This window comes from Mucilaginibacter hurinus (assembly GCF_003324525.1).
Lineage (GTDB): Bacteria > Bacteroidota > Bacteroidia > Sphingobacteriales > Sphingobacteriaceae > Mucilaginibacter > Mucilaginibacter hurinus.
In genome coordinates, this window is the sequence record NZ_QGDC01000003.1 from 288357 (window position 1) to 403699 (window position 115343).

The window sequence follows — 115343 nt, forward strand, 5'->3', positions numbered from 1 at the left end:
TACTTCAGCGCCTAAAGCCAACGCTGTGCGCGCGGCATATTCGCCAACAGTGCCGGCACCTAAAATAACTATCTCGGTAGGAGGCACGCCGGTTATACCGCCGAGCATCAAACCTTTCCCGTCAAACACATTACTTAAATATTCGGCCGCTATTAATATCGATGTTGCACCTACAATCTCACTCATAGCCCTTACTACCGTAAGCGAGCCGCCCTCGTCAAGCAGGTGCTCAAAACACAGTGCGGTTATTTTTTTAGCAAGCAGCGCCTGAAGATTCTCGGCCTTCATGGTGGCTATCTGTAAAGTAGATATCAGCAATTGGCCAGGCTTCATCATCTCAATCTCGGCCAAAGTAGGTGGCGCAATTTTGATGATGATATCAGCTTCATAAACTGATTTGGTATCGTAAACAATACGTCCGCCCTGTTCGCTATAATCCTTATCTAAAAAATTAGCAGCCTTCCCGGCATTGCTTTCCAGCATCACCTCATGGCCGTTGTTAACTAGCAATGCTACTGACAGAGGAGTAAGCGGTATGCGGTTTTCCTGGAAGGAAATTTCTTTTGGAATGCCAATGTAGAGTTTGTTCTTTTTCGTCTTTACTTCCAGCATTGATTCCTGGGTTTGCATCATGGCCTGTTTGGCCACGTCAGAAAACCCGCTGTATTTCCCTGAACTCATGGTATCTGTCAATTTCTGTGTGTTGAAGATAAGAAAAAAACTGTTTATGTAATTCTAAATATTCTCAACGTTTATTTCTCTTGTGCTGTTGCTCAACACCTTTACATTAACCCGGGTATAGTGTTCAGGCAAAAGGTCCGGAATCTTTTCCGGCCATTCAATAAAACAGTAACTGCCCGAGTAAAAGTAATCTTCGTAGCCCATATCCAAAGCTTCCGATTGTTGCTTTAATCTGTAAAAATCAAAATGATATATCCGGTCAACTTTGCCTGCATACTCATTAACGATGGCAAAGGTTGGGCTGGTAACCGCTTCTGCAACGCCCAATGCTGCGCATAATTCCTTTATCAGCGTAGTTTTACCGGCACCCATATCGCCGTAAAACAGGAATATCTTATTGTTGCCGGCATGTAATAAAAGTTGCGCAGCTATTGCACCAAGTTGATTTGTAGAAGTTACGGTTAAAAGCACTGTAGTTTATTGTTAATTATTATCACCGCATTTTTTTGAAGCATGAAGCACTTTTAACGTTATAAAAGACATTAAGAGACTGCTTCGCTCCTCGCAAGTGACATTAATAATAACTGCAAATTTAATTACTTAGGCCCATAAGTTACTATGGGAATGATCATTTCCTCAAGCGATATACCACCATGCTGGAAAGTCTCGTTATAGAAATTCACAAAATGATTATAGTTGTTAGGGTAAACAAAGTAGCTATCGTTTTTCGCAAATACAAAGCTTGAACTTACATGTAACTTTGGCAGCATTGCATCATGCGGGTTGCGTATATGAAATACTTCTTTTGCATTGAAATTTAAATTACGGCCTTGTTTGTACCGCAGGTTTGTATTGGTATTGCGGTCGCCGATAATTTTGCTGGGATTTTTTACCTTGATAGTGCCATGGTCGGTAGTAATTATTACCCGCACCTGTTTTGACGCCAGGAACTTTAACAGATCAAACAATGGCGAGTGCTCAAACCATGATAAGGTTAACGACCGATATGCGGCGTCGTCGCTGGCCAATTCACGAATCATTTGCATATCTGTACGCGCGTGCGACAGCATATCAACAAAATTGTATACAACCACGTTAAGCTCGTTATTCATCAGGTTGTTCACTGATTCATTTAACGCGCGACCTTCATCAATATTTAGTATTTTATGGTATGAATGTTTGCACTCTTTACGCAGGTTGCGTTTTATATTATCGCCTAAAAAATAATCTTCAAACAGGTTTTTACCACCTTCATCCTCATCATTTTGCCACTTATCACCGTACCGTTTTTCCATATCCAGCGGCATCAGGCCCGAAAAAATTGAGTTACGCGCGTATTGGGTAGCGGTTGGTAAAATACTGAAATAGGTATCCTCTTCCTCAAGCCTGAAGTACTCAGATATAATAGGATTTATTATCTTAAACTGATCGTACCGTAAATTGTCTATCAGGATAAAAAATACCGGTTTACCGTCGCCGCCTAGTTTAGGAAATACCTTTTTCTTAAACAGGTCGGGCGATATTACCGGTGCGCTGTCGGGATTTTTTATCCAGTCGAGGTAGTTTTTTTCAATAAACTTACAAAACTGGGTATTTGCTTCCGCTTTCTGCATGGTAAGTATCTCATGCATGCCTGCATCTTCAAGACGTTCAAGCTCAAGCTCCCAGTAAATAAGTTTTTTGTAAACATCTACCCATTCCTGGTAAGTCAGGTTATCGTTTAAGGTCATACCAAGCGTTCTAAAGTCCTGCTGGTACGCCATAGTGGTTTTTTCAGTTACCAGGCGCTTGTTTTCGGTAAGTTTTTTTATCGTAAGCAATATCTGCTTTGGATGCACAGGCTTTATCAGGTAATCGTCAATCTTTGACCCTATGGCATCTTCCATCAGGTACTCTTCTTCGCTTTTTGTTATCAAAACGATAGGCACATCGCTATTAAGGTTCTTTATTTGCGACAGGGTTTCTAAACCGGTAAGGCCAGGCATGTTCTCGTCTAAAAATACTAGGTCAAAATAGCTTTTTTTAAATTCTTCAATCGCATCATTGCCGCTGGTTACAGTGGTTACCTTATAACCCTTTTCATTTAAAAAAAGCACGTGTGGTTTTAAAAGGTCAATTTCGTCATCGGCCCATAATATTGTAGTATCCTGCATAATCCTTGTAAGTATCTGTGGGTTATAACTACAAAGCAACAGTTTTGTTGTCGATATTTAAGCGGCAATCAAAAAAAATAGCAATTATAAGGTGCTTTAATTAAGCATATTTAACACATTTGCACAGTTTTACTATTATATTGAATAATAAAAAAATTATAAACGACCCTGTTTACGGCTTTATCAGCATACCTGACGGGCTGGTATTCAGCCTTATTGAACACCCTTATTTTCAGCGTTTAAGGCATATTAAACAGTTGGGATTGACGCACATGGTTTACCCTGGTTCACTTCATACCCGCTTTCATCATGCTATTGGCGCCATGTACCTGATGGATATGGCTATCGAAACCCTGCGCAATAAAGGGCACTTAATAAGCACTGAAGAAGAGGAAGCCGTTATCATTGCTATCCTGCTGCACGATATAGGGCACGGGCCATTTTCCCACGCGTTAGAACACACCATAGTTTCAGGCATCAGCCACGAAGATATTTCGGCTTTGCTGATGACCAGGCTCAATGAGCACTTCCACGGCAGGTTAACCATGGCCATAGATATATTTAACGGCACCTACTCGCGCAGGTTTCTGCATCAGCTGGTATCCGGACAATTGGATATGGACAGGCTTGACTACCTGAACCGTGACAGCTTTTTTACGGGCGTTACCGAAGGGCTGGTTGGCTCAGACCGGATTATAAAAATGCTGAATCTGCAGGGCGATGAAATTGTAGTGGAAGAAAAAGGCATTTATTCGGTAGAGAAATTTTTGATTGCACGCAGGCTTATGTACTGGCAGGTTTATTTACATAAAACCGTAATAGCAGCCGAGCAGGTGCTGGCTAAAATATTGGTGCGCGCGCGTGAGCTAGCCTTAAACGGAAAAAAGCTTTTTTGCACGCCGGCCTTATGCCATTTTTTATATCGCACCATAAGCCGCGAAGATTTTATTCATGATGGCATTCACCTGGAAACTTTCGCACAACTGGACGATACGGATATTATGTCGGCAGTGAAGGTATGGATGGACTGTGATGATGTAGTGCTGGCAACTCTTTGCAGTAACCTGGTATACCGCAGGCTATTTCATGTTGATATAACCAATACGGCACCGGATAAGGAGGTAGTGAATGTGCTGTTGGATAAAGCAGCGGCGCATTACAACATAACCCGGACCGAAGCGGCATATTTTGTATTTACTGATACCATTTTAAATAATGCCTATCGTGCAGATGATACCAACATTCGTATATTGATGAAGGACAATAGAAGTATTGATATAACTACAGCCAGTGACAATGACAATTTGACGGCGTTATCAAAAACTGTAAAAAAATATATACTTTGCTATGCAAAACACTTGATATAAAATATGGGCGTTTGTATTGTTTGTTGCTTAAATATTAACATTTAAATTTGTAAGATGCAATTTACCGCGCAGCAAATAAGCTCAATGCTAAACGGAACTGTTGAAGGCGATGCTATGGCGACGGTTGATAAACTGGCTAAAATAGAAGATGCCACTGCAGGTTCGCTGTCATTTTTGGCGAACCCAAAGTATGAGCAGTATTTGTACACTACCGGTGCCTCGGTAGTTATTATTAATAAAGATTATGTATTGACAGGAGCGGTAACGGCTACATTAATACGGGTTGATAATGCATATAGTGCATTTTCGGTACTGCTTGAACAATACAACACCATCAAACTCAACAAAACAGGAACTGAAGATCCGCATTTTATCCACCCTACAGCTACTATTGGTAACAATGTTTACATAGGCGCTTTTGCTTATATAGGCCCTAATGCTAAAGTTGGCGATAATTCAAAAATATATCCAAACACATACATAGCCGATAATGTAGCCATTGGCAATAATGTAACCCTGTTTTCAGGCGTAAAAATTTACTTTGACTGCGTGATTGGCGATAATGTAATTGTACATTCAGGCGCTGTAATAGGCAGCGATGGATTTGGCTTTGCCCCCGCAGATGATGGATCGTACAAAAAGATTAGCCAGATAGGGAATGTAATTGTTGAAAACGACGTAGAGATTGGCGCAAATACAACGATTGACAGGGCAACCATGGGCTCCACTGTTATACATAGAGGTGTAAAAATTGACAACCTGGTACAGCTTGCCCACAATGTAGAAGTTGGCGCTGATACTGTAATAGCGGGACAGGCCGGTATATCCGGCAGTACGAAAATAGGCGAAAAGGTTGTGATAGCCGGTCAGGCAGGTATAGCAGGACATTTAACTATTGCCAACGGCACCATGCTGTCCGCACAAACCGGGGTTAACAGTTCAATAACCGACGAAGGCAAAAAGTGGGGCGGTACACCTTACACAACTTACCGGGACTACCTTAAAAACTATGTAAAAATACACCGCCTGTCCGAATTGGAAAAGCGGATTTCGGAACTTGAAAAATTGATAACTGAACTGCATACTAAGTAACACCGCAGCTATTGTTAAATAACTATGACGATAAAACAACGAACTATTAAAGCACCGGTTTCTGTATCGGGCACAGGCTTGCACACCGGCGAAAGCGTCACCATGACTTTTAACCCGGCAGCTGAAAATCATGGCTATAAATTCCGCCGGATTGATATTGAAGGGCAGCCAATAATTGACGCTGACGTAGATAACGTTACTGATACCTCGCGCGGCACTACTATTACCCAAAACGGCGCGAGCGTAAGCACAGTAGAGCATGTGCTGGCTGCATTGGTAGGGCTTGAGGTGGATAATGTATTGATTGACCTTGACGGGCCTGAAATACCTATTATGGATGGCAGCTCCATACAGTTTGTTGACGCACTCACCCAAACAGGTTTTGTTGACCAGGAAGCCGACCGTGAATATTATTACATAACTCACAACATACATTACACTGAGGAAGACCGTAAAGTTGAAATGGTGGCCATGCCGCTCGACGATTATCGCTTTACCTGTATGGTTGATTATAACTCTGACGTGCTGGGCAGTCAACATGCCAGCATTACTACCATTACAGATTTTACCAAAGAAATTGCTTCGTGCCGTACGTTCTGTTTTTTACATGAATTAGAAATGCTGCTGAAACACAACCTCATAAAAGGCGGCGATTTAAACAATGCTATTGTTGTAGTTGATAAAGAGGTAGATAAAGAAGAACTTGACACCCTGGCAAAACTTTTTAACCGGAAAGATATAAGCGTAGCGCCCCAGGGTATATTAAATAACATTGAGTTAAGGCACCAAAACGAGCCTGCCCGGCATAAACTGCTTGACATGATAGGCGACCTGGCGCTGGTGGGCGTTCCGTTAAAAGGCCACATTATGGCCGCCAGGCCGGGCCACGCCGCGAACATTGCTTTCGGTAAAAAAATAAAAGCGATTATCAAGAAGGAACGTAGCCGTAAGCACCTGAAGGTGTATGATCCTAACATGACACCTGTGTACGACACGGTACAGATTATGAACATACTGCCGCACCGGCAGCCGTTCCTGATGGTAGATAAAATATTAGAACTCACCAAAAGCCACGTGGTTGGCCTGAAGAATGTAACCATGAACGAGGATCTGTTTATGGGGCACTTTCCCGGCGCACCCTTGTTTCCGGGTGTATTGCAAATAGAGGCCATGGCGCAAACCGGCGGAATACTGGTACTGAATACCGTGCCCGATCCGGAAAACTACATTACGCTGTTTCTAAAAATAGAAAACGCAAGGTTTAAGGCACCTGTTACGCCTGGCGACACCGTAATATTCCGTTGCGACCTGATGCAGCCTATACGAAGGGGCATAGCCCAAATGAAAGGCGTAGGCATGGTTGGAGAACGTGTGGTAGTAGAGGCCGAACTTATGGCCCAAATTGTAAAAACAAAAAATAAAGAAGCATGATACAGCCGCTGGCATACATACACCCACAAGCCCGGATAGCCGATAACGTGGTGATTGAACCGTTTGTAACCATACATAAGGATGTTGAGATAGGCGAAGGCAGCTGGGTTGGCTCAAACAGCGTGATAATGGATGGAGCGCGCATAGGCAAAAACTGCCGTATTTTTCCTGGAGCTGTAGTATCGGCGCCGCCACAGGATCTTAAATACAAGGGCGAGCCAAGTACGGTAACCATTGGTGACAATACCGTTATACGCGAATGTGTAACACTTAACCGCGGTACAGCGCTTGATAAAAATACCACCACCATAGGCAATAACTGCCTGCTAATGGCTTACACCCACGTAGCGCACGACTGTGTGATAGGTGATAATGTAATAATTGCAAATGCCGTTCAATTGGCTGGCCATATTAATGTATATGATTACGCCTTTATAGGCGGCACGTCGGCTGTACACCAGTTTGTTGAAATAGGTGCGCATAGCATGATTTCGGGCGGTTCGCTGGTACGTAAGGATGTGCCACCTTACACTAAGGCAGGCCGCGAGCCTTTGTCATATATCGGTATTAATTCAGTGGGACTGCGTCGCCGTGGCTTTGCTGCCGAAACCATTAATGAGATACAGGAAATATACCGCATTATATTCCTAAAAAAATACAACGTCACCAAAGCGCTTGATATCATCGAAGCTGAATTTAACCCCACTATTGAACGCGACGAAATTGTAAACTTTGTACAAAATTCTCAGCGCGGTATTATGAAAGGGTTTGGGATATAATTTGTAGCTCATGGTTGATAGTTCATGGTTCATAGCCTGAATTATTGACTATGGTTTACCAGCCATGAACTATGAACTCAATGAAAATCACCCTCGAAAACATAGGTCGCCGGTTTAACCGCGACTGGATATTCAGGGGGATAAACCAAACCTTTATAAGCGGTGAAAGCTACGCTATACTTGGCCCCAATGGCTCAGGCAAATCAACGTTGTTTCAGGTACTAAACGGCAGCCTTGCGCCTTCAGAAGGTAAGCTTGATTTTTCTTATTCCGAGAAAGATGTAGATATAGAAAAGGTTTTCAATCACCTAAGCCTGGCTGCGCCTTATCTTGAACTGATAGAAGATTTTACCCTGGCAGAGGTAATAGATTTTCATTTCAAATTTAAAAAATACAAGCAGGGTATGGATCATGCGGGCATTATTGCTTTGCTTAACATGGAAACCAGTAAAAATAAACTGGTAAAATACTTCTCATCCGGGATGAAGCAGCGCCTAAAACTGGCCCTTGCCTTTTGCAGCGACACACCTATGCTGATGCTGGATGAACCGACATCGAATTTGGATCTGCAGGGTGTAGAATGGTACATTAATCTTATCGGTGAATTCTCGTCCGGCCGCCTTACTATCATCTGTTCCAACCAGGAGCATGAATACAGTTTTTGCCAGCACAGGCTGAATATTGTTGATTTCAAGTAGGTGATGGTTGATAATAGTCAAAAACCTGCTGCCCGTGAGTGTAGTTCTCTGTATTGCATGGTTTATAATCTTAACCAATTAAGCTGCAAGCTTATAAAAACACCACGAGTTACGCTACCTTAAACTCATGGCAGCCAAATGGGGTAAGTGAATAACTAAGTGGCTATGAACTATGACCATCTACTGTGAACTAAAACCCAAACTTGCAACTTTCAGCATAACTACCTAAGTTTGCGCCTCATATTTAAATTTATGTCGAAAGCATCTGAAGTAAAAAATGGCAATATTCTTCGTTTTAACGGTGAGTTGTTGCAAGTAGAAGAATTTTTGCATCGTACACCCGGTAACCTCAGGGCTTTTTACCAGGCGCGTATGCGTAACGTTAAAACCGGAAAGCTTGTTGAATACCGTTTCCGTACGGACGAAGAAGTAACTATTGCCCGTGTTGAAACAAACGACTATCAGTATTTATATGAAGACGGTGACGCGCTGGTTGTTATGGATAATACAACCTACGACCAGCACAATGTGCCAAAAGCCTTGTTTGGCAACGCTGTGAGATTTTTAAAAGAAGGCACAAACGTGATAGTAGCTTTTGAAAGCGACGAGCCCATCATGGGCCAGATACCAAGTTCGGCTGAGCTTGAAATAACTTATACAGAACCCGCGGTAAAAGGCGATACCTCAACCAACGCGCTAAAAAACGCAACCGTTGAAACAGGTGCCGAAATTCGTGTACCATTATTTATTAATATTGGCGATAAGGTGAAGGTAGATACTGCTACCGGTGCCTACGTAGAACGTGTTAAAGGATAATAAAATGGGCTTATTTTCAAGTTTGATGGGCAACGCGGGTGTTGCTAATCCTGCCGAATTAGAAAAAGACTACACACATTTGCTGATAGAAGGTGAAGCCATTGAAATTGGCTTTAAACTCATCCGGGACACTTTTATCTTCACTAATAAACGCATGATATTGGTGGATAAGCAGGGAATAACGGGGAGTAAAGTGGAGTACCTTTCCATTGCTTATAAAAGCATATCAAGATTTAGCGTGGAAAGCGCAGGCCACTTTGATTTGGATGCCGAATTGAAAATATGGGTATCGAGCGAACAAATTCCCAGCATTGTTAAAAAGTTCAATAAACAGGTTAATATTTATGATCTGCAGCGCATATTGGCGCAACACGTATTATAGTATCGGCTTAATTTAAAGAGAGAGATTTGTACAGCCCTGCATGGGTTACAAATCTCTTTTTTTTTGTGAAGAGATGACTATTTGCCGGGCACAACCTTGTTTGTTTTTTGCCTTCGTACATACAATTCATCTACTAAAACAATCACAATTGCCAGTAGCGGTGTAGCCAGCAATATACCCAATACGCCCGACAATGCCCCCATTAAAACCTGGCTGAGTATGGTTAGTGCAGGTGGTAAGTTTATCATACGCTTTTGTACCATAGGCGTAATAATATTGCTCTCCAGTATCTGTATCCCTATGTACATTGCCGCCAGTCCAATGGCCATATTGGGGCTTATGGTAAAGCCAAGGAGTACTGCCGGTATCATTGCTATCAACGGGCCAAAATTGGGTATAAAATTCAGCAGTCCTGCCATTAGCGCCAGGGTAAGCGCCATAGGAATACCCAGTATAGTAAGACCAATACCTGTTAATGTAGCAATGATGAACATGGCTAGCATCATACCTTTCAACCAACCTTTCAGCGAAAGACTAACCCTGTCAAGTACAACTTTGGCTGTTTCTTTTGCGGGTGGTGGTACAAGTTTCAAAATGCCGTCTTTGTATAATGAAGGGCTTACGGTAAAAAAGATGCCCAGGAACAGGATGATATATAAATCGCCAAGCACACCAAAGCTGGTTGTGAAAAAACTCTGCGCTGTGCCCATTAGCTTACCTGTATCATAGCCGGTTGCGCTTTTTAATATTTTTTCGCCAATCGTGGTTTTTTTCAGGTTATTCTGTGCATCATTTACTAAACGCGGAAAGTCGTCACTTAAGGCCGATATCTGCGCTGATATAGTATTGCCCATAAACCAAAATAGCAATACCACAATAAAAAACGTGCTGAATACCGATATCAGCATGCACGGCAATCGTTTAAGACGGGTACGACGCTGAATGGCATCGCCTAAGCCGTGAAAAAACACCGCGATAAGTGAACCTGCCAGCACCATCAGTAAAACGCTGAAAGCTACCCTTAGTATTAATATAACGCAAACTGAAAGGGCAAGTATGCCAACTACTATCCAAACTTTATGCGCGAAAGAAAGTTCGCTGTCTGCCTTACCGGTGGGGGTTTCTTTGCTCATTGCCATTGGATGGTTTATTTATCATAAAAGGGAGTTACAGCTCAATTGTTTTGAAACAGTAATGCTATTAAATGAGATGCCAACGACTTGTACTAGCAAACGGGTAGCAGCACCTGTATCTCCGTACCCTTACTTTCTTCAGAAAGGATGCCGATAGAACCTTTATGTAAACGGATGATGTTCAGTGTAAGGGGCAGGCCAATGCCGTGGCCTTCAAATTCATTGGTATTTGATGCACGGAAAAAAGGCTCGAAAATATGCTGCTGTTCTTTTAAAGGTATGCCGATGCCCTTATCGGCTATAGATATTAATATTCGCCCCCGTTCGGTAGTAATTTTTATATCCACGGGTTGGTTATTTGAATATTTACAGGCATTCAGTACAATATTGCTTACTGCCAATCGTAACAGGTTAATATTGCCCTCAGTGCATAGCTGGCTTTCATCTGCCGGAAAGGCAGAAAAGTCAATATCAATAACACTTTGTTCATCAATCTTCTTTACAGATTCTACCACGTCGAGCACCAGCTCATCAACCCTAATTTTTTGCCAGTTTTGCTTTTTACCATCAAAACCCGTTTGCGCTAGTCCCAGTAAACTAGTTAAAATATCTTCAAGCTTTTGGGCTTCAGCCAAAATTGTTTTTGTAGATAGTTTTACATCTTCACTTAAATTGCTCCTGGTAAGCAACAGTTCGGTTTCGCTGGTAATTATAGTGAGCGGCGTGCGCAATTCGTGCGAAGCATTACTCACGAAATTATTTTGTGTCTCAAAAGAAGTTTCAAGCCGGATAAGCATGTTGTTAAACGTTAACACCAACTCAGCTATTTCATCTTTGCCGTTAATTTCGGGCAATCGCTGGTGCAGGTTGTTGGCGGTAATATTTTTAACTTCTTTAATTATATTGCTAAGCGGCCGTATTGTATAGTTTGAAAAAACACTGCCGGCTAAGCTGGTTAAAACAGCGGACACTATAAAAATAATTATTAGTATCCGTCTTAGTTCAGCTAATTCCTTATAACCGTACGGGTCCGCAGCGCTTACCATCACTATGTACCGGCCTTTGGGGGTGTCAAAAAATTTGCCGGCATAAAAAAGGTTTCCGCGTGTGTAACGTGCCTTACCCTTCTTTAATATAGTAGTATAAAATTCGTCAGGTATATTAACCGGCTTTTTAAGTTCACGGCCGTTTTGGTCAGGTAACTTTATTAAATGGTCGCGTTCTTCCGCCAGCTTTTCCAGGTATTGCTTCCTAACGTCCTGGTACGCTGCTGACGTTTCGCCCGGATATAGGTTAATACGCGCAGCCAGGTTAACACGGGCCTCTAAACGTTTAAAAAAATCCTCAAAATTAAATTCATATACAAAATAAAAGATAGCCGCGTTAAGCAGCATTAAGCCCGTAGTTGAGATAACAAAAAACAGTAGCGTTATCTTGGCCTTTATCTTCATCCCTCTTCGCCCTTTAACATATAACCCATACCAAAAATGGTATGTATTAATTTAACGTCATGCTCACTATCAACCTTCTTCCGTAGATAATTCACATATACATCTACCACGTTAGTTCCCATGTTAAAGTCAATATCCCATACATTTTCAAGTATTTGTATCCGGGATAGCACCCGGTTTTGATTTTGCGCAAAGTACTCCAGTAACCGGTATTCCGTTGCAGTAAGGTTTATTGGCTTGTTATTGCGTTTAGCTGTTTTTGACTCTATATCCAACTCTAAATCACGTATCTGAATAATTGATTTAGCAATCTTTCCACCTTTTCTACGACGGATGAGCGTACGTATCCTGGCTTCGAGCTCAACAAACTTAAAGGGCTTAACCAGGTAGTCATCAGCACCGCTATTTAGTCCTGTTACTATATTTTCTGTGCTTGAAAGGGCAGTAAGCATCATTATGGCAATATCCTCATCCTTTTTTCGCACCTCGCGGCACACCTGCATACCGTTTATGCCCGGCAGCATCAGGTCTAATATAATCATGTCAAAGGTATGATTTAAAGCCATGTCAAGCCCCGTAATCCCGTCTGCAGCTACACTAACCTCCATGCCTGCATCGGTTAGTCCCCTGCTAATCACCGATACCAAACCGGGCTCATCTTCAATAAGTAATACTTTGATCATGTAGTAACTGCAAACACACAAAACTATACTTTTATGATTTGGTTTGCTTGTATTTCCATTTTTTTTACCTCCTATTAAAATCATTTTGTAAAAAGCACGTTCATAATTAATATTATTTATTAAAACTATGTCTGCAAATAGCCTTTTAATAATGTTAAGCGTACTTTTTTTCACTGGAAGCGCTAAAACACAGTCCTTACCCCTAAAAAGAGTATCCAAAACTTTGTATAGTACTATAATAGACATGGACCGGCAAGTATTTGAGGCGTACAACAAGTGCGACCTCGATAAATTCGAAGAGTTTTTTACCCGGGATGTCGAATTTTTTCATGACCGTACGGGTTACACTGAATCAAGACACGACCTGATGAAGAGTATGAAAAGCCTTTGTGAAAACGGGGGCTTGCTACGTCAATTGGTGAGTGCTCAGGTATATCCGTTAGATTTTTATGGTGCTGTTGAAATAGGCACGCATCGCTTTTATAAATTAACAAACGGAAAAAAAGAATTAATCAGCAGTGCCCGGTTTATAAACATCTGGAAAAAAGACGATGATGACTGGAAAATTGCCCGGGTTGTAAGCTACGACCACAAAAATCTGTAACAGCAATCATGCTGTAAATATTTCTAATTTCTATATGGCTTGGTACCCAAGTGGCAATGGGAAATTGGGGAGCGGTAAATTAGCCAAACAGTAAACCAAACACTTCCTCAATATTTCCCACCGTCTTTACATCAATGGTAGAACGCGAAAAATCAATACGCTTTTTATCGCCGGCCTTCGGGAGGTTATATTTTGAGATAAATATCTGTTCAAAGCCAAGTTTCTGCGCTTCAGCTATACGTTGCTCAACGCGGTTCACTGCCCTTATTTCGCCCGACAAACCAATTTCACCTGCAAAACACACCTTTGACGAGATAGGAATATCCTCATGTGATGAAATGATAGCGGCTGCCAGTCCCAGGTCGATAGCAGGGTCCTCAACACGGATTCCGCCGGTTATATTTAAAAAAACATCCTTTGCACCCAAACGGAAACCGCACCGCTTTTCGAGCACGGCCAGCAACATGCTCATTCGCCGGGTATCAAAACCCGTAGCAGTACGTTGCGGTGTGCCGTAGGCCGATGTGCTTACCAAAGCCTGGGTTTCAATCAGCATGGGGCGTAGTCCCTCCAGCGTAGCCGATATTGTAATGCCGCTTAATGGCTCATCTCGCTGCGAGAGCAAAATCTCCGAGGGATTTGAAACCTCGCGGAGCCCTTCACCCAGCATCTCATATATCCCCAACTCTGATGCTGATCCGAAACGGTTTTTTACCGCCCGTAAAATGCGGTATACATGATGGCGGTCACCTTCAAACTGCAATACGGTATCAACCATGTGTTCCAGTATTTTCGGACCGGCTATCATACCGTCTTTTGTAATGTGACCTATTAAAAATACCGGTGTTGAAGTTTCCTTGGCAAACCTGAGCAACTCGGCTGTGCACTCGCGGACCTGCGATACGCTACCGGGCGTAGACTCAATATGCGCCGAATGCAGTGTTTGTATCGAGTCAATCACCACAAGGTCGGGTTGCAGTTGTTCTATCTGCTTAAAAATGTTTTGCGTAGCGGTTTCAGTAAGAATATATGCGCCTGCCCTTCCATCTCCGGGTATATGAGCAGGCGAGTTACCGGCTTTCAGCTTTTCAAAAGCTTTGCCTTCAGGAGATGGCTGTGTCAATCTTTCGGCCCGCATTTTAATCTGCATCTCACTTTCTTCACCCGATACGTACAGCACCTTCAGGTTCGGCATATTAAGTGCCAATTGCAGCATAAGGGTTGATTTACCTATTCCCGGCTCGCCGCCTATCAATACTAACGAACCCGGTACCACACCGCCGCCTAATACGCGGTTAAACTCTTTGTCCGGCGTTAGTACGCGGTGCTCTTCATGGTAAGTGATGTCTGCTACCTGTACCGGCTTATTACTACGCTGTAAGCTGGTTGAAGGGGCTTTCCAATCGGGCACAGAAGTGCTGGCTTTTTCAATGATTTCTTCAGCAAAAGTGTTCCACTGCCCGCATGATGGGCATTTACCCAGCCACTTAGCCGACTCGTAGCCGCAGCTTTGACAGAAGTATGCAAATTTAGTTTTAGCCACTATCAGAATACCAGATTATTGAGTGCAAATGTGCAGATTTTATTTTTCTAATTTATGGATTTACTAAATATTTTAGCAGCCAAAATGTAAGACTATCTGAGCCCATCGCGGGGCTTAAGGCTCACAGGACATTGGTACGGGTATCAGTTGCAAATTTAAGTTAAACGTTACTTCTCAATCATGGCCACAGATTCAAAAAAAAAGATGTGCAGACGCTTTACCAGCATCTGCACATCGCAACTGTAATCTTAAATCGGAAATTACAGCTTTATCTCTTCATCCTTAGCCGAGAAAAACCTGAACTCGGTTATCTGGTATGATGGATTGGTTTTAACTTTTATCCATTGCTTGTACTTAAAGTACCATTTCATCTGGATATTGAACAGGCCTTTTTTAATGTAAGCCTCAATGTAGGGGTGTACGCAAAGCGTAATATTTTTTTCATTCTGCTCAACCAGGATATAGTTAAAATTATTCTCTATATCATCAAGCAGCAGTATGGTAGGGCGTATAGCCCCGGTACCGTGACATGTTGGGCACAGCTCACTGGTAACAATATTCATTTCGGGCCGTACGCGCTGGCGGGTTATCTGCACCAATCCGAATTTGCTTGGCGGCAATATTGTATGCTTTGCCCTGTCGTGCGACATTTCGGCGCGCAGGTAATCAAATAGTTCCTTACGATTGGCAGGCTTGTGCATGTCAATAAAGTCAATAACCACAATACCGCCCATATCACGCAACCGCAATTGCCGGGCAATTTCGCGTGCAGCTTCTTTATTTACCTGGAATGCATTTTCTTCCTGGTTCTCTTTATTGGCTGTACGGTTGCCACTGTTTACGTCAATAACGTGCAATGCTTCTGTATGCTCAATAACCAAATACGCACCGCCTGCAAGATTTACCGTTTTGCCAAAGGCGCCTTTTATCTGCTTTTCAATACCGTGATGTTCAAATATCGGTTCGCGATGTTTATGCAAGCGTACAATGTTCTCCAGATCGGGTGAAATATCGCGTACATACGAGCGCACTTCTTCGTGCATCGCGCTATCGTTAAGATAGATATTTTGAAAATCCGAGTTAAGCAGGTCCCTTAGTAAGGTAGAGGTACGATCAATTTCGCCCAGAATCTTTTTAGATGGCTCCACCGATGGCAGCTTGGTAATAAGTATTTCCCATTTGGCAATAAGATCAAGCAGATCCTTTTGCATTTCGGTAACACCTTTTCCTTCAGATACAGTACGGATAATAACACCAAAGTGCTTGGGTTTGATACTTTCAATTACCTTACGAAGTCGGTTGCGCTCGGTATTGCTTTTTATCTTTTTTGAGATTGATATAACCTCTGAAAAAGGCACAAGCACAACATAACGTCCGGCAATAGAAAGATCAGCACTTAGCCTGGGGCCTTTGGTTGATATCGGCTCTTTGGCAATTTGTACAGGTATAACCTGTCCCTTTGTAAACACCTCGGATATTTTACCACCCTTGTTTATATCTGCCTCAAGCTTAAAGTTATCTAAAAGCTTTGACTGATATCCCCCGCTACGTACCTGCTTGGTTAGCTTAAGCAGACTTTTAACCTGCGGACCAAGATCAAGATAATGCAAAAAAGCATCCTTCTCGTAACCAACATCAACAAATGCAGCATTTAAACCGGGCATTATTTTTTTTATTTTGCCCAAATAAATATCACCAACCGTATAATTGTTGGTAGTCTGCTCTTTATGAAGTTCTACGAGTTGTTTATCCTGTAGTAATGCAATGGTAGCTCCGTTAGGGGATAGATCGATAATAAGTTCTTTTATCAATTGCTACTCCATTTCTTCAAAGCGGCAACTAAACTGCGGCCGCAAATTTATAAGAAGATAAAAACAACAACATACAAAGTTAGCCCGCATAATAGCGGGCTATAAGCTACATCGGCAGCTTATTTCTTTTTATGTCTATTTTTTCTTAAACGTTTTTTACGTTTATGGGTAGCCATTTTGTGTCTTTTACGTTTTTTACCGCTCGGCATGATCTTTAATTTTTTTAATGTAACTTATTAATTTAATTCCTTTATAAAATCATCAATGCGCTTCCCGAAAGCCGGGTCGGGCATCATTTCTTTACATTTGTTATAAGCTTCGATAGCTTCTTTTTTACGTCCCAGCTGTTTATAGCTTTCGGCAAGATAAAAGTAAGGCTCTACCTCAGGCTTCTGAGCTATCACAGTTTTAAACCGCTCAACCGCTTTATCATACTGGCCAGACTTCATTGAGAAAACACCCAACGCCAGGTTGGCATTGCGGTTAGCCGGATCTTTAGCAACTACTTCACGCAACAATGTTATACCCTGCATGGGGCTTGGTGCACCCCCGTTTACATAAGCTACACCCAAACCGGTTTTAGCATCCAAATTCTCTGCATCCAGTTTGCGTGCGTTCTCAAACGCTTCAACAGCATTAGCCATATATGCCGGTTGTGCAGCAGTATCCTGCGTGGTTTTAAAGGCTTCGTTAAAACGGTTGCCGGCATTTATCCAGTTATCAACAGTGTTTGCTTTTTGCGCTATCGCCTTGTAGTAAAATGCAGCAGGCGCTGGCTGATTAACATCATCCCATTGTGCAGCAAGCTGCTTTTCTATAGCCGGCTTATCGGCTTCCGGTGCAGCTTTAAGCTTCTCTTCCAGTTCTACAATCTTAGCTGCCAAACCCTGGCCTATCACCGCTTTAGCTGCTTCAGATATTTCGCTTAAGCTTATAGCAGCGGTAGTATTAGAGGCAGCAGGCGCAGCGGCAGTTTCCTTGGCCACATCTTTAGCTTTTTCTAAACCGCGCACGGGCTGCATATACAAATAGCCCATAATAACCAATACGGCTACAACTGCGGCTATTTGTCCTTTTTTCATTTGTAAATTAATTATTTGCTTGATTTACCGGCTTTATTGCCCGATTTAACCTTTTCAACAAAAGTTTTTGCAGGTTTAAAGCTTGGTACAAAATGCTCCGGAATGATTATGGCAGTATTTTTTGAAATATTACGTGCAGTCTTTTTCGCCCTCTTTTTAACAACAAAACTTCCGAAACCTCTAACATAAACATTTTCGCCGGCTACCATTGAGCCCTTAACTACTTTAAAAAACGCCTCAACAGTTTCCTGTACATCAACTTTCTCTATTCCTGTTTTAGATGAGATTTCAGTTATAATTTCTGCCTTAGTCATATCTGATTTTCTTTATTTATATATATAATTACTTAACTGTTTTGGGGTTGCAAAAGTACCGCTTTATCGGCAATAATTGAAATTAATGTGGCTTTTTTTTTATAAGGGGTAAAATGCACAGCAAATACAAACGCTTTACCATGGCATTGTTACATTTGATGTAATGAATTTTGCCCAAGAACTGCTGCAGTGGTATCAGCAGAACAAACGTGATTTACCCTGGCGTAATACCAACGACGCTTATGTAATATGGCTATCTGAAGTTATTTTGCAGCAAACGCGCGTTGACCAGGGCATGCCGTACTTTTACCGGTTTTTAGAGCGCTACCCCAATGTGAGCAGCTTTGCTGCGGCCGATGAAGATGAAATATTAAAGCTTTGGCAAGGTTTGGGCTATTATTCCCGGGGGCGCAACATGCTTAAAACGGCACGGCTTATACAGGCGCAGTATCATGGTTTGTTCCCCACCGCATATTCTGATTTGATTAAACTGAAGGGCATTGGCAGTTACACAGCGGCGGCAATATCCTCCTTTGCTGCAAATGAGATAAGGGCTGTGGTTGATGGCAATGTTTACCGTGTACTGGCACGCTATTTTGGCATAGACGAACCGATAAATTCTACAAAAGGAAAAAAGACCTTTCAAAGCATAGCAGACGATTTAATTAATAAGAAAATGCCTGGATTGCATAACCAGGCCATGATGGAGTTTGGGGCCATGTTGTGTAAGCCTAAAAATCCGGCCTGCGGGATTTGCCCTGTGCGGGTGGGGTGTTATGCTTTTAAACATAATGCCATTAACCATTTACCCGTAAAACTCAAAAAAGTCAATGTTCGCGAGCGATTTCTTAATTACTTTTTGATAACAGATGGGAAAACGATTTTAATGAATAAACGCGGCGACAACGACATATGGGCCAATTTGTACGATTTGCCAGCGTTAGAAACGCCATCATTAATACCAATCAACGAGTTACAAAGCCATCCTAAATTTGTTGAATATTTTGGAAATCAAAAAGTAGGGATTACGGACCTGGGAGTAAAGAAACATTTACTCACCCACCAATCATTACAAGTTCGTTTGTTAAAACTGGATATTCTGCCCCTTAAATTAGAGCAAAAGTGGTTTTACACTGAAGTTGAAAATTTAAAAAAATTAGCTTTACCAAAAATCATTTTTATATTTCTAAAAAATATTTTTAATTTGTAGAATAATTTCCGTTAATTTAAACCATGTCTGGAATAAACAAAGTAATACTAATTGGGCATTTGGGTAAGGATCCTGAAGTACGTTATTTAGAAGGCGGTGTATCCGTAGCAAGTTTCCCGTTAGCAACGTCTGAAACATTTAATAAAGACGGCAGGAAGATCGAGCAAACAGAGTGGCATAATATTGTGATGTGGAGAAGCCTGGCTGATGTAGCGGCTAAATATCTACAGAAAGGCAAGCTGGTTTACATTGAAGGGAAATTGCGTACCCGGTCTTTTGAGGATAAAGAAGGAATAAAAAAATATACTACCGAAGTTGTGGCTGAGAATTTCACCATGCTGGGACGCAAAAGCGATTTTGAAGGCGACGGCGTTAAACCTGGTGCCAAAACTGATGGTGCTGCTGAATATAACAGTACCGCCGAAACAGACGATCTGCCTTTCTAACCAATCAAAAACTTAAACAACCAGCCCGCCCGTCAAAAACGGGCGGGTTTACTTTTACCGTCCTACTGCAAAAAAGCTATTATCAGGATGCGGATTACCTAAGATTACCGCCCACCCGGCGGGCAGTGCTCCTTTAAATATTTAGTAAATAATGTACGCAAGTGCATGCTGGTGCCTTGCCCCTCATTTAATGAGTGACTACGGTTGGGGTAAGCCATAAACTGTATCTGCTTGTTGTGCTTTATTAACTCGTTAAGCAATTGCTCGGCGTTATTGTAATGTACGTTATCGTCGCCGGTGCCATGGATGTACAGTAAGTTGCCTTGAAGATTTTTAGCATAAGTTAATGGCGAACCTTTTATGTAAATGGCGCGGCTCTCGGCATCCACCGGAACACCCATATAACGCTCCTGGTAAATATTATCATAGGTGAACTGGTTGGTTAAAGCAGCTATGGAAATACCGGTTTTATAAATATCCGGATATTGAAACATAAGATTTAGCGTAGTTGAGCCGCCGCCGCTTACACCCCAAACTGCTACCCGGCTGCTATCAATAAACGGCCATTTCAATACTTCCTTAGCTGCCATTGCCTGATCGCGTATATTAAGCAGCCCAATGTTTTTATAAATAGCCTTACGCCAACTTCGGCCTTTCGGCGCCGGTATACCCCGGTTATCAATGGAAATGTGGATATAGCCGTCGGCAGCCATATCACCTGCGTAGTACTTATTTTTGTGAACGCCAAAAGTATCCAGTACAGTTTGTTTAACATATTCACCGTATACAAAAAACACAACAGGATATTTTTTTTGGGGATCAAAGTTGTCGGGCTTTTTCATCCACCCGTCCATTTCAACTCCATCCGCTGTTTTTACCTTAAAAAGCTCAACCGGGCCAACAATATCTTCGTTTAAACTTATTACATCACCACTCAAATGCCCGTGCGATGGCAGGCTGATAATTTCGCGCTGAGGCCGTGTGTTGACATTGGAAAACCTATGCATTGCCAACTTACCATTTGGCGAGATAACGTACTCATGCGTGCCAGCCAACTCCATGGGAGTAACGCGTTCGGCCCTGCCACCAATTAGCTTAACTTTGTATAGGTATCGCTGCGTAGCATTAGCTGGAGAGGCAATAAAGTAAATTACTCCTGACGTTCCATCAATGTGCGACACGCTGAACGCATCAAATGCATCGCGTGTAATTAATTTATAGCGTCCGTTCAAATCTATCCTGTACAAGTGGCGCCAGCCATCCTGCTCGCTCGACCAAACGAATTCCTTACCATCATTAATCCAGGTGATGCCGGCCATATTTTGCTTGGTATCTACCCAAGCCTTGTCTGTTTCAGTAAAAATAGCGCGTGTGCTGCCGTTATCCGCCCGGGCAAGTATAAGCTTACTTTGGTTTTGCGCGCGGTTAAGCTGTTGTAACAGCACCTGGCTTGAGTTGGTGGTCCATTGCATTAGCGTAATATAATGCTGAACTTTGTCGCCGGGCACATCCATCCATTGCGTGCTGCCACCTGATACCTTCACTATACCTATACGGCATGAACTAGGATCATGCCCCGCTGTAGGATACTCAACCGGGATGGTGTACGAGTACACGCTGTCGGTCATGTTCATCATCAGGTACTTTTTAATGTTACCGGCGTCAATTTGCCAGTAAGCTATTTTTTGCCCGTCGGGCGACCAGCGAAAACCATCGCGCATACCAAACTCCTCTTCATAGGCCCAATCAAATGTACCGTTGATAAGTGTATTGGTGCCGTCTGTAGTGAGCGCAATTGCAGTACCGGCGGTCAGATCTTCAACAAAAATATTATGTTCGCTTACGTAAGCCACCTTATTTCCATCGGGCGAAAATTTGGCAAACATCAGTGATGCTGCAGGCCGGTTCTTTCCAATTTGTTTTAAGGTTTTTTTGACCACATCATACACCCAGTAATCCCCCCGAGTATCGTAACGCCATACCTTTTTTGTATTACAGTTAATTAATAGCTTGCTACCATCTTCGGTTATAGCAAACCTTACCGGCGTGTGGCCCATAGGTGCCAGGGCGCTTTTACTTGCGATAATAGTTCTATTGGCAGCACTCCGCACGTCAGACTCAACTATGCTGCCATCTACAATATTGTAATAGCGGTATCCGTCTTTAGCCCATACAGTACCCTTGTTAAATTGCGCAAAGGCTATAAGTGGTGAAAACAAAAACAGCAGTATAACCGCAATTTGCGCTATGCCTGATACTACCCTATTTATTTTAGTACAAAACAATGCTGGTATAAATTTTCCGTTAAATTAGCATTTTGAAGACCTTTATACCTGCCTGTAATGAAAAAAATACTCATTTTGTTAAGTGCTGTTTTTTTGCTCAATCTTTCTGTACATGCACAAAATGCCAACAGAAGCAAGTTTATAGCCGACAGCCTTACCAATTATATTAACCGGGCAATTACCAACTGGCGGGTTCCGGGTGCCGCAATTTGTATTGTAAAGGATAACAAGGTGGTGTTTATGAAGGGCTTTGGCATAAAAGAGCTTGGCCTAAATAATAAGGTTGACGAGCACACACTTTTTATGATAGGCAGCAATACAAAAGCTTTTACAGCTACGGCGCTGGCGATGCTGGCTGCCGAAAAAAAGATATCCCTTAACGACAAGGTGACCAAGTACCTCCCTGAATTTAAATTGGATAATAAAGCTGCTACCGAATTGGTTAATATAAAAGACTTGCTGAGCCACCGGCTGGGCTTTCAAACTTTTCAGGGCGATTTCACCTTTTACAATTCAAACCTTTCACGCGCGGAAATAATTGCGAGGCTGGGCTTGTTGAAAGCGCCTCATGCTTTTCGCACCCAATGGGGATATAACAATGCCGCCTATTTAGCTGCAGGCGAAATAATACCGAAAGTAGCCAAGCAAAACTGGGATATTTATATAAAGGAAAAATTATTTGCCCCGCTAGGCATGGGTAATACACTGGGGTTGAGTGTGGCCATGAGTAAAGCGTTAAACCGTGCGGCCGCCCATACCATTCTTGATGGCAGGCTTATTGCCATCCCCTATGCTAATTTAGATAACATGGCACCGGCCGGTACCATAAGTTCTACAGCCGGTGATATGAGTAAATGGGTGATGGCTTTGTTAAACAACGGCAAGGTGGGGACACGGCAGGTAATTCCGGCATCGGCTATCGGTACTACCTGGAATCCCGAATCCATAGTGGGGGATAAAATTATTGGAAACAAACAATTAAGTTACAGCCTGTACGGATTGGGTTGGTTTTTACAAAACTATCAAAACCGCACTGTTATCACCCACGAAGGCGGCATAAGCGGATTTGTATCGTCGGTAACGCTGGTGCCGCAAGAAAAAACCGGCATTGTAATACTAACCAATACAGATCAGAATAATCTTATTGACGCGCTGCGCTGGGAAATTTTAGATGCATATTTCAAATTGCCCTACCGTAATTACAGCGACGCGTATCTAAACGTGCATAAAAATGAAACCGCGCAGGCCAATGCTGCCGATAAAAAGTTACGCGACAGCGTAATGCTAAGCCCGCGCCCGGCGCAATCCCTCAGCTATTATACAGGCAAGTTTACCAACCCAATTTACGGCAGTGCTGATGTCGAGACGGGCGAAAACAATACCCTTATTATGCGATTTGAGCATCATCCCAAAATGTTTGCAAAATTACAGGCTCTGGGGGGCAACCGGTTTTTTGCTACCTTTAGCGACCCTGTTTTCGGTAAAGCTATTTTTAACTTCAAGGCGCAGCCAAACGGTAAAGTAACCGGCGTAACGGTTAAGGCTTCTGACTTTATTGAATACGGAGGCTACGAGTTTACACGATAGCTCCTACAAGCAGCATAGCTATTTTAACACTTCCACAATGGTTTTTCCGATAGTGCCGTTTGGCTGCTGTATACGCAGCAAAGCGGCAATAGTGGGTGCAATATCCGTCATGTGAGTTTCGCGGTTAAGGCGTCCTTGCTTAACACCCCAGCCCATAAACAACAATGGTATATGAGCATCGTGCGGATTCCATGTACCATGTGTTGTTCCAGTGTTCCAGCCCTGGAAATAGCCGGGTTTTACAATTACTTGTATTACCCCGCCGCGTTTATTATTATAACCGTTTATAATACGTTCGCGTAAGTCGGCAGGCACACTAGCGGCAGCGGCTTTACGCATATCCACTGCAAATGCAATATCGGGTTGCTTTTCTAAAAACCTCACACAATCCCGGGTAATGTCATCTTCATCCAGTTTGGCCTCATTAATTGTTTTATAGTTAAAGTTCACCTGGTAATTGCCAAAGCTCAACACAATATCTTTTTTGTTGTATTTTTCCTCCAAAAAATTGTTCAACTCCTTTGCAGGATCCTGCCAAAAGCCGGCAGGTATATTATGGTCCTTTAAAAAATTAGGGTTATGCGCGGCCGCATGGTCAGCAGTTAAAAACACGGTGTAATTGCCTGTACCTACCTGTTTATCTAAAAATAAAAAGAATGCGGCCAGGTCCTGGTCTAATCGTAAATAGGTGTCCTCAACTTCAACTGAGTTAGGACCAAACTGATGCCCCACATAATCTGTAGAAGATAAGCTCACGGCCAAAAAATCTGTTATAGTACCCTTGCCCATTTCTTCATTTGTAACAGCAGCTTTAGCCATGTCAAGAGTAAACGTATTACCATGCGGTGTGCTGCGTATAAGGCCAAGGTTACCTTTATATAATAGGGATGTTTTAACCGGCAGTGTGGGTGCGTCCGCTCCCTTAAACTTACCTTCGTAAGCAGCACTATTATCTGCAGTACTTTGCAAGTAGGTATTAACAGGGTATAATGTACTCCAATCCTGCAACAGGTATTTTTCAGGTAGCTTTTGAGCATTGAAATCCTTCACCCAAGCTGGCAGGTCATTCATATAATAGGTACTGGTTATCCAGTTGCCATTGCTGCCGTCAAACCAATAGGCCGCGTTGGCCGAATGGCCGGCAGGCAGTATTGCGCCCCTGTCTTTTATAGCAATGCCAATAACCTTTGAGCGAAAATTTGTGGCCAGCCTCAATTCGTCAGTCACCGTAGTTGACAACATGTTACGCGGCGACATTTGCCCGGCTTGCGATGTACTTCCGATAGTATTTACAGAAGTATCTCCGGCGCAATACATCCACTTACCGGTAGCCTGGTTGATGATGTCGTTACCGGTTATACCGTGCACAGCCGGTACTGTACCGGTATATACACATGCATGACCGGGTGCCGTTACTGTAGGTATATAATCAATGTTAGTGTTTTCGCATGTAAAGCCCTCATTAAGCATACGCTTAAAACCGCCTTCTTTATAACGATCATAATAGCGGTATAAGTAATCCCAACGCATTTGATCTACCACAATTCCCACAACCAATTTAGGGCGCGGTAATGTGGCAGCCTTGATGGTTGAAGCAGCTTTTTTTGTTTGTGCCGACACCGAAATAGTGGCAAACGCCAAAAATATTGAAATGAGGTATTTAATTTTCATTGTTACAGGTTTACGTCAACAAATATGGACAATGCTGTGTAAATTCAGTGTTATTTAAAACCAATAATGTTGTTACAAATTATGCGTCAAATGTCAGCAGGCTATGCTGGCCGGCTGTATGTATATCCCGCCATACCTGGTTCAGTTCAGTTTCAGGGTTGGCCGCCATTAATCCGCAGTAAGGGTATAAGGTATCTACGCTTTCGCGGGAAACTTTAGCTAGGTTGCGACTGGCAACGCTTACCTCATGAGCGGCCTCCTCACTTAACGTGCTTTTATCAATCACAACCTGCCATGATCTATCTACAACCGTATAGAAGTGCGTTCGCGCATTTGCTATACGGGTTTCTACCTCATTAAGTATATCGGTTAGCTTATCTTTTTGTAACATACTAGTGGCTGATCGCTGTATGCGTTCGGCGAATATACTACTGCATAAGTCTGTGAAATGCACAGCCATGCCAGAAAGGTTAGCCGCCAAAGTAACTTCTGCCAATTGCAAAAACGGATAGTGATACAAAGGTGCATCTACTACGGGAAATTTAGGATTGATGTTAAAACAATGTTCTTTATCCACTGCTAAATTTTTTATTTGATAAGCATCGCTGCCGGTACCCATCATGCCTACAAACTTCCAGGCCGGTATAACACTAACATCTTTCCTGTCGACTATAAATGGAAGTATCAATGGGCTGCCTTCGTTAGTTAAAACAGTTTTATCGCCCTGCTTAATAATACAATTGGCCGTGATGTGTGTAGCGTGGTGCACGCCACTGGCATAATTCCACTCGCCATTGATCACATATCCGTTGCCTGTAATAACAGCAGCACCAGTGGCTGCGCCGCTGCCGGCTAAGCAGAGTTTAGCATCATTGAATATTTTTGAGGCAAACTCCGCCTCCATAAATCCGCCAAACCACCCGGCACCGCTACACAACGTTACAACCCAACCAAAGCTGCCGTTTGCCCAGGCGAGGCCCTCTTCAAGCCGCACTTGCCGGGGTAATGGAATTTGTAACCCGGAATACGCTTCGGGCACTAAAAATTTAAACCATTTTTGCTCATAAATTAGCGCCAGCTGTTCATTACCTAATATACCGCGTCGCTCTGAATCAGGCGCATGTGTACGAATGGTATTTACCCAGTCAGGTTCAAGATAGATTGAAGGATGCTCCATTATAATCAAAATCTATAGCCAAAGGTCAAAATCATAGATTCAAACTATCTAATGCTTTTTGCAAGTTTTTTCCAGTCAGAATAGCCTATCAAAGCGATAACGAAAAGGAATATTGTTAAAACTGCAAACATGGGTAAACCTTTGTAAAACAAAAGCGGCACTGCAAATAAATTAGACAAGTTTAACAACAACCAGTTTTCTACTTTGCGTTTGGCCAACAGCCACATGCCTGCCCACGCCGTTGATGACACCCATGCATCCCAAACCGGCACGTCAGATGTGGTGAACGACACTAGAAGGAAGTACAAGATAGCCCAACCACCACACACAATTGCCAGCGTTACTACCCATTCGCCTTTTGTAGCGTGGCTCACCGGCACAACCGGATTACCTTTACGCCTAAACCAATATAACCAGCCGTAAATGCTCATCACAAGATAATAAATGTTTAGCGCGGCTTCGGCAAACAACTTTACCTCAATGAGTAAATATGCCGAAAGTATGGTAGCTATTATACCGGCCGGGTATAATAAAATATTGTTAACACGTGCCAAAAGTACCTCGGCTACGCCGAATAACACGGCTATCCATTGCAATAATCCGGTTTGCTTTATTTGCTGGGCAAAGAGGTTTGCATACTGGGATATAAGATTCGAAACAGATTCCTGCGCCATGATGCGTACTTTAAACAGGCGGGCCTCCGCATGGAACCCGCCTAAGGCTATTGCCTTTAATTAATGTATATTAAAATGATAAGCTTAATGATGCCATGAAATTGCGGGTGGCCTGCACAAAGAAATAATTATAGTTATAAATATTGCCGCCGCTAAGGCTCGGATATGTGGCACCACTCGCCTCGTATTTCTCGTTAAACAGGTTGTTTACCTGCAGTCCCAAACCGATATTTTTAATAGCGCGGGTGGTAAAGTTATAACGCACCCTCAGGTCGTTAACAAAATAACCACTTATAAGACGGTTGACCGCGTAAGCATTCCCGGCCAGCGAGGGATCAGTGCTAAAACCTGCCGGATTGGTATTCATGGTATTATCCAAAAACTGGCTGCTTACGTATTTGCTCAGCAAAGCTATCTCACCGCCCTTAATTGGTGAAAAAGCAATAGTGCTTGACCCTATAAAGGATGGTGAAAAAGCAATGGTTGTCTTTTTTAGCTGCAATTCTACCAGGCTGTCATCATCATAGTTGTAAAAAAATTGCCCGTAGTTTTTAATCTTGTTAGTGCTTATGCTGGCTGTAACGGCCCAACTTAGCCGGTCAGTAAGCTTCAGGTTACCATCTATCTCTATACCCGCGCGGTAACTGTCCTTTACGTTACGACGGATAGCGGCACCTACATCATTCAACTGCCCGGTTACAATTAACTGATTGTTATACAACATGTAAAATGCATTAATGCCGCCGGACAGGCGACCACCGCCAGCGCGGTAACCAGCCTCAAAATCATACAATGTCTCATGTTTTGGCCGGCTTTGCGGCGACGAATTGGTGTAATCATTCCGGTTAGGCTCGCGGTTACCTACGGCAAATGAAGCGTATATATTTTGCCGGTCATCCAACTTATACGTAATGCCTGCTTTAGGGTTAAAAAAGTTAAGCGTAGCATCCTGCTGAATATTATTAAGGTTACGGTCAAAACCCAGAAATGAGTAATAAATATGGCGGTACTGCATATCTGCATACAGAACTATATTATTTAATGTAAGTTCGCCCCGTGCGAATATGTTAAAGTCATTCTTTTTGGCATGCTCGCGGTAATACTCATGCTCAGGGTTAATGCCTATGCTCTCCTTACTATAAATTATCTGGCCAAAGTGGTTACCTTCGTATTGATTATAGGCTCCTCCAAGGTTTAAATTAAGGTTATTTGTTGGCAGGTACTTTAAGGCATATGTTACTCCGTAAAAATCATTGTCCAGCCAACGGCGGCGTACAAGATCGGTAGTATAAATGGTATCATTGCCATATATAACAGGCGCCAGGCCATAATCTTCAACTGCAGCATCTTCCTTAAATTCCTCATAGTAACCTCTGCCCTTAGTATAATGCAAAGCACCGCTAAAGGATAACTTATCAGTAAGCCTGTGGTCAATAAGTAATTGGTAGTGATTTTGGGTATAGTCATCCACCTGGTTTTCATACGTATACTCATTGTACCTGCGGTTATTCAATATCTCGTAATCGGGTACGCCGTTCCAGGCTTGGTAAGTGCGTTCATAACCCGTAAAAACGTTGGCCTTAATGGTGGTATTTTTGCCGTAATAACCGCCGCTCAAAAAATATGATTTCAAATTTGAGGAAGCCCTGTTAATATATCCGTCAGAATGTATCCTTGACAGGCGGCCGTCGAAAATAAAATGCCCGCCCAGCAAACCGGTGCCCAAACTAACCGTATTTTTAACCGTGTTGAATGAACCGGATGAATTGTTCAATTCCGCATAAGCGCTATCCCGGCGTGTAGCGGTTTGTATATTTATACTTCCGCCAAAAGCGCCCGCGCCGTTGGTTGAAGTGCCTACCCCACGCTGTACCTGGATGTTGTTTACTGATGAAGCAATATCAGGAATATCAACAAAAAATGAACCCTGGCTTTCTGAATCATTGTAAGGAATACCATTTATAGTAACATTTATGCGCGTTGGATCTGACCCGCGAATACGGATGCCCGTATAACCGACACCCGCACCTGCATCTGAAGTAACCACAACCGATGGAGTTTGATTAAGAAGGTAAGGCAGGTCCTGGCCGAAATTATTTTTTTCGATGTCCTTTTTGCTGAGATTGGTGAAAGCGGTAGGTGAGTTTTTACCCGCACGTGTAGCCGTAACAATCACCTCCTCGGTTTGTACACTTTCAGTAGCCAGCTCAAAGTTAAGCATCAGGTTGCTGGTTAAAACAACATTTTTGCTTACAGTAACAAACCCAATGTAACTTGTTTTTACTGTATAACTCCCGGCAGCAAGGTTACTTAGCGTGTATTCGCCGTTAGCATCAGCAACAGCACTTTGAGCAGTTTTCGTAATACTAATTGTAGCCCCGGGCAGTACATTGCCCGATTGCGTAGTGATTTTTCCGGAAACGGAAAACTGGGCCGATGCCACAAATGGCAACAGCAGGGCGACTACCGCCGCAAATAAATTTTTCAATGCTTTTAAAATAAATACTAGTTAAACCATCTGCTGCCAGGGTGAACAGCAGTACACTTAACTTATTACCTCTCCCTACGCCGGCATTACCCGGATCAGGTGTCACTCCCCGGCTTCCTGGAGGGGAGGAGCGTTTAAGGCTCCGCCTTTAGGAGGCTGGGGGGTATGGGTATGATCTCAGCCCGTCTTTCAGTTTGGTAAAACAATCTGCAGTTTGTTTTGCAACCAAAGCAAGGCACCCCTTGAGAATTATGACGCAAAGATATACTTTTTATCGTGATTAGAAATTTGACTAATGTGCATTTATTCAAATATTGTGATAAGAGGAATCTTTCTTACGAAATAAATCTTACCCCGGCGATTGGTTCAACCGGGATACGAACCCAATAAAATGATACAGCAACCGTATTTTAAGGTAAATTTGGCTTTACACCACAATTAGCGTAGTTTTGAAGCGAACACCTATATCCTTATGAAAATAAAAATTACCGTTATTTTGGTAATCCTTCTATCTTTCTCTAACCTCTGCCGGGCCCAACATGCAGATTTACAGCTTTCGATACAACCTGTTGTTATAAAGGGCGATAAGCTGCCTATGCTTGCCGTTTATAAGCCAGGCGACCTGGTAGGTTTTAAATATACCACCAAATGGGAGCAAATAATTATACAAATTGATGAAATGAAGAAAGTGACCGGCGCACAGATTTATAACAACGCCGGCACCATGAAAACTGCTAATCCCGCGGACAGCTGGGACGGCGGTATAAATTTGGAATATGATTATGATGGTAAAACGGGTGGCAAAAATTCGTTTTTAGTATATGCTGATGCCAATACATTTACAGGACCTGATGAGAACATTCTTTTCGACGATAACGACGAACTGGTATATATGGCTCGCGATGGAGGAACAATACCACCGGGTGATGAACTTTTTCCGCTCGGTATCGACCATTGTTCAGGAGTGCAGATACGGAATACCGACCCGGTAACCGGGCTGGTCAGTTACATATACATTTTCAGACGCGATTTAAATTACAAGTCGCCATTAACAGGGAATGCTTTACAGCAGGATGCAGGGCTTACACATCCTGTTACCTATAATTTTAATTTTAAACGAAACAACATAACAAGAGGTCCTGCCGACTATAAAGAATATTACAACCGGCAGTTTGGGCCTAATCCGGAAACATCCACTGTTGTTACCCCCCATTATATAAAGGGATTTGGTGACAGGTGGATAGAGAACAGCTTGATTATTACTACGCCCGCTACACAGGGAATGCTTGAGTCGGCGCGCCAAAATGTCCTCGACGGACATAAACTTAGTTTGATACCGTTAAACGTAAACCAGGCACGAACGTGCCATCGTAACGAATACACTTTTTCCGGGACGGCTAATGACGATCAAACACGAAGGCCCCTAGATGGCACTGAAGCAACAAGCAGAAAAGGTTACGAAGGCGCTTTTATAGCAAACATAAATGGCCCGCTAAGATGCATTCGCTCATTTATGGGGTGCAACAGCGGCCCGTTAACTCAACGTGATAATATTTGTTATGACCAGATGGAGGTAATAAACACTTATCTGCGTGTTCATCCTATTGACGGTATAATGGATTTTTACGACTACGCCCCACTGGCCGGCAAAATGATTTACAATAATAATAACAACATGCCGGGCACGTCGCAAACAATAAATGGCCATGCCTATACGGGCATTTTAATTGACGGTAAAAATGACGTGGTTAAGCCTGGTTTGGTAAAATGGGAAATGATAAACAGCACGTCAGGATCTATATTCAGGTATAATCTGCTCCATAACCCTGAAAATGTCACCGGGGTATTTGAGTCTACCTATTATTATGACAGTGACAAGCCAGATAGCTTTGAACCACAATGTACGGGCGACGCCGTAGCATGGGGAGCAAGCGGCATTACTATACGCAGGAAAGACCCGCTGAACAGACCTACGGCGCTGCCTAATACGGAAATACGCTTTGCCGGCGACCTCAACCGCCTGTGGTTTACCCAGTACAATATGTATTTGCAGCCAGAAACACAGCTAAGTGAGCGTGTACACCTGATCAACTCGATAGAGAAAAAGATAGATGTAAGCATAACCGCCTGGCAGCACACAGCCGACTGTGAAAACCGGAAACGCGTAGCAGTAGAATTATATCCGAATCCGTCGAACGGAAAATTTACTTTGGATATAGGCGGCAGTGTATATCAAAAAGTAAAAATGACGATATATGACACTCAGGGCAAACTGGTATTCCATTCAGACCGCGTAGGCCAGATAAATGAAACAATAGACATAAGCCGTAATATTAGCAGCGGGATTTATATAATGCAGCTTGATATTGACGGACAAAAGGTAGCCAGGAAAATTATTATAACAGATAAAAAGTAATTCTAAGCAAGCACACTACGCTTATCCGGCACTAAATTTTAACAAGGTAATTTGCCACTATCGTTCACGCCTGCAAAAAATGCGTTAATTTATCGATTTACCAATAAAAATTTAACGTTTGTGATACCTTATGTTTACTTTTGCATGATTTTAAGATATCATTTAAAATGAGCGAGCAGGATTACATAAACAGCGGAAACGCTGCATACATAAATTCTTTATACGAAGCCTATAAGCAAGACCCTGAATCCATTGATTACGGCTGGCAAAAGTTTTTTGAAGGGTTTGATTTCGGACTTAGCGATAACGCTACGCCCGTTACGCCTGAAACTTCTGACCATTTCCTGAAAGAGATCAATGTTTTAAACATGATAGAGGGTTACCGTGGCCGCGGACACTTGTTTGCTAAAACTAACCCGGTACGCGAGCGACGCAAATATTTTCCGGGTAAAGAATTGGAAACGTTCGGGCTTAGTGAAGCCGATATGGACACCGTGTTTAATGCAGGTGTTGAAGTAGGCCTCGGTCCGGCCACCCTACGTGACATACGGCAATTGCTTGAAGAAACCTATTGCGGTACTATTGGTGCTGAGTATCATTACATCCGCAATCCTATAAAAATAAAGTGGTTTCAGGAACGCATGGAAAAACAGCGAAATAAGCCTGATTTTACTGCGGAGCAAAAGAAACTGATGCTGAACAAGCTTAGCCAGGCCGTTTTGTTTGAAAACTTTTTAGGCACTAAATTCCTGGGACAAAAAAGGTTCTCACTTGAAGGCGCCGAGGCAATGATACCCGCGCTTGATTCTGTGATACAAAAAGGCGCGCAAATAGGAATCGAGGAATTTATTATAGGTATGGCGCACCGCGGACGCTTGAACGTGCTGGCCAATATTATGGAGAAAACCTACAAAGAAATTTTCTTTGAGTTTGAGGGTAAGAACTTTGATTCAGAATCGCCACATGGGGGCGACGTAAAATATCACCTGGGCTTCTCAACCGATGTAGCCGCGGCAAATGGTAAAAAAGTTCATTTAAGCTTGTGCCCCAACCCTTCGCATCTTGAGGCGGTTGACCCGGTAGTTGAAGGCATTACGCGTTCAAAAATAGACTTTAAATATGGCGGCGACTACACTAAGATCGCCCCTATATTAATACATGGTGATGCCTCTATAGCCGGACAAGGCATTGTGTACGAAGTATTGCAGATGGAGAAGCTTGAGGGCTATCGCACCGGTGGTACTATACACATTGTAATAAACAACCAGATAGGGTTTACTACCAACTTTAAGGACGCGCGCTCAAGTACCTACTGTACTGACGTGGCTAAAACAGTGCTGTCGCCGGTTTTCCACGTAAACGGCGACGATGTAGAAGCTTTGGCCTATGTAATTAATTTAGCTATGGAGTACCGCCAGTTATTCCATGATGATGTTTTTATAGATATACTATGCTATCGCAGGTACGGACATAACGAAGCTGACGAGCCAAAATTCACCCAGCCGGTATTATATAAGGCTATTGATGCCCACCCTAATCCGCGCGAAGTGTATTTGAAAAAACTGATTGCAGAAGGCAGCGTAACCGAAAAGTTTGCGAAGGATGCCGAAAAACAATTTCGCGACCTGTTGCAGGGCCAGTTAGATGAAGTAAAAGCACAGGACAGGTTTACAGAAACCATCCCGATGTTTGCCGGTGCCTGGTCAGGCCTTCACCTTCCGTCAGAAAAAGAATTGCTGGTACACGTTGACACCTCCATTACCGAGGCGGAACTGCTTGAAATAGGCAATAAGATAACTGACTTACCTAAGGAAAAAGAATTCTTTAAAAAGATAGAGAAGCTGTTTGAAGACCGCAAAAAAATGGTGAACGAAACCCGTGTGTTCGATTGGGCAATGGGTGAGTTGCTGGCATACGGGAGCTTGCTTAAAGAAGGCCACCCTGTACGGTTAAGCGGCGAAGATGTAAAGCGGGGCACCTTCTCGCACAGGCATGCTGTTGTTACCCTTGCCGAGTCTGAAGATGAATATATACCATTAAACAGCTTAGATACCAAGGCACCGTTTAATATTTACAATTCGCTTTTATCTGAGTATGGCGTACTGGGCTTTGAGTATGGTTATGCCCTGGCAAACCCTAACGCTTTAACGATATGGGAAGCGCAGTTTGGCGACTTCGTTAACGGCGCCCAGATTATCATTGACCAGTATATAGCCAGCGCCGAAACAAAATGGCAGCGTGGTAACGGCCTGGTGATGTTACTTCCGCATGGTTACGAGGGGCAAGGTCCGGAACACTCTTCCGCCCGTGTCGAGCGTTTTATGGAGCTTTGTGCAGATAATAATATCCAGGTGGCCAATTGTACTACACCGGCTAACTTCTTCCATATCTTACGCCGGCAGCTTAAGCGCGGTTTCAGGAAGCCATTGGTGATTTTCACACCTAAGAGTTTGTTGCGTAACCCCAAATGCGCGTCAAAGCTGGAGGACTTTACGCACGGCCGGTTTCATGAACTGATTGACGACGTAAATGCCGATCCTAAAAAGATAAAAAGGGTGTTATTGTGCACAGGTAAAGTATATTATGACCTGCTTGAAAAACAACAGGTAGAAAAACGTACTGATATAGCTATTGTGCGGGTAGAACAATTATATCCGACACCTGTTCATCAAATACTAAAGGTTAAAGCAAAATATGCCAAAGCCAAAGAGTTTATATGGGTACAGGAAGAGCCTGAGAACATGGGTGCATGGCCTTATATTTGCCGCAAGTTCCATAATGATAAAGTAGTAAAGCTGGATATTATTTCGCGTATTGAAGGCAGCAGCACAGCTACCGGTTACGCTAAGCAACATGCGGCGCAGCAACTGTACATTATTAATAAAGCTTTTGAAACACAGGGAAGCAAAACGGTAAAAGAAACCATTAACAAAACAACAAAAAAGATGGCCGAAACTGGCGCTGATTAAGTTTAGCAGGTTGCCTGTTGCAAATTGCAGGATATTTCCGGCAGCCTAACCGCGCACTTGCAGCACAGCACTAATCAGATAAATAGTTAAGTTATAAACTGTAAGCTATTGCATGTAACTTACAATACACAACATATAACACATCATATGAGTTTAGAAATAAAAGTTCCGCCGGTAGGCGAATCGATAACAGAAGTTACCTTAGCCAGTTGGACAAAAAAAGACGGCGACCAGGTGGCTATGGACGAAGTGATAGCCGAGTTAGAGTCAGATAAAGCAACATTTGAGCTTACAGCACAGCAAGCCGGAACTTTAAAAACTATAGCCAAAGAGGGCGATACACTTGCCATAGGTGCCGTAGTAGCAAGCATTGAAGAAGGCGAGGGAAACGGGCAACAGGCACAAAAGGATAGCGCCCCCGCCCCTGTACCTGCCAAAGAGGAGGCCAAAGCTGACGAGTCAGCCCCGGCCGAGGCTAAAGCTGAGCCGGCTCCAGCTGCTGCAAGCGGCGAAGCGGCTGAAGTAAAGGTTCCACCGGTGGGCGAGTCAATAACCGAGGTTACCCTGGCTAACTGGGTAAAAAAGGATGGCGACCAGGTTGCCATGGACGAGGTGATAGCCGAACTGGATTCAGATAAGGCAACGTTTGAACTTACAGCACCGCAGGCCGGCGTTTTAAAAACGCAGGCTAAGGAAGGTGATACATTACCTATAGGCGGCGTAGTGGCTACTATATCCGGCGGCAGCGCACCGGCAGCAGAAAAAGCCCCGGCACAAGATAGCGCTCCTGCATCAGCTACTGCTCAGGAATCATCCAAAGATAAAACCTATGCATCAGGCGTACCTTCACCCGCTGCTGCTAAAATATTAAATGAAAAGGGTGTTGACCCGCAAAGTGTAAGCGGCACTGGTGTGGATGGCCGGATTACCAAAGGCGACGCGTTAAACGCGCAAAAAACCGCTGCCCCCGAGGCAAGCAAAACTGAAACCGCACCCGCAGCTAAACCAAGTGCTGCTCCCGCATCAGCTACGCCAACAGGCGAACGGGGCGAACGTCGTGAAAAGATGTCGTCGTTGCGTAAAACGGTAGCCAAACGCCTGGTTGCGGTAAAAAATGAAACTGCCATGCTTACCACCTTTAACGAGGTGGATATGTCTCCTATCATGGAATTACGTGGCAAATACAAAGATAAGTTTAAAGAAAAACATGGTGTAGGTTTAGGTTTCATGTCATTCTTTACCAAAGCAGTTACCGAAGCGTTAAAAGAGTGGCCTGCCGTGGGCGCCCGTATAGACGGTGAAGAAGTGGTATACAGCAATTATGCGGATATCTCAATAGCAGTATCGGCCCCTAAAGGCTTAGTGGTACCGGTTATTCGCAATGCCGATAAGATGAGCCTTGCTGAAATTGAAAAAGAGGTTGTAGTACTTGCCGGAAAAGCCCGCGACAATAAGTTAAGTATTGAGGAAATGAGCGGCGGCACATTTACCATTACCAACGGTGGTGTATTTGGGTCGATGATGTCAACACCTATTATCAATGCGCCGCAATCGGCCATATTGGGCATGCACAATATCGTTGAGCGCCCGGTAGCAGTAAACGGACAAGTGGTTATCCGCCCGATGATGTATGTGGCGTTATCATACGATCACCGTATTATTGATGGCCGTGAGTCGGTTAGCTTCCTGGTACGCGTAAAGCAATTGCTTGAAGATCCGGCAAGGTTGCTGTTAAGTGTATAATCCTCATTAAAAATATATGACAAGCCCGGGATAGCCCGGGCTTTTTTATTAATCAGGATTTTGTACTAGAAGTCTTTCAATGTGGGAGTTAAATAGCATTTTGGCATAAAGTCCCATGAACTAGTTATCTGTTTCATTCCTATAATAGAGTCGAGTGACAAATAACCTGTTACAACAGACTTTCGCAACGCAGTTTTATCATTTTTTCTCGCGTTGCAACTTGTGAGCTTTAAAATAGAACATAAAGTGTACATGTAAAATATTATATAGTGTTTTCAGAAATTTCATACCGATAATATACCGCTGTGCCAGTCGTTTAATTATAAAACCATGACATCCCGTACAGCATAGGTTTCGTATATTTATACTGAAAAACATTAAACCATGGCTACCATCGACAGCATACAAAAAGCATATATTGATTACGTACTTACTACAGATGAACAACCTAAGTCGGTTTATATCTTTGCTAAAAAAAATAAAATGGCTGAAGATGAATTTTATCGCTACTTCGGTTCGTTTAATGCTGTTGAGCAAAATATATGGGCTGATTTTGCTAAAAAAACCATTTTTGAGATAAAGTCCCAGGAGGTATGGGTGCAGTATTCGGCACGAGAAAAGGCACTGTCCTTCTTCTACGCCTTCTTTGAATTGATAAAAGCTAACCGCAGTTTTGTAGTTTACTCGGTAAAAAAGCAGCCACGTACTTTAAGTGTGCCGGCTATATTTGAACCTTTAAAAGACATTTTTGAAGATTTTGCAGACGAAATTTTGAAAGAAGGACTGGAAACCGGCGAACTGTCTGACCGTAAATTTTTTGCAAAACGTTATAAAGACGCGCTTTGGCTGCAATTTGGCTTTCTGCTGAACTTTTGGATAAAAGATAATTCTGCCGGCTTTGAGCAAACCGACGAAGCTATTGAAAAAGGCGTTAATGTAACATTCGACCTTTTTCAGCGCAGTCCGATAGACAACCTAATTGACTATGGGAAATTTCTGTATAAAAGCGGAAGTTTAAAGGAAAAGATGGGCTTTTAATTACTGCCCCGGCGTTAATTTTCGACGCACCCCGGTTGAGATTTACCATGCCTGTGTTGCAGCAAGCGATTGGTTTTTTTACAGCACTTATATCATCATGAGCGACACGCCCAAAGAACAAAACAGCATACCTACCAGCAAAGTACAACGTTCCACAAAATTTGTAACTACCGGTATTAAAATAGGCGGTAATTATATCAAGCATTACTCAAAAAAACTCTTTAATCCGGATTTGGATAAAACCGAGTTGAATGAGGATAATGCGGCAGATATTTATCAATCACTAAGTGAGCTTAAAGGCAGCGCGTTAAAGGTGGCGCAAATGCTCAGCATGGATAAGAACCTGCTTCCACAGGCTTACGTGGATAAATTTTCGCAATCGCAATATAACGCACCGCCTTTGTCCGGACCGCTTATTGTACAAACCTTTAAAAAGCATTTTGGCAAAACGCCCGACAAAATATATGATAAGTTCAATTTACGGAGTACCAATGCCGCCTCAATAGGCCAGGTGCATGAGGCAGAACTTAATGGAAAAAAACTGGCTGTTAAAATTCAATATCCCGGCGTGGGCGACTCCATTTCGTCCGACTTGAAGCTGGTTAAGCCGTTTGCCTTCCGCCTGTTAGGCATGAGCGAGAAGGAATTGGATGTTTACATGCGGGAAGTAGAAGAACGGCTGGTAGAAGAAACCGACTACGAATTGGAGGTGCGGCGGTCTATCGAATTTTCAAAGGCTTGCTCGATATTAGATAATGTGGTTTTTCCGGGGTATTACCCTGAACTTTCAAGCAAACGCATTATAACTATGGACTGGCTTGAGGGCAAGCACCTGCGCGAGTTTTTAAACACCAATCCTACGCAGGAACTGCGTGATACTATTGGCCAGGCACTTTGGGATTTTTATAACTACCAGCAACACGAAATGCGGGCCGTACACGCTGACCCTCATCCCGGCAATTTTATGATTACACCTGACGGTAAGCTCGGTGTGATAGACTTTGGTTGCATAAAAGAGATGCCGGAAGATTTTTATACGCCGTTTTTCTCCCTTACCTCAACCAGCCTGCTTGATAACAAGGAGGAAATTATTAAAGCTTTCCGTCAACTGGACATGATACATGCTAACGATAGCGCCGCGCAAGTTGAATTTTATTATAACATTTATAAAGAAATGATAGGCTTATTTGCTATGCCTTACAGTACCAACTCGTTTGATTTTGGCCGTACCGAGTTTTTTGACGAACTGTACCGATATGGCGAAAAGATAGCTAAGATGCCAGAATTTAAGCAAGCCCGTGGTGTAAAGCACTTTATATATGTAAACCGTACCAATTTTGGTTTATATAACATACTGCACGAGTTAAAAGCCCGGGTAAAAACCGATACGTATAAACCGCATGTGGTATTGGCTTATTAAAACCTATTTATAAATTTGCTGCCTGGCGGGATTATGCCCGCGACAGATACTAAAGAAAATCATCATGCTATTAAAAAACACTTTTACTCATCACGTACATTTTTGGCTTAAAAACCGTGGCGACAGGGAACTGCTAATAGAGGAATTGCATAAGCTTTCATCGATTAAAGAGGTTCGTGACTATCACGTTGGCGTACCGGCCGAAACTTTTCGTGATGTTGTCGACCGTACATACGATGTATCACTGCTGATATTATTTGACACTCCTGAAGATCAGGAAATATACCAGGACCATCCTGATCATCATGCGTTTGTTGAAAAATGCAAATCGCTTTGGGAGAAAGTAGTAGTTCAGGATAGCGTAAACGCATAGTTAATTTACCGACAGTTTTCGTAAGAAAAGTCATTGCGGGGCACAAAGCAATCTCTGAACTGTTTGCTAGCTAATAGCATATCCGGAAATTCTTTCCATGGTCCGCAATGACGTGTTTTAAAAATCACCGGTCTTAAGCCACCGGCACCCATATATTTACCGTGGTGCCCTTTCCCGGAGCCGAGTCGTAGTCAATATTACCCTTTAAGTACTCTATACGCGTAATAATATTTTTTAAGCCTATTCCGGTAAAATTTCCAATCTGGCCGGTGTCAAAACCTTTACCATTGTCGGCAATACAAGCCGTTATTCCGTCTTTATCACGATTGAGCAAAATATCCAACCGGGTAGCGCCGGCATGTTTTATAACGTTACTTACCGTCTCTTGAATTACCCGGTAAAGCATCGTCTCAGCGTTACTCTCCAACCTATCTTTAAATCCGTTGGCTTCAAGCGTAACTTTCAGCGAGTCGCCGTCTATTTTTTCAATAAAGCTTTTCAAATCAGAAGCTATTCCTGAGCGCAGCAGCATATTAGGCATCATCCGGTGTGATATTATGCGCACCTCCTTGCAACTTTCATCTACAAGCGCCAGGGTATTTTCTGCTAAAAAGCGGTCTTCTTCACGCTCAAGGGTAATGCGGTCAAATAATCCGTTCATGTTTAATTTTACCGCTGAAAATAATTGACCCACGCCGTCGTGTAAGTCGCTGGCTATTCGTTTACGCTCCTTCTCTTCAGCATCAATTACCGCTTTTGTAAGTATGTCCTGCTGCTCTATCAGTTTTTGCTGCATCAGCGCCTTTTGTTGTAGCTGTTTACGGTTATACACCATTCCGCCAAATACCGCCGTTATTAAAAATGCACCTGCAATAATACCTGTAGTGGTTTTTTGCTTTGAAAGTGATAGCTTTTGTATGGTATTTTCTTTATTGAGCAGATTTATCTGCGCTTCTTTCTTTTCGGTTTCATATTTAGTAGTCGCCTCTGCCAGTTTATCATAGTTGATCTTCTTGTTTAGCGAGTCCTTGGCTATCTCATACTTTTCATGATATTCGAGACCTTTTTGTGCATTACCGGTAAGTTTATAATATTCATACAAAGCTTGGTACGACTCCATAATATGCTGGTCGTAATGCTCGGCAATTGAAGCCTTCAGGCCTTTTTCAAGATAAAGCCGTGCTTTAGGGTACTGATGAGTGTACAGATAAGCGTTACCTATGCCCTTGTACAAGGCGCCTTGTTCGCGCTTAAAGCCTATCTTCATGAAAATCTTTTCTGCCTGATGCAGGTATTTTAAAGTATTTGCATAGTCTTCTTCATGCAGGTAAGTAATGCCTAATTCTTTAAACACTAAGCCGGTGTTAACTTCATGTTTTAATGCTATAAATTTGTTAAGAGCCATGGTCAGGTACTTTACCGCCAAATTCATCTTGGTTTTATCTTCTCTGTCGGTATCAAATAACCGCATGTTGCGGTATGTAAGGCCCATGCCCGCCAGGCTTTGCGCAGCCTTCACCTCATCCTTAATAATTACCCGCAATTCATATGCTTTTTTATATGCAGCCAAAGCTTTGTCAAACTGATCCATATGATTAAAGTTGTTTGCCAGCATAGTCCAGCTGTTTGAGCTTCCGTCAAGATCATGTATCTTCTCAAAAATATCAGCCGCTTTCTGAAAGTATGTAATCGACTCGCTGTATTTGCCCTGGTTACGTATAATCACCGCCATATCGATGTATCCCTGCGCCATGCCTTTCCAATATTTGGCTTTTTTACTCATGGCAATACCTGTTTTGTAGTTGGCAATAGCCGAATCAGGCACAATTTTAGCCCAGTATGCATCTGCTCGATGAAGATATGCTTCTGCGGCTCCCCGGTAATAGCCGGCTTTTAAAGCAAGTGATATAGCATCCGTGGCATTTTGTATACACCGGTCAAATTCCGTCTCCCACATGGTATACGCCATTTTATTTAACAGATTTACTTTTTGCGTGTCTGACTTTGCAGCTGCTAGGAGTTTTTTCAAGCTGTCAACCCTCGGGCTTTTGCTTTGCCCCAGCGCCAGGCATGGCAATAAGGATAAATAAATGAATATGGTCTTCATGTAATAAGTGTGTTGTAATAAGTGAGCCGGTCAGCTACCGGAGACAATATTGATCCATTGTCATCCTGCTATAAAGTTGGTTAAAACCCTATATTAAATAAATACCGTCCAAAGGGTATTTTACAGCCGTTTTAGGCCTATTTACCTGCATATTATATAGTATTATATAAAATACTACATATGTGGTATTGCCTAAAGGGCCTTTAAGTTGTTGCTTAGCGTTGTTAAATAACATAAACTTAATCAACAATTAAATCCTTAAAACAATGAAAAAAATCTTTACCCTGGCTATTGTATCGCTTGCGGCCTTACTGTCATCAAATGCTTATGCGCAGGATGTTAAAAAATTTACAATAGGTATCGGCCTTGAAGGTGCTTTGCCCGTAGGCGGATTAAAAAATGCTTACTCGGTAGGTGCTGGTGCTACGGTACGTGCTGCCTTTGGCGTTACAGATAATAGCGCAGTTACCTTAACGTCAGGTGCCATAGCATTTATACCAAAAGATCTTTCTATCGGCGGGCAAAACGTAGATCTTAAAGCGCAGATCAATATCCCGGTAAAAGCCGGCTATAAGTACTTTTTTAGCGATAACTTCTACGGAATTGGCGAAGCCGGTATGTCTTTTATAAAAACATATGTGCCCAACGGGGCCGGTGGTACTACTTCCGTGTCGGGTTCTGAATTCACCTACGCACCTGGTGTGGGGGCGCAATTTGGCGGCTTTGATGCCAGCCTGCGTTACGAAGGGTATAGCGGCGCCGGGTTTTTAGGCCTGCGCTTAGGCTTCAACTTCTAAAAGGGTATAAACAGGTCAGGTTAATCCTACCCGGATGGCCTGACCTATTAAAAGAATAGTTACATTTATAGACTGCTTTACCTAACACAATTAAAAAAAATGAGCATAAGGGTAGCCATTGTTGACGACAAGCGTTTGCTGCGCCATGCACTTAACGACCAGTTAGCTTATTACAACGAATTAAACGTGATTTTCCAGGCCGGCAACGGGGAGGAATTTTTGCAAAAGATGAAAGCGCTTACAGCCGATGAACGTCCGCAGGTGGTACTGATGGATGTTGAGATGCCTGAAATGGATGGCATTGAGGCGGTTACTATAGCTAAAGATGTTTATCCCGACGTGCAGTTTTTAATGCTTACAGTATTTGATGACGACGACAAGCTTTTTGAGGCTATAAAGGCCGGAGCTACCGGATACCTTTTAAAAGACGAAAAAGTATCAAACATTGTAAAGGCTATCGCCGAGATTGTGCACGAGGGAGGGGTACCCATGTCGCCGCGTATAGCGCGTAAAGCTTTAGGCCTTCTTAAAAACTCACCTGCCACGGCTACCGACGGGCCTTATGAACCAGAAAGAGATGATTACGTTCTTTCGTCGCGCGAGATGGAGATATTAAACCGTATTGTAGACGGATTGAATTACCAGGAGATAGGTGAGCGTTTATTCATAAGTCCGCACACTGTGCGCAAACACATTGCCAATATTTACGATAAGCTCCATGTTTCAAATAAAGCATCGGCTATTAAGATAGCTATTCGTAAAAAGTGGTTTAGTTAAATCTTCACATCTTCCAGCCCGTACTGTTTTAAAACATCCGCAGGTACTCCCGTCCATTGGTTAGGTGTGTTACCTGCATAGCGCAAATCGGCTAACATACCCATTTCCGAAGTAAAAAATCCTGTAGCGGTTAAATCACGCATACGATTAAAAAATGATACGCCTTGCTGCATATCCGGCTTAGCTGTACGCGGATAGGCAATACGGTCTATCATTTCCAGCTGCTGCTTTTGCGTACATGCGGTAAATACAGCGTTGTACCGGGTAAGGCATTGCATATCCAGCCAGCGTAATCCCCCGCGTATAGGCAATTGATGTTCGGTGATATCCTTTACTATAAATTCAATAAACTCCGGCACCTTAGCATCCGTAGCGCTTCCTGATACGTCATCTTTGGGTATAATAATATCAACTAATACAGTAATGGTTGCCATTTCAGCAGGGGTAAAAAAACGTTCACCCTGCAGGGCTTTGTCACGCTCTTCCTCCCACGATTGCCTGCCGGGATCTGCAGCCGCAGGTATTTCCTGCGGTGGTGCTTTTACCGTCTGCTTTTTTTCTTTAGGCTTGCAGCCTCCCAGCAGAAGCCCGGTAGAAAGGGTGCCTAAACCTATAGCCTTAAGTGAGTCGCGCCTGTTCATAGCAAATCGAGTTTAAACATTTAGTTTTTTCCGTTGTTCCAAAATATATTCCGAAGTACGCATGGATAGCGCAAGTATGGTCCATGTAGCGTTTTTATCCCCTTGCTGCACAAAGGGCGCTGCATCAACAACAAACAAATTTTTACACTCGTGCGCCTGGCACCACCTGTTCAACGCCGACTTTTTAGGATTATCACCCATGCGCACCGTACCAACCTCGTGTATAATTTTGCCGGGCGCTTCAAGCCCGTAGCCTGTATCGGCACCTTTGTAGGTTACGCCTAAAGCGCCCATATTATGCATTATCTCTTTAAAAGTTTCCTGCATGTGCCGCGCCTGCTTGTACTCTTCGGGAGCCCATTTATAGTTAAACCGAAGTACGGGTATACCGTATTTATCTACTACATCAGGGTCTATCTCACAATAGTTGTCTTCACGTGCGATAGCGGTGCCGCGCCCTGCCATCCATAGTTGTGTGCCGAAAAAGCGCCTGTAATCATCCTTCAGCGATGCGCCGTAACCGCCGGCTTCTTTCATTTTACCATCCCTGCCCGGCACCAGCCCGTTCATATTATGCATGCCGGCCCCAAAACCGTAGCCCGGCATTTTAAAGCCACCGTTATATTCAATGTGATATCCCCGCGGAAAATCAAGCTTTTTATGATTAAGCCACCATGGCGAGTAAATGTGTACACTCCCTACCCCATCCTCGTTAAATCTTTTCCGGTCCATCAATTGCGGCAAGAAACCTGATACGCTTGACCCGGTTGAATCATGCAGATATTTACCTATCACACCGCTGCCATTAGCCAGGCCCCCGGGATGCGCAGCCGACTTTGAATTGAGCAATATACGGGCAGACTCGCAGGCGCTTGCACCCAAAATCACCGTTTTAGCATTTACCTGGTACTCAAGCATATCATCTTTATTAACGTATGATACGCCGGTTGCAAGGCCATTACTATCAGTAATTACTTCGCGTACCATAGCGTTTGATATCACCTGCAGGTTACCGGTTTTCAGCGCCGGGATAACAAGGCAAGACGAGGATGAAAAGTCGGCATAAACTTTACAGCTACGATTACATTGGCCGCAAAAGAAACAAGCCCCGCGGTCTTTATTGCCGGGGAGCGGCTCGGTAAGTACCGATCCGCGGTTAGGTATAACAGGCACACCGGCTTTTGCTGCGCCTTTTTTTATAAAGATATCGGTTAGGCGGGGTTTAGGTGGTTTTAAAAAAATGCCATCGGGTTCATTCTCAATATTTTCCACAGTTCCGAAAATCCCTATAAGCCGGTCAACCTTATCATAAAAGGGCTTAATTTCGTCATATGTAAACGGCCACGGTTCGGTCAGGCCGTCCTTAGGTTTAAAATCAAGGGGACCCATGCGCAGTGATATTCGCCCCCAGTGGTTGGTGCGACCACCCAGCATACGCGAGCGAAACCATTGAAAATCGGTACCAGGCTTATTAGTATACGGTTCGCCCTCTAATTGCCATCCCCCAAAGGCGGCGTCAAAATCACCAAAAGGCCGGGTAGTGCCCGCATTACGCCGGGGTGATTGCCAGGAAAACTTTAACTGATCAGAATTTTTAACCGGGTCATAAAAAGGCCCGGCCTCAAGCATAAGCACTTTTAAACCTGCATTAGCAAGCACATAGCCAGCCATGCCACCCCCGGCGCCCGAACCCACTATCACCGCATCATATACAAGGGTGGATTTTTTAATTTGAAAATCATTCACAGCGTTTCTGTTTAATCCCGGCTACAACAGGGCGAGCCGTTATAACTGTTTTATTTTGATATTCCGGAACGCCACAATATTGCCATGATCTTGCAGGCAAATATGTCCTTTTTTGTAAGTGCCATATGCGGGCATTTCTTTAAACTTGCTGTTGGTAACTAACGTTTTCCATTCATCGCCCCACATTTGCACATCAGCAGTTTGTATCCCATTAAGCCAAAATGTAAGTTTTCCATCTTTTTTTCTAATCACGGCCGTATTCCATTGGTTAGCTGGTTTAGCCGCGGTACGTGGCGCAGCAATTAAGTCATATAAAGAGCCGGCAACGTGTGTATCTATCTTATTGTCACCTGCCTTTTCGTTGTCAAGCACCTGCATTTCAACCCCTGTTAAAAAAGACCATTGGTACTTTGGATCTTCGTTAACACCAAATATTATACCGCTGTTACCACCCTCTTCAATCTTCCAATCCAGCGCCAGTTCATAGTTTTCGTATTCCTTATCAGTGGTAATGTCACCCCTGCCTGTCGCGGCTGGGTTAAACTGCAGTTCGCCGTTAGCAGCCGTCCAACCGTTACCAAGTTCCGCCTTGTTGTAGGTGTGCCAGCCTTGCGTGGTTTTGCCGTCAAAAAGTAACACCCATCCCTCCTTTTTTTCTTTAGCAGTTAATGTGTTGGGGGTTTGTGCCGAGAGCATTTGACAAGTAAGAGTTAAGGCAATAACGCCCGATAGTATTTTTTTCATAATATGTATTAAATGATACTTAAGCTAAACTTAGGTAACGGTAAATATATTGCTTTTTTAAATAGATGATATATTAATGGCAGGTACATGTGTAAAAAAGTAGATACGCACGCCCAACAGGACACAGCTTAGACGCTTGTGTGTTTTTTTTCCTATCTTGCAGCATTCCATCGTATATACAGATCAGATATAGTGACATTTAAGGATTTTAATTTCGACGAGCAACTGTTAGAAGGCGTGTTAAGCATGGGTTACACCAAACCCACTCCTATACAGGAAATGGCCATCCCGGTAATTATGGGCGGCGACGACCTTATAGCCTGCGCCCAGACCGGCACCGGCAAAACAGGCGCTTTTTTGTTGCCTGTGCTTGATGAAATAGCCAAAGAACATACACACCAAACCACCGTACTTATATTAACTCCCACGCGTGAACTGGCGCAGCAAATTGATCAGCAGGTTGAAGGATTGGCATACTTTACCGGCATTAGTTCATTAGCAGTATTTGGCGGTGGCGATGGCATAGTATATGAACAGCAGCGCCGGGGTATTCAAAATAATGTGAACATCATAATAGCCACACCCGGCAGGCTCCTCGCGCATATCACATCGGGCGTGCTGAAGTTTAACCACATTAAGCACCTTATTTTAGATGAAGCTGACCGTATGCTGGATATGGGCTTTTACGACGACATAATGCGGATTATCAGCCATCTGCCGAAAAAAAGGCAGACGCTATTATTTTCGGCCACCATGCCGCCGCGCATACGTAATATGGCCAAAACGGTGATGCATAATCCCCAGCAAATTAACATCGCTATTTCGCAGCCGGCAGTGGGCATTGATCAGCAAATATATCTTGTAGCAGACCAGCAAAAAACACCGCTGGTAAAGCACCTGTTAAAAAACGGCAATTACACCAGCATCATTATATTTTCATCCACAAAAGAAAAAGTAAAGTCAGTATTCCGCGAACTTAAATCGGCAAGATTCAACATCAGTGCGTTTCACTCTGATTTAGAGCAAAACGAGCGTGAAGAGATACTGCGTAACTTTAAAAACAAGAGTCTGCAAATTATTATTGGTACTGATGCCCTCTCGCGCGGTATAGACGTAGAAGGCATTGACCTTGTACTAAATTATGACGTGCCTCCTGACCCTGAAGATTATATTCACCGCATTGGACGCACAGCACGTGCGGCAACTACAGGCACCGCAATAACACTGGTGAACGAGCGCGACCAGCGCCGTTTTAAAAGCATTGAAGATTTAATAGACAGGCAAATAGATAGAAAACCCCTGCCCGAAGAGGTTGGCGAGGCGCCTGTTTTTAAACCGGTTGGCTCAGGCGATGCAAACCAACGCAACAAAAGAAGATTTAATAACAACAAAAAGCGTAAGCCTGGTAACCGGCCGAATAATTCAGCTAATAACCCTCCTAAATCCTGATGAAAATCTTAGTAGGCGTTTTATCCGTGTACGTATTCTTCTGGTGCGCAGCAGAATCCGCCCTGGCTCAAAATAAAAAATCTACCAGCGGCAATCCAATACTTGACGGCTGGTACGCAGACCCTGAGGCGGTTATTTTTGACAAGACCTACTGGATATATCCAACTTATTCTGACACATATGAAAAACAGGTTCATTTGGATGCGTTTTCTTCCACCGACCTGGTACATTGGAAAAAGCATAGCCGGATAGTAGATACATCATCCGTAAAGTGGGTTAAGCGGGCCTTATGGGCACCTGCCATTATCAAAAAGGACGGTAAATATTTTCTCTTCTTTGGCGCTAACGACATCCAGAACGACAATGAATACGGCGGCATAGGTATTGCTGTCGCAGACAACCCGGCGGGCCCGTTCAAAGACTATCTGGGTAAGCCGCTGATAGATAAAATACATAACAAAGCCCAACCCATTGATCAATTTATTTTTAACGATAACGGTAAATATTACATCATTTACGGTGGCTGGGGCCAGTGCAATATTGCACAACTTAATGATACATTTACAGGGTTTATTCCATTTGAAAACGGTGAGACATTCAGGCGAATTACCCCCGAAGGCTATGTGGAAGGGCCCGTAATGTTTAAACGTAACGGCAAATATTATTTTATGTGGTCTGAAGGGGGCTGGACCGGACCTGATTACCGGGTTGCTTACGCTATTGGCAACTCGCCGACCGGACAGTTTAAACGCATTAACACGATATTAAAACAAGATGCCGCCATAGCTACCGGCGCGGGTCATCACTCGGTGATACAAATACCCGGTACTGATGAGTGGTACATTATATACCATCGGCGGCCGCTAACCGAAACAAATGGAAATCATCGTGCAACTTGTATTGATAAAATGCAGTTTGATGCCGACGGTTATATTCAACCCGTTAAAATCACCAACGAAGGCGTTAAGCCCAGAGTATTAAAATAAAGTTTATGCCGGTATTAGTAAAGCTATACGTGAAAGCTTGTATCTGTAACTTTTTGTTTTTAGCGCTCTTTGCGGTACAGGGTTGCAGCAAAAACACCCATCCCAAACCAAGCCCGGTTGTTGTAACTCCTGAAGAAACCTCGTTTAGCATATCAAACATATTGCAAAGCAATATGGTGATACAGCGCGATCAACCTTTAGCGATATGGGGGAGCTCGAAACCCGGCCTGATAGTAAACATCAGCGTTAGCTGGCATACACAAAAGTTTAACGCTACAGCAGATGCCGGCGGTAAATGGAAAGCAATTATCCCACCATCAACTGCCAAAAGTTTACCACAAACTATCACTGTTACAGCGAATGAGATTAAACCAATAACATTTAACAATATACTTATCGGGGATGTATGGTTATGCGCAGGACAATCAAACATGGTAATGCCTTTGGCCCCTAACGGCGGCTCCTTTGCCGGCGTTACTAATTATGAAAGCGAAATAGCAGCTGCCAATTATCCGCTGATACGCGCTACAACTATTAAGGAAAACTACCAGTGGTTGCCTGCTGACACACTTAGCCGCGCAGCGGTTTGGAATGCATGTACCCCAGCTACTACAGCTGTAACAAGTGCGGTGGCCTATTATTTCGCCCGCAAAATACACACAGAGATTAATGTGCCCATAGGAATTATTGTAGCTGCGGTTGGCGGCACTAAGTGTGAGCAGTGGGCAAACAAAGAGGTTTTTACTGACGCAACAATAAGCGGGATGTATGGTGATGGCACCGGCGACTCTCAACTATACAATGGCATGATTAATCCTTTTACCAATTTAAGCGTAAAGGGCTTTATATGGTACCAGGGAGAAAGCAATTGGAGCGACTCGCCAGCCGGTTATGCCAAACTTAATGCAGGTTTAATAAAAGGATGGCGGTCTAAATTTAACAACCCGGCTGCTCCGTTTTATTTCGTTCAGCTCGCGCCTTTTTCAAAAAACCAACATACGCTGCCGGGCGGAGGCGATTTAACGCTCTTTGATTATGCATTATTCAGGGAAGGTCAAAAAGAAATATTACAACTTGTCGATAATACCGACATGGCTATCTCCATGGATGTAGGGAGCATATTCCTGCTTCATCCGCCCGGTAAAAAACCAATAGGTGAACGTTTGGCTTTGTTCGCGCTCAAAAATGATTATTCAAAACCTGTTAACCCAATTTGCCCCCGCTACAAAAGCCATGTGCAAACAGGCAACAGCATAACAATACAATTTGATAATGCCAACGGACTAACCACCATCGGCGGCCATCCGCTTAATCAGCATTTTTACGTAGCTGGCAGTAACCGTATATTTATAAATGTAAATGCCGTAATAAAAAATAATGCCATAGTGTTAACCTTACCCAACACGATAGGGTCGGTACAAGCTATACGTTACGCCTTTACCAATGCCGCGGTAACCAACCTTACAAATAACGAAGGACTTCCTGTCGAGCAATTTCGTACCGATAACTGGTAAAAAAATAACCCGTCAGGCCTCGCGCCTAACGGGTAACCAATTAAATTAAACTATACTTTTTATTGAAAAAAAGCCGAAGTTATCGATCCTTGCCGGAAGTAATAAACGGTTTGTTGAAGCCCGCCGGCAAACTAGGGCAATAATGCTTTTGTAATCACTTATTACAATAAGCTGATTTCCACCCCACATTATTACAAATGTAGCTTATTTCAGCTAAATCGATTAAATCAAATTATGCAAATAATTGATTTATATCGCTAAATACCAAAGCCTGTTTGATTTTGTCAGTTCATCATCATATTACACAAAACCAATACATTTGCTATCGGCGGCTTCGTATATATTAAAATGACAAAGAAAATAATTTATACCATAACCGTTCTATTGGTAAGCGGAGTACTCGCATTTGCCAACATAAACGTGCCTTTTAAACAGAAAGGACTTGATACCGCCACCTTTGCTACAGGTTGCTTTTGGTGTACCGAAGCCAAATTTAAACAATTGAAAGGCGTGAAAACCGTTGTTTCTGGCTACACAGGCGGCAAAACGGTAAAGCCAACCTACGAACAGGTTAGCAGTGGAAACACCGGCCATGCAGAAGCCTGCCATATTACATACGATCCGGCCATTATTTCGTACGATGAGTTACTTGAAGCTTTTTTTGTAGCACATGATCCTACCCAGCTTAACCGGCAAGGCAATGATGTTGGAACTCAATACCGTTCCGCAATTTTTTTCCATAATGCTGCGCAGAAACAAAAAGCGCTGTATTATATAGCTAAACTAAATACCGCTAAGGCATACAAAAACAAGATAGTTACCCAGGTAGCACCTTTCAGTGTATTTTACAAAGCCGAAAATTATCACCAAAACTATTTTGCACTAAACGGAAATGAACCGTATTGCAAATATGTTATACAGCCGGAGCTGGAAAAGTTTAAAAAGGTATTTAAAGACAAAATAAAGAAATGAAGCAAATCTGGACACTCGCCGCTTTGTTAGTTGTTTTTACTACGGTATCAGGTCAATCAGTAAACTCAGCCAAAACGCGCAAAACAAATCCTTATTATTCAAACACCGATACCAGGCACCTTACAGTAACTAATGCCGAGTGGAAAAAGATATTACCCCCCGCTGTATACGCCGTAGCCCGTGAACAGGCTACAGAAGAAAGGTTTAAAAACCGCTTTTGGAAAAGTAATGCGAAGGGAACGTATTATTGCGCCGTTTGTGGCAATAAGCTGTTCCGGTCTGACGCTAAATTTGCCAGTGAATGTGGCTGGCCAAGTTTTTTTGAGCCGGTACGTAAAAACAGCGTGATTTATAAGCCTGATAATTCGCATGGCATGAAACGTACTGAAGTGATCTGCGCACGCTGTGATTCCCACTTAGGCCACCTGTTTAATGATGGCCCGCCGCCAACTCACAAACGTTTTTGTATGAACTCAATTGTTATGGATTTTGAGCCGGATGGTACAGGGATAAATTAGGCGAGGCTGCTACTGATTACCAACGTATAATACGTTGCCGTCGAAGCTCTCTAATTCAGACAAATTATGGCTTACTATCAACACGGTAGTGGCCAGTTCATTGAAGATATGCTGTAATTCACTGATAAGAACGATCTTGATTTGCGTATCCAGCGCTGAAAAGGGCTCATCCATTAACATTAATTGAGGTTTGGTAGCAAGAGCCCTTAAAATAGCCAGCCTTTGCTGTTGACCACCGGACAGGTATGCGGGTTTATGGCTTGTAAAGGTTGTCATATTGCTTACCGCTAATAACCGTTGTATCCAGGCATCATCATGCGTAGCGTATTGCAGATGCTCACGTACTGTCATGTTAGGAAACAGAGCATAATCCTGAAATACAAACCCGATTTTCCGTTTTTGCGGAGGCATATCAATATTTCTCTCAGTATCCAGCCAGGTTTCGCCGTTAAAAACTATTTTACCTTTTTCCGGTCTTACCAAACCGGCAAGCATTTTTAAAAGGGTGGTTTTACCTGCACCTGAAGGGCCGTATATTTTGGTAACGCTTCCTGTAAGAAATTCGGCTGCTAATTTCAGCGCCTGCCCTCCGCCATAGGTTCTTAGCTTTTTTTCAATGCTTACGGTTATCATTCCAAAGGACTTTTTGCGTGGTACTTATTAAATATAAAAACGGCCATCACCATAAAAAAGGTAATAGCAAATAACAGCAGCGAATAGTTATTAGCGGATGAATAATCCATTTGTTCCACTGCATCGTAAACGGCTATTGATGCTACACGCGTAACCCCCGGAATACTTCCGCCTATCATCAGCACTACGCCAAATTCTCCCAGCGTGTGTGCAAAGGTGAGCACAATTGCTGTTAATAAGGATGGTTTGATATTAGGCAGCAACACACATGTAAAAGTTTGCCACTCGGTTTTGCCTAATGTATACGATGCCTGGGCCAGCGAAACAGGCAACTGCTGCAGTGCTGATTTTACAGGGCCTATCATAAACGGCAGACTATAGACAATGGAAGCCAGCACTAACCCCGGGAACGAAAAGACCAGTTGCACATCAAACGTATGTAGCAACCACTTACCCAAACCATTCTGCGGACTAAATGCCAGCAGCAGATAAAAACCCAGCACAGATGGGGGAAGCACAAGTGGCATGGTAATAAGCGCCTCGGTAACCAGTTTGATACCGGAACGTCCGCGCGACAACCACCAGGCCAGCGGTAAACCAATTGCCAGTAAAAGCAAGGTGGTTATTGCTGCCAGTTTCAAGGTGAGCCATATGGGAGACAAATCCATTAAGATGCAGGTTTATAACCGTAGTTTTTAAATATATGCTTTGCAGAATGCCCTAAAAGGTAATGGTAAAATTTTTTGGCTGCCGGGTTACCTGCTCCATGTTTTAAAATAACGATACCTTGCTTTATAGGCTGGTAAGTTTGCGGATTTATTTCCTGCCAGGATAATGTATTGGTATTTCCGGTATCGTATATAACTGATTTGGCGGTAAACCCTATATCTGCAACCCCTGTGGTTAAATAGGTATTCACCTGTGCAACGCTTTCGCCGTATACCACTTTGCTCTTAACGGCGGCAAAAGCAGCAATTTTGTTAAGCACTTGCCCGGCCGCTTTGCCGTATGGAGCTGTCGCGGGATTGGCGATAGCTATCTTTTTAGTTTCTGGATTTGAAAGTATTTGTTGCCATTTGTCGAGCATCTGCTTCTTTGAAGTGCAAATGATAAGCGTTCCCATGGCGTATACAACCGGCTTACCAGTTGTAAATCCCCTTGCATGTAACGTTTCAGGATACTGCATATCAGCAGAAAGAAAAACATCATATGGCGCGCCGTTGCTTATCTGCGCTACCAATTTGCCCGATGAGCCTGTGATTATTTCGGCGGTTATACCCGTGTGCTTCTTAAAATCAGCCTTTAGCGCCAGCATCAATGCTTGCAGGTTGGCAGCAGCCGCTATGCGTAAGTTTTGTGCAAATGCCGGGATGTTCCCTAAATGGAAAAAAAATAAAAATACTATAGAAAGATTTTTGCAGTTCACGGCCAACCGGTATAACTGCAAATATATAAATGATATAAAGCAAAAAGCCATACCCTTACGGGTATGGCTATAACAATAAATATAAGGTCAGTTAATATTTATGCTTTTTATAATTCTTCGTCGTGCTGGCTAACGTCCAAACCAACCAGTTCTTCTTCAGGAGTTACACGAAGCGGGCTGATAATGTCGGTTATTTTTAACAGTAAAAATGCGCCGAAGAATGCGAAGGCCGAAACGCCAACTAATGCCACAAGGTGTTTAACAAACAAAGTAGAGTCGCCGTATATTAAACCTTCGGCACCCAGGCCGTTAACACTTTTAGTTGCGAATACACCTGTTAACAACATACCAACCATACCGCCAACACCATGGCAAGGGAATACGTCAAGTGTATCGTCAATATTGGTTTTGTTAGTTCTCCAGATAACAACCAGGTTACTCACCACAGCTGCAACTACACCGATTATTAATGAGCTGGAGATGGTTACAAAACCTGCAGCAGGAGTGATAGCTACCAGGCCTACAACAGCACCAATACAAGCGCCAAGTGCAGATGGTTTTTTACCTCTTAAAATATCAAAGAATATCCATGCAATAGCTGCAGCAGCTGAAGCGGTAGTTGTGGTACCTAAAGCGGTTGCGGCTAACTCGCCTGCACCTAATGCAGAACCTGCGTTGAAGCCGAACCAGCCGAACCATAATAAGCCTGTACCTAATATTACATAGCTAATGCGTGCCGGAGCATGTGCTTCTTCAACAGTGTTACGCTTTTTCAGATATAGCGCAGAAGCCAAAGCGGCCCAGCCTGCCGACATGTGAACCACGGTACCACCGGCAAAGTCAAGTATTCCCCATTTAAAGAATAAACCTTCTGAATGCCAGGTTGCGTGGGCAAGCGGCGTGTAAATGATGATGATGAATAAGGTAATAAATATAAGGTAAGAGTTGAAGCGGATACGTTCTGCAAATGCCCCGGTGATCAATGCAGGGGTAATAACCGCGAACTTTAACTGAAACATAGCGAACAGTATTACCGGGATGGTTCCCCATGCAACACCCAGGGTGTTTTGCATCATAAAGAATGATGATGGATTACCAATGATACCCCACCCGTTAACATCTTCGCCAAATGCAAGGCCAAAACCAAACACTACCCATATAATAGTGATAAGGCCCATACATACAAAGCTTTGCAACATGGTTGATATGACGTTCTTTTTTCTAACCATACCACCGTAAAAGAAGGCGAGGCCAGGTGTCATTAACAATACAAGTGCAGTTGATATTAACAGCCAGGCAGTGTCAGCTGCGTTTAGAGGGGATGTTTCAGGTGCAGGAGCTGCACTATTGCCCGGGTATAGCAGGGCAAGGATTACAACAATGACCAGGAGGCCAAAAGGTACGATTTTTTTCATGTTTATAGTTTTTAGTTAGGGTAATTCGTTTGTTTAATAGTTTCAATTAGTAGCGCTCATTTCACCAAAACCCATGGTGCGGAAAAAGCATCTGTTTATTTATTACGCTTATTAAATCATTTTTTGTAAGATGGTTAATACACCGATCTGCTCTTTTATTCAAGACGGTGTTATATAAATTTATAGCCTCAGATCTGCAAAAATTCAATTTATCGATACATACATCTTTAAAAATTTGGATATCAATCTGTTGTTTGCTACTTTTTTCACTTCTCACCGCTCGCAATGTTCTCTTTGCGGAAAATAACTCAGTTTTTGAGCTAACAAAACCAATGATATTTAACACCCAAGCGAACGCTATGGAAAAAATAAGCGCCGATCGATATAAAATGCCTTTGTTATTGATATTCATCGCAAAATTTTATGCAATATCATGAAATTTTTAATAATATCAACTGTTTTTTAAAATTATTTAAAAATAAAAGCAGTTTAAAGGCACTAATTGCAGCTAATACTAGATATATTTTAAATAAAGAACTTTCCTAGGACACTATTCTGATTACATATTCCTTATAAATCTAAAAATGCCAATTGTTCCGTTCTGATTAAGTAAAAAGCAGGCTAATTTTTCTATAAATCACTCCTTTGAATTAAAAAAGCGCGGTGAAATGTCAACATTTTCAAAAAAACTGGAAATACATCGATTTTTTTCAAATAAAAAAGCCTGCGGACGCGATCCGCAGGCTTTACAATGTTTGCAAAAGGCTGTTAATATTTCAAGATAATATAACCCGATTTAGTTTTGGTGTCAACACCGATGGTATATTGCAGCATATAAAAGTATGTGCCCTCAGGTAGCTGTGCACCATGCTGGTTCCGGCCGTTAAATATACGCCCCTGGTTATCATAGCCGTAGATGCTGATCACCTGTGTGCCCTTGCTATTCATAATCTGCAGCGTGTTATCCGGGTAGCTTTCTATCCCGCTTATCATCAGTATATCATTGATGCCGTCACCGTTCGGTGTTAACGCGGCGCTTACCGTTATCTCCGGTACCGCTGCCTGCATGCGGCCTGCGTTTGTTGATGGCCGTGTTAGTACTATGCTATAGGTTTTGGTGGTCACGCCGTCTGCTGCTGTTACCGCTACGGCTATCGTGTTCCCGCCCGGCTGTAACGAGGCCCTGTAAGCTGCGCCATGTTCTACCGCCGTACCATTGATCTTTATCTCTGCCTGAGGGTCATGCGCTGTGGCCAATACATTGATCGTATCCTGGTCTGCCTGTACTGTAGCCGTGTAGTCGCGGTAGTTGATGCCGGATACGGTCTTCCTGCTTACCGCAGGGTCCAGTACCAGGCTGCTCAGCAAGGCGTTGTCTGATGCTTTTTGGGTTACCGCTATACTGTATGTGTTGGTGGTAGTGCCGTCCTGCGCGGTTACTTCTACGTTGATCGTATTGATGCCTGCATTTAATGCGATTGGCGGGGTAGCGCTGCCTGAACTGAGGGCTGTGCCGTTTACTTTTATTGTCGCTGAAGGGTCCTGGCTCGACGCGGTTACACTTACGCTGCCGCTATAGGCGGTGGCTGTATAGTCGCGGTAGTTAGTGCCTTTGGTCTTCTTGAGCGTTATCCCCTGGTCAAGTGTCAGCTGCGATAACAGCGCATTGCTGGATAGCTTGCGTGTAACTACTATGCTGTACGTGTTGGTGGTTACGCCATTTTCTGCCGTTACTGTTACATTGATCGCGTTGGCTCCCATGGTTAATGCTACCGGCTGGCTATAGTTGCCTGATATTAAAGTTTCGCCGTTTACTTTTATCGTCGCCGTGCTGTCTTTGGCTGTAGCAATTATCCTCACCTGGCTTAATGCCGTGGTGGCCGTATAGTCGCGGTAGTTGATCCCCCTGGCTTTTGTTTTGGTTATCCCCTGGTCAAGGTCCAGCTGCGACAGCTCGGCGTTGTCTGACGCTTTGCGCGTTACTGCTATACTGTAGATGCTTGTTGTGCCGTCCTGCGCCGTTACTGCTACATTAATGGTGTTCGTACCCATCTCTAGCGCTATGGGCTGTGAATATTCTCCACCGGCTAACTGCTGCCGGCCGATCCTGACTGTGGCCAGTGAGTCTTTCGCTGTGGCTACCACGCTAACTGTCGCTGCCGTGGTAACCGCCTTGTAATTGCGGTAGTGCGGGCCGCTTGTTTTTGTCTTGGCGATCCCCTGGTTAAGTTCCAGCTGAGACAGCTCGGTATTGCCCGGAAGTTTGCGGGTTACTACTATGCTGTAGGTATTGGTCGTTGCCCCGTCTGCCGCTGTTACTTCTACATTTATGGTGTTGGCGCCATACGCTAACGCTATCGCCTGCGTTTGCTCTCCTGATATTGCTTCTTCGCCGTTAATGCGCAACGTGGCTGAACTGTCCTGCGTTGATGCTGTTAGACGGATGCTCTCAGTAACAGCTGTCGCCGTATAATCGCGGTAGTTAGGGCCACCTACTTTCTTTATTGGGATGCCGCCCTCCAGTTCAAGCTGTGATAACAGGGCATTATCAGACAGCCCGCGCGTAATAATTATACTATATACATTTGTAACGGTAGCATCGTTTGAGGTAACCTCAATATTAACAGTGTTAACGCCCATATTTAATGCTATCTGCGGAGAGAATTCGCCAGAAACAACCGATTCGCCGTTGATTTTTATACTAGCCCCGGGATGAGTGCCCGTAGCCAATATCCTCGTAGTACCTCTATTCACTGTAGCAGTGTAATTTTTAAAGTCTGAACCGGTTGCTTCCCGTAACGGTATATTATTTTCAAGCGATAAAACGCTTAATGTGGCGTTAGGGTCGCCCATCACATTCGCCAAAATGGTGTACGTTTTTGAAGCTCCGTTTTCAGCAGTTACTACTATAGTTATAGTATTGCTGCCATTTGCAAGCGTTACCTCCACGCCATTGCCTGACACTGCTGTTGTACCGTTTACCGTAATACTCGCATAAGCTGAATTTGCGGTAGGCGTAACTAATACTGTGCCGCCGGTAAGCCCAAATGATTGATATTGAGTGATCGGTACTGATCCGAATGGCGGAGTAATGCCGCTTCCATGACCGATGGTTAAATTACTTAACGTATTATCGTCCGATCGTTTATGGTAATTAATAGTTGACGTTTCGCTGAATTCAGTGATATTCCCCGCGGCATCTTTAAGCTGGAACCTTGCATTTATATCGCCCGTTGGATCGCTTGAGTCTAAAACCCGTACAGCACGGTAGTTAAAGCCGCCGGTGTTTTCTAAAAGCTCCCAACTATTACCTATTATCATATATAAGTCCGTATAGCCCTCTAAAGGAAAAAGCTCCTCCTTACTGGTGAAGGAGAGTGTTACAGTATCCCCTTCAACTGCCTGGCCCGCATCGGTATTGCTGGTGGTAAAGGTTACATTGCTGATAACCGGACCAACTTTATCAATAGTTAACACAGGACCACTATAAGGCAGATTACTAATTGGCTTGCTTAAACCTGTGGCGTTCGCCAGCTTTAAAGTAATGTTACCCTCACCGGTGCCCGTATTAACAGGGATACTCCAGCTATTTAAGTTTGCAACGGGCGTGCCTATGTTGGCATCGGCGATTGTACCTGTAGTTACCAGTTGGAAGTTAGCTGCCGTTAGGCCGGTTATTTCTTCAGGTAACTCCAGTATATACTCCAAGTTCTCTGCGTTTGTGGGGCTAACTATCGTTGCGGTAAAGGCGGATATGTCAACCGACGGCTCTGATATACTGACGGTTGATGTTTCGTTTATATTAGAAATATTACCAAAAAGGTCTTTCAATGCAGCCGAAAACGTTATAGGGCCTAACGGGTCGCTTGCCGATATGGTGCGGCTCACGGTGTATGATATGCAATCAGGCCGGGTAATATTATGACCACTTACCCCGGCAATGGTAAAAACCGGATTTTCAAGCAAATCTTCATCAAGGGTAAAGTTCATGGTTACTACGTCTCCGGGAATAGCCTTTGTTGGGTCGCTGTTAGTAGTAGCATATACTATGTTAGTTATGGCGGGGCCGCTATTATCAATTATTACAATCGGTGCTAATTCGGTAGCGGCTGATTGGTTGCCCGCAGCATCAGTTATTACACCGGCCGGCAGCCTGAATGTAAAAGTACCGTTACCGGTAAAAGATGATAAGGTTATCTTTGTTCCTTGAGCATTTACGCTGAGAGAACCCACCGCCGCTGTACCGGTGACAGACCTGTTATTGTATAGGTGAAGCGCGTTCCAATTAATTGTGCTTTGCTCTGAATAAGTAACAGCATACTCTACCGGACCGGCTTTGGTACGCACTACAGACGGCGAGCTGAAAGTAATAGCTGGTATTGTGTTGTCAATAATATAAGACTGCCCGGCAAAGGGCAGGGTGGTAGATATCGTATGGCTTATATTTGTGCTGTTAACCAGCTGCAGGGTCAATATGCCATCGCCGGTGATTGAGTTTACGGTTACCGTATATGTGCTGCCTGAGCCACTTACTGAAGATATTGTACCTGTAGCTGATCCGATGCGCTGCAAATTAAAATTACTTGCAGATACACCTGTTACGCTGCCGGAAAAAGTTACTGTAAACCGAACTTCATCAGCATGTGTCACTTCGGCATCAACACGGGTAATGCTGCTAATAGCAACCTGTGGTGCCGTTACTGTACTTGCCGGCATGGCTAACTTAATGGTGTCAACGTCGGTGCTGGTTATTACAATGTCACCCGAATGGGTGCCAACCGGTGCTGATGCTTTTAAGCGAATATAGATTGTTTTTTCGCCGCCTGTTGAAACAGTGGTAAAACTCGCATAATTGGCCGGAAGTTGCCTTACCTCAAAGTTTGCAGGCGGCCTTATCACTATAGAGCTCTTAAGCGACGAACCCGACACCGTAAAACTTGTAGCAGAAGAAGCAGTGCCTTGCACCGTATTTAAAGCTGATAGCACACCACCTGTAGTTACCTCGGGCGGAAGCGGAAAACTGTAAGTTTCGCTGTCCATATACGGCAAGCCATTTGCAGATACGTTGGTATTTGCAGCGTCCCTCATAATCATGCTAAGCTCACCATTACCTGTGATATTGCTTACCGTTACGGTCCACGTAGCGGATGCATCGCCATCGGTACCTGTTACCGAAGTAATAGTACCCTGTAACGTATTTGTGTTATATATCTGGAAATTTGATGCTGTTAAACCAGATGCGGGCCCGCTAAAGGTTACCAGGAAACTCACTTCAGTAGCGGTGCTTTCTTCGGCTGAGGTTCTGACAATACTAATAATATTGGGCCCAGGTATAAGGGAATAACTCTCAACCCGGGACGGCTCACCATTAGCTGTGAGTTCGGCGGTGCTGATAACCGATGCGTTCACTGGCAATACCGCAACAAACCCAACTATTACTAACAGCCAGTTTATGATTTTGCCTATAAAACCATTAATCCGCTTATTATTTGTTGTAACACTATTTTGTAAAGTTGATTCCATATATATGATTTAAGATTCTTAGTAATAATATTTAAACCTGGTTGCAAAAAGCAAGCAGGGATAATAAATAAGATAAATAGAAAGGCATCACTTGATAGTGGTATTCACCTGTCTTATAGCGGTAGATATGTTATGATATATAAAGTGAAACTTTTACATATCACAAAAACACATAAAAAGGGTCGTAACCCGGGCAGGATCATTTGCCGCGAGATGGCAAATATGAGTTAACCGGCTTTTAAATTTTGAGCCTTATAATACGTTTATAATAGCTATATCTAAAATATTTTTTGCGTAAACTAATTAAAACAGAGTCGAAAATATAGCTATTTTATAAAATAATAAAATAAAATATTAAATATATTCGTGACAACATCGAAAACTTGCTGCCTGAGCTTATGTTAATTAATATGTTTCATCAAAATACTTAACAATGAGAAAGCTAATAGTACAGGAATGGTTGTCGGCCGACGGGTACGCGGCAGATGAAAAAGGCTCGACAGACTTTTTCGGGCCATCAGAAGACCATGTACGCTCGGATAAGGATATTGTAACCAAACTTGATGCTATAGATACCATACTGATGGGAGCCAACACCTATCGTATGTTTGTGGAATTTTGGCCTACAGAAAAATCTGAAAATGAAATAGTGTCCGAACCGCTTAATGCTACAAACAAAATAGTTTTTTCAAATTCGCTTGATAGCGTTGAATGGGGCAAATGGAATAACGCAACGCTGCATAAAGGAGATGCCGTAGAAGCGGTAAAAAAATTAAAACAGCAGAACGGTAAGGACCTCATATTATGGGGCAGCCTATCATTATTCCGCCCATTACTTGACGCGGGTCTTGTAGATGAGATAAGCATAGGCGTTGTCCCTGTTATATTGGGTAAAGGCCTCCGCCTTTTTGGCGAATCGGGACAAATAACCCTCGAAAGCATGTCCGTTAAAACTTATGATAACGGCATTACGCAGATAAACTATGCAGTAAAAAAATAAAGTAGATCAGTAAGGCTTAACCATACTAAAACAAAACGCCCCTTTAAATTAAAGAGGCGTTTTAAATAGAACCCGGCTGCTAGAGTTTTATCACCGACCGGAATACCTGAATTAAATGTTTTGTTTAGTCCCTTGTACCGGTACACTCATCCATTATGTTTGTAGTGCTTGATGCTGTTTTAAGCCGGTAGGTCGCGGTTATTTTACCATTAACGGCTTTACCCTCAACAAACAGCGCTACGCTGTCATTTTTATTAACGGCTACGCTGTCTTTAAAAGGCAATGTAATATTGGTTAAAGTATTTTTTTTCATGCCCGCGGTATAGTAAGTTATTTTACTTACAGTAGCCTCGCCTGTAACTTTAACCTCATACACTACTGAGCCATTGGCGCTTGCCAAAGGTGTTAAAAAATTATAGGCTTTTATGTTACAAATAGTTGGCTCCACCGGTTCCGGATCATCGTTGTCTTTAGAGCAAGATGAAAGTAATCCGGCGGTCATAACGCATAACGCCGCAAAGGTTAAAGTAAATTTTGTCATGTTAAAGTGAGTTATAATTATTTGCGCAAAGATAAAAAAAATGGCCAACGGCCACATAAGGGCAAATTGCCATATAAGTTAGTTATATCATCAAGGTAAGTCAACAGGTGGCCCAAACGTTGCCGGATTGTAAAGCTCAAGCGTTTTGTTCAGCTGTTCCTTTACCCGGCTTACCAATGCCCGCGGGCCAAGTATCTTTAATTTAGCGCCAAAGCCCAGCAGTTCCCGTTCAAGCTCAAAGTTGAGGATTACGCGGATACTGAATATTTTACCCGTCTCATCCGCGCTCAACAGTTTTTGAGTGTGATGCAGGGGTTTGGTAATCACATAAGGCGCGTTGGCTTTATCAACCCAAAACACCACCTCGCAATCGCGCTGGTTGGGCGACTTGGTTACGCCAATCACATTGTTATAATATGCAGATAAATCAATATTGGTATTTTCTATGTACTCATCCTCATGCCCGGTGATGGATTGTATCCTGTCAAGCGCCAGGTTAAGCAGCGGCTTATGCCGTTGGTGCGAAATGCCCAATACAAACCAGCGGTTGCGGTACTCCTTTAACAAGTACGGACTAAAGCAAAAAGAACTGGCGTCCCTGGCTTTAAACGACTGGTATGTAATACAAATTGTTCTTTTGGCTACTATAGCTTTACGTATCACCTCTATATACTCTAGCCCCTTCAAACTGTCATTTTTTTCAAAATCAATTACCGGGTTACTATGCGTTTTCTGCGTATATATTTTGTCCTCCAGCTTGCTTACCATTTCGTTCAGGTCGGCAAAATGATTAAAGCCCTTAAACTGTTTCAACAGGTCTGCCACCTCGGTAAGCACCTGCATATCCTGGTGGTTAAGCGGGATGTTGGTGATGCTGTAACTTTTATCGGCGTAGGTATAATATTTCTTGTCTACCACAATAATTGGTGCTTCGTATCCCAACTTGTTGCTGCGCATCATTTCTATATCGGCCTGTATGGTGCGGCGGCTAACACCTGTATCTATTCCCTGGTATTCATACAAAGCCTCAGCACAGGCATCAATCAGGTCATCAAGCGTCCATTTTTTATACCGATTCTGCAAACAACTGTCAATAGTGCGGTAACGGATAAGGGCGTTGCGGTTAACGGGCATGGTGTCAGGATCTGGATTTACAGGATTTTTGAATTCTCAGAATTTGGATGGATAAAGATTTTTTATTCCGTAAATTCCGGTTCAGACAATTTTATTAAAATATTTTTTACTACGCAAATACGCTGCGCAGTTGATGTTTCTCTTTGTACTGTCGAAAGGCTAAACCTGTTCATAACATGCCCCCTCTCTCAATCCGGTGAGAGGGGTTTTAGCCCGGAGACATTTAAATTATTAAATTACAACTCGATAATTATGAGAAAACAAAATACAGCGGCATCGCACGTTACTGAGCCGGCAAACGAAAAGCAAAAAATAAGCAACAACGAATTAAAGGCATTGGGTATTAATGATATAGATGTACTGGTGAACTTTAGCCGCGTAGCCAACGGTTTGCTAAAACACAATGTGATGGACAAGGCCCAGATATTAGCCAATCTTGAAGCGCTGATAGACGACCCTATGCCTTACGCACTTAAAAAAGGTGGGAAGTTTAAAAACCTGGCCGAAGACGTGATAGCACTGCGTAAAGAGGGGAAATTTGTGAAGCAGGAGCGCAGCAATTTTAAACTAAAGGAAGAGGTAGCCGAGTTCCCGGTGTGGGGTATGGAGCATATTGAAGTAGGCGCCCTGGCACAAATGCGTACCGCCGTGCAACTGCCTGTAGCGGTGGCCGGTGCCCTGATGCCCGACGCGCACCAGGGCTATGGTTTGCCCATAGGCGGAGTACTGGCTACCACGGCCAATACCATTATACCGTTTGCGGTTGGCGTGGATATTGCCTGCCGCATGTGCCTGAGCATTTTTGATATGCCCGCCAAAACGGTAGATAATGAAATGGATATGCTGAAAGGGCTATTGGTTAACCATACTAATTTTGGCATTGGCGGTACTACCAAAACGCATTTCGACACGTCGCTGTTCGATAGCAAAACCTGGGGCGAAACCAAGGTAATACGATCCTTAAAGGATAAAGCATACGCGCAGCTGGGTACCAGCGGTACCGGCAACCACTTTGTGGAGTGGGGCGAGCTTACCATTGCCGACGGCGCATTGCCGGGAATACCGGCAGGTAACTACCTGGCTTTGCTTTCGCACTCAGGCTCGCGCGGGTTTGGCGGCAGCGTAGCCGACTATTACAGCAAAATTGCCATGACTAAAACCAAGCTGCCGCCCGAAGCCAAACACCTGGCCTGGCTTGATCTTGATAAAGACGAAGGGCAGGAATATTGGATTGCCATGAACCTGGCTGGCGAATACGCCAGCGCCAACCACCACGAGATACATAATAAAATTTCCCGTGCCTTTAACCTGGCCCCGATAATGCGTATTGAGAACCACCACAACTTTGCCTGGAAAGAGCAACTGGCCGACGGAACCGAAGTAATGGTGCACCGTAAAGGTGCCACCCCGGCTGGCGAAGGCGTACTAGGTATTATACCCGGCAGCATGAGCACAAGCGGTTTTGTGGTACGCGGCAAAGGCAACGCCGCCAGCATTAACTCGGCCAGCCACGGGGCCGGCCGCCTGATGAGCCGAAGCGCAGCCTTTAAAACGCTGGATAAAGCCTTGATAGCTGCCAACCTGGTTGACAAACGTATTACATTAATGGGCAGCGACATGGACGAAGCGCCAATGGCCTATAAGAACATACACGCTGTAATGGCCGCACAGGAAAATTTGGTAGAAGTATTGGCCAAGTTTGAGCCAAGGATTGTGAGAATGGCGGATCCGAGAGAGAGGCCTGAGGATTGAAGATTATGAGTCTTGAAGTTAATCCTTACATGATTTCAACTAGATATTTCAATTTAAGACTACCTTGACCGCCTTGTAGTGTTGGCATAAAATTTTTATCGAAAATTTGGTTCTATTTTAAAATGAAAAAAAATGAAATTAATTTGGGGTTTGGAATATATGGTTTCGAGGATATCGATCATAGTTATATCACCAATCTTTTGGGTTTACAACCTGATTATGTAAGAACTAAAGGCGAAAAAAAGAATCCCCGAAACAGTGACTCTCCTTTAATAGAAGTAAATAAATGGATGATTACTTCAGGAATAGATCCCCACTTGGATTTTGATCAGCACTTAAATGCTTTGTTAGATATTTTAGAGCCCAGGATAGATGTTTTGCGACCGATATGTGAAAGGTATGATTGTGAAATATCTTGCGGAATGTTCGTGTACTTTGACAACGGTGAAAGCACTCCCTGGGTCCATTTGGATGATCGATACAATAAGATGACAGCACAATTAAAAATAGAATTTGATCTTGACCTTTATGTAATGCCTATATCAAATCCACCTCGAAGAACAGGGACTGCACCCGGCCATTTCCCATGAGTTTTTTGAAACGTCGCGCTAACCGACCACATTTCATAAATCATAATAATTTATTGTACTTCACTAACATTTGAACCAGCAATTCAACAGTGCATTAGCAACGTTGTAGAGATTCAAACCTGTACAGCCCCGTGAAATCTCGAGTCTTTGCCGGGTGTATAAAAGTAATTTAAACTTCCTGGATCGAATAGCAGTACTTGAATCGAAGATTATGCAACATTAAAACCCTAAAAACAAAATGCCCCAATTGCAGTACGCGTGCCGTATGCGCCAATTACCTAAAAGTGCTAATAGCCTTCCAGTCAAACAAAAAATCCCGTAAGCCATAAACCTACAGGATTTGTTATAATATCTCAGGCCGATAAGCTCGTGCCAAGCGTTAACTAAAACCTACTTCTTCAATATAATATAATGATAAGCAGGCAAATTAAGTTGATTGCCCAGTGTTACATCAGCACCCGTCAGCGCATTTTTCCATCCGGAGTTTTGGTGCACAGCAGGGATGGTATAACTTATTTCGGCATTACGTACGTTTACTAAAACCAAAACCTGTTCGCTACCCTGCTTCTTTTCAAATGCGATGATATCGCGGTCATTGTAAGTAGTTAGTTCTCCCGTTTTAACCGCTTCGCTGGATTTACGAAAAGCTATTAGTTTTTGATATTCTTCAGTCATATCCGGGTTAGCGGTCCAGTCAATAGGGTCTTTCTTAAAAAAGTCTATTCTTTTAGGGCTGCCGACTTCCTGCCCGTTGTATAATAACGGAATGCCATTCATATACGCGGCAAGCACAAACGCTGCCAGCGCGCCCTGTTTACCTTTATAAATATCAACCGTACTCCCGTCAGACGATGTTACATCATGGTTTGTGGTATACCGTAGTTTAAACGCACCGGCCGGCAGGGCATTGTATTCATTGGTGTTCGCCGTAAATAAAGTACTTGGCGCCTGGGTGCCGGCAAATATGACTTTCAGCCTGTCGTAAAACTCAAAAGCGTAATTTATTTGAAAACCAGCTGTAAATTGCTCTTTTTTACTGCCCTCGCTCAATAATATCAGTTTACGGGTATTAAACTTCTTTAAGGTGTCAAGGCTTTGCTTCCAAAAATCAGTTGGCACAAAGTCAGTGGCATCATAACGGAATCCGTCGACATTAGCAGTTAGTACCCAGAATTTCATGGCGCGTATCATGGCCTTCCGCATATCATTGTTGGTGTAATTCAGCGCGGCCACATCCAGCCAGTTTGTACCAACAGGCGATATAATATTGCCGTTACTATCCTGCTGATACCATGATTTATTAGCTATCCAGGGGTTATCCCAAGAGGTATGGTTAGCCACCCAGTCCAATATCACCGCCATACCCCTTTTATGTGCTTCGCTTACCACGGTGCGCAGGTCATCAAGGTTACCATACTCGGCATTTACGGCATTATAATCTTTTACCGAATAAGGCGAGCCAAGCCCCCCGGCCGACTTGACCACACCTACCGGGTAAATTGGCATCAGCCATATTACATTAGCGCCGAGTTGCTTTAAATTATCAAGCCTGTTTTGCAGTCCCTTTAAATTGCCCTCAGCGCTAAACGCGCGCAGGTTCACCTCGTACATAATTATGTCCTTGGTGTCGGGCACGCCAGCAAACGGCGTACCGTAAGCTGCAGGGTCCTTGTAATTATCAACAGGGGCAACGGGCGGGGGCACAACGGGCCTGGTAGTTGCTGATTTTTTGCAGTACACTGCCGTTAAGCTCACTAAAAGGAGCAATGAGATAGCTTTCATCCGGTGTTTTATTACATAATTATTCATACACACTTTATCGTTAGTTTAGTAATTTATATTGATCAGATTTGGCTCGTTATTAAAAACGAGATACTTTACCCGGCATTTTTCAGGTTGATAGGCCCCGCCCGTGGGGTCGGTACTGGCAGCCGCTGTAAGCCAGCCGTATTCACTTGACGTTAATGCCGAGGCACGGCCGCTTACGTTAATATTATTTGCATCAAATCCGTGTAAAACCAGTTTTATAAACTTAAAATGGGTTTTGTATTTACCCTCGGGCTTGCCAAAGCTTATCTGGTTTTTAGCCGGTAAAAAACTGATCTCTCTTTTATAAAAACCGCCCTTTTCATGGTCATAGCTTTTGCCGTCGTCTTCATAATATACAAAGCTGTTTGCCGAGTTGCCATGATAAATGTGTACCGTTAATGTATCGGTAGGTAACTGGCTGGTGGTTTGTACCAGCGATTGTACAGGTATGATACTTCCGCCCCTTACATAAACCGGGAGTTTATTAATGTTAAGCTGCACAATTTTATCCTCGCCCCCGGCTTGTGTGGCATCGTTGTAAAAATCATACCATTTACCTGCCGGAAAATATATCTTACCAAACTCCTTTGTACTCTCAAACGGCGCTACCATAAGCCCGTTACCAAATTCATACTGGTTTTGAAACTGCCAGTCAAATATTCGTGGGTCATGCGTATAATTAATAGCTAATGACCGCATTACCGGCATACCGGTTTGGGTAGCCTCGTAAAAACTGCTATACAGGTATGGCAGCAATTGATAGCGCAGGCTAATGTAGTTACGCGCTATATCCAGTACATCTTCGCCATAGCTCCACGGCTCTGACGACTTGCTGTTTAACTGGGTATGGTTACGAAAGTACGGCGTAAAGGCGCCAAGTTCCATCCAGCGGGTGTATAACCCTACGGTGGGGTTTCCGGTGAAGCCGCCCACATCCATGCCGCTAAAGGCCACGCCGCTAAGCCCCAGGCTGTTTAATAAACGCACGCCCGCCATCATATGGTCTTCTTCTGAGCGGTTGTCGCCGGTCCATAAGGCGCTGTAACGCTGTAAACCTGCATAACCCGACCGCGTTAACAGGAAGGGGCGTTCTTTGAACTGCTCGCGGGCACCCTCATAACTGGCACGTATCATTTGCAAACCGTACACGTTATGCGCCTGCAGGTGGTTGGCCTTTTTGCCATCATAATCAAACAGCACATTATCCGGCATTTTTTGCCCCCAGGTGGCAATTTCATTCATATCATTCCATATCCCGCTTACGCCTGATTGGGCAAAAAACTTAACCTCTTTGCGCCACCATGCCCGGCCTTTCGGATCCGTAAAGTCGGGGAAGTTACACCAGCCCGGCCAAACCTGGCCGGTGTAAGGCTGCCCGTCGGGGTATTTAATATATATGCCATCATTTTTGCCACGTTCATACGCGCCTGCACCTTTCTCCACCTTTATACCGGGGTCTACAATTACGGTGGTACGTAAGCCCATCTTGTTCAACTCGGTATTCATTTTAAGCGGGTCGGGAAAACGGTCTTTGTTCCATGTAAACAGTTTGTATGCCTCCATGTAGTGGATATCCAGCGTAATACCGTCAGCAGGTATACGTTTCTCGCGCAGGGTGCGAGCTACGCGCATAACTTCGGCCTCGGGGTAGTAGCTATACCTGTTTTGCTGATAACCCAATGACCATAGCGGCGGTAACGGCATTTTGCCCGTAAGCCAGGTATAGGAATTAATAATGTCTGCAACCTTTTTATGGTAAATGAAATAATAGTTCATTTCGCCGCCGCGCGCACCGAAAGAGGAGAAACGGTTGTTGCTGGCCCCAAAGTTAAAGTCCGTTTGATAGGTGTTATCCAGAAACAGGCCGTAATTTAAACCATGATGTATACCGATATAAAACGGAATGGTTGAATACAATGGATCCTGCGTTGCGGCGTACCCGAATACATCGCTGTTCCAGTTAGTATAGCCACTTCCTTTACGGTCTAAAGGCCCTGTCTTTTCTCCTAAACCAACAAAATGCTCCCACTCCTGCATTTTTTTGTACGTAGTTACCGCTTCACCGGCCCAGGATGTGTGCAGACCTTTTTCGTCCTCACTAATCACTTTACCTTCAGGCGTATAAAACGCTACTGAAAAAGGCTTTTTTTGTATAACGGCCCGTACAGAATCAGTAACTACGGTTATTTGATTATCATCCTGGGTAATGGTGGTTTTTACTACAAGCGGTCTGCCGGTAACGGCATAAGAGAAATCATCCGCCAGCTTTTTACGGTCAATACGCACACGTATTACCGATGGGGTATATACACTTACTTGCGCTTCGGCATTATCCAGTTTTATATTAACCTGCTGGCCATTTATATTAACCGTGCTAACATTACCTATTTGTTGTACCGTTGACTGGCCGTAGGCAGGCGCGGATAACATAAGCGATAACAATAACGGTTTTATAAGGTAGAATTTCATTTATAACAATTTAAAAAAGACAGCGACCATTTTTTGATCGCTGTCCCGGGGGAAATAATTTAGTTCTTCACAACCATATAGGTGTACCCATCAGGGGTTGACTGCCGCATATCAATTGTTACAGTATAGTTGCCGGCCTCTGTTATATTGATGGCATCATTTGTTTGAATCAGCCTGCCTGAAAGGTCTGCTGTTACCGCAGGGCCGTAATTAAGGTCCCAGCCATTGTTCGCCCTGAATTTAAGTGCGCCTGCAGCCAGGTCTGTAGTAACCGTCCATACGCCGGTAGTCGCATTATAAGTCATTGGGGTTGAATTATCCCATTGGCCCGGCGTAGCCGTACCAATTAAACCGAACGATTCAACCAGCGTGTAAGAATAGGTAAGTGCATCAACATTTACATTAAACTTGTAATAGCCTGCAGATGGAACGATGATACCGCCCTTCAACCCATCGGTGGTTAATTTACCGTCAGCTTCATAACCATAATTAATGTGATCCCAGTCGGGCGCGGATGTAAATTTAAACTCGCCCGCGGTAGCCATGTACACGTAACCCTCATAATTGCTTCCTTCTACATTATATATAACCGGTGCCGCCGGGGGGCTCCACCCCTGGTAAGCGCCCGGCAGCCAAAGCTGCAACCTTACAGGCTCAGGGTCTTTATAGGTAACCACTTTAAATTTTACCGGGTTTGATGTAACGGTATCTTTATTAAAGGCTGTGGTCACTCTCATCTCTACCTCGGACTCAGCATTTGCAGGCAGCCCTAACGACGTCATAACCGCGTTATTTAGCCCAGCCCTGGTTATTGATAGCGAGTCGGTGGCGGTATTGCCTAATGTTACAGGCGCGGCAAAGTTGTTACCCGCTTTATCTAACTGTACAGTATAGTTTAAAACAGCTTTAGCACCGTAATCGGCCCTGTTCCAGCGCATCACCACCCTGGTGTCCATATCGTCTTTGGTTATTGTTATGGTTGATGCCGCTGCCGGTGTAGTAATAGCGGGCGCGCCGGGATTATTTTTAATTACCGCTACTATATTATCCTTTTTACAGCCGGCAAGGGCCAGCAGCAAAAAGATGGTGTTATATATTATTTTTTTCATGATTGATTAAAAGTTAATAACCAGGGTTTTGAACCAGGTTGTTGTTCAATTGCAGATCTGACGCCGGTATAGGGAAAAGGCTGAAATGCGGTGCAGTACCTGTGCCGGCCATTACACCCCCTTTAAAATCCCACAAAAGATCGCTGCCGGTAAATTTGCCATGACGTATCAGGTCGGTGCGGCGCTGGGCTTCCCAGTAAAATTCACGTCCTTTTTCCTGCAGCAAAAAATCTAGCGTAAGCTGGCTTGAAGTGATGTTGCCTGATGTGTTTCCATAAGCCCTCGCACGCAGTTCGTTTACCAACTGCAATGCCTTGCCTGCATCGCCGCCTGCACCGCCGCGCACTGTCGCTTCGGCATAGTTCAGGTAAACCTCTGCCAGGCGGAATAGCGGGAAATCAGTTTCAACAAATGTGGCATTACCGCCAATTTCGCCCGTTGATGTTACGTTTTTCCATTTGGCGCATAGGTAACCTTCTGTAAAAATAGTGGGGTTGGTAATAGTAAGCGTTTGCCCGTCGGTATGAAATATAGCGCGCTTATCAGTAGCACCCGACGGATCAGGAAATTGCGTATCAACAAAAGCTGTGGTCATACGGTTACCGTTCCAGCCGCCTGATGCTATGCCATAGTCATTGGCTGCGTCCATTGAGCCGCCCACGCCTGCGTGGATAATAAAGGTAACATCGCCATAACTGCGTGAGTTAGCACCGCTTGATGCAATCGGCAATATTATTTCGTCACCAGCTAGATGATTATCAGCTAAAAATAAGCCTGCATAATTATCATGTAAAGTGTAAGCACCGCTGTTTATAACCATGTTGGCGTAGGTAATGGCCTGGTCATACCTGGCACTTCCTGTATACACCTGCGCGTTTAAATAGATGCGGCTCAATAAAGCCCACGCGGCAGCTTTATTTGCACGGGCGTATTCACTTGAACCGGGTGCAGGCAACAGGTCGGCAACTGCTTTCAGTTCGCTTTCCACATAGTTAAAAAGATCGGCCCGTTTTATTTGCTTCGGCAAAAAGGCTCCGGGCTTGTCAGCTTCGGTCACAAAAGGCACATTGCCAAAGATGTCCATAGCACAGGCATAAAAATATGCTCTTAAAAAACGGGCCTCGGCCTGGTAAGCGTCTATTTCGGTTTTTTGTGTGCCACTTAAACCGCCGGGGTTATCGTTTACCGCGCGTATCATCTCGTTGCAATAGCTGATGTTTATAAAAAGCCGTTGATACATCAGGTTTACATAGCTGTTTTGGTCTGACCATGCGTGACCATGGTACTCAACCAAACCGCCGTCGCCCCAGGCGTTTATACACTCATCTGTTGTTACTTCCTGTAAGGCCCAGTAACCTCTTAAAAAGGCAGTGGTACCCTCATCAGGTGCAGATATTTCAGGCAAGCCCGATTCGCCTTTTTGGCCGGTAAGCGATAGCGTGGCGTACAACTTGGCTAAAAATTGCTTATATGCCTCGGGCTTATCAAACACCGTAGCCGATGTAATTATCCTCGGATCTTTCGGTTTTACATTGAGATCCTTTACGCAGGAGGTACCCAGTACACCCAAAAGGATTATAATTATTGCTAATGATCTATTCAGTTTCATGATTACTAATGCTGATTAAAATGTACAATTCAAACCCAGTTGGAACATCCTTGCACGCGGGAAAAAGTTATTGTCAAGCCCGCCTGATATTTCCGGGTCAAGCCCCTTGTATTTAGTGATTACAAATACATTTTGAACCCCGCCGTTAACACGGATCTTTAGTCTTTTTACGTCGGGAAATGAATAGCCAATGTTTATGTTATCCATACGGAAGAAAGATGCATTCTGTATGTAAAAATCAGACATGTTGGTTTGTAAAGCAGTGGTAAACTGGGTTTCTTCAGCCGCTTTGGTTTGATTTGCCAGGTATCCAAGTGATGAGTATAAACCGCGGTAAGTGCTGCCTGCTGCTACGTTATTGTAGTTGTAGTTACCCAGGCTTAGCCTGCCCGAAAAGCTAAAATCCCATCTTTTGTAACTTGCCCTTGAGTTTATACCCATTTGTATTACAGGATCGGGATTTTGGTAAATGTACAGGTCGCTGCTGTTTATTACATCATCGCCGTTACGGTCTGCATAAGCCCCTTCAATAGGCTTTCCGTTTGTATCATATATCTGCTGGTAAACATAAAATGAACCTGTCCGGCTGCCCACCACATGTGCCTTGATAGTATTAAATGTACCGGATATGCCACCAAACTGGAGGATGGTGCCTGTGTTTCCGTTTAATGAAAGGTTTGTAATTTTTGTACGGTTGTAACTTAGATTGTAGCCCAGGTTCCAGTTAAAATCCTTTTTAGCCGCTAAAACCGCGTTAAGGCTAAACTCGATACCCTTGTTTTCGCTATCACCTACGTTCGTTAACACAAATGCCGAAAAATTGGTACCGGCCGCGGCAGGTACAGTACTTAGCAGATCTTTGCTTTTCCTGAAATAAACATCTACTGCACCCGATAACCTTCCGTTGAGAAATCCATAATCCAACCCAAAGTTTGTAGTTGTTGTAGTCTCCCACTTAATATTGGCATCATAACCGTCCGGACGCAGGGTATTATAAAATGCATCACCGAGCTGGTACCGAGACGTTTGATCACTTATGGTATATTTGGCCAGATACGGGTAATTATTTTTGGTAAGCAGATCCTGCTGCCCCGTAACACCATACCCTACACGAAGTTTCAGGTCAGATACCGTGTTACTGTTCTTCAAAAAGTTTTCTTCTTTTAATCGCCAGGTAAAAGCAGCCGCAGGGAACCAGCCCCATCTCCTGTCTTCTGCAAAGCGTGATGTGCCGTCTCTTCTTACAGTAGCGGTTAACTGGTATTTATCCTTAAATGAATAATCCAACCTGCCGAAGAAACCTGCCAGGTAATATTCTGTAATGTAACTGTCTAGCGGCTGCGGCGCGGTGCGGGCAACGTCTGACGACTGGCTTTTACCATCATTATAAAAATGCGACCACGAATAACCTGCGGTAACATTTAACCTGCTTTGTATTGATTTTATATCCTTTATGTAATTCAGGTAAAAATCAAACAGTTTATTTTTTTTGTTCTCTTCGTAATTATTGAGCCTTCCGCCTGCTACAACCGGTATGTAAACCCATTGCGTACTGTCGCGCGCGTTATTATGGCCGAATGACTGGGCATAGTCATATCCAAGGTTTACATTGGCATGCAGGTCGGGCAAGAAGTGCATTTTATAATCAAGCTGTACGTTGCCAATACTTCTTCTTACTGTTGATTTATTATCGGTAAGTTCAAGCTGTGCAACGGGGTTTGCCGGGGCCAGCGTTACCGGCGCGCCGTTTATATCAGTGTTGCCGTTATCCGTCCATGTGGTATAACCCCGCCAGCGCGTGTTGCCATTGCGCACAGGCTTAGTAGGATCGTAATTGATAGCGTTGCCGATAGCAGCCTGCTCCGCAAAATTATTAGTGTTATATAAGCCTTTTAAGTTGATGTGGATATTCAGGTGGTTTTTAAGCAGGCTGGGATCTAACCCAACCGCTACCGTGGTGCGTTTAAAATTGTAGGTTTTTAACACACCGTCGCTATTGTTATAGCCTAACGATACACGGTAAGGCAAATTTTTTGCACTGCCTGAAAAACTTATGTTGTGGTCTTGCCCAAAAGCATTTTGATATATTTCTTTTTGCCAGTCGGTATTTTCGGTTCCTAACAGCGCGGTTACCGCCGGGATGTTGCCATATACCTTATTTACCACTGATCTGAACTCGTCGCCATTGTAAACATCTACGTGTTTAGGCAAAGTGGATAATGAAGCAATAACGTTATAATTTATTTGAGCCGGACCTTTTGTACCGCGCTTGGTTGTTATAAGCATTACCCCGTTTGAAGCCCTGGCTCCATAAATAGCCGTAGCAGATGCATCCTTTAACACCGTAATGTTCTCGATGTCATTAGGGTTAATGGTGGCTAATATGTTTGACGCTCCACCCATCAGGAAGTTATCAACCGGTACGTTATCAATCACTATCAGCGGATCATTACTACCATTGATAGATGCGCCACCCCGTATGCGTATGGTTGAAGCATTGCCCGGCGCGCCACTGTTTGAGGTAATTACAACACCTGCGAGTTTACCTGTAATGGCTTCCTGTAAAGAGTTAACCGCGCCCCGGTTAAAATCTTTAGCGGTAACCACGCCTATTGAACCCGTCGCATCGCTTTTACGCACTGTGCCGTAACCAATTACCGCAACTTCATTTAACGCCAGCGATGAAGGTTCCATTTGCAGGTTTACGGCGGCTCCAGCTTCAGCGGTTTGCTCAAGGTTTTTGTATCCTATAAAACTGGCTACCAACGTTTGCGGGCCCGCCGGAACATTTGATAGCTTAAAGTAGCCATTAACGTCGGCAGCAGTACTAAGATTAGTGCCTTTTATGCTAATTGTAACCCCGGGGAGCGGTAGGTTACCGTCATCAACTACGCGCCCGGTGATGACACCAGTTTGGGCAAAAACCCAGTTGGACAGGAATACAAAAAACAGCAGTAACCTGTACCTAAAGGAGTAGATCTTTTTCATTTAGTTTAGAGATTTAATATTGGTTTAACTGGTTCCTGAGCACCTGCTCAGTTCGCAAATCAAAGGAAAGAAGGCGATGACCAAAAAGCAACCTGATGAAGAGCCGATATAGAAAATATCAGCGAATAATTGGTTATAAAACAATGATTATCAACTATTTAATCATTGTTTTATATGTAACAAATATAGAAGTATTATTACCGGAAAGTATAGCTTATACCGCCTGTATCTCCATTATACGATCCTCAAATTCGTCATTCGCGATGGTTGATTTGGTTTTAACACGGTTTTTGTACGCGTAAATGGTATTTACAGAATACCCGAGTATTTTTGATATCCGGTCATTATCATGTATGCCCATACGTATAAGGGCAAATATCCGCAGTTCGGTGTTCAGCAGTTCACCTACAGGGATAGCCATGCGGTCTTCGGGCTTAAAAAGGGAGTTAAACTTTTCTATAAAGTCAGGAAACAAACGCAAGAATACCTTGTCAAACGTATTGAACAATTCGCGGCGTTCATTTTCAAGGTTAAGGTTATTTACTGCCTGCAAGGCATCTTCATAACGTTTACTGGCTAATTTTTTATCCAGAGATTTTTTAAAGTTCTCCAGCTTTTCAATATAAACCGAATTGATATTGAAATAGTAACCGATGTATTCATTTTTCAGCGTATTAGCGACGCTTAGCTTTTTGTTTACTTCGCTAAGTGTCGCATTAGTTTCCTGAAGATTGGCATTTGCGGCCTTAATAATATTGTCTGCTATTCTTAACTTTTTTAATTGCCTGAAAATAATCACTGCAAAAACCACCACAAAAATCACCAATAAAGTGATGACCGATGAGTATATATACAATAACTTCTTTTGATGCTCTATCTGGCTTATCCATTGCGCTTCGATAATAGGGAGAATGCTGCTTATTTTAACCTGTCGATGCAAAGCGCCATAAAAGGTTGCCTCTTCCATAGCCTGCTTGATATATACATATGCATTTTCGATATCACCACGTTTAAATAAAATATCAGCGAGTTTATAGCTGGCTACAGTTTCTTTAGTGGCCGACTGGATATCAGATATGGCTGCCTGTATCAACAACTCCACCGAAGCAGTTTCGTTGCCCCTTATCTCGTTTATATAACTCAGGCAACAGGCGTTAATGGCAAATTGATGCGATGTTAAGCCCGGCATACTTAACAGGGCGGTGTAAACCTTCAGCCCTGCGGTATGATCTCCGGTGCGTAAATTACGTAATCCTTTAAGCTCTAAGTTATTGTACGAGCCAGGCTTGCTTAGTGCCAGGGCAGAATCAATGCATCGTATACCCTGCGGGTTGTAAAGCGCGGAATAATCAGCGTTACGGTTATAGTCTGACAGGTCAAAAAAAGTACGGGCCTTTAAGTAATAATACTCTATTTTGTAATCAACCGGCAATACGTTTAAGTTAATACTGTTTAACACCTCCAGGGTCTCTTTAAACAGTCCGGATGACAGAAGTGTAAACCCCATCTGCATTTTGGCAGATGCTATCAACAACGGATCATTTAAAGCGGCGGCCGTTAGCTGAAGTCTTTTAGCATAATGATATGACGAGTCATAGCTGAACGTTTTGTATTCCTCGTATAACTTTTGGCAAATGTTATATTCTGTTCGCAGGTTCTTTAATTGAATTAACTGCTGCCGTAGCTTGTTTATTCTTTCTTCCTTTTGCTTAACGTACAGGTGTTTCTTACCTAAAACTTTATTAAGCTCTTTAAATAAACTGTCTGTTCGTACTGCCCCGTAACTATTGTGCATGGCAACGCATAGTAATGTACAAAGCAGCAAATACCGGTTGATTTTCATGGTTTGATTAACCGCAATACAAAAGTTTATAATAAGCATCGAATGTAATAATTATAATAAATTATCTGCTTACCAATATCAATTAGGTATGCTTCGATTTCTCGTCCCTGAAACAGCATTAAGCGCAAGATAATTATGGAATTATACCTAAAACGTTTATTCGGGAAATTACACAAAAAACGCCATTTCCGGAATCGGAAATAGCGTTATTGGTTGTTTGAAAGAATTGCTGGATTGATTTTACATTTCGCGTTTGGTTACCCTTACCCAGTCTACAAGCATTTTTGCTTTACTGCTCTTTACCAACTGCAGGCTGCTTTCGGGCATGCCGTAATACGGTTTTTTAACCCCATTTATCTTTACAGGATAAGCTCCCCCAAGGGCGTAATTAAGTATGAGGTATTTGGGGGTATCAAATGCCCACTTACCATAATGCTCAACCATTTTACGGTTAACACGGAACATAAGTTTACCGTCATACTTAAACAGCATTTCGTTAGGGGTCCAGTCTACCGCGTAAACGTGCCAGCCGGTGGCCTCGTTACCTTTTTCAAAATACTGCCGGTTTACAAAAGGCGTTTCGCCGCTGTAACCGGGGCCGTGTACTGCCGCGCTTACCCAGTCCTTTTCACCTACATACTCCATTATATCAATTTCGCCTGTTTCCGGCCAGTTGCCGTTACCAAGCAACCACCAGGCAGGCCACAGACCATCACCCTCAGTAACTTTTATGCGGGCTTCGGCTGTGCCGTAAGTGAAATCAAACTTGCCCTTTGTATTTACCCTGCCTGATATAAAGTTAAATGTACGCCCATCGGTCGTTTTAAAATTCGGCGAAGCATGTGGCCGCAGTACCAGGGCGCCATTTTGGGCCCCTTCGGCATCGGCTCCTGATACCGTGAAAATAGTTAGCGGCGAATCAACATAAGCCTGCAACTCATCATTAACATGTATACCTGTAACTTCTGCATTCCATTTACTGCGATCAAGCATAGTGTCAGAAAAGTCTTCAAAAAAGACTACGGTACCTTTAGGCGCCTGTTGAATTTTGCTGGGCGGAGAACAATTTATAAGCAGGGTAACACCGGCAATAACCGTTACCGCGAATAAGAATACATTTCTATTGTTTTTCATTTACATAATTGCTTAATGTGTTATTTGCTACGATTAAGGCCGTAGCATGCCTGTTCATACCGTCCTCAGTATTACTGCAGAGCATGTATAAAACCTGTAATTCGTGTTTATGTGGCTACCGGTAAACCCTTACATAATCAACTTCCATTGATGTATTACTGAAATTAGGGTCAACCGGGCCTCCAAAAGTGCCACCCATGGCAACATTTAAAATAATGAAGAAATCATGATTAAAAGGTATCGAGCTGTTGTTGGGGAAAGTGTGGTATAACTTATCATCAACATAAAACTTAATAGCTGAGGCCGACCATTCTGCCTTGTAGATATGAAACGCGGTATTAGCATTAGCTATCGTGGTGCTTTTGGTATCGGCATTGCCGCCCGAGCGACCCGGGTGGTGCAATGTAGAATGTATTTTGCCTGGGTCAGAACCTCTGTACTCCATAATATCTATTTCGCCGCACGCCGGCCAGCCTACCGAACTAAAATTGCTGCCAAGCATCCAAATTGCAGGCCATGTACCGCCACCAGTGGTAAGCTTAGCTTTCACTTCAACCGTTCCGTAAGTAAAATCAAACTTGCCCCGGGATAGGAGCCGCGTAGATGTATAGGCACTTCCGCTGAAGCTTTCCTTTTTAAGCATTATCTTTAATACCCCATCAGCTACTATAACATTTTCCGGACGGTTGGTGTAGTATTGCAATTCGGCATTGCCCCAGCCGTTATCCCCCGTTCCGATATCGTAACCCCACTTTGAAGCATCCGGCGCGCCGGGTGTGTTAAATTCATCTGACCACAACAATGATGAGCTTATTGTAACCGTTACCTGTATTGATTTTGATATGGTTTTATTGCTTTTACTTTTTGCAATTACCTGCACGGTATACACGCCTGCCGCCGGATACTGGTAAGTTACCACGCCTGCCACCACATTTTGATAAGTGCCGTTGCCGAAATCAAAATCATACGACGCCGCATTTTTTGCCGTTGCAGTAAAAGTTACGTTACCGCTGTTATCCGGATTTACAGTAGCAAAAACCTCCAAATCGGAAGGAGTAACGGGGGTGGGCTCAGCCCCCCCGTTACTTTTTGAACAGTACGTAAGCAGCATTGCTGCTACCAGAAAAAAAGATGCCCGAATGAATTTCATATATATTATTGTTTTACTTTCAACTTTTGATACCACGCTAATCCATCAGCTCCAATATTGCGCAAATGCACCTGGGTATCTGATATTGATAGTATTTCATACGTTGTTCCGCCTGTACCGAAGTTTATAAGGCCATTACCCGGAACGGTAAACTGTATACGCGTAGAGTTTTCGGTGGTTGATGCCGAAGTGGCATCCATAAACACTAGGTTACGCGGTGCAGCTACGTCAAAATCATAACAATTATCGGGGCCGGTTTTACCGTAAAACGCCGTTGAAGCTTCAGTAAAGAACGACTGGCCTTTGTTATCTATTGTCATTGAAATATTATTGTTGGCATCAGCCGCAAAGGTTATTTCGTCGTCATATAAACATTCAGCGCGTTGATTAGGGCCGGCTTCGTAGTAACTTGGCCAAAACAAATCTGTTGGACCGACACCCACATGACCAACAGTTTCCCTGTCGGTAACCCAAACCTTTGACGTGCTTGTACCGCCTGTAAGGCCTTTAACAATAACCTCAGGTATTACAAACGCTACAAATACAGTTACCTTTTTGCTGATAGTTGAGGTAGCGCCACCAGCTCCTATAGCATTTACAGTAATTGTGTAATCAGCTGTGCCGGGGTTGTTGTACTTGTAAGTTAATTTGCCCGAGGGCACCATTTGAGTTTTACCATCGCCAAAATCAAATTTGTAGCTGATAGCATTTGTTGAAGATACGTCGATAGTTACATTTCCTTTGCCATCACCATTAGGTGTGGCCTCTGTTACACCCTCAACGGTAGCATTAATACTCAGGTCGCCGGGATTTTTTATATCACCATAACTGTATTGAGTTTTTTTACACCCGGAAAAGCCAAGTACCGAGGTAACCAAAACGAGGGCGATTATTTTTATATTTAATTTCATGATCGTCTTGTTTTTGAATTAGTTAAGCGTAATGTCATCAAAGAACCAGGTAAAGTTTGCAGAACCATCGCCCATAGTACCATTATCAAATATTAATACCAGCTTTTGATAGGTATTGGCTGTATTAATAGCGCTATAATCAAACGTTAATTCTTCCCACGCATTTGCCTGGGTTGTTAAAACTTCCTTCTCGAAGTTGATTCCACCATTGGTTTGATTTTCGATTTTCAGTAAAACTTTAGCACCCACCCTTGGCGAGTAAACTTTCATTTTAAAGGTTTTTTTAGTCGAAAAGTCAACTGTATGGTCTAACGGTAATACACTGCCGCCATAAGTCTGGCCAGCATTTTTTACCATTTTACCAACTCTGTTACTTTGATTAATGCCGGTTTTATGGGGATTGTCAACCACTGTTGAGTTACCACCTTCAAAATCAACAAAGCCGTAAGTAAGCGTCGTCGACTCAAAATTCAGCGGAATATCAACCGAAGTTGGCTCGCCCGACTCAAATTTCACGTCATCCCAGTAAAACTTTTTACCGCTGCCGGCTACACCGAAATCAAAAAATAACGAAGCTTTGTCGTAATAAAACAGCGGGTTTAAAGCAGGCGTACCTGATGAGTTGTTATTAAAGTCAAATGTTAGTGTTTCCCAGGCATTAGCTTTAGTAGTTACCGCATCGGTTTCCACCGAGTTTCCGCCGTTTGCATGCTCCTCAACCTTTAATTTTATGGTTATACCAGCCGCGGGCGAATAAACCCGAACGCTCATTTGTGAATTTGCCGAGGTAAGCGGTATACGGCTTGCAAAACCTGCAGGCGTACCAATGGTAGTGCCAGCCCATGTTTCGGCTCCGTTTGGCTTGGTAGTGAGTTTTACCTTGTTAGCAGCGTTAGCAGGATCCACCTCATCGGTAGTTTGGTTATTGCCGAAATCGGTAACGGTGTAATTAACGGTAGCGGCGTCAAAAGTTACCGGTAAATCTATCTGTATCAGCGACGGCACAAATTTAAGGTCGTCCATGTAAAAGGTTTTCCCGCTGCCGGTTGCACCAAAGTCAAAGAAAACGCTGGCTTTATCATAAGTGGTACCATCGTTTAATGCCGGCGTACCTGCCGCATTGTTGTTAAAGTCGAAGGTAAGCGTTTCCCACTGGTTGGCTTTAGTAGTGTTTACATCAGTTTCTACCGAGTTTGCACCGTTGGTATGGTCTTCCAGTTTTAATTTAACAACCAAGCCAGCTGCAGGCGAATAAACTCGCATGCTCATTTTAGAATTATTAGTTTTTAAAGGCACCGGCGTAGCAAACCCCGCGGCAGTGCCTAATGTGGTACCTGCCCACACTTCTGCCCCGGCAGTTTTAACCACTTTAAGTACTTTGTTACCACTCACGGAAGGGTCGGCTGCAACTGATGCATTGTTACCGCCAAAGTCGCTCATGGTGTAATCGAAATTAGGGTCGTCAAACGCTACAGGCAGATCCAGTTGTTTGCCCACCTTAATAGTTTGGGTAAATTCAGCGCTGGCAGCACCGCCGCTTAGCGCAACTACACGAATAGTATATTCGCCTGCTCCGGCGTAATTGTGTGATACCGATTCGCCTTGCAACACTGGATCAAACGGCTCAGGATTTTCGCCTGTCGCGTCGCCCCAGTACACCCTAAACAGTGTTTCGTACAAAGCCTCGGCGCTGATGCTTACATTTAAACCGTTAATTGTTGGTGTAACCTTAAGTTCCTCGGGCGCCCTGAATGATACCGTAAGCTCCTGCGTCTTTTCGATAGTTTCGCCCTTAAGGCTACGGCCTACTACCTTTACATTATAAACTCCCTCTGCATATACATGCCGGGTGTTTTGGCCGGCCTGCAATTTTACGGGAGCGGCGGTGCCGTCGCCCAAGTATACGTCGTATGAGGCTATGCCTTCGCCGTTAGGTATAATAGTAACCTGGCCGGTGTTATCCTGCGTGATGTTAAACATCACCGATAGTTTACCGGGCGCGCCAATGCCGTTCACAAAGGATGTATCTTCAAACTTCTCCTTTTTACATCCGGCCAGCACAGTAACTAAAAGTACTATGCTGAGATAATATTTTATTGTTTTCATTGTGTTTCGTTTAAATGGTAGTTGAATTAATAGCCCGGATTTTGTGTTAAGCCTGATATCCTTACTTCAAGCTGCGGTATTGGGAATAATTCATGCTTACCTGCCTGGAAACCTTCAAGCACAGTAGCCGCTTGCCCGGTACGCACCAGATCAAAAAACCTGTCGCCTTCCATAGCCAGTTCTAATCGTCTTTCGTTCCAGATAGCCTGCGTAAGCGCTGTGCCGGTTGCAGTTATATTGTGATTTTCATCACCAAAGGCACGCTTCCTTACATCGTTTAAATACTGCTGCGATTTAGATGCATTAGGAGCTGAGGAACGGTTAATGGCTTCGGCTGCCATTAATAACACTTCTGCGTAACGCAATATCCTGAAGTTATTTAAGTAATTTAATTCAACCTGACCGGAAGTTTCGCCCTTGCGTGGCAGATACTTTGCGTTGTAAAAGCCTGTGTTTTTGTACGGAGCCTCCTGGTAAGTAATACTCAACCCAGGGTTGTTATTTTTATAGGCTTCAATATCAAGTATAGTAGCGTCCTTCCGTTGGTCGCCTGCCTGGTAAGCGTCCGCCAGGTCCTGTGTAGGCAGGTTAGTGCTCCATCCCGGCGCGTAAGGCATATCTGCGCTGCCATTCAATCCGCGTACCCCGTTTTGCTGTACTGCGTAATTTCCCTGGCCACGATTGTATCCGGCCCAATTATAATAAGGCGAGCCATTGGTGTACTGTATCTCAAACAATGATTCAGGTCCATTTTCGCCTGCAGCCAGATACATTGATGCAAAATCATCAACCAATGTAAATGCCTTGGCGTTGATTATAGACTCCAATACCGTAGCCGCCTGGTCAAATTTTCCCTCATACAGCAATACCTTGCCTAATAAAGCCTGCGCGGCATATTTAGTAATACGACCTTTTTGCGCTTGCGTAGGTGGCAGCACATTTATGGCAGCATTTAAATCTACTTCAATTTGGGCGTAAACCTCAGCTTTGGGTGAGCGCTGCAAGGTGCGTGAATCCGTCACATCTAAACGCTTATCAACAAACAAAGGCACATCGCCCCACATGCGTACAAGCGTAAAATAATAGTAAGCGCGTAAAAAGTATATCTCCCCGTACAGGGCGTCCTTTCCGGCAAACTCAACAGTTTCGCCGGCCCGGTTCTTTTCTTTGTTCTGGTGAAGGTAGTTGCAACGGTTAATCCCTTCGTAAGCAACCCGCCATAAATCTTCTATGGCGCTATTGTTAGTGGTAGTAGTAAAGTCATCTACCTGTTGCAAAGCAATCACATCTGAAGCTGCTTCACCACCCGTAACAGAATTGTCTGAGGCTATATCACCTATCGGAATCACTTGATTAAGCCATTGCACCGGTGTATAGGCACTAACGGCCATGGTGCGGTAATCCGTTTCTGATTTTAGGTAATCAAGGTCAGTTATAACAAAGTCTTGCCGTGGGTTATAATCCACAAACTTTTTGCAAGAAGAGCCGGTAACGCCAACAAGTACAGTCGCCGCCATTATATATATATGTCTTTTCTTCATTGTATTAATTATTAAATGAATTATAGCTTAATGTCAAGGCCCACCGAATAAACTCTTGGTTGCGGGTAGGTACCTCTGTCGATACCGGTTTCGCCTATCGCCGAGCCATTTTGTATCTCCGGATCAAACCCGGTATACTTAGTAAATACAAATGCGTTACGCACCTGACCGTACAATCTAACACTCTTGAAAACTTTAGTGATTGAGACCGGAAAGGTATAACCCAGTTGAATGTTTTTGACTTTAACAAAGCTGCCATCTTCAACATACCTGTCAGACACCCTAATATTACTGTTAGCATCGGTAAAAGAATAACGAGGTCGTTTTGCATCATTGGTGCTGCCTTCGCCTGTCCAGCGGCCGAGGACACTTCGGTCCTTATTGGTATAGTTTTGATTACGCTCGTATGCGCGATAGATATCGTTACCCACCGAGATATACGTAAAGGCATTAAAATCAAAATTTTTGTAATTCATAGTCAGGTTCCACCCCATAGTAAATTTCGGATATGGGTTACCTATTTGCGTTTGGTCAGCGGCGGTTATCACCCCGTCCCCATTAATATCAACAAAGCGGATGTCGCCCGGCTGTGCGCCTGTTTGTGTAGGTGCCGCGGCGACTTCGGCAGCATTCTGGAATAAACCATTGGTTTTGTAGCCGTAGAAATACCATGGCGTATAACCTTTTTCAAATACTGTTACGGTTTGCGATTGGCCATTGAAATAACTGCCACCAACTATCCGGGCGGTACCGTCATCGTTAGTTTGCGTAACCGTGTTTTTGCTTGTAGTAAATGTAAAGGTATTGCCTAATTTAAAGTCACGACCAATCCTTTCGTTATAACTCAAAGTGAAATCAAATCCCGAAGTTTTTGTTGAACCTACGTTATCTACCGGGATCGGAACTGTACCAAGGTACAACGATGCTGAAGGCACGAACAATAAACCACTTACATCTTTCCGAAAATAATCGGCAGATAAGGATATTTTGTTTTCAAATACGGTAATATCAAACCCGATGTTAGATTGTATCAGCTTTTCCCAGCGTAGGCTTGGATTAGACAGCCTTGCGATAGTTGACCCTGAAAGGAAGACATTATCAAAATTATAGCCATTACTGTTCACAGGGCTGCCATAATCCGGCCCGCCTGTACCAACTTGTGTATAGGTGGGGCCTAAATTACTATCATTCCCAGACGTACCGTAGCTACCTCTGATTTTAAAGAAATTGATAAACGGAACTTTAAAAAAGCTCTCTTCGCTAACTACCCAACCCAGTGAACCGGCATAAAAATTGGCAAATTTATTATTACTACCGAATACGTATGAACCGTCGCGTCTTGCTGAGAACGAGGCCAGGTAACGGCTTTTATAATCATAGTTTACACGTCCAAAAAATGACATGTTTTTACGGAAATATTGGCTGTAATAACCATCGCGGGCATTTAAATTATCTTCATTATTTATACCGGTTGCTGCAGTAAAATCCGCAAACTCCCAAGAGTTAAATGGCACATCCTGCCTGGTAGCACCGGCTACATTACCAGTTTGCTTGGCAAGTGAAAAGCCCAGCACTGTTTCAAAAGTGTGATCTTCATTTACTTTGAAATTGTAGTTTGCAAAGGTTTCCCAAACATAGTTGAAGTTGCTAACCTTTTCATGCGCCACATTGTTGTGCCTGTCCGGTAGTGCTTTACCGTCAACGCCCATTGTATTATCTACGTTAAACGGGCCATAAAATGCAAGTGGAGTGAATGTTTTTGATGTAGCATCGTATTTAGTATAACCAAAACGGCTGCTTAACTTCAAATCTTTTAGTACATCATACTGTAACTCAAATTTACCATATAGCTTATTGCCGGTATTTTTGTTGTAAGTATTGTCAAGCCTGGTTAAAGGGTTGAAAATTTCTGATAAGATGCGCGTACTGTATCCGTATTTACCGGGCGCCGCAGGATCTTCGTTAAGCACAGATACTGTAGGATCGAAATTTAAAGCATTACCAATAACGCTGTTAAACGAGTTTTCCTGTACACCTTTTGAGTGCAGGATAACATCTGTAGCATTCACGATAAATTTTAAGTTTTTTGCCAGTTGGAAATCAAGATTAGCTGTAAAGTTCCCACGGTCAAATCTCGACTTATCCATGCCGCCTACAATACCACCCTGACCCATATAACCTGCTGATAGAAAGTAAGCCATTTTATCGCTTCCGCCGGTAGCTGTTATATTATGCGTTTGCAGCGGCGCATTTTTAAATATCTGGTCCTGCCAGTTGGTTCCTATACCTACAGTGGAAAGATCAGGGAAGATTACGTTGCCGCCTGATAAGGTACTGCCTTCGTTAACCATAGCCGCGTATTCGGTAGCATTTAACACGGGGATATTTCTGATTATTTGCTGTACCCCATAGTTGCTGCTTAAATTAATATCCGTTTTTTGGTTGCGTCTGCCGGTTTTAGTAGTTACTACAACAACACCGTTACCGCCCTTAACACCATAAATAGCGATGGTAGCGGCATCTTTTAAAATATCAATAGATGCTATGTCAAGCGGGTTGAGGGCGTTAAGGTCCACAATACCCTGCATAACACCATCAATTATAACCAAAGGTTCAGCACCGCCAAATGATGGGATGCCTCTTACAAGTACTACCGGTTTTGAACCTGGTGAGCCATTTTGCACTACGGTAACACCCGCTGCACGGCCCTGTATGGCCTCCTCGGTGCGTACAGGGCGCAGCCTCTCAATGTCTGATCCCTTTACGGTAGATATTGCACCCGATACCTTAGTGATTTTTTGTGTACCGTAGCCTATTACTACTACCTCGCTTAAGGCGTTATTATCTTCGAGCACAAAATTAACTTCGCCTGATTGCGATACGGCTTTCTCTACCGTACTCATACCTATGAAAGATACCACAAGCGTAGCGCTTGTTTGCGGTATGGTGATAGTATACATACCATCTGCATTAGTCATAGTGCCGGTATTGGCGCCTTTAACAGCTACGGATGCACCGGGCAAAGGCTCCCCTTCTTTATTGGTAACCTTGCCATTCAGGCTTAATGTTTGCGAATAAGCATTATTAATAACGCAAATAAGCAATATCATGCCCAAACATAACTTGAGTTTTAATTGCATGGAAAATTGATTTTAGGTTAATTGATTTCGTTTTTTTAGTTAGTGGTGGTCATCTGCACTATGTTCTTGTGCAGGCGTAATAATCGTCAGGGCGGAAACTTAGACAGTTTTCGCATTATTATCCGCGGGCATTTAATAGCGCCGCAAGTAGTTAAAGTACATGACGGATCTTTGTAAAGTGTATCCATGTTTACTGTTTATATTGGTTAAAAAATTGACGCAGGAGCGTCAGGTTTACAGGGTCAAATGTATATGCAACGGTGAATATGTGTATAAAAAAGCACTACATCACTACTACACAGGTATGAAATTTATACTTAATTACTCAATTTTCACTACATCTTTGATACATTTATAATTCCGTTGTAACCACAACATAAACCTGATATGCTTTTAAGAACGCTTTTTATTTTCACATTAGCTATTTGTAGCTTTTGGGCATATCCCCAAAGCTTTATAGGCCAGCGCGAAACGGTGAATTACGAGAAAAAGCGGTATAACGCAGGAACGCAAAACTGGAAAATACTGCAAGATGCCCAAGGCCGTATGTACTTTGCCAATAACGAAGGGGTACTTGTTTTTGACGGTGCTTACTGGCAGTTGCTGCCATTGCCTAATAAAACCATCGTATGGTCAATAGAATTTGGAAAAGATAAAAAACTTTATGCAGGTGGCCAGGACGAAATGGGTTACTTTTCGCCGGGTAGAAACGGCAGGCTGCAATTTACATCGTTAAAAAAACTGCTGCCTAAAAACGAACAGAGCTTCTCGGACGTTTGGGACATTGTTGCCAAAGGAGACGATGTTTTCTTCAGATCGAGGTTTAAAATATTCCGTTATCACCAGAATAAGATAACGATATACACAGCGCGGTCATTCTGGCTATCATTGAGTTTATGCCAAAATCAAATAATAGCACATGATGAACAGCGGGGATTAATGCTATATAAAAACGATAACTGGCAGCCCTTTATCCGTAAGGAGAATTTACCTGCCGGTTTTTATATTACTGCAACTTCTCCATATGGCAAATACTCAAGTTTGATAGCAACAGCACGTAGCGGTGTACATGTACTAACGGGCAACAAACTCCGTTCACTTCAACTTTCGGGCTTTGATATCAACAACACTGAACATTTCTCGTCCGCTGTCGCGTTAAGCGATAGTAGCTTCTTGTTAAGCACCTACTCTAACGGTGTTTATCAAATAGCTAAAGATGGCGCAGTAGCAGAAAATATCTCAAAAAAGGACGGTTTGCAAAATAGTAACGTGCGCTGCATGTTTATGGATCAGGATAGGAATGTATGGCTTGGCCTTGATAACGGGATAGATTTTGTTGCCTATAATAATGCGGTTAAGCATGTTAACCCGCCTGCGTTTAAGGACGGCGGAGGCTTTTCCATGGCAAAGTTTAACAATAACCTGTATTTCGCCCTATCAAACGGTATTTACAAATTGCCTTTGGATAAGAGTGGTAAACCAGCAGACCTTAGTTACACTCGGGCTAACCTGACAGCGTTATCTGAAGGACTTACCTGGAATTTGTCGGTAGTGAATAACCGGCTGTTTTCGGGCAGTGATGATGGTGCCTATGAAATAAAGGATGACCGGCGCATAGCTATAAACAGAAACGCAGGCTATTGGATATATCAACCTTTGGCAACAGGGATAGGTAATTTTATAGCCGCGGGTAATTATTACGGCGTGCGGCTATTTGAAGATAAGGCCAATCTGCCTTTAGATAAAGGCAACGTGGGTGATTTTAAGGAATCAGCACGGTATATGGAAATTGACAGCGATAACACGATATGGACATCTCACCCATATCGCGGCGTATATAAACTTAGCCTCAATAGCCCACATGCAAAAATATACACCCACGTTAACGGCCTGCCTTCTACCTTAAACAATTTTGTATTTAAGATAGACAACCAGGTTGTTATAGCTACCGAAAAAGGCATTTATGAGTATGATAAGGCAAAAGATAACTTCAAACCATCACTCCGGTGGGGCAAGAACTTTAACACACGTGCTTTACGTTATCTGAAAGAAGACGCCGCGGGGAATATCTGGTTTGTTGAGGGCAAAAGCATAGGCGTATTTGATAAAACCCGTAGCAGTATCATTTACATCCCCGAACTTACCAGCCGCATCCTCAGCGGATTTGAAAATGTATGCCCGATAGACAGTAATAACATTTTTGTTGGCGGCGAAAATGGCTATTACCACGTTAACTTTGCAAAATATAAACAAAACATAAAGCCACTAAAGGCCTACATACGCAAAGTTAAAGCGATAGCAGACACTGATAGTTTACTTTTCGGCGGCTATGCAGGAAACGTATTTGACAGTAAAAAGCAACTATCTGCAAAGGCACCATCGCTGAGTTATTTATGGAACTCCCTTCACTTTGAATACTCGTCGCCGGTTTTTGAAGAGCGTTCGAATGTTGAATATGCTTATTTCTTAGAGGGGTTTGACAAAGAATGGTCGGCATGGTCAAAGAAAACCGAGAAGGATTATACTAACCTTCCGGCAGGAAAATATACGTTTAAGATTAAAGCGCGTAACCACCATGACAATGAGTCGCCAATAAACAGTTATACCTTTACCATTACGCCGCCATGGTACGCTACCTTATGGGCATTCTTTTTATATGGAGTTGTAATTGTTTACCTGCTATACTCATTTTACAAACGACAGGAAAGACTGCACACCCAGGCTAAAGAGCGGGAATTATTGCAGCAGCGCAAGCAAAACGAAGAAGAACAAAAACGCATGGCTTACATGCACGAACTTGAGCTTGAAAAATCTGAAAAAGAACTGGTGAAGTTGCGCAACGAGAAGCTGGAATCAGAGGTGGAATTTAAAAATTCAGAACTGGCTTCATCAGCAATGAACCTTGTACAAAAAAAGGAGTTTTTGTTAAAGGTTAAAGAAGAATTGCAGCGGCTTAACGAATCGGGCAGGGAGATGGTTGAAATTGCCGATATCAAGAAAATACTGCGCCTTCTATCTGAAGAAAAGAAAGTGAACGAGGAATGGGAGCAGTTCTCAGTACACTTTAACAAAGTACACGCCGACTTTTTAAATGTTGTTAAAGAGCGCTACCCAACTATTAACCAGCAGGAGCTTAAATTATGTGCATATCTTATCATGAATCTGTCAAGCAAAGAAATAGCTCAATTAATGGCCATATCGGTACGGGGGGTTGAAATAAGCCGTTACCGCCTGCGTAAAAAGCTGCAAATACCTACCGAAGTAAACCTGTTTGAATTTTTGTTTGAGATACAGCGCGAGTGTATGAAAGACCCCCAGCAAAAACCCGGCGAGGTTAACTGATATGTCTATACACCAACGCGGGCGATAATATTTACCGGTTAGCAGCAGGTATCTTGTTTAAGGAGTTATAATACAACGCCCTGATGAGTTGACCTCATCAGGGGCATTTCAGGTGTGTAATTAATATTGTAGTATAAAATATCCGGTTTTTCGTTTCAGTTCATTGCCGGCCTTGTATTCAAACATGTAGAAATAGGTTCCCCCGGGTTGTAGTGTACCGTTCAGACCGTGTCCGTCGAAGATGTTCGTTACGTTGTTATAGCTTTTAATAGTTTTAATCAGCGTACCCTTGCTGTTCATTACCTGCAACGTGTTTTCGCTATATTGCTCTATCCCCGTGATAACAAGGTGGTCGTTTATACCATCGCCATTGGCGGAAACAGCCTTGCTGATACTTATTTCTACCATAGTGCCGGGCATGTCTACACCGGTGGCAGGCAGGGCTGCTGTACGTAACGTTGGCACTGTACCTGGTCGTGTCACCGTTAAAACATACGTCTTTAGTGTGCCGCTTTCCGCTGTTACCACTATGCTGACAGCGTTGTCGCCTTCGTTAATGGCAATCGCGGGACTATAGGATATATCCCTGTTCATCCCGTTAATTGTTACCGTAGCATTTACATCTTCCATTACAGGTTTTACTTTAATGGATTGTGTAGATGCATTTACAGTCGCCTTAAATTGGGTAGACGTTATCTTACTAATAAGAACATCAGGGCTAAGCGTTACCGATGCCAGGTTGGCATTTGCCGATGGTATCCTGGTAACCACTATACTATATACATTTTTGGTTTTTCCATCGGCGGCAGTCACTTCTGTATTAATCGTTGTAGTGCCTGAATTAAGTGATATAGACGGCGACGGCGAGCCGGAGGCAACCGTCTGGCCGTTTATTTTAATGATTGCATCGGGTTGCGTTACCAATGCTGTAATAGAAATCATTTTAATACTGTAAGGCACTTTAGCGGTATAATCACGATAATTATGTCCCTTAACTTTCTTCTTCTCTACATCAGGATTAATAACCAGCCCGGCCAGCGTTGCATCTGACGAGGGCAACCGCGTAACTATCGTGTTATAAACGTTTACGGTTTTGCCATCAGCAGCTGTTACCGCGGTTGTTATAGTATTGGCACCAACGTTCAATTGGATAGGTGCTGTGGTCATTCCTGATATAAGCGGTACATTATTCACCTTTATGCTCGCGCCCGCATCCGAAGTTGCAGCGGTAATCGAAACCGAAGTTACATCTGCTGCTACCTTTGCGGTATAATCCCGGTAATTAACGCCCTTTACTTTATTTTTGGCGACGTCGGGGTTAATGGTCAGGCCGGCTAATGTCGCGTCGCTTGAAGCCAAACGGGTAATAACAATGCTATAAATACTAACAGTTTTTCCATCTGCCGCGGTTACCGCTGTATTGATGGTGTTACGACCAACATTTAAAGCAATTGGAGCAGTCGCTATACCGGGCACGGCGCGGCCTCCGTTTATATCAATGGTGGCCATCGTGTCGGTTGGCGTGGCCAGTGCAGTGACAGAGGTAGTAGTATACGGAACGGTGGCAATGTAGTCTCTATAGTTAACCCCCGTTACTTTTTTTCTTTCAATGTTTGGATCAAGTATAAGTGCACTCAACGTGGCATCGGTTGCTGCTTTACGCGTAACAACTATGCTGTAAATATTAGTAGTTGCCCCATTTTCCGACGTAATTTCGGTATTAATTGTGTTAGCACCAATATTTAGTGGGATGGGCGCTGACAATGTACCTGAAATAACAGTATCGCCATTCACCTTCAATACTGCTCCCGAGTGGTGGGTAGTAGCTATCACCCTTACAAATGATCTTTCTACCGTAGCGGTATAGTTTCGATAATGCGGCCCCTTTGTGTTTTTCTTTAAAACAGTGAAATCGTCAAATTCCAGCCCGGCCAATGTAGCCCGGGGATCGCCTACCAGCACGTTTAGAGTATACGTTTTGGTCACGGTTCCGCTGGATGACGTGACTACAATAACAACCTTATTAATGCCAGCTACAGCCGGTATATCAATACCTGAAGTTACCACTATACCGTTTACCTTTACTTCAGCGCCGGCATCCGATGGTTGCGCCACAACGTGTATCGTATTCATCATACTGTCCACCGTTCCTGCATAGGTAAATTTTGACGCATTAAACGCAGGACTTAAAGAACCGCCGGTATAGCTTAGCGACGCTAATGTAGCGTCGTTTGAAACAGCAATGCGGTTAACCGTAACCGTGTAAGCTTTTTTTGCAGGTGTGCCATCAGCCGCAATAATGGTTATCACCGTTTTTCCATCAGGCAACTGATAAAAAGCGGAGCGTTTGTTAGCTTCTGCGTTCACTCCGTTTATCTTGAAGTTAGTTGTAGACGTGCTATCCTTAGGGGTAATCGCAATACTGTACACATCGGCTGGTACCTGGACCGTGTAAGCCGTATCAGCAGCTGAAAATTCCGGGCTGAGTGTGCCCGCCGTTAATCCTATTCCTGTAAGCGCATCTGCCCTTGGCCGCGTTATCCGCAGGTTATACGCACGGTAATCGCCGCTTGGTGAATTTACATAGAAGAATAAACTGGTTAACCCTATCTGTAAATTCCGCCTTGCCGAAGGAATACCCGATGTTTCCGGCGTGTCGTCGCCCTGGCTCATTATCATAACTGCGGTGCTATCTACAGCATTTGCGGTGATGGTGACGTAGCTGTCTCCGGGGTTCACAGTAAGATAAAATGTATCTTCGCTTCTGTTGATAGTATCACTCATTGAAGCTGTATTATAAACAAACGACTTTAAAGCCGCCGAACCGGCAATCGGATGAGCTGTTACCACCAGCGTATAATTCTGCCTGGTTACCCCATCAGCAGCGGTCACTTCAATAGGCATGGTATTTTCGCCCAATTGCAAATGCATAAAATGCTCTCGGCCATATGGTACCGAGTAACCATTATATTTTATAGTGGCATATTGGTCGCTTGTAAGCGAGGTGATTTGTCGGTATGGCAAACTTGGTGAAAAATTAACTGAAGTAGTAAAGGTGTTAGTTTCACTGTTTAAAGTGGCCACTTCACCTGTACTTAGCGTTATGCTTGCTATACCGGCATCGGATGCCGGCACGCCACGTGTAATTTTTGCGGTGTAATGTTTTGTAACTGAATTATCTGATGACGTTATTACAATTGGCACGTCATTTTCTCCCGGCAACAAGGATATAGCAGACGACGGTGAACCTGATACCACAGAAACTCCATTTACCGTAATAACGGCAGAATTGTCAGTAGCTTCGGGCGTGATAGTAACGCTTTCCTGTAACACTATATTTGAGTAGGTGCCGGTAGCTTCGTCAATTGGCTTGTTGGGTAAGTTATTATTAAGCGCAATACTTTTAAGTTCGGCCTCTGCCGATGGTAAACGTGTTACGGTTACCGTGTACCGTTGTGTCGCCGTTCCATTATAGCCATAAATGTCTATCGGTATGATATTTTCTCCAATTTCAAGCGGAACGTCAGGGCGGTGTAGATTGTCACGCGCTGGTAACCGTTGAGTATTATTAACGCTTATAGTCGCGTATTTATCAGCAGTAACAGGTGCAAATCCTATCCCATTACCTTGTACTGTCAACGTGTAATGTTTTACAGACTGGTTAAAGGCTGGTACAAGCGTGCCTTTACTGGGTGTAAGGCTTAGCAATGTAGTATCATTATCAATTAAAGTAAATTTTACTTCGTTTGAATAAGTGATAAGCCCGGTAGCGTTTACAGCGGCGTATCTGAAAGTACCTCTGGCATAAGTGTACGGTACATTGATTGTATCCTTTTTTGATCCGGTTAAATTACCGTTATCATTTATATCAAAAAATACGGTTCCATTTGCGCTCTTATACTGCCATGCACCATGCAACGCGTTTTGAGTAGCCACTGTAAATATTACAGGACTTCCCTGCGTATAAGTTGACTGCGGCACTGGCTGCCTGGTTATTACAGCGGGTATTGTATGCCGGTTAACGTTAACGGTGTAGGTTTTTACCACTTCGCCATTTGCCGAACGTACTATAACCGGGATGGCATTAGTTCCTACAGCAAGCGGCACATTTGCTGATGCGCTACCTGATAAAACAGTAATATTTTTAACTGTTACGGTTGAGCCATCGTAGGCTACAGTTGGCGTTAGTGTAATACCGGTTACCGCGTTATCTACAGCTACCGAGTAAGTTGGCGTTGCGTTAACAAACGCCGGACTTAATGTACCGTTACTAATAGTAAGGTTAGCAAGTGTAGCTGTACCTGCATTAGCCGTACGTATAACGTTTACATTGTACACCCTTGTTGGCGAGCCACCATAGGTGAACACACTAGCAACTATTTTATTATTTCCTTCAGTAAGTGCGATGGGGGCAGTGGACTCTCCAACTATAGTGCTCACGCCATTAAAACCCACCTGGTATACATTAGGATCATTTGCTGTTGCAGTGAAGCTTACACTAGTGGCATCATTGCCTAGAGTAAGGGTATATTGGGTTACTTCAGGGTCAAACGCCGGACTAAGGGTTCCCTGATCGGGCACCAGTGTTAACAAACGGTGATCATTAGTTATCTCCTCAAACTTCACCACGTTTGAGTATGTGCTTTCACCAATACTATTTGTTGCTTTTAGCCGCGCATATCCATTCGGAAATAAATATCGTAGCCTGATGGTAGTGTCAACCTCGTTTATCGTTGAATAATCAAAATATGATTGCGCGTTCCGGAAATCTGAGGGGCCGTTACCGGTGTCATACGCTAATTCCCACAAATAACTTGCCGCATGATCGGCTACACCGGTAAAGCTGAACTCTTGCGAATTATAGTACTGGACATCAACCGGCTGTTTGGTAAATACCGGAACCTGCGGAACCGCCGACTGGACCAATATGTTATATGTTTTTGTATTACCCGCCTGGGCGGTCACCTCTATAGTTATGTTATTGTCGCCTAAGTTTACCGGGATATCTGCAGACGCAACATCATTATCCGCTGGCGCCCCGTTTATTTTAACGGTAGCGCTTGATTTGCTAACAAATGGGGTAACATTAATGACTTTTACAGTATCAAGCACTTTAACAACGTACGAAGTAATATCAACGTTAAATTTAGGATTCAATGCCCCGCTGTTTAAGGTAATGTTGCTGAGACTTGCATTGGTTGAGGCTGGCTGTTTAATGTTGATGTTGTAATTTACCTGACCACCACCAACGGCTTGTGCAAACACCAGCAGCAGATTCGACAATCCGGAATATACGTTAACCGGTGCACCTGACCCGCGTTGCTGTCCGTTAATGGTTACATAAGCCTCCGAAACGTATGGGGTTATTTCCACATATTCCAATCCTTCCGGGACTTCGAGCGTATAACTTTTAATTGCCGGCGAAAAAGCTGGAACCAGTGTACCGGCAGAGGCTGTTAAGTTGGTAAGATTGTTACCGACAGGCGTCCCCGTAATTACCATTTTATAGGTACGCTCTACTATCCCGCCGGCTGTAACAAGTTCTATATCTAACATCTGCTCGCCTTCATTAGCAACAAAGTTATAATACCCACCTGTAGTAGGGGTACCGTTTATCCTTACCGTTACCGACGGATCGGCGGTGGCGTACACGGTCGCCGACGAACCGTTGCTGGGTGTAGTGATAGAGTAATTGTAAGTGCCGGGATCAAAAACAAACTCATTTTCTACTACACCATGAAATTCCAGCGTTGCCAATTGCGGGCCAACCGCGCGGTTTATATTTACCTGAATATTTCGGGAGGTTTCTCCATCCGAGGCCAATATATTAATAACCTTAGCTGTTGCACCCTCAGCTACTGTAAGTTGTATCGCCTCACCAGCAGTTACTGCATGGCCATCAAAAGTGATTGTAGCTGCATCATCTATAGGTGTAACGGTAATTGCTACAACCGAATCATTATGTCCAAGATTTATATCATAGCTGTCATGCTCGTAACTAAACGGTTTATCAAAGGTTCCCGGGTGTGTTGTGAGACCTGCTAACCCCGCGTTACTGGCTTTAGGGCAATCTATGTTTACATTGTACGTAAGGGTGGTACCATCTTCAGCGGTTACTACAATTTCTTTATGATTAGCACCCGGCACCAGACTTACATTAACGTATTCTCCTGAAATTACCTGCTTTCCGTCAATAACTACTTTTGAGGCCGGATTTTCAGCAGTAGCGTATAATGTTGTACTTAACCTGTTTTTTACGGTTATATTGTAATCTAATACCCCGCTATCAAATGCGGGAGTGATAATATCCTGCTCATTGGGGCCTGTATTTATTGATGATAGCCTGGCATTATTTGAAATGTCGCAGGTAATGTTAAATGTGTAAGTGGTAGTGCTGCCATTTTCAGCTGTTACCACTACTTTTTTGGTATTTAGTCCTGCAGCAAGGCTAACCCGCGTTTCAACACCCGAATTGGCCGGGCTACCATCTATAGTGAGGGTTGCTAAGCTATCGGCGGTTACTACAGTAATGTCTAAATACGGTGTGCTTTTAACAGTAAAGCTGTAGTCATAAACGTCAGGGCGGAAATTGATACTATCTTCCGTATTTGCGGTGATGTTTGCCAGCGAGGCCTCGGCTGAGTTGGTGCGCGTAAGTACGAGTTTATAAGTTTTTACAATAACACCGTCTTCGGCAGTTACAACAACGTTAATTACATTTTCGCCGGCTACTGGCGTTAACGCATAAGGTTGGCCTGATACAGCTGCCGCCCCGTTAACGGTTATTACCCCTGTGGTATCAGCAAGTGTGGGCGTAACCGAAAACGTATTTACATTACTCCTTATTAGTGCTGCATAATCTGTGGTAGAAGAGTCAAAAGCGGGAGTTAGAGTGCCGGCGCTGATATTAAGGCCGGCCAGCGTAGCAGTGCTATTTGCCTGCCGGATTACAGTTACTATATATGTTTTTACTACATTGTATTGGGCGCTTGATTTTATCGTAACTTTATTGGTACCCATATTTAGTGGCATGTCATAGGTGCTGCCTGAGTTAAAAGCCATATCGTTTACCGTAAGCGTACTCGTTCTTTGCGCCGACGTAGGGGTTATGTTAATCGAATTTGTCGATTTGCCTACTATAACGGTATATTCAGTTACGTCAGCATTAAAAGGCTGATCAAGTACGCCTTGATCCACTACTATATTAGCCAGGCTTGCGTCGCCTGGTTTAGCGCGGATTACTTCAATGCTAAGGGGAGCGCGGCCGCTACCATTGGCGTTATAGGCTGTAATTACATAGTCGTGTGGCGCACTAAGGCTAAGCGGCTTACCGGAAATAGCGCCGGTAACAGATGAAAAAGCCATCCCCTCGGGCAAAAACCAACTCAGGTGATATCCGCTTGTAGGCGTAATCTTTTTAATAGCCCGCGCCGTTGCATCTGCAATATAAACTTCTCCTGTACCGCTTACAGCAATGTCGTAAACCGTGCCAATATCAGGGGTTTTAGCTATGGGCACAAGCGCGCCGCCGGCCGCCGGCCTCATGTAAACAATTTTATTACTAACGGTATACAGGTTGCCCGCCGGATCAGCCTTTATGCCATAAGCGCCGGGCATGTATGCAAGCCATATTTTACTGCCGCCCACTGCCGGCAACTTATATATACCGTTTACAAAACACGATACGTAGATATTTCCGTCTGAATCAAGCGTGACGCCCATAGGCTGATCTAACCCTGAAGCTACTACAACCGGGTCGCCCCCGCCTGCCGGGATCTTTTTCAACTGGTTGTTGCCGTTATCTGCCACATACACATTTCCAACACTATCAACAGCTATCCCGCGCGGTCCGTCGAAGTCAGTACCTATTACCGTTCTCTCCAGCGTTTTGGCATTTATTTTAATAACACGGCTATCTACAAAACTTTCGCTCACATAAATATCGCCCTTTCCGTCAACAGCAATACCCCACAAACTGCTAAAGCCCGACGCTATGGTTACTTTAGTTGTTGTACCTTCAGCTATTTTAAAAATAGTACCGTTGCTTAAACCCGCTATATACAGGTTACCGTCCTTATCAAAGGCCTGCGCAGTAGGTATAGCCGTACCAGTGGTAACAGTGGATAGGTTAACGTAAGTACCAGACGATTGCACATGGGCTGTTACAGGTTGTAACGTAGGTACATTTGCATTTAACGCATATACTTTAGGTGTCGGGTAATATAAACTAGGATTGTTGACATATTTAAATGCGTTTATAACATAGGTTTTTGTTAATCCGGCGGGCCCTATAATAATGGTTACGGTATTGCTCCCAGCATTCACTTTCACCGGAAAGGCCACGTTTTGGGTGGCTGCCATGCCGTTTATAGTTAAAGCAGCGTTATTGTCGGTGCTTTTAACCTTAATACTTATTGAATCGGTTGCGTTGGAAACCGAGGTGTCATAAGTATATACATCTTTTGTAAAAGCCGTGTTTAATGTAGCCCCGGTAAGTTCTATGTCCTGAACATCAAAATCAACTGATAGCCTTAAAACGCTCTCATAGCTACCTGTTGCATTGTATGAAATAACCTTATAATCCTTATCAGCCACAGCTTCTGTTGGGGTGCCGGTTATATCTCCGTACGTGCTATTAAATTTAAGACCTTTAGGCAAAGGATTTAATAAAAAATGGCCGCCTGTAGGAACTGCCTTTTTTAATACTCCACTCTCGCAAAAATAAACAACACCTGCAATGCTGGTAAAGCTTTGCAGTTCGGCATAGCCGAAGTTGTGTAGAAGTCTGCGCGACTGGCTTTTAACAGGATACAGGTATAGTGAGTTAAAGTCCTTGATAAAGTAGTTATCTGAAAAATCAGTGTGCGGAGCAATAAAAAAATGTTGGGTTACATTGGCACGGACAAGTACTGTTTGTTCTGCACTTCCGCTTGCAGGCAGCATATTCAACTTGCCCGCCGAAACGTAATAGATGTTTCCTTCGCTGTCGGATTGCAACCGCTCAAGAATATTTGATGTATTAATTATATCACTTGCGGCGCCGCCGTTAAGCGGATGCTTTCTTATATGGTAAGTGCCATCGTATGATAGGGTGTAAAGGTTGCCTTTTCCGTCCAGCGCCAAACTCCTTGCAGAGCTTTCGCTTATTATTACCTCGGCCGTACCTGTACCGCCCGTTAATTTATAAACCGCATTGTAGTGTGCCCACGATAACGAGTAGTAAATATCGCCGTTAGCTTCATCAACTACCATGTCTTCAAAGTAGGGTACATTACTAATAGGGGTAGGTTCAGGCGTATTACTACCCGCGGGCAGCTTATAAACACTTGAAGTTCGGGAATCCTGTTCACTAACAACCGTATAATATAAATTACCTTTGCCATCCCGTGCTACGTGCCTGATGGTTTGTCCTTCCATCATATTTGTTGGGGCAGCGTAGTTACCCAGGGAGCCTACATTGCTGCTTATTGGCTGTATAAGTACAGGTACCCCTGCCTGAAGCGCCCTTGAGGTATAGTACACTGTGGGCAACTGTGCATACCCATCTAATGTAACTAAGCCGGTTACTAGAAAAGCTATTAAAAATGAAATGCTTTTTAAAGGATTAGACGAGCGTAAAAGTTTATTCATGCAATAAGCGTTGTATTTTTATAACGTAATCAATACGGAACTATTAATGAATTGTGGCAAAGTGGGTTATATAGACCAATAATAATTACTATCAAGAAGTGCTGACTCTTCAGGGAGGGTAATTGTAAAGTACAAAACTACAACGTTTTGCACAGGGATCGGCTATAACCTGTGTATACAAAGTGTATACATCTACATATTTTATGGCGGCCCTACGTAGCTGCTCGTTCGTTAATACTTTAATATAAAATAGCCTGACTTTAGCCTGGTTTCTTTACCATCCTTATACTGTAGCAGATAAAAGTAAGTTCCTGGTAACTGTAACATACCGCTCCTGTTTCTGCCGTCGAAGGCATTTGTTTGGTTGTTGTAACCGGTTATAGCGGCCACCTGTGTGCCTTTATTATTTATAATCTGCAGGGTATTATCTGCATAGGCTTCTATACCGGTTATGGTCAACACATCGTTAATACCATCGCCATTAGGAGAAAGCGCTTTACTTATAGTCACCTCCGGCAATGAGGCACTCAGTTCTTCACTACTTAGCTTGACGTTATTAGACCGTATTGCTGCACCGGGACGGGTAATGGTTAGCGTATAGGCTTGTTTTGTATTATTCTGGGCAGTAACCACTATAGGGATTACATTTTCGCCGTATTCCAAATTGATTTCAGGACTGTAGGAGCCTATTGTTTGCATCCCCTTAATAGTTACCTCTGCGTCTGCTTGTTCCGTCACCGGCCTAACACGTATGCTTTCGGTAGTAGTATTAACCGTTGCTGTGAAATTTGTTGGTGAGGGCCAGCTAACTGCAAAAGAGGGGCTAAGTGTAACTGACTGAAGGCTGGCATTTCCTGATGTTGACCGGTTAACTACCACGCTGTAGGTTTTTATAGTTACACCATCGCCGGCAGTTATTATTGTTTTAATAATGGTGTTACCAACATTAAGTAAAATTGGCGCAGATGCCATCCCTGATGTTACGCCCAGCCCATTCACCTTTATGGTTGCCTCCGCATTAGCAGCGGTGGGAGTAATAGTCACTGTATTGACGTCCGCACCCACTTTGGCTTTGTAGTCGCGGTAATTATTACCGGTCACTTTATTTTTAGCAATACCGGGATTAATTGTAAGCCCGGCCAGTGTTGCATCTGTAGATGGCCGGCGGGTAATAATCAGGCTATACACGAGAGTAGTTACCCCGTCGGCTGCTGTTACTGCCGTGGTTATCGTATTCGGTCCAGGGTTTAAGGGTACAATTGCCGGTACGCTATGGGTCGCCACGCCATTAATTTTTACAGTGGCTAGCGGGTGATGGGGGGTCGCCGTTACCGATATCGTGCTTTTGTCATTAGCAACAGTAGCCACGTAATCCCTGTAATTGGGCCCCGTAACCTTCCTTTTCGAAATAGCGGGATCAAATATCAAAGCACTTAACAAGGCATTATCTGAAAGTTTACGCGTAATCACTATCTGATAGGTGTTAGTTGTTAAGCCATTGGGCGCTGTTACCACGGTGTTAATGGTGTTGCTGCCTATACTCAATGGTATCTCTGCTGACGGTGTGCCGGGTGTTACTGTTGCACCGTTAATTTTTATGGTAGCATCCGAATCCTGCACAGATGCTGTTACCCTTACAGCGCTTACCTCGGTAATTGCCGTATAATCCCTGTAGTTAGTACCTCTTACTTTTGATTTGGGTATACCCTGATCCAAAGTTAAGCCTGAAAGATACGCGTTGTCAGATGGTATCCGCTTCACTAATAGCTTATAGGCCATTTCTGCATCATCCAATTTAACAGTTATATTTATGATGTTAACGCCGGGTTGGAGATTGACATTAGTGCTTATGCCTGATGAAACAGTATCGGCATTTACCGCAATAGCTGCAGCCGTATTAACGGCTGTTGGCGTTATTTTAATCGCGATATCTTCAGCCGGCACCATTACCTGGTAGTTCAAGCTGTCTTTATCGAACGCAGGGCTTAATGTACCCTTGTTTACAGCAAGCGCAGATAAGCCTGCATCAGCCGAAACTGTTCTGGTATTAATTGTTGTGCTACCTGTTTCGCCATAGTCATTCCAGGCGGTTATTTTATAGTTAGCTGCAGGGGTTGGCCGGGTTGGAGTACCGCTGATCTCACCGGTGGTGTTTTTTAGCTGTAACCCGGCAGGCAATTCACCGTCAATAAAATAGCCACCTGTTGGCATTATCTGTCTGGATGTATTAAAAAAGGAGGTGAAATAAATTACCCCTTCATCGTCCACAGATAAACTGTTAACGTTATAATAGTCGCCGCCTGATGCTATTGTTTTATGCTCACTGCCATCTGCCGGTATCATAAACATACGTCCCGTTTGTATATCGATAGCGAATATATTCCGCGAATTATCAAGGGCTAAACAACTTATACTATTACCGCTGTAAAGTGTTTCGACATGACTGTCTTTAGATAACCACACCTTTTTAATTGCTTTATTATATTGGTCGGCAACATAAATATTCCCCTCAGCATCTACATCCACGTCAGAGGGGTTGCTAAAACCACCGTCTACCATCACCGGCGTGCCGCCACCTGCCGGTATCCGCTTGATTTCGCCACGCCCGTTGTCGGCTACAAATAAGGTACCATCAGTGGCTACACTAATGCTGCGCACTAAACCTAAACCACCCGCAATTGTTGTGATTGTACCGGTGCCGGCTGCAACTTTTATAATAGTTTTAGCCGCCTGGTCGGCTACATACAAATTGCCGGCATCGTCAACCGCGATAGCTGTTGGATTGGCGCCGGTTACCACTTCAACCGCTACGGCGCTATCAGCAGCGTACTTAAATATTTTTTTCTGACCCAGGTCAAGCACATACTTGTTACCTAATCTATCTTTTTCAAAACCTCCGGTAACTGTCGCCGGGTTACCAAATGCAACGGGGCTGCCGTATCCAAAGGGCGATGCATAAGCGGACACTGCTATTAAAGGGCTGATAGTATCGTTAACACGAAATAAATACGGCCCGCCGCTATAACTGATAGTTGGAAATAATGTAGCAACCTCAACGGTGATATCTGTACTGTTAAATTCGCCATGCTTATTCCATGCGGTTATTTTGTAATCGGCACGAGGGCTTAACCTGGTTGGCGTACCACTAATGGTACCGGTTTCATTGTTAAGCGTTAACCCGGCCGGCAACAATTTATCTGAAAAGTAGCCACCATTTGGGACGTAATGTAAAATGGAAGCGATTTCGCGCTCGGCTATATATATATTCCCTTTTTTGCCCAGCGCAAGTTGTTCAATAGTGTTTAACCCGGTTATAAGCGCAACAGTAGTCTGGGGGCTACCCGCCGGCACCATTTTTAACATCTTATTGCCCCTGTCAATTACATAAAGGTTGTGGCTTGCATCTATGGCGAGTCCAACAGGCGTACTAAAGCCGCCACCCATTTCAACTGCATCGCTGCCGTCTGCAGGTATTTTAAAAACTTTGTTGGCGTAACTATCACTTACATATATATTGTTTTCAGCATCCACCAGTAAACCATACGGATTTTCATAGTCTCCTGAAATGAGTACCGGTGCACCACCTCCGGCAGGCAGTTTATACACCCCATGTTGCGTAGAGCTATTGTATCTTTTTACAGAACCAACAAAAATATTTCCGTGGTCATCTACCGCGATAGATCCTATCTGAGCCGGAAAACCAAGGGGTATTCGTTCAGGATTACCGCTGCCTCCCGGATATTTTAACACCGCATTGGTAATAAAATCTGTAGCATATAGATTGCCGTTACGGTCGGTTACTAATTTGGGTTCACTCATCCCCGGCCATGAAAGTTCAGTTTTTGAGCCATCCTTCCCGCTTATTTTATATAACTTCATGGCAAATGTTCCCTCTTCTGTCGAATTAGTGTATATATTGCCTGCTGTATCTATAGCTATCGATGTAGGGGTTCTCAGTCCTGAACTAAAGTAAGTACCAGACATGCTGCTGTAGCCAAAAGATGATACATGAGCTGATGTAGCCGTCAGGGGACTAATTTCTTTATTGATTTTGTATATGTTAGCCTTGTCGCCATAGCTTATGGACGGAATTACAGTTGATACGCTAAGGTTAACCGTTACAGTATTCAACGTCCCAAGTTTGTTATGTGCTGTTATTATATAATCCGCAGCAGGGTGCCCCCGGGTTGGCGTACCACTGATGGTTCCGGTTTGATTGTCAAGCTTCAGGCCGCCGGGCAATAACTTATCAGCAAAGTAACCGCCCGTAGGGTTATACTTAAATATAGAGCTATCGCCCGCATCCGCAGCATATAAGCTACCAGTCCGGTCAAGCGCAAGTGCATAAGCATTAGCCAATCCTGTTGCAATTGTCACAATGGCTTGCTGATTATCAGCAGGCACCATTTTTACAGAAAAGTTTCCACTATCATTCACAAACAAATTGCCTGTAGCATCCAAAGCTAAGCCCATAGGTGATTTAAAGCCTCCTACTACTTCTATTGTCGTGCTGCCGTCTGCCGGTATTTTGTACACCTTATTGCCAACTCTGGTACTTATATAAACATTGCTTTCAGCGTCAACGGCCAAACCATATACCTGTGAGTAGGCGGCTGAAATGCGCACCGGAACATCTTCTCCCAGAGCTTTTTTGTACACGCCATTAAATAAGGAAGCGATATAAATATTGTCATAAATGTCAACGGCGATCGCGCCGATATTCGAAATAGCACCCGTTGATATATGCTCAGGGGAGCCGCTACCCCCCGGATACTTCATGAGCCTGCCTGTATTGCTTTCTGCTGCATATAAATTACCATGACGGTCGGTTGTTAACCAGGGCGTGTTTGGTCTATTCCAGGGAAGCTCCGTTCTCGACCCATTCTGCGCGTTATACTTATATAATCTGAAAATATTAGCAGCCGGGTCCCACGAGCTGGTATATACGTTATCTGCCATATCTACAGCTACTGCAGCAGGATAGTTTAAGCCTGATCCTATCAATTGCTTTGTGCTGTTATAACCAAAAGGTGATACATAAGTTGTCGCAGGTACTAGCGGGCTGATGATTTCGCCAGCCGTAAAAGCAAAGGGGCCACCGTAACTTACATCCGGAACCGGGAGTGGCGTTGTGATATTAATAGTTGTGCTGGCGCTACCACCGCTGTTCCAGGCCGTAATTTTATAATCAGTAGGGAAGGTTAACCTGGTTGGTGTACCGCTGATAGTGCCGGTTTGATTATTCAGTGTTAAGCCGCCGGGCAGCAGCTTATCAGCAAAGTAGCCGCCCGTGGGGTTGAATTTTACTATTGATGAGTGATTAGCCCTGGCAACGTATAAGCTTCCGCTTTGATCCATAGCCAGTCCGTATGAGTAGGACAAATTTGTAGCCAGGGTGATAGTTGCTTGCTGGTTTTCCGCAGGTATCATTTTTAAAGCCTCATTTCCTCTGTCATTTACGTACAGGTTTCCGGTGGCATCTATAATTAAGCCCGTAGGCCCATTAAAGCCGGTACCTACTTCCACCTCAGGGCCGCCACCAGCCGGTGTTTTATATATTTTCCCTGTAGTATACGCACTCACATAAACATTGCCTTCAGCGTCAACCGCCAAGCCATGTCCCCTATTGCTCCCGTCTAAAAAAAGTTCAGGTGTGTTCCCCCCGGCCGCTATCTTATACACCTTTCCGTAAAAACATCTTACATAAATATTCCCGTGATGGTCAATAACCATAGCACTTATGTCACACGGAACATCTGCAATATGTTCCGGCGTTCCGCCTCCTCCGGTATATTTTAAAATTTCGCCGGTGCCGCCCGTACCTACGTACAAATTACCCTGGCGGTCAACCGATAAAAACGGGTTGTATATATTATTCCAGGGAAGTTCGGTCGTTGAGCTGTCCTCGCCGCTTATCCTATATATCCTGTTTGCCACCGACCGAAAATCAAATGAATTAGCGTATACATTACCCGCCGCATCAACAGCAACCGAAGTAGCTTCAGATAACCGCGACCCCACGTTTATACCAACCGAATTGTAGCCGAAGGCTGATACATTAGTTGAAATAGCCGCCATTGGGCTTATAACATCGGCCACCGTGAAAGTAAACGGCCCTCCGCTGTAGCTTATGGATGGAACAGGGAGAGGTTTAACGTTGGTTTTGATGATTCGCTTGGCAGCTGTATTTATTTTATGGCGAGATGGGCCGGTATTGAGCGACTTTGTTTTGGCAGGATAGCCATTATTGGCTAAACTTGTACATACAAAAAGCAGCAAAAACGCCTTAGCTACGCATACGGTTAGGATAGACGGATGCTTTAAAATTTGTAAAAGTTTTTCCATAAGAGTCTGAATCTTAATTATCTTATTTTATGTAAGTAATACACAAGGCAATGCGCTTTACCAGCAAGTTATGCACAATACGTCATCACCTTAAATAAACGATGTGAAAATCCCGGTATGTATAGGATAGTTTAATCGGCTTAAACAAAATACGCTTTACCTATTTAGAGCTTGTAATAAGGTTAAAAAAATATTGCGCAAAACTACTATTATTTTCTCAATAAGAAATAATAGTTTCGATAAAAAAGCGAGCGCTTCCGTCTATGATTCAGTCAATTACAATTACTATTAAATATATTAATATTAAAATGCGCACAGGTGTTACAAAGTTTCGGGTTTCAGGCAACTGCCTGGCATTCGCATCCACTCAACAATATTTTATTATTTTAAAAAAACTACTAATGATCCAAAACTATTGACATGAAGAATATAAAATTGCCCCTAAGTTTAATGTCGATAATTCCACCACAGATGAAACTTTTTTCCCTATAAATGCTTCAGAATTACCGGCTGTTCATTTTTTTATTTAAACGAGCTTTTGCCTGCCTTACGCTTGATGGCGCTATATTAAGCATAGCCGCGATTTCTTTGGTGGACAGGTTTATATGGAAATAGGCATACAAACGCAGCTCGTATTTGGTAAGGTTGGGATGTTGCTTGAGCAAACTTTTAAAAAAATCAGGATGCACCTGTTCAAAATGCAATTTAAACTTATCCCATTCGTCGTCAAGATACCGGCCATCTTTTAATGTGGATTGAATACTCTTCAACGCTTCATTGTTTGCATACAATGTTCCGGCATCCATTTTATGCACCTTTTCGGTAAGGTCGGCCAGTAAACGGTTCTTTTGCTGAAGATGCAAGGAGTTTCCCATCAACTCCCGCTGATTGGATTCCAACTGCTGCTTTAATAGTTGATTATGCTCTTTTTCAAGTGCTATCGTTAAATTGATGGTTTTATTTTCCTCCTCGGCCAACAGGCGCTGGTATTCGGCCAGTTTTACATCTGCTGCTAATTGTACCGCCTCAATGTCTTTCTTCCTAAGTTCTTCATTGATGATTTTCACCCGCGCAACCAACGCTATGGCAAGTGTAAATATTTGTGATATAATAGCCGCTTCAGGCAAGTAAGGGCTACCTGCATTATACACAATGTTGTATAATGCTGCACCTGAGGTGAATATCATTGGCAACAAGTAAGCACTTAAAAAATATTTGGCAATTCGCTGGCCTTTTCTGTAAATGGCTATTGCTGCTGCTACACAGCTGGCCACCATGATTAATATGTAAATATTAACCAATGGCGTTATTTGAAGAAAATAAAGTCCTGAGATTATGATCAAACAAGGTATCACCTCAATTATAATATACACATAAAAGTGGATGTTTAGCAGTTTGTGATAAAGTGGCGCGGCAACCCTGGTGTTCAAAAACGTTTGTGTGAACCGGACAAAACCGCATAGCATAATTACTACACCTATATGCTCAAAAAATAAATTGATATCCATATAGTATACGCGGCCGATGCCGTCGGCATACATATTATACACTTTTAACGGCAGAAAAATATTCATTATAAGTTTGTCTGCTGTTAGATATATAATAGCGCCAACCTGTACAACTACGTAATATAGGTAAGCTTTATCTTTAAAGATATAAAACAGGTAAAGATTGTATAAAGCGAAACTGAATAAAATGAAGCAGCAGATTATGTAAGCGGCTACTACCATTTGCTCATTGGTATCATAACTTAGCTTCTTTTCAAAAACCAGCGCCGGGTTTAAATTGACGTTGTACGAACGCAGGTCTTGCACGTCTACCCGTAAATAAAAGGTATTTAATGCTTTAGCGGCTAGTGTAACTGGTACTTTACCGTGCATCCGTATGCCGGTATATGCGTTTAAGCCAACTGATTGGCTTACCCAGGCATTACTTATAGCATCAAAGTGATATAGCTTATAGTTTATCTGTTGAGATAAGGCGAACACGTACAATTCGTTGTTAGGATACGGGTTATAAATGTTCAATTTAATCCAATATGCGTCGGTTTTGGACGGCTGCATACTTTGCGTATGGAAAGAATTATGTTTTTGGCTGCGGACATCGTTTAACGAGTAACCCGACTCGGGCAACACGCTATAGTTTATTATTTTTACAAAACGCGTACCGGGGAGGGTTTGTGCTCTACTATCAAATACAAACAGTGTGCAAAATAAGAGAAAAGTATTTCGCAGCCTGCATATTAAATCACGAAACACCTTATTATTCTTCATCAATATGCTTACTACATAACGGTTTGGCAACCTGCGTTAAATATATATAAAATAATACCGGTTAAACCGCCGTACTTTAACAAAGGTTTTAATAGGGCAACCGATTAGTTAAACTTTGAGAGCACCCCTCATCAGGTTATCGCCTGCGATGAATGTAAATCAAGTACTGCTAATAATAGGATATATACAATACCTTATGTAGTTTAGCTGCAATCGGCTGGTGTATTGTTCAAATAAGCTGAACCACTAACTATTCACTCAAATCGCCCAACTAGTATATCTCACTATCTTATGATCCCCATATTTGATATGCATTGCCATCCGGCATTGAAAGTTTACTTATGCAACGCCCAATTTCAGAAAGCGCATCGCCCCACTTCAGATTATATGCCGGGCGGTATGCATGTCGACTTGCCCGGGCTGGAAGCCGGAGGGGTGAAATTTCTTTTTGCTACCCACTACGTCCCGGAATCGGGCATGAAGTACATGAAAAACTCATCGTGGCTGTTCCGGGTGCTCCGCTGGACGGGATTGAAAATCACACATAGATTTGAACCTGATGAAGGGCCTGCCTGTTTTGAAAAGACGTTGGAAAGCATACGGGGCTTCAATGACCAGGTAACAAGTGCTCACAACCATTTTAACGTGGCCGTGGTAAAAAACCTAACGGAATTTGAAAATGCATGCGATAAGGGTAAAACCATCTTAATGCACGGCTTGGAGGGCGGGCACCACTTGGGTAAATCACTTACAGATGAACAATATGTTGCAAACCTGGTGAAATTAAAACAGGAAGGTGTTTGTATTATAACGCTCGCTCATTTTTTTCCGAACGCGCTTTGCGGATCGGGCGGAGGTATACCCCCTAAAGAGTCACGATTACTAGGGTATAAACGCCCTGAACCCAGTGGGCTAACTAGTGCAGGAAGGCAGGTTGTAGAATGGTGCCAGGAAAATGGAATGATTATCGACCTTGTGCACGCAACTGTAGAAGCACGATATGAAGTGTATGCTATCCTTGACGAGCGAAAGAAATCGGGTAAAATAATACGGCCGGTGGTTTTTTCACATACCGGGGTACGGACGATGGTTCACCCTCAAATGATAAATGAACTGGATCGCTTAGTGTTACCCGATACCGACGAATTGCTGAAAATCAAAGATTATGGTGGTGTGTTGGGTATGATTTTGATGAACTACTGGCAAAATGGCGACAACCACCAGGACAGTATTTTAATAAGCGATAAAGGAATACAGCCCGTGATTGATACAATGCTGCACATCAAGGAACTTATGGGAACTGTTGATCACATTGCCATAGGGACAGATCTTGACGGCTTTACGCATGTGCCGTCTGATACTAAGCATGTCCGCTATATCGATAGTCTTCGTCAGGCTATTATACAAGCCTTTGGCGAAGAAGACGCACAAAAGATCTGTTACACTAATGCCATCAGAGTCTTGCGTCAATCCTGGACATAAAAGGCTATTTGAGCTACTACACAACGAACTTTTCCCCGAAGATGATTGCCGATGTGAAATACATCGCTATAACTTCTAATACTGGTACCGTCGGCATTTGGAGATACAGCTTTTGCTAAACTCCAGAGAGAGCGGTTATACTTTTATTGACAATACTGCAATTTAGACATTGGTCAATTATATACGCCATGCTGTCGCACCTAAATATTAAGTTCCTTAGTATTATTTTTTATTAATACTTGTGTGATTATTGGATTGTTGCTTGAATATCAGTAGTTTCATCTTATGAAATATTTCCTTAGCCTTCACATTTTATTACTGCTGATATTAAATGTTTCTGCGCAAAACAGCTATCCTACCGGGATGGACTTTGACGATGAACAATATGCAACCGTGCTGAAAAAAGCAAAATTGACCCGTAGCCTGGACATTCTACCTCCGGCGGCATCGGTTAAACAATACGCACCTATACCAGCAAGTCAAGGTAATAACGGCACCTGTGTGGCCTGGGCATCGGCCTATTGCGGTAAAACCATTGTAGAGGCTATTAAAAACGGCTGGACCGATAAACAGCTAATCACCAAAAATGCGTATTCGCCGGCGTTCCTGTTCCGGATGATAAAGCCTAATGATAACAATTGTGTAGGCGGTTCGGTATTAGCAGAAGCGCTTGCCACATTAAAAACAAAGGGGGTGGTGCCATTTGCAAACATTCCGCAAACATGTATTCCGGCTGTAAATGATCAGCAATTGCAGCAGGCATCTTCTTATAAAATAAAAGATTATATGAAGCTGTTTGACCTTGACGCGGCAGCCGAAACCAAGATACGGACGGTTAAAAAATCGCTGGCCGAGAAAAAACCGGTGGTATTCGGCATGATATGCCCGCCATCTTTTCAGCAGGCAGCAGGCGTATGGCAATCTGTGGGCCCGCCGTTATCAACACAAGGCGGCCATGCCATGTGTGTGGTAGGATATGACGATACTAAGTACGGCGGCGCCTTTGAGATACAGAATAGCTGGGGTAATCATTGGGCAAATGAAGGATATATTTGGATAAAGTATAATGATTTTGCCGCTTTTACCCGTTACGCCTTTGAATTTGTTGATCTGCCCGCACCTAAACCGCAGGTTCCTGATCTTGCAGGCGAACTCAAGTTTGTGCTATCATCCGGCGAAACTATACCGGCAACCTTATTTCAGTCTACCCGCGGCTTAAAGGTTGTTACGGCAAAAACAGCACCGGGTCCGCTAACCCTGTACAAAGCAACCAATGCTTATACCAGCGGCACGCGTTTCAGGATATATATATCCAACAACCAGCCGGCTTATGTTTACGCGTTAAGTACCGACCTGAGTAACGAAATAACTAAAATATTCCCTTACGCCGAAGGTATAAGCGCTGCCCTCACTGATAAAAAAAATGATGTAGCTATACCCGATGAAGACCATCATATTGAGTTTGATGATAAGCCCGGCCGCGACCTCTTATGTGTGCTTTACAGCAGGAACGAACTGGATATAACCGATATAATAAAACAGGTTGCCGCTCAGGAGGGCACTTTTAGCGAAAAGATTTTTAAGGTGCTGGGTAATGAAATGGTAGAGCCCGGTAACATAACCTTCTCAACTGATAAAGTATCATTTGAAGGATACAGCAAAGGCAAAAGTGTTGTAGCGATGATGATGGAACTGGAGCACAAGTAGATACAAAATGACCAAAACCTGCAATTATATCATGAAGAGCATTTTTAACATATTATGCATTATTGTTTCACCAATTTGCAAACAAACCAGGGCCATATTGCTATTTTTTGTTTGGGTACTGCTATGCAACCCTTTTTACGCATCGGCACAAAGCCCTGAAGCGCAGAAGCTATATGCTGCCGGTAAAACACAATATGATAGCTTAGAATTTGACCGCGCTATCATCAGCCTTACCTCGGCTATAAATTTGCACCCTCAATATGCCGATGCCTATAGCCTGCGCGGCAATGCCTATTACCGTAAAAAAGAATATGATATAGCTATTGCCGACTACAAGGAATCGCTTAAATTAAGACCAGATGTTGCTGCTGTGTATTATAATATGGGTGATGCTTATTTATTAAAAGGACAAAACGCCGATGCTATCAAGATGTTTAAAGAAGCGGTAAGATCCGGTCCGCAGGACATTAACAATTATAACGGTTTATTGCGCGCCTATTCAACTACAGATAACATGGCAGCGCTTGATATGTGTAATGAAATTATCCGACGCTTTCCCGGTGTTTCATCAGGGTATAGCTCAAGGGCCGCTATGTATGTTACCATGAATCAATATGATAAAGGTATAAAGGATTATGAAGTGGCAATTGGCATGGAACCGAACAACGCGTATTTGTACCAAAACAGGGGCATTGCGTATCGCAAACATAAAAAATACGATCAGGCCATCAGCGATTTCAACCAGGCACTACGCCTTATGCCTGATCAGTGGCAGTGGCATGCGTATAAAGCATACATTTATGCAGATAAGGGTAGTAAAGATCTGGCAATAGCGTCTATAAACGAGGCTTTACGCATAAAGCCCGAGTGGCAAACCTATTTAAGGAGAGCTGCGTTTTATGAATCAATCAAAGAAAATACGCTTGCATTAAAGGATTATGAAACCGCTATAGCACTTAACCCGGGCAACCCCTATCAATACAGCGCCCGGGGCGAATATTACAGGAGGAAACGACAGTATGATGCGGCACTTGCTGATATTAACAAAAGCATTGAACTCGATAAAAGCAAAACGGAATATTACGGTGTGCGTGGCAATTTATACCGCGAATGGGGCGAGTATGAAAAATCTGTAGCAGATTATAAAACCGACCTTGCTAACAATCCAGTTTACAGCACTAGCTCTATCAGCATTGTACCGGCATTAGTTAGATTAGGCAGGTTTGACGAGGCGAAAGCGTACGCGGCTAAAGTGAGCGCGTATCTTACTAATTGGTTGAAGGAAAGCGACTGGAGATTTTACAGACACTACCTGCAGGTAATTTCATCTGATCTTCCTGTAAAAAATTATACTACCGCATTGCAAAACCTCGATTTTGCCATTAATGATTACAAGCAATTTGGCGCCGGGAATGAGGAAGCGTTTACTGAGTACGTTGATGTACTGGTTTTAAAGGCTTACGTATTATCAGCGCTTTCGCGTAATAAAGAAGCCAAAGAACTTTATGAGCAAACGTTACTAATGCTACCTACGCAACCCGACGTAAAGGCAGCTATCGCTCATATAGGACACACCGACAGAGTACTGGATGATAGTGACAAGCTGCCACCTGTTATACAACTAATAAGTCCGCAGGCAGCAAGGGGGCTTAAAATAGTAAGTGCCAATACTAAAGTAGAAATAATTGGCCGCGCTAATGATCCCTCGGGTATAGCCACAGTTACCATCAATAATTCGCCGGTTGAGCAGATAGAGGAGGATGGCCTGTTCATATCGTCGGTAATGCTTAAACAGGGGCTGAATAACGTTGTGATTGGCGCAATTGATAAAAAAGGGAATATTGCGAGCCGCACTTTCTCGTTAGATGCCACGCCAAAACAGGAAGCAGAAGCTAAAGAGGCGGAAATTATACTTCCGGCTACAGAGAAACCACCCGTATATCATGCAATATTAATAGCGGCTAATGATTACGAGGACCCTGCCATTGACGACCTTGAGAATCCGTTAAAAGACGCATCGGAACTAGAGGCGATATTGAAAACCGGGTACACTTTTTCCCCTGAAAATATTACTACCCTGTTTAATAAAAGCCGCGAAGAAATAATGCAGGCACTTGTATTAAAAAGCAGTGCGCTTACTGATAACGACAACCTGCTGATATTTTACGCCGGGCATGGCATTGCTGAAAAAGACAAGTTTGGCGATGTTGACGGTTATTGGGTGCCATCATCGGCAAAAAAAGGACTTAATGCGAGTTACATCTCGGCAGACGACATTAATAAGGCTTTAAAGCGCAGCAACTCCAGGCACATCCTGGTAATTGCCGATGCTTGCTTTAGCGGAGCCTTTACCCGTGCCTTGGTTACCGATGCATCTTTAGGGATACAAAAACAGTTTGCGGTACCCAGTCGCAAAATAATGGCTAGCGGTAACCTCGAGCCGGTGCCTGATAACAGCCGTTTTGTATACTATTTAAAGAAAAATCTGAAAGAGAATACCGAGAAATATATGACGGCCAAAAAGCTCTTTGATAGTTTTTACGAAGCCATACTAAATAACTCAGAAACATCGCCGCAATACACCGCAATAAAAAATGTAGGCGATGAAGGCGGCCAGTTTGTATTTATAAAGAAGCAATAGTGAATTATTTCTCTTGCTATAGCAGTGCATCCTTGTGTAATAGCACCCGACTATAAAAACGAAAGTAACAGTACTGGAGAATACAGGGCCTTTAACAGCAGCTACTATCGGCCTGCGTTGATAATATCTACCTGCGCAATAATTTATCCACTGGCGCAGGGATGGCTGAACACATACAATTAAAAATCAATACATACGTAACTAATTTTAAACCAATGTTTTATATTTGCTAAGTACTATTGATATGCGAATACCTTTTACCCTCACATTAATTTGTATAATATTAACAAGCTTTTTTGAAAGTTATGCTTTTGGGGCAACAGCTGCAGAGG

The 115343-nt window shown here is 43.4% G+C and carries 73 protein-coding genes (2 of these 73 cut by a window edge); 32 read left to right on the forward strand and 41 right to left on the reverse strand.

The features are described from left to right. The 3 genes from DJ568_RS07080 to porX form a co-directional block, all read right to left on the reverse strand. Positions 1-681, reverse strand: partial view of an alanine dehydrogenase gene (locus DJ568_RS07080; RefSeq protein WP_114004559.1) — the 5' portion only. 546 nt of this gene lie to the left of the window's left edge; 681 of the gene's 1227 nt are visible here — the first part of the coding sequence; the start codon lies at positions 679-681; its stop codon lies beyond the left edge, outside the window. A 54-nt stretch (positions 682-735) separates the two neighbouring features. After that, a complete protein-coding gene (tsaE, locus tag DJ568_RS07085) occupies positions 736-1152 on the reverse strand; it encodes a tRNA (adenosine(37)-N6)-threonylcarbamoyltransferase complex ATPase subunit type 1 TsaE (protein ID WP_114004560.1) in 417 nt (138 codons plus the stop codon). 125 nt (positions 1153-1277) lie between these two features. Continuing rightward, a complete protein-coding gene (gene porX / locus DJ568_RS07090; protein ID WP_114004561.1) occupies positions 1278-2834 on the reverse strand; it encodes a T9SS response regulator signal transducer PorX in 1557 nt (518 codons plus the stop codon). Positions 2835-2974: 140 nt separating this feature from the next. On the opposite strand from porX, the gene DJ568_RS07095 reads away from it, so the two are divergent. From DJ568_RS07095 to DJ568_RS07125, 7 genes are all read left to right on the forward strand, one after another. Next, complete coding sequence (locus DJ568_RS07095; protein ID WP_114004562.1) at positions 2975-4201, forward strand: HD domain-containing protein; 1227 nt, start codon at positions 2975-2977, stop codon at positions 4199-4201. Positions 4202-4255: 54 nt separating this feature from the next. After that, complete coding sequence (lpxD, locus tag DJ568_RS07100) at positions 4256-5293, forward strand: UDP-3-O-(3-hydroxymyristoyl)glucosamine N-acyltransferase (protein WP_114004563.1); 1038 nt, start codon at positions 4256-4258, stop codon at positions 5291-5293. Positions 5294-5317: 24 nt separating this feature from the next. Further along, on the forward strand, positions 5318-6724 hold the full coding sequence (locus tag DJ568_RS07105; protein ID WP_114004564.1) for a bifunctional UDP-3-O-[3-hydroxymyristoyl] N-acetylglucosamine deacetylase/3-hydroxyacyl-ACP dehydratase: 1407 nt from the start codon (positions 5318-5320) through the stop codon (positions 6722-6724). Further along, the gene (lpxA, locus tag DJ568_RS07110; RefSeq protein ID WP_114004565.1) at positions 6721-7503 is read left to right on the forward strand and encodes an acyl-ACP--UDP-N-acetylglucosamine O-acyltransferase; all 783 of its coding nucleotides are present in this window, start codon (positions 6721-6723) and stop codon (positions 7501-7503) included. Before DJ568_RS07105 ends, lpxA begins: the two co-directional genes overlap by 4 nt. A gap of 80 nt (positions 7504-7583) precedes the next feature. After that, the gene (locus tag DJ568_RS07115) at positions 7584-8201 is read left to right on the forward strand and encodes an ABC transporter ATP-binding protein (RefSeq protein ID WP_114004566.1); all 618 of its coding nucleotides are present in this window, start codon (positions 7584-7586) and stop codon (positions 8199-8201) included. A gap of 252 nt (positions 8202-8453) precedes the next feature. Continuing rightward, positions 8454-9017 carry an elongation factor P gene (gene efp, locus DJ568_RS07120; protein ID WP_114004567.1) on the forward strand — a complete coding sequence of 188 codons (564 nt, stop codon included), beginning with the start codon at positions 8454-8456 and terminating at the stop codon, positions 9015-9017. Positions 9018-9021: 4 nt separating this feature from the next. Continuing rightward, the gene (locus DJ568_RS07125; protein ID WP_114004568.1) at positions 9022-9399 is read left to right on the forward strand and encodes a PH domain-containing protein; all 378 of its coding nucleotides are present in this window, start codon (positions 9022-9024) and stop codon (positions 9397-9399) included. A gap of 77 nt (positions 9400-9476) precedes the next feature. Here the strand turns inward: DJ568_RS07125 and DJ568_RS07130 are convergent, their stop codons facing one another. From DJ568_RS07130 to DJ568_RS07140, 3 genes are all read right to left on the reverse strand, one after another. Beyond that, positions 9477-10532, reverse strand: coding sequence for an AI-2E family transporter (locus tag DJ568_RS07130; RefSeq protein WP_114004569.1), 1056 nt, complete (start codon positions 10530-10532; stop codon positions 9477-9479). Positions 10533-10624: 92 nt separating this feature from the next. Beyond that, positions 10625-11983 (reverse strand): sensor histidine kinase, encoded by a 1359-nt coding sequence (locus DJ568_RS07135; protein WP_114004570.1) that lies wholly within the window; start codon positions 11981-11983, stop codon positions 10625-10627. Continuing rightward, a complete protein-coding gene (locus DJ568_RS07140; RefSeq protein ID WP_114004688.1) occupies positions 11980-12666 on the reverse strand; it encodes a response regulator transcription factor in 687 nt (228 codons plus the stop codon). Before DJ568_RS07140 ends, DJ568_RS07135 begins: the two co-directional genes overlap by 4 nt. Positions 12667-12910: 244 nt before the next feature. On the opposite strand from DJ568_RS07140, the gene DJ568_RS07145 reads away from it, so the two are divergent. After that, a complete protein-coding gene (locus DJ568_RS07145; protein WP_158534891.1) occupies positions 12911-13270 on the forward strand; it encodes a nuclear transport factor 2 family protein in 360 nt (119 codons plus the stop codon). A gap of 79 nt (positions 13271-13349) precedes the next feature. Here the strand turns inward: DJ568_RS07145 and radA are convergent, their stop codons facing one another. From radA to DJ568_RS07165, 4 genes are all read right to left on the reverse strand, one after another. Beyond that, the gene (gene radA, locus DJ568_RS07150) at positions 13350-14813 is read right to left on the reverse strand and encodes a DNA repair protein RadA (RefSeq protein WP_114004572.1); all 1464 of its coding nucleotides are present in this window, start codon (positions 14811-14813) and stop codon (positions 13350-13352) included. Between the two features lie 260 nt (positions 14814-15073). Beyond that, complete coding sequence (locus DJ568_RS07155; RefSeq protein ID WP_114004573.1) at positions 15074-16624, reverse strand: Rne/Rng family ribonuclease; 1551 nt, start codon at positions 16622-16624, stop codon at positions 15074-15076. Positions 16625-16860: 236 nt separating this feature from the next. After that, the gene (locus DJ568_RS07160; RefSeq protein ID WP_114004574.1) at positions 16861-17706 is read right to left on the reverse strand and encodes a tetratricopeptide repeat protein; all 846 of its coding nucleotides are present in this window, start codon (positions 17704-17706) and stop codon (positions 16861-16863) included. An 11-nt stretch (positions 17707-17717) separates the two neighbouring features. Continuing rightward, positions 17718-18020 carry an HU family DNA-binding protein gene (locus tag DJ568_RS07165; RefSeq protein WP_114004575.1) on the reverse strand — a complete coding sequence of 101 codons (303 nt, stop codon included), beginning with the start codon at positions 18018-18020 and terminating at the stop codon, positions 17718-17720. A 163-nt stretch (positions 18021-18183) separates the two neighbouring features. Between DJ568_RS07165 and mutY the strand changes: the two genes are divergently transcribed. Beyond that, positions 18184-19230 (forward strand): A/G-specific adenine glycosylase, encoded by a 1047-nt coding sequence (gene mutY / locus DJ568_RS07170; RefSeq protein ID WP_114004576.1) that lies wholly within the window; start codon positions 18184-18186, stop codon positions 19228-19230. A gap of 23 nt (positions 19231-19253) precedes the next feature. Continuing rightward, a complete protein-coding gene (locus tag DJ568_RS07175) occupies positions 19254-19676 on the forward strand; it encodes a single-stranded DNA-binding protein (RefSeq protein WP_114004577.1) in 423 nt (140 codons plus the stop codon). 104 nt (positions 19677-19780) lie between these two features. Here the strand turns inward: DJ568_RS07175 and DJ568_RS07180 are convergent, their stop codons facing one another. Beyond that, a complete protein-coding gene (locus DJ568_RS07180) occupies positions 19781-21961 on the reverse strand; it encodes a S9 family peptidase (protein ID WP_233496642.1) in 2181 nt (726 codons plus the stop codon). 57 nt (positions 21962-22018) lie between these two features. Here DJ568_RS07180 and DJ568_RS07185 point away from each other — a divergent pair, with 57 nt between their 5' ends. Further along, positions 22019-23548 carry a serine hydrolase gene (locus tag DJ568_RS07185; RefSeq protein WP_114004578.1) on the forward strand — a complete coding sequence of 510 codons (1530 nt, stop codon included), beginning with the start codon at positions 22019-22021 and terminating at the stop codon, positions 23546-23548. Between the two features lie 18 nt (positions 23549-23566). On the opposite strand, the gene pafA is transcribed toward DJ568_RS07185, so the two are convergent. The 4 genes from pafA to DJ568_RS07205 all read right to left on the reverse strand — a co-directional run bounded on the left by pafA (position 23567) and on the right by DJ568_RS07205 (position 29558). Then, a complete protein-coding gene (gene pafA, locus DJ568_RS07190) occupies positions 23567-25219 on the reverse strand; it encodes an alkaline phosphatase PafA (protein ID WP_114004579.1) in 1653 nt (550 codons plus the stop codon). Between the two features lie 79 nt (positions 25220-25298). Further along, positions 25299-26396, reverse strand: a complete 1098-nt coding sequence (locus DJ568_RS07195; protein ID WP_114004580.1) for an acyl-CoA dehydrogenase family protein — start codon at positions 26394-26396, stop codon at positions 25299-25301. A 44-nt stretch (positions 26397-26440) separates the two neighbouring features. Next, positions 26441-27070 (reverse strand): nicotinamide riboside transporter PnuC, encoded by a 630-nt coding sequence (pnuC, locus tag DJ568_RS07200; protein WP_114004581.1) that lies wholly within the window; start codon positions 27068-27070, stop codon positions 26441-26443. Positions 27071-27140: 70 nt separating this feature from the next. Then, a complete protein-coding gene (locus tag DJ568_RS07205) occupies positions 27141-29558 on the reverse strand; it encodes a TonB-dependent receptor (protein WP_114004582.1) in 2418 nt (805 codons plus the stop codon). Positions 29559-30030: 472 nt separating this feature from the next. On the opposite strand from DJ568_RS07205, the gene DJ568_RS07210 reads away from it, so the two are divergent. From DJ568_RS07210 to DJ568_RS07235, 6 genes are all read left to right on the forward strand, one after another. Beyond that, positions 30031-31974 (forward strand): T9SS type A sorting domain-containing protein, encoded by a 1944-nt coding sequence (locus DJ568_RS07210; protein ID WP_114004583.1) that lies wholly within the window; start codon positions 30031-30033, stop codon positions 31972-31974. 167 nt (positions 31975-32141) lie between these two features. Further along, positions 32142-34943: a 2-oxoglutarate dehydrogenase E1 component gene (locus DJ568_RS07215; protein ID WP_114004584.1), complete on the forward strand. Its 2802-nt coding sequence runs from the start codon at positions 32142-32144 to the stop codon at positions 34941-34943. Positions 34944-35090: 147 nt separating this feature from the next. Beyond that, entirely contained in the window at positions 35091-36686 is a 1596-nt protein-coding gene (odhB, locus tag DJ568_RS07220) for a 2-oxoglutarate dehydrogenase complex dihydrolipoyllysine-residue succinyltransferase (RefSeq protein ID WP_114004585.1), read from the forward strand. A 384-nt stretch (positions 36687-37070) separates the two neighbouring features. Beyond that, the gene (locus tag DJ568_RS07225; protein WP_114004586.1) at positions 37071-37724 is read left to right on the forward strand and encodes a TetR family transcriptional regulator C-terminal domain-containing protein; all 654 of its coding nucleotides are present in this window, start codon (positions 37071-37073) and stop codon (positions 37722-37724) included. Between the two features lie 97 nt (positions 37725-37821). Next, entirely contained in the window at positions 37822-39144 is a 1323-nt protein-coding gene (locus DJ568_RS07230; protein WP_114004587.1) for an ABC1 kinase family protein, read from the forward strand. A gap of 64 nt (positions 39145-39208) precedes the next feature. Beyond that, a complete protein-coding gene (locus DJ568_RS07235; protein ID WP_114004588.1) occupies positions 39209-39517 on the forward strand; it encodes a Dabb family protein in 309 nt (102 codons plus the stop codon). A gap of 133 nt (positions 39518-39650) precedes the next feature. Here the strand turns inward: DJ568_RS07235 and DJ568_RS07240 are convergent, their stop codons facing one another. After that, a complete protein-coding gene (locus DJ568_RS07240) occupies positions 39651-41624 on the reverse strand; it encodes an ATP-binding protein (protein WP_114004589.1) in 1974 nt (657 codons plus the stop codon). 266 nt (positions 41625-41890) lie between these two features. On the opposite strand from DJ568_RS07240, the gene DJ568_RS07245 reads away from it, so the two are divergent. Together DJ568_RS07245 and DJ568_RS07250 are read left to right on the forward strand one after the other, a co-directional pair. Further along, positions 41891-42421 carry an outer membrane beta-barrel protein gene (locus DJ568_RS07245; RefSeq protein ID WP_114004590.1) on the forward strand — a complete coding sequence of 177 codons (531 nt, stop codon included), beginning with the start codon at positions 41891-41893 and terminating at the stop codon, positions 42419-42421. A 99-nt stretch (positions 42422-42520) separates the two neighbouring features. Beyond that, complete coding sequence (locus tag DJ568_RS07250) at positions 42521-43198, forward strand: response regulator transcription factor (protein ID WP_114004591.1); 678 nt, start codon at positions 42521-42523, stop codon at positions 43196-43198. On the opposite strand, the gene DJ568_RS07255 is transcribed toward DJ568_RS07250, so the two are convergent. From DJ568_RS07255 to DJ568_RS07265, 3 genes are read right to left on the reverse strand one after another with little or no spacing between them, the layout of a single operon-like run. Further along, entirely contained in the window at positions 43195-43839 is a 645-nt protein-coding gene (locus tag DJ568_RS07255; RefSeq protein ID WP_114004592.1) for a gluconate 2-dehydrogenase subunit 3 family protein, read from the reverse strand. The two genes, DJ568_RS07250 and DJ568_RS07255, sit on opposite strands and share 4 nt — an antisense overlap. Positions 43840-43851: 12 nt before the next feature. Further along, positions 43852-45585, reverse strand: coding sequence for a GMC oxidoreductase (locus tag DJ568_RS07260; protein ID WP_199560912.1), 1734 nt, complete (start codon positions 45583-45585; stop codon positions 43852-43854). A gap of 39 nt (positions 45586-45624) precedes the next feature. After that, positions 45625-46329 (reverse strand): 3-keto-disaccharide hydrolase, encoded by a 705-nt coding sequence (locus DJ568_RS07265; RefSeq protein WP_114004593.1) that lies wholly within the window; start codon positions 46327-46329, stop codon positions 45625-45627. A 192-nt stretch (positions 46330-46521) separates the two neighbouring features. Between DJ568_RS07265 and DJ568_RS07270 the strand changes: the two genes are divergently transcribed. The 5 genes from DJ568_RS07270 (at position 46522) to msrB (ending at position 51768) form a co-directional block, all read left to right on the forward strand. Further along, a complete protein-coding gene (locus tag DJ568_RS07270; RefSeq protein WP_199560913.1) occupies positions 46522-47778 on the forward strand; it encodes a DEAD/DEAH box helicase in 1257 nt (418 codons plus the stop codon). After that, positions 47778-48764, forward strand: coding sequence for a glycoside hydrolase family 43 protein (locus tag DJ568_RS07275; protein WP_114004594.1), 987 nt, complete (start codon positions 47778-47780; stop codon positions 48762-48764). Before DJ568_RS07270 ends, DJ568_RS07275 begins: the two co-directional genes overlap by 1 nt. 5 nt (positions 48765-48769) lie before the next feature. After that, entirely contained in the window at positions 48770-50278 is a 1509-nt protein-coding gene (locus tag DJ568_RS07280) for a sialate O-acetylesterase (protein ID WP_114004595.1), read from the forward strand. Between the two features lie 348 nt (positions 50279-50626). Then, complete coding sequence (gene msrA, locus DJ568_RS07285) at positions 50627-51250, forward strand: peptide-methionine (S)-S-oxide reductase MsrA (RefSeq protein ID WP_114004596.1); 624 nt, start codon at positions 50627-50629, stop codon at positions 51248-51250. Then, positions 51247-51768: a peptide-methionine (R)-S-oxide reductase MsrB gene (gene msrB / locus DJ568_RS07290; RefSeq protein WP_114004597.1), complete on the forward strand. Its 522-nt coding sequence runs from the start codon at positions 51247-51249 to the stop codon at positions 51766-51768. The genes msrA and msrB overlap by 4 nt, the downstream gene beginning before the upstream one ends. Positions 51769-51777: 9 nt before the next feature. Here the strand turns inward: msrB and DJ568_RS07295 are convergent, their stop codons facing one another. From DJ568_RS07295 to DJ568_RS07320, 5 genes are all read right to left on the reverse strand, one after another. Then, positions 51778-52401, reverse strand: coding sequence for an ATP-binding cassette domain-containing protein (locus DJ568_RS07295; protein ID WP_114004598.1), 624 nt, complete (start codon positions 52399-52401; stop codon positions 51778-51780). Beyond that, positions 52398-53069: a molybdate ABC transporter permease subunit gene (gene modB, locus DJ568_RS07300; protein WP_114004599.1), complete on the reverse strand. Its 672-nt coding sequence runs from the start codon at positions 53067-53069 to the stop codon at positions 52398-52400. The genes DJ568_RS07295 and modB overlap by 4 nt, the downstream gene beginning before the upstream one ends. After that, positions 53069-53827, reverse strand: coding sequence for a molybdate ABC transporter substrate-binding protein (gene modA / locus DJ568_RS07305; RefSeq protein WP_233496643.1), 759 nt, complete (start codon positions 53825-53827; stop codon positions 53069-53071). The genes modB and modA overlap by 1 nt, the downstream gene beginning before the upstream one ends. Positions 53828-53934: 107 nt before the next feature. Further along, positions 53935-55242: an ammonium transporter gene (locus tag DJ568_RS07310; RefSeq protein ID WP_114004601.1), complete on the reverse strand. Its 1308-nt coding sequence runs from the start codon at positions 55240-55242 to the stop codon at positions 53935-53937. 768 nt (positions 55243-56010) lie between these two features. After that, positions 56011-60765 (reverse strand): cadherin-like beta sandwich domain-containing protein, encoded by a 4755-nt coding sequence (locus DJ568_RS07320; RefSeq protein WP_114004603.1) that lies wholly within the window; start codon positions 60763-60765, stop codon positions 56011-56013. Positions 60766-61198: 433 nt separating this feature from the next. Between DJ568_RS07320 and DJ568_RS07325 the strand changes: the two genes are divergently transcribed. Further along, on the forward strand, positions 61199-61765 hold the full coding sequence (locus tag DJ568_RS07325; RefSeq protein ID WP_114004604.1) for a dihydrofolate reductase family protein: 567 nt from the start codon (positions 61199-61201) through the stop codon (positions 61763-61765). A gap of 124 nt (positions 61766-61889) precedes the next feature. Here DJ568_RS07325 and DJ568_RS07330 read toward each other — a convergent pair whose 3' ends face one another. Then, positions 61890-62306, reverse strand: a complete 417-nt coding sequence (locus DJ568_RS07330) for a hypothetical protein (RefSeq protein ID WP_147238721.1) — start codon at positions 62304-62306, stop codon at positions 61890-61892. Positions 62307-62396: 90 nt separating this feature from the next. After that, positions 62397-63440, reverse strand: coding sequence for a helix-turn-helix transcriptional regulator (locus tag DJ568_RS07335; protein ID WP_114004606.1), 1044 nt, complete (start codon positions 63438-63440; stop codon positions 62397-62399). A 252-nt stretch (positions 63441-63692) separates the two neighbouring features. On the opposite strand from DJ568_RS07335, the gene DJ568_RS07340 reads away from it, so the two are divergent. Then, the gene (locus tag DJ568_RS07340; protein ID WP_114004607.1) at positions 63693-65192 is read left to right on the forward strand and encodes an RtcB family protein; all 1500 of its coding nucleotides are present in this window, start codon (positions 63693-63695) and stop codon (positions 65190-65192) included. Between the two features lie 122 nt (positions 65193-65314). After that, complete coding sequence (locus DJ568_RS07345) at positions 65315-65782, forward strand: DUF4279 domain-containing protein (RefSeq protein ID WP_114004608.1); 468 nt, start codon at positions 65315-65317, stop codon at positions 65780-65782. Positions 65783-66172: 390 nt separating this feature from the next. On the opposite strand, the gene DJ568_RS07350 is transcribed toward DJ568_RS07345, so the two are convergent. The 12 genes from DJ568_RS07350 to DJ568_RS07405 form a co-directional block, all read right to left on the reverse strand. Then, entirely contained in the window at positions 66173-67591 is a 1419-nt protein-coding gene (locus DJ568_RS07350) for an alpha-amylase family glycosyl hydrolase (protein ID WP_233496644.1), read from the reverse strand. A gap of 18 nt (positions 67592-67609) precedes the next feature. Beyond that, positions 67610-70060 (reverse strand): glycoside hydrolase family 31 protein, encoded by a 2451-nt coding sequence (locus DJ568_RS07355; RefSeq protein ID WP_114004609.1) that lies wholly within the window; start codon positions 70058-70060, stop codon positions 67610-67612. A gap of 59 nt (positions 70061-70119) precedes the next feature. Continuing rightward, positions 70120-71169: a SusE domain-containing protein gene (locus tag DJ568_RS07360; protein WP_114004610.1), complete on the reverse strand. Its 1050-nt coding sequence runs from the start codon at positions 71167-71169 to the stop codon at positions 70120-70122. A 13-nt stretch (positions 71170-71182) separates the two neighbouring features. After that, positions 71183-72778 carry a RagB/SusD family nutrient uptake outer membrane protein gene (locus DJ568_RS07365; protein ID WP_114004611.1) on the reverse strand — a complete coding sequence of 532 codons (1596 nt, stop codon included), beginning with the start codon at positions 72776-72778 and terminating at the stop codon, positions 71183-71185. Between the two features lie 15 nt (positions 72779-72793). Further along, a complete protein-coding gene (locus tag DJ568_RS07370) occupies positions 72794-75766 on the reverse strand; it encodes a SusC/RagA family TonB-linked outer membrane protein (protein WP_114004612.1) in 2973 nt (990 codons plus the stop codon). 214 nt (positions 75767-75980) lie between these two features. Continuing rightward, positions 75981-77609, reverse strand: a complete 1629-nt coding sequence (locus DJ568_RS07375) for a DUF6377 domain-containing protein (protein ID WP_147238722.1) — start codon at positions 77607-77609, stop codon at positions 75981-75983. 240 nt (positions 77610-77849) lie between these two features. Next, a complete protein-coding gene (locus DJ568_RS07380; protein WP_114004614.1) occupies positions 77850-78743 on the reverse strand; it encodes a glycoside hydrolase family 16 protein in 894 nt (297 codons plus the stop codon). Between the two features lie 115 nt (positions 78744-78858). Then, on the reverse strand, positions 78859-79893 hold the full coding sequence (locus DJ568_RS07385) for a family 16 glycosylhydrolase (RefSeq protein WP_114004693.1): 1035 nt from the start codon (positions 79891-79893) through the stop codon (positions 78859-78861). Positions 79894-79898: 5 nt separating this feature from the next. After that, entirely contained in the window at positions 79899-80804 is a 906-nt protein-coding gene (locus DJ568_RS07390; RefSeq protein ID WP_114004615.1) for a PKD domain-containing protein, read from the reverse strand. Between the two features lie 18 nt (positions 80805-80822). Then, positions 80823-82910, reverse strand: a complete 2088-nt coding sequence (locus tag DJ568_RS07395; protein WP_114004616.1) for a hypothetical protein — start codon at positions 82908-82910, stop codon at positions 80823-80825. 26 nt (positions 82911-82936) lie between these two features. Next, the gene (locus tag DJ568_RS07400) at positions 82937-84451 is read right to left on the reverse strand and encodes a RagB/SusD family nutrient uptake outer membrane protein (protein ID WP_114004617.1); all 1515 of its coding nucleotides are present in this window, start codon (positions 84449-84451) and stop codon (positions 82937-82939) included. A 20-nt stretch (positions 84452-84471) separates the two neighbouring features. Further along, positions 84472-87591 carry a SusC/RagA family TonB-linked outer membrane protein gene (locus DJ568_RS07405; RefSeq protein ID WP_114004618.1) on the reverse strand — a complete coding sequence of 1040 codons (3120 nt, stop codon included), beginning with the start codon at positions 87589-87591 and terminating at the stop codon, positions 84472-84474. A 387-nt stretch (positions 87592-87978) separates the two neighbouring features. On the opposite strand from DJ568_RS07405, the gene DJ568_RS07410 reads away from it, so the two are divergent. Then, the gene (locus DJ568_RS07410; RefSeq protein WP_114004619.1) at positions 87979-90933 is read left to right on the forward strand and encodes a triple tyrosine motif-containing protein; all 2955 of its coding nucleotides are present in this window, start codon (positions 87979-87981) and stop codon (positions 90931-90933) included. A gap of 120 nt (positions 90934-91053) precedes the next feature. Here the strand turns inward: DJ568_RS07410 and DJ568_RS07415 are convergent, their stop codons facing one another. From DJ568_RS07415 to DJ568_RS07425, 3 genes are all read right to left on the reverse strand, one after another. Continuing rightward, positions 91054-100563: a cadherin-like beta sandwich domain-containing protein gene (locus DJ568_RS07415; RefSeq protein ID WP_114004620.1), complete on the reverse strand. Its 9510-nt coding sequence runs from the start codon at positions 100561-100563 to the stop codon at positions 91054-91056. A gap of 231 nt (positions 100564-100794) precedes the next feature. Further along, a complete protein-coding gene (locus DJ568_RS07420; protein WP_114004621.1) occupies positions 100795-106908 on the reverse strand; it encodes a cadherin-like beta sandwich domain-containing protein in 6114 nt (2037 codons plus the stop codon). A gap of 503 nt (positions 106909-107411) precedes the next feature. After that, positions 107412-109181, reverse strand: a complete 1770-nt coding sequence (locus tag DJ568_RS07425) for a 7TM diverse intracellular signaling domain-containing protein (protein ID WP_147238723.1) — start codon at positions 109179-109181, stop codon at positions 107412-107414. 291 nt (positions 109182-109472) lie between these two features. On the opposite strand from DJ568_RS07425, the gene DJ568_RS07430 reads away from it, so the two are divergent. From DJ568_RS07430 to DJ568_RS07445, 4 genes are all read left to right on the forward strand, one after another. Beyond that, on the forward strand, positions 109473-110663 hold the full coding sequence (locus DJ568_RS07430; protein ID WP_114004623.1) for a dipeptidase: 1191 nt from the start codon (positions 109473-109475) through the stop codon (positions 110661-110663). A 285-nt stretch (positions 110664-110948) separates the two neighbouring features. Then, complete coding sequence (locus DJ568_RS07435) at positions 110949-112370, forward strand: C1 family peptidase (RefSeq protein WP_114004624.1); 1422 nt, start codon at positions 110949-110951, stop codon at positions 112368-112370. 31 nt (positions 112371-112401) lie between these two features. After that, positions 112402-115011, forward strand: a complete 2610-nt coding sequence (locus tag DJ568_RS07440) for a tetratricopeptide repeat protein (protein ID WP_158534892.1) — start codon at positions 112402-112404, stop codon at positions 115009-115011. 244 nt (positions 115012-115255) lie between these two features. Then, positions 115256-115343, forward strand: partial view of an MBG domain-containing protein gene (locus DJ568_RS07445; protein WP_114004626.1) — the beginning only. Its footprint extends 5786 nt past the window's final position; 88 of the gene's 5874 nt are visible here — the first part of the coding sequence; the start codon lies at positions 115256-115258; its stop codon lies beyond the right edge, outside the window.

Excerpts from the sequence above, each read along its gene's own strand:
- pnuC (WP_114004581.1), bottom strand. The coding sequence starts at position 27,070 with ATGGCGCAGGAATCTGTTTCGAATCTTATATCCCAGTATGCAAACCTC.
- msrB (WP_114004597.1), top strand. The coding sequence starts at position 51,247 with ATGAAGCAAATCTGGACACTCGCCGCTTTGTTAGTTGTTTTTACTACG.
- DJ568_RS07405 (WP_114004618.1), bottom strand. The coding sequence starts at position 87,591 with ATGCAATTAAAACTCAAGTTATGTTTGGGCATGATATTGCTTATTTGC.
- DJ568_RS07265 (WP_114004593.1), bottom strand. The coding sequence starts at position 46,329 with ATGAAAAAAATACTATCGGGCGTTATTGCCTTAACTCTTACTTGTCAA.
- DJ568_RS07295 (WP_114004598.1), bottom strand. The coding sequence starts at position 52,401 with ATGATAACCGTAAGCATTGAAAAAAAGCTAAGAACCTATGGCGGAGGG.
- efp (WP_114004567.1), top strand. The coding sequence starts at position 8,454 with ATGTCGAAAGCATCTGAAGTAAAAAATGGCAATATTCTTCGTTTTAAC.
- DJ568_RS07230 (WP_114004587.1), top strand. The coding sequence starts at position 37,822 with ATGAGCGACACGCCCAAAGAACAAAACAGCATACCTACCAGCAAAGTA.
- DJ568_RS07380 (WP_114004614.1), bottom strand. The coding sequence starts at position 78,743 with ATGAAAAACAATAGAAATGTATTCTTATTCGCGGTAACGGTTATTGCC.
- DJ568_RS07275 (WP_114004594.1), top strand. The coding sequence starts at position 47,778 with ATGAAAATCTTAGTAGGCGTTTTATCCGTGTACGTATTCTTCTGGTGC.
- DJ568_RS07105 (WP_114004564.1), top strand. The coding sequence starts at position 5,318 with ATGACGATAAAACAACGAACTATTAAAGCACCGGTTTCTGTATCGGGC.
- DJ568_RS07325 (WP_114004604.1), top strand. The coding sequence starts at position 61,199 with ATGAGAAAGCTAATAGTACAGGAATGGTTGTCGGCCGACGGGTACGCG.
- porX (WP_114004561.1), bottom strand. The coding sequence starts at position 2,834 with ATGCAGGATACTACAATATTATGGGCCGATGACGAAATTGACCTTTTA.
- DJ568_RS07340 (WP_114004607.1), top strand. The coding sequence starts at position 63,693 with ATGAGAAAACAAAATACAGCGGCATCGCACGTTACTGAGCCGGCAAAC.
- DJ568_RS07330 (WP_147238721.1), bottom strand. The coding sequence starts at position 62,306 with ATGACAAAATTTACTTTAACCTTTGCGGCGTTATGCGTTATGACCGCC.
- odhB (WP_114004585.1), top strand. The coding sequence starts at position 35,091 with ATGAGTTTAGAAATAAAAGTTCCGCCGGTAGGCGAATCGATAACAGAA.
- DJ568_RS07140 (WP_114004688.1), bottom strand. The coding sequence starts at position 12,666 with ATGATCAAAGTATTACTTATTGAAGATGAGCCCGGTTTGGTATCGGTG.
- DJ568_RS07425 (WP_147238723.1), bottom strand. The coding sequence starts at position 109,181 with ATGAAGAATAATAAGGTGTTTCGTGATTTAATATGCAGGCTGCGAAAT.
- DJ568_RS07420 (WP_114004621.1), bottom strand. The coding sequence starts at position 106,908 with ATGGAAAAACTTTTACAAATTTTAAAGCATCCGTCTATCCTAACCGTA.
- DJ568_RS07125 (WP_114004568.1), top strand. The coding sequence starts at position 9,022 with ATGGGCTTATTTTCAAGTTTGATGGGCAACGCGGGTGTTGCTAATCCT.
- DJ568_RS07280 (WP_114004595.1), top strand. The coding sequence starts at position 48,770 with ATGCCGGTATTAGTAAAGCTATACGTGAAAGCTTGTATCTGTAACTTT.
- DJ568_RS07185 (WP_114004578.1), top strand. The coding sequence starts at position 22,019 with ATGAAAAAAATACTCATTTTGTTAAGTGCTGTTTTTTTGCTCAATCTT.
- DJ568_RS07385 (WP_114004693.1), bottom strand. The coding sequence starts at position 79,893 with ATGAAATTCATTCGGGCATCTTTTTTTCTGGTAGCAGCAATGCTGCTT.
- DJ568_RS07250 (WP_114004591.1), top strand. The coding sequence starts at position 42,521 with ATGAGCATAAGGGTAGCCATTGTTGACGACAAGCGTTTGCTGCGCCAT.
- DJ568_RS07350 (WP_233496644.1), bottom strand. The coding sequence starts at position 67,591 with ATGAATAATTATGTAATAAAACACCGGATGAAAGCTATCTCATTGCTC.
- lpxA (WP_114004565.1), top strand. The coding sequence starts at position 6,721 with ATGATACAGCCGCTGGCATACATACACCCACAAGCCCGGATAGCCGAT.
- DJ568_RS07175 (WP_114004577.1), top strand. The coding sequence starts at position 19,254 with ATGTCTGGAATAAACAAAGTAATACTAATTGGGCATTTGGGTAAGGAT.
- DJ568_RS07335 (WP_114004606.1), bottom strand. The coding sequence starts at position 63,440 with ATGCCCGTTAACCGCAACGCCCTTATCCGTTACCGCACTATTGACAGT.
- DJ568_RS07390 (WP_114004615.1), bottom strand. The coding sequence starts at position 80,804 with ATGAAATTAAATATAAAAATAATCGCCCTCGTTTTGGTTACCTCGGTA.
- modB (WP_114004599.1), bottom strand. The coding sequence starts at position 53,069 with ATGGATTTGTCTCCCATATGGCTCACCTTGAAACTGGCAGCAATAACC.
- DJ568_RS07320 (WP_114004603.1), bottom strand. The coding sequence starts at position 60,765 with ATGGAATCAACTTTACAAAATAGTGTTACAACAAATAATAAGCGGATT.
- DJ568_RS07400 (WP_114004617.1), bottom strand. The coding sequence starts at position 84,451 with ATGAAGAAAAGACATATATATATAATGGCGGCGACTGTACTTGTTGGC.
- DJ568_RS07440 (WP_158534892.1), top strand. The coding sequence starts at position 112,402 with ATGAAGAGCATTTTTAACATATTATGCATTATTGTTTCACCAATTTGC.
- DJ568_RS07255 (WP_114004592.1), bottom strand. The coding sequence starts at position 43,839 with ATGAACAGGCGCGACTCACTTAAGGCTATAGGTTTAGGCACCCTTTCT.
- DJ568_RS07415 (WP_114004620.1), bottom strand. The coding sequence starts at position 100,563 with ATGAATAAACTTTTACGCTCGTCTAATCCTTTAAAAAGCATTTCATTT.
- lpxD (WP_114004563.1), top strand. The coding sequence starts at position 4,256 with ATGCAATTTACCGCGCAGCAAATAAGCTCAATGCTAAACGGAACTGTT.
- DJ568_RS07135 (WP_114004570.1), bottom strand. The coding sequence starts at position 11,983 with ATGAAGATAAAGGCCAAGATAACGCTACTGTTTTTTGTTATCTCAACT.
- DJ568_RS07245 (WP_114004590.1), top strand. The coding sequence starts at position 41,891 with ATGAAAAAAATCTTTACCCTGGCTATTGTATCGCTTGCGGCCTTACTG.
- DJ568_RS07370 (WP_114004612.1), bottom strand. The coding sequence starts at position 75,766 with ATGAAAAAGATCTACTCCTTTAGGTACAGGTTACTGCTGTTTTTTGTA.
- DJ568_RS07365 (WP_114004611.1), bottom strand. The coding sequence starts at position 72,778 with ATGAAACTGAATAGATCATTAGCAATAATTATAATCCTTTTGGGTGTA.
- DJ568_RS07310 (WP_114004601.1), bottom strand. The coding sequence starts at position 55,242 with ATGAAAAAAATCGTACCTTTTGGCCTCCTGGTCATTGTTGTAATCCTT.
- mutY (WP_114004576.1), top strand. The coding sequence starts at position 18,184 with ATGAATTTTGCCCAAGAACTGCTGCAGTGGTATCAGCAGAACAAACGT.
- DJ568_RS07435 (WP_114004624.1), top strand. The coding sequence starts at position 110,949 with ATGAAATATTTCCTTAGCCTTCACATTTTATTACTGCTGATATTAAAT.
- DJ568_RS07195 (WP_114004580.1), bottom strand. The coding sequence starts at position 26,396 with ATGGAGCATCCTTCAATCTATCTTGAACCTGACTGGGTAAATACCATT.
- msrA (WP_114004596.1), top strand. The coding sequence starts at position 50,627 with ATGACAAAGAAAATAATTTATACCATAACCGTTCTATTGGTAAGCGGA.
- DJ568_RS07430 (WP_114004623.1), top strand. The coding sequence starts at position 109,473 with ATGATCCCCATATTTGATATGCATTGCCATCCGGCATTGAAAGTTTAC.
- DJ568_RS07360 (WP_114004610.1), bottom strand. The coding sequence starts at position 71,169 with ATGAAAAAAATAATATATAACACCATCTTTTTGCTGCTGGCCCTTGCC.
- DJ568_RS07165 (WP_114004575.1), bottom strand. The coding sequence starts at position 18,020 with ATGACTAAGGCAGAAATTATAACTGAAATCTCATCTAAAACAGGAATA.
- DJ568_RS07115 (WP_114004566.1), top strand. The coding sequence starts at position 7,584 with ATGAAAATCACCCTCGAAAACATAGGTCGCCGGTTTAACCGCGACTGG.
- DJ568_RS07355 (WP_114004609.1), bottom strand. The coding sequence starts at position 70,060 with ATGAAATTCTACCTTATAAAACCGTTATTGTTATCGCTTATGTTATCC.
- pafA (WP_114004579.1), bottom strand. The coding sequence starts at position 25,219 with ATGAAAATTAAATACCTCATTTCAATATTTTTGGCGTTTGCCACTATT.
- DJ568_RS07215 (WP_114004584.1), top strand. The coding sequence starts at position 32,142 with ATGAGCGAGCAGGATTACATAAACAGCGGAAACGCTGCATACATAAAT.
- DJ568_RS07225 (WP_114004586.1), top strand. The coding sequence starts at position 37,071 with ATGGCTACCATCGACAGCATACAAAAAGCATATATTGATTACGTACTT.
- DJ568_RS07345 (WP_114004608.1), top strand. The coding sequence starts at position 65,315 with ATGAAAAAAAATGAAATTAATTTGGGGTTTGGAATATATGGTTTCGAG.
- DJ568_RS07375 (WP_147238722.1), bottom strand. The coding sequence starts at position 77,609 with ATGAAAATCAACCGGTATTTGCTGCTTTGTACATTACTATGCGTTGCC.
- DJ568_RS07410 (WP_114004619.1), top strand. The coding sequence starts at position 87,979 with ATGCTTTTAAGAACGCTTTTTATTTTCACATTAGCTATTTGTAGCTTT.
- DJ568_RS07395 (WP_114004616.1), bottom strand. The coding sequence starts at position 82,910 with ATGAAAACAATAAAATATTATCTCAGCATAGTACTTTTAGTTACTGTG.
- DJ568_RS07160 (WP_114004574.1), bottom strand. The coding sequence starts at position 17,706 with ATGAAAAAAGGACAAATAGCCGCAGTTGTAGCCGTATTGGTTATTATG.
- DJ568_RS07145 (WP_158534891.1), top strand. The coding sequence starts at position 12,911 with ATGGACCGGCAAGTATTTGAGGCGTACAACAAGTGCGACCTCGATAAA.
- DJ568_RS07210 (WP_114004583.1), top strand. The coding sequence starts at position 30,031 with ATGAAAATAAAAATTACCGTTATTTTGGTAATCCTTCTATCTTTCTCT.
- DJ568_RS07240 (WP_114004589.1), bottom strand. The coding sequence starts at position 41,624 with ATGAAGACCATATTCATTTATTTATCCTTATTGCCATGCCTGGCGCTG.
- DJ568_RS07235 (WP_114004588.1), top strand. The coding sequence starts at position 39,209 with ATGCTATTAAAAAACACTTTTACTCATCACGTACATTTTTGGCTTAAA.
- DJ568_RS07130 (WP_114004569.1), bottom strand. The coding sequence starts at position 10,532 with ATGAGCAAAGAAACCCCCACCGGTAAGGCAGACAGCGAACTTTCTTTC.